The organism is Psychrobacter nivimaris, assembly GCF_043419765.1.
Taxonomy (GTDB): Bacteria; Pseudomonadota; Gammaproteobacteria; order Pseudomonadales; family Moraxellaceae; genus Psychrobacter.
Genome location: NZ_JBHOFX010000001.1, coordinates 556,057 through 671,399 on the forward strand (window position 1 = coordinate 556,057; position 115,343 = coordinate 671,399).

General features: G+C 43.5%; 96 protein-coding genes and 2 riboswitches (2 of these 98 only partly in view). Of the genes, 54 read left to right on the top strand and 42 right to left on the bottom strand.

What is annotated here, in order from left to right:
* From carB to ACHEVO_RS01955, 3 genes are all read left to right on the top strand, one after another.
* Positions 1 to 2,099 carry the 3' portion of a carbamoyl-phosphate synthase large subunit gene (carB, locus tag ACHEVO_RS01945; protein WP_394123711.1) on the top strand. 1,165 nt of this gene lie to the left of the window's left edge, so only the last 2,099 of its 3,264 coding nucleotides appear in the window; its start codon lies beyond the left edge, outside the window; the stop codon is at positions 2,097 to 2,099.
* A gap of 330 nt (positions 2,100 to 2,429) precedes the next feature.
* Entirely contained in the window at positions 2,430 to 2,906 is a 477-nt protein-coding gene (gene greA, locus ACHEVO_RS01950; protein ID WP_057760725.1) for a transcription elongation factor GreA, read from the top strand.
* 471 nt (positions 2,907 to 3,377) lie between these two features.
* Positions 3,378 to 4,271 carry a hypothetical protein gene (locus ACHEVO_RS01955; protein WP_394123712.1) on the top strand — a complete coding sequence of 298 codons (894 nt, stop codon included), beginning with the start codon at positions 3,378 to 3,380 and terminating at the stop codon, positions 4,269 to 4,271.
* Positions 4,272 to 4,460: 189 nt separating this feature from the next.
* Here ACHEVO_RS01955 and ACHEVO_RS01960 read toward each other — a convergent pair whose 3' ends face one another.
* On the bottom strand, positions 4,461 to 5,012 hold the full coding sequence (locus ACHEVO_RS01960) for a hypothetical protein (RefSeq protein ID WP_394123713.1): 552 nt from the start codon (positions 5,010 to 5,012) through the stop codon (positions 4,461 to 4,463).
* Between the two features lie 245 nt (positions 5,013 to 5,257).
* On the opposite strand from ACHEVO_RS01960, the gene ACHEVO_RS01965 reads away from it, so the two are divergent.
* The 3 genes from ACHEVO_RS01965 (at position 5,258) to ACHEVO_RS01975 (ending at position 8,965) form a co-directional block, all read left to right on the top strand.
* Positions 5,258 to 6,526, top strand: a complete 1,269-nt coding sequence (locus ACHEVO_RS01965) for a putative DNA modification/repair radical SAM protein (protein ID WP_394123714.1) — start codon at positions 5,258 to 5,260, stop codon at positions 6,524 to 6,526.
* Between the two features lie 75 nt (positions 6,527 to 6,601).
* Positions 6,602 to 7,474, top strand: coding sequence for a TIGR03915 family putative DNA repair protein (locus ACHEVO_RS01970; protein WP_394123715.1), 873 nt, complete (start codon positions 6,602 to 6,604; stop codon positions 7,472 to 7,474).
* Between the two features lie 150 nt (positions 7,475 to 7,624).
* Positions 7,625 to 8,965 carry a glycosyltransferase family 4 protein gene (locus ACHEVO_RS01975; protein WP_394123914.1) on the top strand — a complete coding sequence of 447 codons (1,341 nt, stop codon included), beginning with the start codon at positions 7,625 to 7,627 and terminating at the stop codon, positions 8,963 to 8,965.
* A gap of 122 nt (positions 8,966 to 9,087) precedes the next feature.
* On the opposite strand, the gene ACHEVO_RS01980 is transcribed toward ACHEVO_RS01975, so the two are convergent.
* Together ACHEVO_RS01980 and ACHEVO_RS01985 are read right to left on the bottom strand one after the other, a co-directional pair.
* The gene (locus ACHEVO_RS01980; RefSeq protein ID WP_394123716.1) at positions 9,088 to 9,840 is read right to left on the bottom strand and encodes a cupin domain-containing protein; all 753 of its coding nucleotides are present in this window, start codon (positions 9,838 to 9,840) and stop codon (positions 9,088 to 9,090) included.
* Complete coding sequence (locus ACHEVO_RS01985) at positions 9,815 to 10,555, bottom strand: gamma-glutamyl-gamma-aminobutyrate hydrolase family protein (protein WP_394123717.1); 741 nt, start codon at positions 10,553 to 10,555, stop codon at positions 9,815 to 9,817. The genes ACHEVO_RS01980 and ACHEVO_RS01985 overlap by 26 nt, the downstream gene beginning before the upstream one ends.
* Before the next feature lie 466 nt (positions 10,556 to 11,021).
* Here ACHEVO_RS01985 and ACHEVO_RS01990 point away from each other — a divergent pair, with 466 nt between their 5' ends.
* The 6 genes from ACHEVO_RS01990 (at position 11,022) to ACHEVO_RS02015 (ending at position 19,095) form a co-directional block, all read left to right on the top strand.
* A complete protein-coding gene (locus tag ACHEVO_RS01990; RefSeq protein WP_179799245.1) occupies positions 11,022 to 12,365 on the top strand; it encodes a glutamine synthetase family protein in 1,344 nt (447 codons plus the stop codon).
* Position 12,366: 1 nt separating this feature from the next.
* On the top strand, positions 12,367 to 13,743 hold the full coding sequence (locus tag ACHEVO_RS01995) for an NAD(P)/FAD-dependent oxidoreductase (protein WP_394123718.1): 1,377 nt from the start codon (positions 12,367 to 12,369) through the stop codon (positions 13,741 to 13,743).
* Positions 13,744 to 13,941: 198 nt separating this feature from the next.
* Entirely contained in the window at positions 13,942 to 15,435 is a 1,494-nt protein-coding gene (locus ACHEVO_RS02000; protein ID WP_101205679.1) for a Na+/H+ antiporter NhaC family protein, read from the top strand.
* 135 nt (positions 15,436 to 15,570) lie between these two features.
* A complete protein-coding gene (gene aguB / locus ACHEVO_RS02005) occupies positions 15,571 to 16,440 on the top strand; it encodes an N-carbamoylputrescine amidase (protein WP_449301490.1) in 870 nt (289 codons plus the stop codon).
* Between the two features lie 68 nt (positions 16,441 to 16,508).
* Positions 16,509 to 17,624, top strand: coding sequence for an agmatine deiminase (aguA, locus tag ACHEVO_RS02010; RefSeq protein WP_394123719.1), 1,116 nt, complete (start codon positions 16,509 to 16,511; stop codon positions 17,622 to 17,624).
* 97 nt (positions 17,625 to 17,721) lie between these two features.
* Entirely contained in the window at positions 17,722 to 19,095 is a 1,374-nt protein-coding gene (locus ACHEVO_RS02015) for an NAD-dependent succinate-semialdehyde dehydrogenase (protein ID WP_394123720.1), read from the top strand.
* Between the two features lie 79 nt (positions 19,096 to 19,174).
* On the opposite strand, the gene ACHEVO_RS02020 is transcribed toward ACHEVO_RS02015, so the two are convergent.
* From ACHEVO_RS02020 to ACHEVO_RS02035, 4 genes are all read right to left on the bottom strand, one after another.
* A complete protein-coding gene (locus ACHEVO_RS02020) occupies positions 19,175 to 20,617 on the bottom strand; it encodes an APC family permease (RefSeq protein WP_191113860.1) in 1,443 nt (480 codons plus the stop codon).
* Positions 20,618 to 20,677: 60 nt separating this feature from the next.
* Positions 20,678 to 20,827 carry a hypothetical protein gene (locus tag ACHEVO_RS02025; RefSeq protein WP_394123721.1) on the bottom strand — a complete coding sequence of 50 codons (150 nt, stop codon included), beginning with the start codon at positions 20,825 to 20,827 and terminating at the stop codon, positions 20,678 to 20,680.
* Between the two features lie 114 nt (positions 20,828 to 20,941).
* Positions 20,942 to 22,204, bottom strand: coding sequence for a 4-aminobutyrate--2-oxoglutarate transaminase (gene gabT, locus ACHEVO_RS02030; RefSeq protein ID WP_394123722.1), 1,263 nt, complete (start codon positions 22,202 to 22,204; stop codon positions 20,942 to 20,944).
* 201 nt (positions 22,205 to 22,405) lie between these two features.
* Positions 22,406 to 23,869 carry an NAD-dependent succinate-semialdehyde dehydrogenase gene (locus tag ACHEVO_RS02035; RefSeq protein WP_394123723.1) on the bottom strand — a complete coding sequence of 488 codons (1,464 nt, stop codon included), beginning with the start codon at positions 23,867 to 23,869 and terminating at the stop codon, positions 22,406 to 22,408.
* A gap of 231 nt (positions 23,870 to 24,100) precedes the next feature.
* Here ACHEVO_RS02035 and ACHEVO_RS02040 point away from each other — a divergent pair, with 231 nt between their 5' ends.
* Positions 24,101 to 24,877: an IclR family transcriptional regulator gene (locus tag ACHEVO_RS02040; protein ID WP_394123724.1), complete on the top strand. Its 777-nt coding sequence runs from the start codon at positions 24,101 to 24,103 to the stop codon at positions 24,875 to 24,877.
* Between the two features lie 47 nt (positions 24,878 to 24,924).
* On the opposite strand, the gene ACHEVO_RS02045 is transcribed toward ACHEVO_RS02040, so the two are convergent.
* Together ACHEVO_RS02045 and ACHEVO_RS02050 are read right to left on the bottom strand one after the other, a co-directional pair.
* A complete protein-coding gene (locus ACHEVO_RS02045; protein ID WP_394123916.1) occupies positions 24,925 to 26,133 on the bottom strand; it encodes a CaiB/BaiF CoA transferase family protein in 1,209 nt (402 codons plus the stop codon).
* A gap of 205 nt (positions 26,134 to 26,338) precedes the next feature.
* Positions 26,339 to 27,523 (bottom strand): acyl-CoA dehydrogenase, encoded by a 1,185-nt coding sequence (locus ACHEVO_RS02050; RefSeq protein WP_102091151.1) that lies wholly within the window; start codon positions 27,521 to 27,523, stop codon positions 26,339 to 26,341.
* Between the two features lie 176 nt (positions 27,524 to 27,699).
* Here ACHEVO_RS02050 and ACHEVO_RS02055 point away from each other — a divergent pair, with 176 nt between their 5' ends.
* The gene (locus ACHEVO_RS02055; RefSeq protein WP_394123725.1) at positions 27,700 to 28,527 is read left to right on the top strand and encodes an IclR family transcriptional regulator; all 828 of its coding nucleotides are present in this window, start codon (positions 27,700 to 27,702) and stop codon (positions 28,525 to 28,527) included.
* Positions 28,528 to 28,602: 75 nt separating this feature from the next.
* On the opposite strand, the gene ACHEVO_RS02060 is transcribed toward ACHEVO_RS02055, so the two are convergent.
* From ACHEVO_RS02060 to ACHEVO_RS02075, 4 genes are read right to left on the bottom strand one after another with little or no spacing between them, the layout of a single operon-like run.
* Positions 28,603 to 29,595 (bottom strand): hypothetical protein, encoded by a 993-nt coding sequence (locus ACHEVO_RS02060; RefSeq protein WP_394123726.1) that lies wholly within the window; start codon positions 29,593 to 29,595, stop codon positions 28,603 to 28,605.
* A 21-nt stretch (positions 29,596 to 29,616) separates the two neighbouring features.
* The gene (locus ACHEVO_RS02065) at positions 29,617 to 30,450 is read right to left on the bottom strand and encodes a hypothetical protein (protein WP_394123727.1); all 834 of its coding nucleotides are present in this window, start codon (positions 30,448 to 30,450) and stop codon (positions 29,617 to 29,619) included.
* Positions 30,451 to 30,483: 33 nt separating this feature from the next.
* Complete coding sequence (locus ACHEVO_RS02070; protein ID WP_394123728.1) at positions 30,484 to 31,398, bottom strand: hypothetical protein; 915 nt, start codon at positions 31,396 to 31,398, stop codon at positions 30,484 to 30,486.
* A gap of 18 nt (positions 31,399 to 31,416) precedes the next feature.
* The gene (locus tag ACHEVO_RS02075) at positions 31,417 to 31,707 is read right to left on the bottom strand and encodes a hypothetical protein (RefSeq protein ID WP_394123729.1); all 291 of its coding nucleotides are present in this window, start codon (positions 31,705 to 31,707) and stop codon (positions 31,417 to 31,419) included.
* Positions 31,708 to 31,883: 176 nt separating this feature from the next.
* Between ACHEVO_RS02075 and ACHEVO_RS02080 the strand changes: the two genes are divergently transcribed.
* The gene (locus tag ACHEVO_RS02080; protein ID WP_394123730.1) at positions 31,884 to 33,698 is read left to right on the top strand and encodes an FMN-binding glutamate synthase family protein; all 1,815 of its coding nucleotides are present in this window, start codon (positions 31,884 to 31,886) and stop codon (positions 33,696 to 33,698) included.
* Between the two features lie 105 nt (positions 33,699 to 33,803).
* On the top strand, positions 33,804 to 34,616 hold the full coding sequence (locus tag ACHEVO_RS02085) for a phosphodiester glycosidase family protein (protein WP_394123731.1): 813 nt from the start codon (positions 33,804 to 33,806) through the stop codon (positions 34,614 to 34,616).
* Between the two features lie 139 nt (positions 34,617 to 34,755).
* Here the strand turns inward: ACHEVO_RS02085 and ACHEVO_RS02090 are convergent, their stop codons facing one another.
* From ACHEVO_RS02090 to ACHEVO_RS02110, 5 genes are all read right to left on the bottom strand, one after another.
* Positions 34,756 to 35,973 (bottom strand): globin domain-containing protein, encoded by a 1,218-nt coding sequence (locus ACHEVO_RS02090; RefSeq protein WP_394123732.1) that lies wholly within the window; start codon positions 35,971 to 35,973, stop codon positions 34,756 to 34,758.
* Positions 35,974 to 36,276: 303 nt separating this feature from the next.
* A complete protein-coding gene (locus ACHEVO_RS02095) occupies positions 36,277 to 37,500 on the bottom strand; it encodes a vWA domain-containing protein (protein WP_057760756.1) in 1,224 nt (407 codons plus the stop codon).
* Positions 37,501 to 37,653: 153 nt separating this feature from the next.
* A complete protein-coding gene (locus tag ACHEVO_RS02100; RefSeq protein WP_101205695.1) occupies positions 37,654 to 38,517 on the bottom strand; it encodes an AAA family ATPase in 864 nt (287 codons plus the stop codon).
* 305 nt (positions 38,518 to 38,822) lie between these two features.
* Positions 38,823 to 39,419, bottom strand: a complete 597-nt coding sequence (locus ACHEVO_RS02105) for a hypothetical protein (RefSeq protein WP_296211666.1) — start codon at positions 39,417 to 39,419, stop codon at positions 38,823 to 38,825.
* 261 nt (positions 39,420 to 39,680) lie between these two features.
* Positions 39,681 to 40,001: a YcgL domain-containing protein gene (locus ACHEVO_RS02110; protein WP_057760762.1), complete on the bottom strand. Its 321-nt coding sequence runs from the start codon at positions 39,999 to 40,001 to the stop codon at positions 39,681 to 39,683.
* Between the two features lie 249 nt (positions 40,002 to 40,250).
* A riboswitch (glycine riboswitch) is annotated at positions 40,251 to 40,390 on the top strand.
* Between the two features lie 66 nt (positions 40,391 to 40,456).
* A riboswitch (glycine riboswitch) is annotated at positions 40,457 to 40,605 on the top strand.
* A 168-nt stretch (positions 40,606 to 40,773) separates the two neighbouring features.
* On the opposite strand from ACHEVO_RS02110, the gene gcvT reads away from it, so the two are divergent.
* From gcvT to ACHEVO_RS02135, 5 genes are all read left to right on the top strand, one after another.
* On the top strand, positions 40,774 to 41,955 hold the full coding sequence (gene gcvT, locus ACHEVO_RS02115) for a glycine cleavage system aminomethyltransferase GcvT (RefSeq protein WP_394123733.1): 1,182 nt from the start codon (positions 40,774 to 40,776) through the stop codon (positions 41,953 to 41,955).
* A 117-nt stretch (positions 41,956 to 42,072) separates the two neighbouring features.
* Complete coding sequence (gcvH, locus tag ACHEVO_RS02120) at positions 42,073 to 42,453, top strand: glycine cleavage system protein GcvH (protein ID WP_057760766.1); 381 nt, start codon at positions 42,073 to 42,075, stop codon at positions 42,451 to 42,453.
* Positions 42,454 to 42,806: 353 nt separating this feature from the next.
* Positions 42,807 to 43,565 carry a nitroreductase family protein gene (locus tag ACHEVO_RS02125; protein WP_394123734.1) on the top strand — a complete coding sequence of 253 codons (759 nt, stop codon included), beginning with the start codon at positions 42,807 to 42,809 and terminating at the stop codon, positions 43,563 to 43,565.
* Positions 43,566 to 43,732: 167 nt separating this feature from the next.
* Positions 43,733 to 46,630, top strand: a complete 2,898-nt coding sequence (gene gcvP, locus ACHEVO_RS02130) for an aminomethyl-transferring glycine dehydrogenase (RefSeq protein WP_394123735.1) — start codon at positions 43,733 to 43,735, stop codon at positions 46,628 to 46,630.
* A 202-nt stretch (positions 46,631 to 46,832) separates the two neighbouring features.
* Positions 46,833 to 47,522 (top strand): esterase/lipase family protein, encoded by a 690-nt coding sequence (locus ACHEVO_RS02135; RefSeq protein WP_394123736.1) that lies wholly within the window; start codon positions 46,833 to 46,835, stop codon positions 47,520 to 47,522.
* A gap of 80 nt (positions 47,523 to 47,602) precedes the next feature.
* On the opposite strand, the gene ACHEVO_RS02140 is transcribed toward ACHEVO_RS02135, so the two are convergent.
* The 4 genes from ACHEVO_RS02140 to ACHEVO_RS02155 all read right to left on the bottom strand — a co-directional run bounded on the left by ACHEVO_RS02140 (position 47,603) and on the right by ACHEVO_RS02155 (position 51,526).
* Positions 47,603 to 48,943: a ribonuclease D gene (locus tag ACHEVO_RS02140; RefSeq protein ID WP_394123737.1), complete on the bottom strand. Its 1,341-nt coding sequence runs from the start codon at positions 48,941 to 48,943 to the stop codon at positions 47,603 to 47,605.
* 135 nt (positions 48,944 to 49,078) lie between these two features.
* Entirely contained in the window at positions 49,079 to 49,672 is a 594-nt protein-coding gene (recR, locus tag ACHEVO_RS02145) for a recombination mediator RecR (protein WP_057760773.1), read from the bottom strand.
* Positions 49,673 to 49,810: 138 nt separating this feature from the next.
* A complete protein-coding gene (locus ACHEVO_RS02150) occupies positions 49,811 to 50,140 on the bottom strand; it encodes a YbaB/EbfC family nucleoid-associated protein (RefSeq protein WP_045445429.1) in 330 nt (109 codons plus the stop codon).
* Positions 50,141 to 50,251: 111 nt separating this feature from the next.
* On the bottom strand, positions 50,252 to 51,526 hold the full coding sequence (locus ACHEVO_RS02155) for an O-succinylhomoserine sulfhydrylase (protein ID WP_394123738.1): 1,275 nt from the start codon (positions 51,524 to 51,526) through the stop codon (positions 50,252 to 50,254).
* 431 nt (positions 51,527 to 51,957) lie between these two features.
* On the opposite strand from ACHEVO_RS02155, the gene ACHEVO_RS02160 reads away from it, so the two are divergent.
* The 3 genes from ACHEVO_RS02160 to dusA all read left to right on the top strand — a co-directional run bounded on the left by ACHEVO_RS02160 (position 51,958) and on the right by dusA (position 56,242).
* Complete coding sequence (locus ACHEVO_RS02160) at positions 51,958 to 53,592, top strand: phospholipase D family protein (protein ID WP_379544696.1); 1,635 nt, start codon at positions 51,958 to 51,960, stop codon at positions 53,590 to 53,592.
* A 230-nt stretch (positions 53,593 to 53,822) separates the two neighbouring features.
* A complete protein-coding gene (locus ACHEVO_RS02165; RefSeq protein ID WP_394123739.1) occupies positions 53,823 to 55,127 on the top strand; it encodes an MFS transporter in 1,305 nt (434 codons plus the stop codon).
* A gap of 131 nt (positions 55,128 to 55,258) precedes the next feature.
* Positions 55,259 to 56,242: a tRNA dihydrouridine(20/20a) synthase DusA gene (dusA, locus tag ACHEVO_RS02170; RefSeq protein ID WP_394123740.1), complete on the top strand. Its 984-nt coding sequence runs from the start codon at positions 55,259 to 55,261 to the stop codon at positions 56,240 to 56,242.
* Between the two features lie 81 nt (positions 56,243 to 56,323).
* Here dusA and ACHEVO_RS02175 read toward each other — a convergent pair whose 3' ends face one another.
* From ACHEVO_RS02175 to ACHEVO_RS02190, 4 genes are all read right to left on the bottom strand, one after another.
* A complete protein-coding gene (locus ACHEVO_RS02175) occupies positions 56,324 to 57,112 on the bottom strand; it encodes a CPBP family intramembrane glutamic endopeptidase (protein ID WP_394123741.1) in 789 nt (262 codons plus the stop codon).
* Positions 57,113 to 57,180: 68 nt separating this feature from the next.
* On the bottom strand, positions 57,181 to 58,071 hold the full coding sequence (locus tag ACHEVO_RS02180) for an alpha/beta fold hydrolase (protein WP_394123742.1): 891 nt from the start codon (positions 58,069 to 58,071) through the stop codon (positions 57,181 to 57,183).
* A gap of 250 nt (positions 58,072 to 58,321) precedes the next feature.
* Positions 58,322 to 59,374: a signal peptide peptidase SppA gene (gene sppA / locus ACHEVO_RS02185; RefSeq protein WP_394123743.1), complete on the bottom strand. Its 1,053-nt coding sequence runs from the start codon at positions 59,372 to 59,374 to the stop codon at positions 58,322 to 58,324.
* A gap of 280 nt (positions 59,375 to 59,654) precedes the next feature.
* Positions 59,655 to 62,564, bottom strand: coding sequence for a ComEC/Rec2 family competence protein (locus tag ACHEVO_RS02190; protein ID WP_394123744.1), 2,910 nt, complete (start codon positions 62,562 to 62,564; stop codon positions 59,655 to 59,657).
* Between the two features lie 245 nt (positions 62,565 to 62,809).
* On the opposite strand from ACHEVO_RS02190, the gene ACHEVO_RS02195 reads away from it, so the two are divergent.
* Positions 62,810 to 63,385 carry a DUF2062 domain-containing protein gene (locus ACHEVO_RS02195; protein WP_227522947.1) on the top strand — a complete coding sequence of 192 codons (576 nt, stop codon included), beginning with the start codon at positions 62,810 to 62,812 and terminating at the stop codon, positions 63,383 to 63,385.
* Positions 63,386 to 63,448: 63 nt separating this feature from the next.
* On the opposite strand, the gene ACHEVO_RS02200 is transcribed toward ACHEVO_RS02195, so the two are convergent.
* The 3 genes from ACHEVO_RS02200 to ACHEVO_RS02210 all read right to left on the bottom strand — a co-directional run bounded on the left by ACHEVO_RS02200 (position 63,449) and on the right by ACHEVO_RS02210 (position 65,897).
* Positions 63,449 to 63,754, bottom strand: a complete 306-nt coding sequence (locus ACHEVO_RS02200) for a hypothetical protein (protein ID WP_394123745.1) — start codon at positions 63,752 to 63,754, stop codon at positions 63,449 to 63,451.
* 169 nt (positions 63,755 to 63,923) lie between these two features.
* Positions 63,924 to 64,604: a lipoprotein-releasing ABC transporter ATP-binding protein LolD gene (lolD, locus tag ACHEVO_RS02205; protein WP_394123746.1), complete on the bottom strand. Its 681-nt coding sequence runs from the start codon at positions 64,602 to 64,604 to the stop codon at positions 63,924 to 63,926.
* A 57-nt stretch (positions 64,605 to 64,661) separates the two neighbouring features.
* The gene (locus tag ACHEVO_RS02210) at positions 64,662 to 65,897 is read right to left on the bottom strand and encodes a lipoprotein-releasing ABC transporter permease subunit (protein ID WP_394123747.1); all 1,236 of its coding nucleotides are present in this window, start codon (positions 65,895 to 65,897) and stop codon (positions 64,662 to 64,664) included.
* A 444-nt stretch (positions 65,898 to 66,341) separates the two neighbouring features.
* Between ACHEVO_RS02210 and ACHEVO_RS02215 the strand changes: the two genes are divergently transcribed.
* Positions 66,342 to 67,316, top strand: coding sequence for a hypothetical protein (locus ACHEVO_RS02215; protein ID WP_165596796.1), 975 nt, complete (start codon positions 66,342 to 66,344; stop codon positions 67,314 to 67,316).
* A gap of 132 nt (positions 67,317 to 67,448) precedes the next feature.
* Here the strand turns inward: ACHEVO_RS02215 and ACHEVO_RS02220 are convergent, their stop codons facing one another.
* Complete coding sequence (locus ACHEVO_RS02220) at positions 67,449 to 67,838, bottom strand: SCP2 sterol-binding domain-containing protein (protein WP_057760797.1); 390 nt, start codon at positions 67,836 to 67,838, stop codon at positions 67,449 to 67,451.
* Between the two features lie 866 nt (positions 67,839 to 68,704).
* Here ACHEVO_RS02220 and ccoN point away from each other — a divergent pair.
* The 6 genes from ccoN to ACHEVO_RS02250 all read left to right on the top strand — a co-directional run bounded on the left by ccoN (position 68,705) and on the right by ACHEVO_RS02250 (position 74,895).
* Positions 68,705 to 70,186: a cytochrome-c oxidase, cbb3-type subunit I gene (gene ccoN, locus ACHEVO_RS02225; RefSeq protein WP_201567458.1), complete on the top strand. Its 1,482-nt coding sequence runs from the start codon at positions 68,705 to 68,707 to the stop codon at positions 70,184 to 70,186.
* Between the two features lie 9 nt (positions 70,187 to 70,195).
* Complete coding sequence (gene ccoO, locus ACHEVO_RS02230) at positions 70,196 to 70,834, top strand: cytochrome-c oxidase, cbb3-type subunit II (protein ID WP_057760802.1); 639 nt, start codon at positions 70,196 to 70,198, stop codon at positions 70,832 to 70,834.
* Positions 70,834 to 71,013: a CcoQ/FixQ family Cbb3-type cytochrome c oxidase assembly chaperone gene (locus tag ACHEVO_RS02235; protein WP_057760804.1), complete on the top strand. Its 180-nt coding sequence runs from the start codon at positions 70,834 to 70,836 to the stop codon at positions 71,011 to 71,013. The genes ccoO and ACHEVO_RS02235 overlap by 1 nt, the downstream gene beginning before the upstream one ends.
* Positions 71,013 to 72,161, top strand: a complete 1,149-nt coding sequence (locus tag ACHEVO_RS02240; RefSeq protein ID WP_394123917.1) for a c-type cytochrome — start codon at positions 71,013 to 71,015, stop codon at positions 72,159 to 72,161. The genes ACHEVO_RS02235 and ACHEVO_RS02240 overlap by 1 nt, the downstream gene beginning before the upstream one ends.
* A gap of 526 nt (positions 72,162 to 72,687) precedes the next feature.
* Positions 72,688 to 74,097 carry a cytochrome c oxidase accessory protein CcoG gene (ccoG, locus tag ACHEVO_RS02245; RefSeq protein ID WP_057760808.1) on the top strand — a complete coding sequence of 470 codons (1,410 nt, stop codon included), beginning with the start codon at positions 72,688 to 72,690 and terminating at the stop codon, positions 74,095 to 74,097.
* A gap of 216 nt (positions 74,098 to 74,313) precedes the next feature.
* Positions 74,314 to 74,895 (top strand): FixH family protein, encoded by a 582-nt coding sequence (locus tag ACHEVO_RS02250; protein WP_394123748.1) that lies wholly within the window; start codon positions 74,314 to 74,316, stop codon positions 74,893 to 74,895.
* A 126-nt stretch (positions 74,896 to 75,021) separates the two neighbouring features.
* Here the strand turns inward: ACHEVO_RS02250 and ttcA are convergent, their stop codons facing one another.
* A complete protein-coding gene (gene ttcA / locus ACHEVO_RS02255) occupies positions 75,022 to 76,128 on the bottom strand; it encodes a tRNA 2-thiocytidine(32) synthetase TtcA (RefSeq protein ID WP_394123918.1) in 1,107 nt (368 codons plus the stop codon).
* 350 nt (positions 76,129 to 76,478) lie between these two features.
* Here ttcA and queC point away from each other — a divergent pair, with 350 nt between their 5' ends.
* From queC to ACHEVO_RS02315, 12 genes are all read left to right on the top strand, one after another.
* Entirely contained in the window at positions 76,479 to 77,255 is a 777-nt protein-coding gene (gene queC / locus ACHEVO_RS02260) for a 7-cyano-7-deazaguanine synthase QueC (RefSeq protein ID WP_394123749.1), read from the top strand.
* 344 nt (positions 77,256 to 77,599) lie between these two features.
* Positions 77,600 to 77,929 carry a hypothetical protein gene (locus tag ACHEVO_RS02265; protein ID WP_057760815.1) on the top strand — a complete coding sequence of 110 codons (330 nt, stop codon included), beginning with the start codon at positions 77,600 to 77,602 and terminating at the stop codon, positions 77,927 to 77,929.
* 175 nt (positions 77,930 to 78,104) lie between these two features.
* Entirely contained in the window at positions 78,105 to 78,602 is a 498-nt protein-coding gene (locus ACHEVO_RS02270) for a peroxiredoxin (protein ID WP_394123750.1), read from the top strand.
* Positions 78,603 to 78,720: 118 nt separating this feature from the next.
* A complete protein-coding gene (locus ACHEVO_RS02275) occupies positions 78,721 to 80,211 on the top strand; it encodes a dihydrolipoyl dehydrogenase (protein ID WP_394123751.1) in 1,491 nt (496 codons plus the stop codon).
* Between the two features lie 160 nt (positions 80,212 to 80,371).
* On the top strand, positions 80,372 to 81,556 hold the full coding sequence (locus ACHEVO_RS02280; RefSeq protein ID WP_394123752.1) for a mechanosensitive ion channel family protein: 1,185 nt from the start codon (positions 80,372 to 80,374) through the stop codon (positions 81,554 to 81,556).
* A gap of 150 nt (positions 81,557 to 81,706) precedes the next feature.
* Entirely contained in the window at positions 81,707 to 84,013 is a 2,307-nt protein-coding gene (gene rlmKL, locus ACHEVO_RS02285; RefSeq protein WP_394123753.1) for a bifunctional 23S rRNA (guanine(2069)-N(7))-methyltransferase RlmK/23S rRNA (guanine(2445)-N(2))-methyltransferase RlmL, read from the top strand.
* 278 nt (positions 84,014 to 84,291) lie between these two features.
* The gene (locus tag ACHEVO_RS02290; protein ID WP_057760825.1) at positions 84,292 to 84,867 is read left to right on the top strand and encodes a TerD family protein; all 576 of its coding nucleotides are present in this window, start codon (positions 84,292 to 84,294) and stop codon (positions 84,865 to 84,867) included.
* 227 nt (positions 84,868 to 85,094) lie between these two features.
* The gene (locus tag ACHEVO_RS02295) at positions 85,095 to 86,162 is read left to right on the top strand and encodes a DUF475 domain-containing protein (protein ID WP_057760827.1); all 1,068 of its coding nucleotides are present in this window, start codon (positions 85,095 to 85,097) and stop codon (positions 86,160 to 86,162) included.
* A gap of 278 nt (positions 86,163 to 86,440) precedes the next feature.
* Positions 86,441 to 87,361 carry a glutaminase gene (locus ACHEVO_RS02300; protein ID WP_298807231.1) on the top strand — a complete coding sequence of 307 codons (921 nt, stop codon included), beginning with the start codon at positions 86,441 to 86,443 and terminating at the stop codon, positions 87,359 to 87,361.
* 454 nt (positions 87,362 to 87,815) lie between these two features.
* Positions 87,816 to 88,391 carry a TerD family protein gene (locus tag ACHEVO_RS02305; protein WP_057760832.1) on the top strand — a complete coding sequence of 192 codons (576 nt, stop codon included), beginning with the start codon at positions 87,816 to 87,818 and terminating at the stop codon, positions 88,389 to 88,391.
* A gap of 206 nt (positions 88,392 to 88,597) precedes the next feature.
* Positions 88,598 to 89,350 carry a TIGR00266 family protein gene (locus ACHEVO_RS02310; protein WP_057760834.1) on the top strand — a complete coding sequence of 251 codons (753 nt, stop codon included), beginning with the start codon at positions 88,598 to 88,600 and terminating at the stop codon, positions 89,348 to 89,350.
* Between the two features lie 76 nt (positions 89,351 to 89,426).
* Positions 89,427 to 90,035: a TerD family protein gene (locus ACHEVO_RS02315; protein WP_057760836.1), complete on the top strand. Its 609-nt coding sequence runs from the start codon at positions 89,427 to 89,429 to the stop codon at positions 90,033 to 90,035.
* A 120-nt stretch (positions 90,036 to 90,155) separates the two neighbouring features.
* On the opposite strand, the gene ACHEVO_RS02320 is transcribed toward ACHEVO_RS02315, so the two are convergent.
* Positions 90,156 to 91,430 (bottom strand): TerD family protein, encoded by a 1,275-nt coding sequence (locus ACHEVO_RS02320; protein ID WP_394123754.1) that lies wholly within the window; start codon positions 91,428 to 91,430, stop codon positions 90,156 to 90,158.
* A gap of 288 nt (positions 91,431 to 91,718) precedes the next feature.
* On the opposite strand from ACHEVO_RS02320, the gene ACHEVO_RS02325 reads away from it, so the two are divergent.
* A complete protein-coding gene (locus tag ACHEVO_RS02325) occupies positions 91,719 to 92,858 on the top strand; it encodes an ATP-grasp domain-containing protein (protein ID WP_394123755.1) in 1,140 nt (379 codons plus the stop codon).
* Positions 92,859 to 92,986: 128 nt separating this feature from the next.
* Here ACHEVO_RS02325 and ACHEVO_RS02330 read toward each other — a convergent pair whose 3' ends face one another.
* Together ACHEVO_RS02330 and ACHEVO_RS02335 are read right to left on the bottom strand one after the other, a co-directional pair.
* Positions 92,987 to 93,727, bottom strand: a complete 741-nt coding sequence (locus tag ACHEVO_RS02330) for an MHYT domain-containing protein (RefSeq protein WP_379544726.1) — start codon at positions 93,725 to 93,727, stop codon at positions 92,987 to 92,989.
* Between the two features lie 124 nt (positions 93,728 to 93,851).
* Positions 93,852 to 94,559: a hypothetical protein gene (locus ACHEVO_RS02335; RefSeq protein ID WP_394123756.1), complete on the bottom strand. Its 708-nt coding sequence runs from the start codon at positions 94,557 to 94,559 to the stop codon at positions 93,852 to 93,854.
* A 729-nt stretch (positions 94,560 to 95,288) separates the two neighbouring features.
* Between ACHEVO_RS02335 and ACHEVO_RS02340 the strand changes: the two genes are divergently transcribed.
* The 5 genes from ACHEVO_RS02340 (at position 95,289) to ACHEVO_RS02360 (ending at position 101,176) form a co-directional block, all read left to right on the top strand.
* Entirely contained in the window at positions 95,289 to 96,515 is a 1,227-nt protein-coding gene (locus ACHEVO_RS02340; RefSeq protein ID WP_394123757.1) for a S1 family peptidase, read from the top strand.
* A gap of 42 nt (positions 96,516 to 96,557) precedes the next feature.
* Positions 96,558 to 97,874: a phosphoribosyltransferase domain-containing protein gene (locus ACHEVO_RS02345; RefSeq protein ID WP_394123758.1), complete on the top strand. Its 1,317-nt coding sequence runs from the start codon at positions 96,558 to 96,560 to the stop codon at positions 97,872 to 97,874.
* A gap of 42 nt (positions 97,875 to 97,916) precedes the next feature.
* A complete protein-coding gene (locus ACHEVO_RS02350; protein WP_394123759.1) occupies positions 97,917 to 98,735 on the top strand; it encodes an HAD hydrolase family protein in 819 nt (272 codons plus the stop codon).
* Positions 98,736 to 98,864: 129 nt separating this feature from the next.
* Entirely contained in the window at positions 98,865 to 100,046 is a 1,182-nt protein-coding gene (locus ACHEVO_RS02355; protein ID WP_394123760.1) for a cysteine protease StiP domain-containing protein, read from the top strand.
* 65 nt (positions 100,047 to 100,111) lie between these two features.
* Positions 100,112 to 101,176 (top strand): HpcH/HpaI aldolase/citrate lyase family protein, encoded by a 1,065-nt coding sequence (locus tag ACHEVO_RS02360; protein ID WP_394123761.1) that lies wholly within the window; start codon positions 100,112 to 100,114, stop codon positions 101,174 to 101,176.
* A 154-nt stretch (positions 101,177 to 101,330) separates the two neighbouring features.
* On the opposite strand, the gene ACHEVO_RS02365 is transcribed toward ACHEVO_RS02360, so the two are convergent.
* On the bottom strand, positions 101,331 to 102,143 hold the full coding sequence (locus ACHEVO_RS02365) for an alpha/beta fold hydrolase (RefSeq protein ID WP_394123762.1): 813 nt from the start codon (positions 102,141 to 102,143) through the stop codon (positions 101,331 to 101,333).
* A 338-nt stretch (positions 102,144 to 102,481) separates the two neighbouring features.
* On the opposite strand from ACHEVO_RS02365, the gene ACHEVO_RS02370 reads away from it, so the two are divergent.
* Positions 102,482 to 103,279 carry an enoyl-CoA hydratase/isomerase family protein gene (locus ACHEVO_RS02370; protein ID WP_201567434.1) on the top strand — a complete coding sequence of 266 codons (798 nt, stop codon included), beginning with the start codon at positions 102,482 to 102,484 and terminating at the stop codon, positions 103,277 to 103,279.
* Positions 103,280 to 103,349: 70 nt separating this feature from the next.
* Here ACHEVO_RS02370 and ACHEVO_RS02375 read toward each other — a convergent pair whose 3' ends face one another.
* From ACHEVO_RS02375 to acnB, 3 genes are all read right to left on the bottom strand, one after another.
* Positions 103,350 to 103,790, bottom strand: a complete 441-nt coding sequence (locus ACHEVO_RS02375; protein ID WP_394123763.1) for a PACE efflux transporter — start codon at positions 103,788 to 103,790, stop codon at positions 103,350 to 103,352.
* A 208-nt stretch (positions 103,791 to 103,998) separates the two neighbouring features.
* Positions 103,999 to 104,442, bottom strand: a complete 444-nt coding sequence (locus ACHEVO_RS02380) for a DUF805 domain-containing protein (protein ID WP_394123764.1) — start codon at positions 104,440 to 104,442, stop codon at positions 103,999 to 104,001.
* A gap of 194 nt (positions 104,443 to 104,636) precedes the next feature.
* Positions 104,637 to 107,240 (bottom strand): bifunctional aconitate hydratase 2/2-methylisocitrate dehydratase, encoded by a 2,604-nt coding sequence (gene acnB / locus ACHEVO_RS02385; RefSeq protein ID WP_057760857.1) that lies wholly within the window; start codon positions 107,238 to 107,240, stop codon positions 104,637 to 104,639.
* 420 nt (positions 107,241 to 107,660) lie between these two features.
* Here acnB and ACHEVO_RS02390 point away from each other — a divergent pair, with 420 nt between their 5' ends.
* Positions 107,661 to 108,071, top strand: coding sequence for a carboxymuconolactone decarboxylase family protein (locus ACHEVO_RS02390; protein WP_179798307.1), 411 nt, complete (start codon positions 107,661 to 107,663; stop codon positions 108,069 to 108,071).
* A 148-nt stretch (positions 108,072 to 108,219) separates the two neighbouring features.
* Positions 108,220 to 109,263, top strand: coding sequence for a lipoyl synthase (lipA, locus tag ACHEVO_RS02395; protein WP_057760861.1), 1,044 nt, complete (start codon positions 108,220 to 108,222; stop codon positions 109,261 to 109,263).
* 144 nt (positions 109,264 to 109,407) lie between these two features.
* Here lipA and ACHEVO_RS02400 read toward each other — a convergent pair whose 3' ends face one another.
* Genes ACHEVO_RS02400 through ACHEVO_RS02410 form a run of 3 tightly spaced genes read right to left on the bottom strand, consistent with a single transcriptional unit; the run spans position 109,408 to position 112,982 of the window.
* Positions 109,408 to 111,411: a TRAP transporter permease gene (locus ACHEVO_RS02400; protein ID WP_394123919.1), complete on the bottom strand. Its 2,004-nt coding sequence runs from the start codon at positions 111,409 to 111,411 to the stop codon at positions 109,408 to 109,410.
* A 10-nt stretch (positions 111,412 to 111,421) separates the two neighbouring features.
* Positions 111,422 to 111,985 carry a DUF1850 domain-containing protein gene (locus ACHEVO_RS02405; protein ID WP_102092890.1) on the bottom strand — a complete coding sequence of 188 codons (564 nt, stop codon included), beginning with the start codon at positions 111,983 to 111,985 and terminating at the stop codon, positions 111,422 to 111,424.
* Positions 111,963 to 112,982 carry a TAXI family TRAP transporter solute-binding subunit gene (locus tag ACHEVO_RS02410; protein WP_057760864.1) on the bottom strand — a complete coding sequence of 340 codons (1,020 nt, stop codon included), beginning with the start codon at positions 112,980 to 112,982 and terminating at the stop codon, positions 111,963 to 111,965. Before ACHEVO_RS02410 ends, ACHEVO_RS02405 begins: the two co-directional genes overlap by 23 nt.
* A gap of 466 nt (positions 112,983 to 113,448) precedes the next feature.
* On the opposite strand from ACHEVO_RS02410, the gene mtnP reads away from it, so the two are divergent.
* Positions 113,449 to 114,342: an S-methyl-5'-thioadenosine phosphorylase gene (mtnP, locus tag ACHEVO_RS02415; RefSeq protein WP_394123765.1), complete on the top strand. Its 894-nt coding sequence runs from the start codon at positions 113,449 to 113,451 to the stop codon at positions 114,340 to 114,342.
* A gap of 158 nt (positions 114,343 to 114,500) precedes the next feature.
* Here the strand turns inward: mtnP and ACHEVO_RS02420 are convergent, their stop codons facing one another.
* Positions 114,501 to 115,343, bottom strand: the 3' portion of a protein-coding gene (locus ACHEVO_RS02420; RefSeq protein ID WP_394123766.1) for a methyltransferase domain-containing protein. 201 nt of this gene lie beyond the right edge of the window; only the last 843 of its 1,044 coding nucleotides appear in the window; its start codon lies beyond the right edge, outside the window — the gene reads right to left on this strand; the stop codon is at positions 114,501 to 114,503.

Genomic DNA, 115,343 nt, shown 5'->3' on the forward strand with positions numbered 1-115,343 from the left:
GTAACTTCCAAGAGTCTATGCAAAAAGCCTTACGCGGTATGGAAACAGGTGCGGATGGTTTTGATGAGCAAATTGACTTATCAAAAGTAAGCGCCGAAAAAGCGCGTAGCGAAATCATCAACCGCCTAACCATTCCAACACCTGAGCGTATCTACTACGTTGCTGATGCATTCCGCGTCGGTATGAGTGTCGATGAAGTGTTTAATTTTACCAAGATCGACCCATGGTTCTTGGTACAGATCGAAGACATCGTTAAAACAGAAGCTACCGTAAAATCACTGGGTTTTGGCGGCTTGAACGAGAAAAATCTACGTAGCTTTAAACGTAAAGGCTTATCAGATTTGCGTTTGGCTAAATTGCTTGGTATCTCACAAAAGCAACTTCGCAAAAAGCGTTGGGATCTAAACGTCTATCCAGTCTATAAGCGTGTCGATACCTGTGCAGCAGAGTTTGCTACTAGTACGGCCTATATGTACTCGACGTACGATAGCGAATGTGAAGCAAACCCAACAGACAAAAAGAAAATCATGGTTATCGGTGGCGGTCCTAACCGTATCGGCCAAGGTATCGAGTTTGATTACTGCTGTGTACACGCAGCGCTTGCTATGCGTGAAGATGGTTACGAGACCATCATGGTTAACTGTAACCCTGAAACGGTTTCAACCGATTATGACACTTCTGACCGTCTATACTTTGAGCCAATCACGTTAGAAGACGTGCTAGAGATCGTTCGTATCGAAAATCCAGATGGCGTGATCGTACAGTTCGGTGGTCAAACGCCATTGAAACTTGCTCGTGCACTAGAGTCAGCAGGCGTTAAAATCATCGGTACTAGCCCAGATGCAATCGACCGTGCCGAAGACCGTGAGCGCTTCCAGCATATGATTCAGCAGCTAAACCTAGTACAGCCATCAAACGCACTAGCAACCAGCTTAGAAGACGGCTTGGTTAAAGCAAAAGACGTAGGCTATCCATTGGTTGTACGTCCATCTTATGTATTAGGTGGCCGCGCGATGGAAATCGTCTATAACGAAGACGAGTTAAGACATTACCTACGTACTGCGGTACAAGCATCGAACGAAGCGCCTGTCCTACTAGATCGCTTCTTAGATGATGCTATCGAAGTTGACGTAGACTGTGTATGTGATGGTACTGATGTCGTCATCGGCGGTATCATGCAACATATCGAACAGGCTGGTGTCCACTCAGGTGACTCAGCATGCTCACTACCACCATACTCACTGTCTAAAGAGCTATGTGATGTGATGCGCGCACAGACAGTCGCCATGGCAAAAGAGCTAGGCGTTATCGGTCTAATGAACGTACAGTTCGCGGTAAAAGGCGAAACCGTATATATCCTAGAAGTGAACCCACGTGCTGCACGTACAGTACCGTTCGTCTCTAAGTGTATCGGTACTTCTTTAGCACAGGTTGCTGCTCGCTGTATGGCTGGTACTTCGCTTAAAGATCAAGGCTTTACCACTGAGATTGTCCCAGCATTCTATGCGGTCAAAGAAGCGGTATTCCCATTTGCTAAGTTCCCAGGTGTTGACCCAATCTTGAGTCCTGAGATGAAATCAACGGGCGAAGTTATGGGCGTGGGCAAAACCTTTGGCGAAGCATTCTACAAAGCCATTATCGGTAGTAATGAGCGTCTGCCAGGTCTACCAACTGAAGGCGAGACAAAAACCGTCTTTATCTCAGTTCGTGACAGTGATAAAGCCCAAATCGCTCCGATTGCTCGTCAGCTTGCAGACTTTGGCTTTAAGATTGTCTCGACCACTGGCACGCAAAAAGTACTGAGCGACGCTGGTATCGAAAGTCAACAAATCAACAAGGTCACTGAAGGTCGTCCGCATATCGTTGATGCCTTGAAAAACGGCAAAATCGACCTTATCATCAATACAACTGAAGGTAAGCAAGCTCAAGAGGATTCGTTCTCTATTCGCCGTAGTGCACTACAAGGCAAAGTATTCTACGTCACCACGTTAGGTGCCGCTGATGCCGTTTGCAAATCTTACGCGATTGACTTACCGTTTGATGTTTATAAGTTACAAGATTTGCATGAGCAAGCAAAGTCTATTGACGTGGCTGAATAATTTCAGTAGATTAAGCATAACCGTTAGGCTTGCCTAAAAGCTCACTCAAGTATCGTTGTTTGCTTTAAATATAGCCAACCATGCTTGAGGAACGATACCTTTACCGTGATAGACCTAAAAAGCATAGTGGCTAAATTGCGACTATGCTTTTTATTACGTAAGCTTAAGTGCGCCTATGCTTGAATTGAGGTGAGATACACTCATAAATGATGGCCAACTTATTCATTACATCGTCTTAATTATCACTCTTTTATATTTTATATCCATTGCAACAACACTGACACCATCTCATTATGAGGTGGTGTGGTGTTATTGGTTTAAGGAAAAAACATGCAACGTTACCCAATGACTCCGCAAGGACACGCGGCTTTAGAAGCCGAATTAAAACAGCTAAAAAGTGTCGACCGTCCACGCATCACAGCATCGATTGCTGAAGCACGCGAACACGGCGATTTGAAAGAAAATGCTGAATACCATGCCGCCCGCGAGCAACAAGGTTTTTGTGAAGCACGTATCCGTGATATCGAAGCCAAACTTGGTGGCGCTCAAGTCATCGATCCTTCGACACTGCCAAAAGAAGGCCGTATCGTATTTGGCGTCAGCGTCGTGATTGAAAACATGGACACCGAAGAAGAAAAACAGTACAAAATCGTCGGCGATGATGAAGCTGACTTTAAAGCTGGCAAAATCTCAGTCAACTCACCAATCGCTCGTGGTTTGATTGGTAAGTTCGAAGGCGACGAAGTGCGTATCGAAACGCCAAAGGGCGTCGTTGAATATGAAGTCATGAAAGTTATCTACGACTAATAGCTACACTGCGTTCTAATCTATAAATTTGATGTTCTCAAAGATAGACAGTTCGAGAAATGACTTTTAGATAGCAGCTTCGATGACAATAATTGCGCCTGACTACTTAGTTATACAATTCCATAGGTGAAGGCTGTACTACACATAAATAGCATTTATACCATTTCGGTTACACAATGCTGCTTTTATCCATGATTTGTTTTGGCGCATAATTATTTGAGTTTGAGTACACAACAGCTTTAGTACTAAGTCTATTCAATAAGAAATATTTAAGATTGAATAGCTTTTATACAAGTTAGCACTGCTGCGCTCTTACTAAAAATAATGATGGTCTGATCGCACACATAGGCTAATATCAGCACTACTACCCTCGTTATTTGGCATATTTTTTGGTGTCATTTAGCGGGGGTTTTGTTTATCTAGGCATTATCTATTGTTGTATTACTTACTATTATTTTTGAGGAGTCTTTTATGATTATGAACGATGGTTTTCAAGCATCAACTGCTAAAACAACCATGGCAAAAAATGCAGTTATACCTGCATTGCTAGCAGGTATCGTGTTAGCCGCATCATCGGCCAATGCTGCCCCTGAGATTGCCATTAGCTCATCTGCGAGCGGTAGCACCACTGTTGTCGAGCAATACTCTGATGGCAAAACTGCTACGATTACGGCGACACCAAACGGTATCACCATGCAAGACGGCATGCCGTACGCGGTGACTCAGGTGTCCACTGTGCCACGCTACGTCGTACGTCAGTCTCCTGTTGTCCAAGGTACGACGACCGTTACTAGCGTACCAGTGACTAACTCTATTACCAATAAAGTCACTAAAGTAGATGTGATTACCACGCTAGCTAGCAGCGTGACGCAAGTACTACCTGTCGCAACCAACGTCACCCCGCCAGTGATTATGCAGCAGCCAGTGACCAATCAAGTAACGACCACGACGACAACTTTGGATACGTTGCAACTGACTCCTACCTTTAGTACGCCTGGCGTGGTCAATGCAAATACCAAAGTCATGAAAATTCTAAAAAATGCTGATGGACGTGAAGTTGCCGTTCCTGCCAATCATATTGCCCCTGGTGATGTGATCGAGTATCACACCACTTATACCAATACCACGGCACAGCCGGTTAATGACATCAACGCCATGATCTCATTACCAAGTGGCGTCCAGTTAGTTTCGTTGAATAGTCCTCTGCCGACGCTTGCTACCACTGGCGGAGACAGCTATCAAACCATTCAGCAAGTTGGCAATACGGTGGTTGTGCAAGAAAACTACTCTGGTCTAAAATGGAACTTGGTTAACTTTGATGCCAATGCAGCCAAAACCGTCATCATACGTGCCAAGGTTCAATAAAAACTAGGTTATAGCGTATTATTATTGAATAGATACCAGTATATGTAAAAGGTCTTGTGGACTAGCTATCTAGTCAGCAAGACCTTTTTTGTGTCGGCGGCTTGGTTTTGAGTGTGGTAAAGCACTGCTTTAAGCTTAGGATATAAATGCTTGATGCAGTGGCAGAAATAGCTGAGCTTTTAGAGAAGATCATTTTTCTTTATACAGAATAGGCCGATTGATTAGATTATTAAGTTTTGTCATAAAAAAGATAAAACCAAAACCAAAGATTGACGTAGTGAGCACTCCTATCATGTTTTGATCGAACATTAGGTTTTTGGTATCTTCGTAAGTTATTTGCAGATCCTCCTCTGATCCTCTAATGTCTAAGCTGACTAATTGCGGTAAATTATTCGATACGCCTAAAAAATTGGGCTGATAGTACCAACCAACTCTTGCGTACTTGCCAAGCCTAGGTTCAAGGTATGTAGGACCCATACATGACCCAGTATTAATAAAGCCAAATACATTATAGCTACAGCCGTAAAGCGTTATTTGTTTAGGATTTTCGATAGATTGCAAGGCTATACTAAATCCCGTATCAGTGATAATGCCTTCACTGTATTGTAGCTCCGACTCCTGCGGAAAATCTCTACCCTGCCATTCCAAAAAATTGAGTGCAATGAAAAAAGATATAAACGAGACATTTAGAAACGTATCGAACTTTTGAGACGCTGATTTTTCTTTAAATTTTTTGAGCATAAAATCCCTCTAAAAGACCCTTTTATGGAATGTTTGAAAAAATCTATATTTACCCTTAAAAAGTGAATATATTAAGCCACAGAGTTTAGCCTTTAAATAAACCTCAAACTACTGTTTACTATATCAGATACGAATCATACGACACTATTTGTCGTGTTGTTTTGAGAATTATCCTATTAATACAATGACTTAGCGATAATTTTGGTAAAATAGTCCTTCATCAATTAATTGGTAAAACGCGACTTATGGCAAACATCAATTATGAAAGATTACAGGGCAAACTCAATATTTTGGCTGATGCTGCCAAGTATGATGTCTCCTGCTCATCCTCCGCTGGTACTCGTAAAAACCAAGGCGGTGGATTAGGCGATGCCTCAGCAACGGGTATTTGTCACAGTTATACCGAAGATGGGCGCTGTGTCAGCTTGTTAAAGATTCTTTTGACCAATCACTGCATTTACGACTGTGCTTATTGCACCTCACGTAAAAGCAATGACACCCCGCGCGCCGCGTTCAGTGTCGAAGAAGTCGTCGACTTAACCATGCAGTTTTATCGCCGTAACTATATCGAAGGGTTATTTCTTAGCTCTGGTATCTTTAAAAGTGGTGACTATACGATGGAGCGACTGGTCGAAGTCGCTAAGCTCTTGCGTACGCGCGAACGCTTTAATGGTTACATCCATCTAAAGACCATACCAGGTGCGTCAAAAGAGCTGCTGCTAGAAGCAGGATTATATGCGGATCGTTTGAGCGTCAATATCGAGATTCCGACCAAATCAGGGTTGGCTTTGCTTGCGCCAGAGAAATCACATGACCAATTAAAAGCACCGATGGAAACGGTAAAAGAAGAAATTATCACCATCCGTGAAAGCCGTAAGACTCATAAGAAAGCGCCTAAGTTCACGCCAGCAGGTCAGACTAGTCAAATGATTGTCGGTGCGAGTAACGAGACTGACTTGCAGGTGATTCAGCTATCGAGTCACTTCTACAAAACGTATGACCTCAAGCGGGTCTATTACTCAGGTTATGTACCTATGCTCTCTGATAATCGCTTGCCTGCGATTGGAACGCCTGTGCCGATGGCGCGGGAGAATCGGCTGTATCAAGCAGATTGGTTAATGCGTTTTTATGGTTTTGGTGCGCATGAGATTGTGGAGCCAGAATCGCCATTTTTAGATTTAGACTGCGATCCAAAACTGGCTTGGGCAATACGCCATCGTGAGCATTTTCCAGTCAATATTCAGACAGCGACTTATGAGATGATCGTGCGTATCCCAGGTATCGGTACAAAGACTGCCAAAAAAATCGTCAAAGCACGTAAGTTCAATCAATTAACGCTATACCATCTAAAAAAGATGGGTGCTGCAGTCAACCGTGCTAAATACTTCATCGCGACCACTGGCAAAAACGAACACCTTGCACATTTAACGCGCGATAATTTCCGTCAGTATGTATTGGCTCAAACGCAGACCAAGTTTAACGATCAACGTACTGGGCAGTTGGCTTTATTTTAGAATGGCTCTAGATAGCATGTGTTAAAAAACCTGCTATCTCGCTACTGTATTCATGATAGAAATGTAGGATAAAACATGTCAGCACTTATGCAAAATGACTCTTACGCTGTCGGTCAATTGACGCCTAGCATTGTACTGTATGAGCCTAGCTTTGAAGGTTGGCTGAGTGCGGTGTTTTATGTCTATGCCAATCGTCTACAAAACGATATGTCACTGAAACTAACCGCGCAAGATTGCTATGTACCCTCACTCATCGCTCAGGCGACTAGCGTGGCAACCGATGAGGATAAGGCCGAGCGGGTGTTGGTTAAATTAAATACATTACTGGGTCGCTCAGGTATGCGAAATATCTTGTGGGGGTTCTTATCTGAGAAGGACGATATCGGTACGACATTATTTCGTGTGGTCAAATACGCCATTGATTACCTCAATCGTCAAATCATGCAGGATTTGGGTAATTTGGACGTGCTTGAGCTGGTGCAGACAGTCAAATCTGTTGGGCGCGAAAAACATCGTATGGAGGCGTTTGTACGTTTTGAGCATACAACCGATGATATTTATTTTGCACGTGTAGAGCCTGATTTTAATGTACTGCCACTCATCGGAGAGCATTTTCGGCAGCGCTATCAGGATCAGCACTGGGCAATCTATGATCTTACTCGGGGCTACGGCATCTATTATGATAAAAGTAATAGTACGCCATCACGTCCAGCAAAGCTGCAAACCATTACTGATCTTGATGATGCGGTACTACGCAATCCTGCCAGCATCCATAGTCCTGATGAGCAGCGCTATCAAAAGTTCTGGCAAGGTTACTTTACCAACGTCAATATCAAAGAGCGCAAAAACCCTAAGCTACATAAGCAATATCTCCCGCAGCGCTACTGGAAATACTTGAGTGAAAAACAAGTACTGCCCAATGCTGAGCACTTACAAAAACGACGCTAACGGCTTTTGGTGTTTATTAATCCACGTCTTACGCTTATATAGTCTAAAAACCACCTATCTAACCTCATCTTTTTATCTTGATGGTTGAGTTTTAATCGCTTTTAACTGACAATAGCAGATTGATATTACTAACCGGTGACCAACGCTATTATGAAAGTTATGCGCTTACTGTCGTCTCTAAAGCATGATGAATCCGAGCGCGGCATTTTTCATCTTGGGCGAGCATTGGTCAAAAATGAGCATACCTCTATCATTGTCTCTAGTGCCGATGAAGACAATGACTTGGTCAGACGTCTCAAACGCGATGGCAATATTTACCATCAGCTACATGTGAATAAAAAGTCTTGGCTATCGCTATTGCAAGTCTCTGCACTACGGCATTTGATAGAAAAGTACGAACCTGATGTCATTCATGTGCACTCTCGCACTCCTGCATGGATATTGCATTTAGCATTGCGCCGCGCTCGCGTCAGGCGCTTTCCAAAACTGGTCTCGACCATGTATGGTTTTTATCCAATCAATAAATACTCTCAAGCCCTACTCAATGTTGATACGATAATCACCGTATCTGATAGTGTCACTCAATACTTAAAAAAAGGACTGCGCATTGAAGACGTAGATCCCAAAGTCATCACGCGTATCTATCGTGGTATCGATACTCGGCGCTACCCTTATCGTCACAACCCGTCGGTCTATTGGTTACGTCATACCTTTGCCGAGTACCCTGAACTTGAGCACAAAAAATGGCTCGTATTCCCAACCGTCATCGGTAACGAGTATGGGCAAGAGTGGCTAATAGATATCTTGGGTAACCTGCAAGAGCAATTCCCAAATATTCACGTCATTATTATGGATGAAGACTATAAAGACGGCGATGTCGCTCATGAAGATTTTCGCCAACGTACCAATAGCTTGGGACTGGCTGAACGCATTACCTATGTGGGTAGCAAGCGTAATGATATGCGGGAATGGCTATCGGCGGCCAATATTGTGATGGCACTTGCCAATGAACCCGAGTCAATCGGTATCAATGCCCTACAAGCCATACATCTAGGTACACCAGTTATTGGTTGGGATCAAGCCGCCTTTAGCGAGATTTTACAACCACTCTACCCGCAAGGCCTGGTAAAAAAGTACAATGCCAATGCGCTTTGTAAAGCGGTTAGAAATCAGCTAGAAAGTGTGACGCGTCCTGAAATGACCAACAAATTTACCATGCGTGAGATGATTGAAAAGACGCTTGAAGTATATCAAAGCTTACATGATGCGGCGCTTGCCGAAGAACAAGCCGAAGCAGATGCTATCGCAGTTCAACGCATCAAACGCAGTCTAAAAAAAGCATCTAAACCTGCCCTGAATGTCGCTGTGAAAAATATCGAGCCTGTTGCTAAAAATCCGAAAATCAAGCTAACCAAAGAAAAATCGAAGACAGCAGATAATGTCGATACGGTAGATACGACAGAAACAGCAGAAGACAATCAACAGCCGTAGGCTAAGCATTTTATTCGATAGGTAATTTTATAATCAAAAAAAGGCTACTTCTAAAATAGAAGTAGCCTTTTTTGTTCAATCGTTACTGGGCAATATAGAAACTAACGAAATTTAGCTTAGGTTTAATAAGTCGTCGGTGTATGGGCACTTACGATACGGGTGATGCTATCGGTAGGATTAATAAAAGTATGCGGCTGAATGGTATCAATCACATAGCTATCACCTTGATTTAACAAATAGGTACTGTCTTCGATACGTATAATAATCTTACCCTCGATGACCGTACCAATCTCCTCACCTTCGTGAGCGATCTTTTCTTCTGTTGAGCTATTTGGCTGATAGGTCTCTATTAAGAACCCCAAGTTTCTTGTCCTGCTGCAGTTATATACCTGCTTTAGCGATACTTTGCTATTGGGTTCATTAAGCTCTAATAGATCCTTTGGCGTTACAATCACTCTAGCCTTTGGCTCTTTCCACTCGTCACTAAAGAACGTGGTCAGATCAGAACCCAATACTGTCAAAATTGCCTTTAACGTATTGACCGCTGGACTGACCTTATTGCGCTCAATCGAGCTGATAGACGTGTTCGTCAACCCTGACAGTTTTGCCAATTTACGTTGCGAATAACCTTTGGCTAGACGCAGCTGGTTAATCTTTTTGCCAATGTCTTCTTTCAATGATTCATCTGCTTCAGAAGTCGACGCTGTTTCAGAATCATTCAATTCGTCATCATCGATATCATCTCTTTCAATATCAACATCAGCTACATCTTCGTCATCGACATTATCAACATCGTTCTCAATGTTATCACTATCAGTGACAGCAGTTTCTGCCTTACTTTTAGTCGTGCTATTCGGTTTGTGGTTCTCTGGCATGGTGAATAAATTCCGTGAATAGAAATTTGGACAAGCTATCTTGCGCATAATTTAACTCAGGATGCCATTGTACACCAATCATAAATGGATGTTGTAACAAGCTGATAGCCTCCACCAGACCATCAGGCGCTAACGCTTCGACGAATAAACGCTCGCCTACTTTATTGATGGCTTGTTTGTGCAAAGAGTTGACGTGCCACTTTTCACCAAATGCTGCCAGCCTTCCTTGAGGTTGAATGATGACATCATGTATGGGCTGATACTGCACCTCAAGCGGCTGGGTATTGTCTTCTAAATGCTGCTCATAAAACCCATCGATATCACGCCAATCAGGATATAGCGTGCCACCAAAATGAACATTCATCTCTTGCAAGCCTCGACACACTGCAAACAGCGGAATGTTTTTTTCGTCTGCATAAGCCAATAACTTGAAGCTCAGCTCATCACGGCCTAGATCTTGTTTGGCTTCGGTATGCGTCGCGCCATATCGATTTGGAGCGACGTTGCTATAACTACCAGTCAATAAAATTCCATCTGCTATTTCGAGCAGCGCATCGAAGTTTTCGCTATCGGCAGCTGTGTTTGGCAGCAATATAGGATTGCCACCATAAAAGTTTACTGCATCGATATATTTTTGATATACCGCCTGTGCTGGCTGTCCGTCAACCATCTTATGACAAGACACAATAGCAATAATAGGTCTGGAATTTTTCATATCATTTTCCCTCGTTATAACAACTAGACCTAGGCTGTCTATGTTGTCTAATCCCTTATTTAGCTAAAATTTAACACAACGCCTCGCAAAATGTAAACTATAAACTTCATTAATATCGGTATTTGTACTAAAAACCCGAATTCGAGTTATTTTAAGATAATTTTAAATAAAAATTGACAATTATAGTTTTCATCCATATATTAAAAGTCAGCAGCAATGATAACCAACATAATTTAACTTTTAGACTGAATAAAAACGCCTAAGAGCACAGCCTATAAGTCACTAATATCATTGATAAAAAATTTAGCCGTAATAAAAACACTCCTTATTCAACCCATCATTTATCAAATACTTATTTATTAAGTGTTCGTTATAAATGCCACTAGCAGAGAATTTAGACACCACAGCCAAAACGTAGTAGCAGTAACAAACCCAGTAATTCTACAAATTCATAGGAAGAACAGACATGATGACAACCAATGGAATGGTCAAATCTGCAAACAGCACAGAGTACGTCTATGTTGCCGCAGGAGATATCAATGGCTTACTTCGTGGTAAGCGCATCCCTTTTGATCAAATGGAAAAAGCAGAAAACGGTGCAATCCGATTACCTCTGTCAATCTTAGGTGTCGATATATGGGGCGCTGATGTCATCGAGTCTTCGCAGTGCAATGGTGATATCGATGCCATTGCCCGTCCAACTGGTCGTGCTGCTTATCCGCTTCTCAATACCAGTGCCCCTTCATCGCTACTACCTATCTGGTTATATACCGAAGACAATGAGCCTTACTACGGTGATGCCCGCCACGTTTTGGACTACATCAGCAAAAAGTTCAAAGCACTGGGACTGACTCCAGTGATGGCAACCGAACTAGAGTTTTATTTGGTTGACTATACCGAGGGAGAGACACCCAAGCCGCCTATCCGTCCTAAGAGCGGCCTAAGACTGAATAAAACATCCATCTTGAGTATCAATGATCTATTGCAATTCGATGAATTTTTAGATGAAGTCTACGAGCAGTGTGAAAAGCTCGATATCCCTGTGGATGCGGCACTAGCGGAAAACGGTTGTGGTCAGTTTGAAATCAATTTATTACACGTAGATGACCCATTAAAAGCCGCTGACGACGCGATTTTGTTTAAACAAGTGGTCAAAGCCGTGGCAGCTCGTCGTAAGCTTACCGCGACCTTTATGGCAAAACCTTTTGGCCTACAGTCTGGTAATGGCTTTCATGTGCATTGCAGCTTATTAGATAAAGATGGTAACAACGTATTCGATGATGGATCAGATGAAGGCTCAGATATGTTGCGTCATGCAGTGGCTGGCCTACTAAAGACCATGTCAGATTGCACCTTATTGTTTGCACCGCATGTCAACTCTTACCGCCGCTTTACCCCCGGTACATTGGCCCCAAACAACGTATCGTGGGGTTATGAGAACCGCACCGCAGCTGTACGTATCCCTGGCGGTGACACCAGAGCACGCCGTATCGAACACCGTGTATCTGGCGCAGATGCCAACCCTTATCTCGTTTGTAGCGCAGTACTGGCGGGTATGCTGTATGGTATCGAAAACAAGCTTGAAGCACCTGAGCCGATTAACAGCATTACTTATGATGCAGCAGAACTAAAAACCTTACCGTTGGATTGGCTCTCAGCCATTCGTCAATTTGAGAGCAGCGATGTGGTTGACTCACTATTCCCAAGCGAAATGATTGAGCTATTGATTGCAGTCAAAAAGCAAGAGGCCAAACGCTTTGCTCAGCAAGTGACCAACCTTGAATACCTCACCTATTTACAGGATGTTTGATATGTCAAATAGCAGCCCAAATAGCAACCAAAGTAGCAATATGGCAACGAACCAAAACCCATCTTCTAACAACATGCGCAATATCCCGCATTACTCGGATAAGGGTCAATACCCTGATAGCTATTATGCAGCCAGTCGCAACCATAAGCCTGACAGACCAACGCTTAAAAACGATATTCAGGTAGAAATCTGCGTGGTCGGTGGCGGTTATAGCGGCCTATCGACTGCCCTACACCTTATCGAAACAGATCATGAAGTCGTTGTGCTTGAAGGCGCACAGATTGGTTGGGGTGCATCAGGTCGTAACGGTGGTCAAATCGTCAACGGTCTAAATGCCAGCCTGCAAAAAATCAAAAAATCTTATGGTCAGCAAAGCGCAGATTTCGTCGGTCAATTAGTGACTCGCGGTGGCAAAATTATTCGCCGGTTTGTCAGCGACTACGATATCAGCTGCGATCTGAAAGAAAAAAACATCTTTGCAGCATTGAATAACGGACAGCTAAAAGATTTGCAAGAAACGCATGCACTGTGGGAAAGCCACGGTATGCACGACCGAGAGATGCTAGACAAAAATGGCATTCAAGAGCATATCAAGTCAGATGCTTATGTGGGCGGCGTCATCGACCATTCAGGTGGACATTTCCACCCATTAAACCTTGCATTAGGTGAAGCAGCGGCTATCGAAAAAAATGGTGGCACGATTTATGAAAACACCTTAGTCGTAGATATTGAATACGCTGATGACTCTATTAAAGTCATTACTGAGTTTGGCACGGTGACTTGTAAGCAAGCCGTTCTATGCGGTAACGCTTATCTCAATAAAGTCATTCCTAAGCTGACTGATCGCGTAATGCCAGTATCAACGCAGATTATCGCGACCGAGCCATTGGGTGATTTAGCCGATCAACTGCTCCCTACTGATGTCTGTGTCGAAGATGTGCGCTACATTCTTGATTACTATCGTCTCTCAGCAGACAAACGCATGTTGTTCGGCGGCGGTACGGTGTATGGCGGTCAAGATCCTGCTGATATCACGGCCAAAATCAGACCCAATATGAATAAGATTTTCCCAGAGCTGCGCGATGTGAAAATCGACTACGCGTGGAGTGGTAACTTTGCCCTGTCCTTCTCTCGTGTACCGCAAATGGGCAAGCTACATGAGCGCGTATATTTCGCCCACGGCTATAGTGGACACGGCGTAACAGGCTCTCATCTGTTCGGGCAAATCTTGGCTGATGCCATCAATGGCAAAACCAAAGAATTTGACACCTTTGCACAGATACCTTGGATTCCATTCCCAGGTGGCAGGGCTCTACGAGTCCCTTACTCAGTCATAGGCTCGTGGTGGTATGCACTAAAAGACACCACTGGCCTGTAAATATATGACTAACCGTGCATAAAAGCGGTCGACATAGACAACGCTTTTATCATAAAAACTACTGTTGCCTTGACCTATCACAGTAATGGATTGCTGTGATAGGAAGCTCGATAGAAAGTTGATTCGCTACTGGCTGTCGAGCATCAACCACCGAATAGAGTTTGTTTTAAAAAATGAGGTTCTACAGGGAGCGCAAGTATGAACATGAAACTCAATGATGCTGTCGAAGGGCACTATCATAACAAGCGAGTCTTTCTCACCGTAATAGTAGCCGTCGTCATCTATCTGGCCTTTGCTTGGCTATCCATGAGCCGTGGTCCAGATGAATCTTGGGGTGCTTTATCTTTATTACCCACATTATTAGTATTAGTCACCGCCATTGTCTCTAGGCGACCGTTTGAATCCATGATTGCAGGCTGCGTCGCTGGCCTTGTGATGCTCAACCCCTTTGATTTGGTTTCGCCCTTTGCAGACAATATGTCGATGGTCTTGGGCAACGAGACTATTATTTGGATTGTCCTCGTCTGTGGTCTGATGGGCGGGTTAATCCAGCTTCTTGAAATCAGTGGCTGCCTAGATGGTTTTAGTGAATGGCTACAAAAAATCATCAAGTCGCGTCGTCAATCGTTATTGGCCACTTTTGCTTTGGGTGTTGTGGTCTTTATCGATGATTATTTAAACTGCTTGGCCGTATCAACTTCCGTCAAAAAACTCACCGACGTCTATAACGTCTCTCGTGAAAAGCTCGCCTATATCGTCGATTCGACCGCCGCTCCTATGTGTATCATCGTGCCGATTTCTACGTGGGCCGTTTACTTTGCAGGTCTGCTAGAAGAAAACGGCGTAGCAGCAGATGGCGAAGGCATTGGACTTTATATCAGCGCTATTCCTTATATGGCCTATGCTTGGTTTGCCTTACTTATTGTATTCTTAGTTGCTTATGGCATATTGGGCGATTGGGGACCGATGAAAAAAGCAGAGAAACGCGCCAAGGCTGGCAACCCTGTTCCTGAAGCATTTGTTGAAGAGCAACTGATTTCAAACGTCAAAGCCAAGCGCAAGCTGTCATTCAAAGCCAATATCGCTAACTTTGCTTTTCCGATGATTCTATTGATTGTCTCAACCGTTTACTTTGAAATCGATTTGTTACGCGGGGCCCTATTGACCTGTTTTGTGACGGTCGTTGTCTACTGGATGCAAGGTATCTTAAGCTTTGAAACACAAGTTGAAGCCATTTTTAAAGGCTTTAAAGTCATGCTCTATCCCCTCTCAACCGTTATTGGTGGCTTTTTCTTAAAAGCAATCAACGATGAGCTTGGTATGACCATGTATGTGATTGAAGCTATCACGCCTTATATGACCATTATTATCTTCCCTGCGGTTATATTTGCGGTCATGGCCTTCTTGACCTTTGCCACTTCATCAAGCTGGGGTCTGTACGTGTTGGCGATGCCTATCGTGTTCCCAATATCGCTCGCCCTTGGCGTGAGCACACCACTTATGATTGGCGCATTGTTATCAGCCTCATCATTCGGTAGTCATGCGTGTTTCTTTAGTGATTCCTCATTACTTGCCGCGCAAGGTGCTGGCTGCTCACCCATGCAGCATGCCTTTACCCAGTTCCCGTATGCGATGTTAGGTGCAGGACTGTCCGTCGTGACCTTCTTAGGATTGGGCTATATGATGGCTTAAGCCTATAAAGCTTAACCAATATGGACTTAACTATTGTCGCTATACACTAACGAATGATGAGAAATTGTTCGTTAGCAAATACGAATCATCATCTACCTATAGTATTACTTATCTATCAATAAAAGGATTGAGATCATGCGAAACGTTACTGTGGCGACCACGCAAATGACATGCGGCTGGGACATCCAGCAAAACATTGCGACCGCGACTGACTTGGTCAAAAAAGCGGCCAACGAGGGTGCCAATATTATCTTGCTACAAGAATTGTTTGAGACGCCCTACTTTTGCCAAGTTCATGACTTTGATTATTTTAAACTGGCAACTTCAGTCGAAGACAATGCAGCTATCAATCACTTCAAAAATCTGGCAAAAGAGTTAGAAGTGGTATTGCCAATTAGCTTTTATGAAAAATCAGGCAATACTTTCTTTAATAGCATCACTGTGATCGATACCGATGGCGAGATACTGGGCACTTATCGCAAAACGCACATACCAGATGGTATTCCTTATGCGGAAAAGTTCTATTTTACCCCTGGTGATACAGGATTTAAGGTTTGGCAAACCAAATACGCTAAGATTGGTGTCGGTATCTGCTGGGATCAGTGGTTCCCTGAATGCGCCCGTAGCATGGCATTGATGGGTGCCGAGTTGCTGTTTTACCCGACTGCCATTGGTGATGAGCCAACACTCGGTATCGACTCAAAAGGCCATTGGCAGCGCTGTATGCAAGGCCATTCCGCCGCCAACTTAATGCCAGTTATTGCAGCCAATCGCATTGGCACAGAAACCATCAGCCAAAATGGCAATGACAGCACGATGCAGTTTTATGGTAGCTCGTTCATTACCGACGGCCGCGGCGACATCATAAAAGAAGCGTCAGCAGATACTAGTGAAGTGATTAGCACTACCTTTGACTTAGATCAACTGGCTATCGATCGTCAGCAATGGGGTGTGTTCCGTGACCGTCGTCCATCGATGTATGGCACACTGCTCACTCACGGTTAACCTGATTTCCGTCTCTTTAGTTTACTCTCACTATTTTTATAGTCGCTCGTGTACGATAAGGTGATTTTATGTCTATATTACTGACAGACTCAACCCCGCAGCAGGATGGCTTTTATATGCCAGCAGAATTTGAGCCAATACAAAAAGTATGGATGGTCTGGCCATACCGTGCTGATAACTGGCGACAACAAGCGGTCCCTGCCAAGAAGGCTTATGCTGATGTTGCATTGGCAATTAACAAGTTTTGTGAAGTCGGCGTACTGGTTAATCCTGAGGATTATCAACAGTGCCGCGATAGCTTACCTGATGATATCGATGTTATCTCTATGCCTAGCAACGATGCGTGGGCGCGTGATACCGTTCCGACATTTTTAATCAATGACGCAGGCGAGCTACGCGCTTGTGATTGGACATTCAATGCGTGGGGCGGAGACTATGATGGCCTCTACTCGCCATGGGATGACGATGATAAACTCGCAGAACGCTTATGTGAGCATCTAGATATTCCGCGTTATCGAACGGATGACTTTGTCATGGAAGGCGGCGCGTTTCATGTTGATGGTGAAGGCACGGTTTTGACCACGCGTATGTGCCTGCTAAGCCCAGGGCGCAATCCACATCTGAACGAACAGCAAATCGAGGACAAGCTAAAAGCCTATCTCAATGTCCAAAAAGTACTCTGGGTTGATGATGGTATCGACCCTGATGAGACTACAGGTCACATCGATGATATCGCCTGCTTTGCGCGCCCTGGTGAAGTGGTTTGCTTATTCACTGATGACCCTGAAAATCCATTCTATGAAGCAACGCAAAAAGCCTATAAGCAGCTCTCAAATATGACTGATGCAAAAGGCAGACGACTAACAGTCCATAAGCTATGCTGCACTCAGCAGCCAGTGACCTTGCCTGATGATTATGACATTGTACAGTCTGACGATGCCAAACCTCGCCTAACGGGTGATGTTTGTATCGCCTCATATGCCAATTTTTTGATTTGTAATGACGCGGTCATCGTACCGCAATATGATGATATAAATGATGCACTCGCCATCGAGCAGCTTGAAAAAGTCTTTCCTCAGCATCAGGTAGTGGGAGTACGAACAAGAGAGATTGTTTTTGGTGGCGGTAATATTCACTGTATTACGCAGCAGCAACCAAAACCATCCATCAAAGGCAACAACTAAAAGCATTAATCAAAAGCTTTAATTAAAAGCACCCGCATAAAAATATAGACCCAAATGGATTTTGAACCCAATAATATTTTAAAATAAAGGACATAATATGAGCGATTATCAAGTTAATAACCCAGCCACTGGCGAAATAGAAGCCACTTACCCTACCGCCACTAAACAAGATATCCAACAAGTCATTGAGCAAGCAGATACCGCTTATCAAGACTGGCGTAAAGTGCCATTAAATGAGCGCAGTGCATTACTGCATAAAATCGCTGATATCTATCTTGAGCGCCAAGACGAGCTATCACGTATCGTTGCAAATGAGATGGGTAAACCTGTTGCCCAAGCGAAAGGCGAGATTGGTCTGGTTGCTGATATCTACCGCTACTATGCAGACAACGCTGAGCAGCTACTAGCTCCAAGCACTATTGATGTAGACTCAGGGTCAGCGTCGGTAGAAAAGCGCCCTGTAGGCGCGCTACTAGGTATCATGCCGTGGAACTACCCACATTACCAAGTAGCCCGTTTTGTCGCGCCAAACTTTATGGCAGGTAATACAATTATTCTAAAGCACGCACCGCAGTGTCCAAACACCGCAGAAGTCATCGTCGATATTTTCAAAGATGCAGGCGTACCTGAAGGCGTTTATAACAATATCTTTGCGACTAATGAGCAATCAGCGACCATCATCAATGACACACGCGTACAAGGTGTCTCGCTAACGGGTTCTGAACGCGCTGGACAAGCCGTTGCGAAAGAAGCTGGCGGCGCACTTAAAAAAGTCGTTTTAGAATTGGGTGGTTCAGATGCCTTTATCGTTGCAGCAGATGCCGATATCGAGCAAGCGATACAAGGCGCTATCTCTGGTCGTTTTGGTAATACTGGACAAGCCTGTAACGCAGCCAAGCGTTTGATCGTCATCGAATCAGTCTACGACAAATTCGTCGAAGGTTTTACCGATGCGGTCAGCAACATGACTTTGGCCGACCCGCTTAAAGAAGATACGTTTATTGGCCCAATGTCATCAAAAGCCGCTGCGGTCAACTTGCAAGCGCAGTTAGACAGTGCTATCCAAGCAGGTGCGACAGTATTAGTAGAAGGCGGCATGGACAAAGACAAGCCTGGCGCTTGGTTTAAGCCTGCGGTACTGACAGATGTAACTGAATCCATGGATGTATATCGTGAAGAGCTGTTTGGTCCTGTAGCAGTCGTCTATAAAGCAAATGATATCGACCATGCTATCAAGATTGCCAACGATGTGCCTTTCGGTCTGGGTGCGTCTATCCAAACGCAAGATGCGGCACTGGCGGCTGAAATTGCTGACAAACTAGAAGTAGGTATGGTCACTATCAATGCGCCTTCTGGTTCTGAGGCCAATACGCCATTTGGCGGTGTTAAACGTTCAGGCTTTGGCCGTGAGCTTGGCACCCTTGGCATCACCGAGTTCTTAAATTATAAACTTATCCGTGATAAGTCTTAATAGATTAAAACCTTAGTTAAATAAAAAAAGCCTAACGTTTGACGTTAGGCTTTTTTATGCAAAGGTAATTTAAGTAAGTCTACTTTTTATATGGATTTTCTTTTAACCATTGCTGGTTAGCCGTTTTTAGCTCACGCAGCTCATGATCCATAATATCTTTACTCTTACCAGGATTCTTCATCGTAGCATAACCGTACAATACCCCACCAAGTACGATCCAGCCAAGGAAAATCCACCACTCAATAGCGACAAGTGCTGATGGCATACCTGGTAGATATAGTGCTAACATACCAAGACTGAGGATAATAGTGATAATACCAACCAATTTACCTGCTGGTACTCTAAACGGACGTACCATATCAGGCTCACGGTAACGCAGCACTAAGAACGACAGAGCCACACAAGTATAAGCAATAACGATACCGAACCCACCAGCATCCACAATCCATACCAGCATTTTGCGACCAAATAATGGCGCAAGTGTAGCTAGACCACCGATCAATAAAATTGCATTGACGGGCGTATTGTATTTCGGATGCAGTTTGCATAAAAACTGTGGCAACATATGCGTTTTACCCATAGCATATAGCAGACGACTACCACCGATAAGAAACGCATTCCAGCTCGATAAAATACCTAGCACACCGCCAATAACCAGCAACGTACCTGCCCATTTACCATTCCAAGCATTGGTCATCGCATCAGCCGTTGCCAATGTTGAGTCTTTCGCCTGTAATAGCGGTAGAGTCTTGCCCACACTCCAAGCGACTGCTACATACCACAGCACCGCAATAATAATAGAGACAATCAAAAACTTACCAATGTTCGGACGAGATAGATTGATTTCCTCTGCGGCTTGAGGAATAACATCGAAGCCAACGAATAAGAACGGTACCATTACCATCACCGTCATGATGCCACCCATACCACCAATAAAGTTAGGCGCTTGTACGGTATTAGAGGTTTCAGGGCTGAACAGTAACGCCCCTACGAACAGTAATATACCTACTAGAAAGATACCGACGACTGCTGTTTTTTGAAACCACGCACTGACTTCCATACCGCGTATGTTCAGCCAAGTAACAATCACTGAGCCGAGCATCCCGACGCCTACCCAGGTAGCGTAAACATCCCAGCCAGCAACATTCCAAAGATACCCTTGGCTATAATTGGGAATAATGTATTCGACGACGGTAGGCAGCGCCACGGCCTCGAACGCGACAACTGAGAAGTAACCAAACAAGATACTCCATGAGCAAATAAAGGAGACATTAACTCCTAACGCTCGATGGGTATAAGTATGCTCACCGCCAGTAATTGGCATAGAGGCCGCAAGTTCAGCATACGTTACACCAATCAATACAACTACCAGACCACCTATCAAAAAGGCGCTAATTGCGCCCCATATACCTGCCGAGATGATCCAACTACCTGCCAGTACAACCCAGCCCCAACCGACCATTGCACCGAATGCCAGTGCAATGATATCGAACACCCCTAGCGACTTTTTTAATTCAGACATAACCTACTCCTTGTCTGTGTTTCATCCGTGTGAACCTGTTACAGCTACACTATTTTTGTTTCATGGGATCATACCCATCATGTTTGTTGTGTCTGTCGCGTCGCCGAAAAACTTGTATTTGCCGTCGGTATAGTATTCAAACAGCAAATACAAAAACGGCGTCTTGACTTGCAAGGCGCCGTTAAAAAACTCACTCAAAGCGAGTGTCATAAGGGCAACCTTGCCGTTATCTTTCATACAATCTTTTAACCAATATCGGTACTTGAACTAGCTGTACTTGGTTAAAAGCGCTCCATCGCTAAAGTAAATGACACTCAGTATTGCTTATGCCGTTAGAATACCTTTGATGATATCAAGGCCTTCTTGTAGCACTTCATCTTCAACCGTCAGTGGCACCATCACACGAATGGCATTGCCATACATACCACAAGACGCTAGTAGCAAGCCTTGCTCAAATGATTTTGCTTTTAGATTGGCAGCTGCGGCGGCATCAGGCTTGCCTTCGCTATCAATCAATTCAAACGCTAACATCGCGCCCTTATGACGGATATGACCGATACTGCTTAGGTTCAAGCCTTTTAAGAACGCGGCGATGGTATCACCAATCACCACACTACGCTCAAGTAAGTTTTCTTCTTCGATAACTTCCATAACAGCAAGTGCCGCAACACAAGCAAGTGGGTTCCCAGAATAAGTACCACCCAAGCCGCCTACTTGCGGCGCATCCATGATATCAGCACGACCAACTACTGCTGATATAGGATAGCCGCCCGCCAAGCTCTTGGCAGTCGTCATTAGATCAGGCTCAACGCCTAGCTGCTCACCTGCAAACAAGGTACCGGTTCTAGCGAAACCACACTGTACTTCGTCAAAAATAAGCACGATGCCATGCTCATCACAAATCTCGCGCAACGCTTTGGCAAATGATGGCGTGACCTGATGGAAACCACCCTCGCCTTGGACTGGCTCGATGATCATTGCTGCCACTTCACTAGGATCGATATCTGCTTGGAAGATCATGTCAAGGCTGTGCAGTGCTTGCGCTTCTGTTACGTTCAACTCTTCTGCAGGGAACAACGCATGGAACACAGGTCCAGGCATCGGGCCAAAGTTCTTTTTGTATGGCAATACTTTGCCGGTCAGGCTCATACACATCATGGTACGACCATGCCAACCGCCAACAAAAGAAATCACGCCTGGACGACGGGTCTTAGCACGAGCAATCTTGATGCAGTTTTCAACCGCTTCTGCGCCAGTGGTCAAAAAGAATGCTTTAGTGTCGCCGCTAATAGGCGCTTTTTCGCATAGCTTTTCAGCCAGATCCACATAGCATTCGTAGTTAATCATTTGCGCCGCAGTGTGTGTAAATTTGTCTAGCTGCTCATGGACACGTTGGGTTATTTTTGGATGGCTATGACCCGTGTTCAATACTGAGATACCACCGACAAAGTCGATATAGCGCTTGCCTTCGATGTCCCAGATTTCTGAGTTCTTTGCTTTTTCTGCAAAGATAGGAAAGGCAACTCCAAGTCCTGTTGGTAAAACAGCTTTGCGGCGCTCAAGTAATGATTGATTGGTAGTCGTCATGGGAATGTCCTTTTCTGTGTTCGTAACATAAGTGCCATCTAAAGATTGGCGGTTTATTTGATGTTCATCTTTGTACTTAGTAGATATCACATGGTGTTTATTTGACCCAAAACACCATAGATATCCAAAAATTTGCGCTAGTTGATGCTTTGCTCATTGTTACTTTGCTAACCATTAAACCAACTCATTAGGTTATGGCTATTAGGTGATATCAGAGCACCAGTATTTGGTCGTGATATAGTCTTCGATACCGTATTTTGAACCTTCACGGCCAAAGCCAGATTGCTTCACGCCGCCAAATGGGGCAACTTCTGTAGAAATTAGACCAGTATTATGACCGATAATGCCGTACTCCAACCCTTCAGTAACACGCCATGAGCGTGCATAGTCGCTACTATAGAAGTAAGCGGCCAAGCCATAGATAGTATCGTTAGCAGCACGGATAACTTCTGCTTCGTCTTTGAAAGTAAAGATGGTTGCAATTGGTCCAAAAATTTCTTCAGAAGCGATATCCATATCACTACTAATATCGGTGATAACCGTTGGGTTATAAGTCAGTTCTGAAGCATCATTGATACTACCGCCAGTGACCAGTTTCGCCCCTTTATCCAGAGCATCTTTTAAAAGAGCTTGGACTTTATCTAATGCTTTTTTGTTGACTAGAGGGCCAATATCTACGCCTTCTTCCAAACCGTTACCCACTTTTAGCTCAGCGACTTTCTTGACAAAGATATCTAAGAATTTATCTTTGATGCTGTCTTGAACGTATACACGGTTGGCGCAGACACAGGTCTGACCAGCGTTACGATATTTAGAAGCGATTAAACCGGCAGCGGCTTTTTCTAGATCGGCATCATCAAAGACGATAAATGGCGCATTGCCACCCAACTCTAACGATAGCTTCTTAATAGTCGGCGCGCATTGTGCCATCAGCGTACGGCCTACTTCTGTAGAGCCTGTGAATGACAGCTTATGAATGCGTGCATCACCCGTTAGGATGTCGCCGATGACAGAAGACTTACCAGTGACGACCTGAATGACGCCAGCTGGAATACCCGCTTGCTCTGCCAACACGCCAAGTGCCAATGCCGAATACGGTGTCTCGGTAGCAGGTTTGACGATAATCGTACAGCCTGCCGCTAGTGCAGGAGCAACTTTGCGCGTGATCATCGCAGCTGGAAAGTTCCAAGGCGTGATAGCGGCACAAACACCGACTGGCTGCTTGAGAACGACATGACGTAGCTGTGTGCTATTAGCAGGAATTACATCACCATAGACACGCTTGCCTTCTTCAGCAAACCAACGGATAAAGCTGTTGGCATAACCTACTTCACCACGTGATTCAGTCAGTGGCTTACCTTGCTCAGCGGTCATAATGATGGCCAAATCTTCTTTATTGGCATCGATTAGATCAGCCCACTTTTGCAATAACTCTGCACGCTCTTTGGCGGTTTTTGCTGCCCAGTCTGCTTGGACATCATGAGCGTAAGCAACGGCTTCGTTGACATCTTCCGTGGTGAGGCTTGGTACAGTACCAATGAGCTCGCCATTAAAAGGGTTGTTTACATCGAGCACAGCTTCATCACTAGCAGCATGCCAGCCGTCTTTGATAAAGCAAGATTGTTTGAGTAAATCTGGATTTGATAACTGCAGCGCGTGTGACATGTTGACGCTCCTTGTCATATAGGGTGTGTTTATAAGAATGGATAAAACAGTAAGTCATAAATAATTATTGATAATTCATTATTTGTTCAATATACTGAACACGTATTCTATATACGAGACGTCATTATAAGAACGATATGACGCGATTTGCAACCCTTAATCTCATTATTTTAAAAAATATCTTGTACTTCTTTCTTTTATTTCATTTTTATTCACTTTTATAGGTTACTTATGAGCTCGACTGCCGTGCCTGCGCTAGACAAAACGTTTCAGATTTTGGACTTGATTACCGATAGCTCACAGCCTCTAACAGCGGCTCATATCGCAAAAGAGCTTGGGCTACCGCGTAGCTCCACTCACAATATTTTGCAGAGTCTATTGTCCAAACATGTCATTTACAAAGACCCTGAAAGCCGTTTCTATTTGGGTTCGTATTTGATGTATTGGGCAGGAAAATACGAGCAGCAGCAGGGCGTTGTACAGTTGTTTAAAGATTTGATTGTGCAATATCCGGTACTTCTTCAGCACACAGTTACCTTGTCAAAGCTTGATTTGGGCGAAGTGGTATTTTTGGCTTGTCATGAGTCGCCTGCGCCGCTTGGCTTTACTTTTCGTGCAGGCGTGCGTGTACCTGCCGTATTTTCGGCGACAGGCAAAGCCATGCTATCCACGTTGTCGATAGACAGTATCAAATCATTATACAAAGACACGTTTCCAACGCCGATGACCCAGCATGGGGTCAAGAATTTTACCGATTTGGCAACCGAGCTTTCGGCGATACAGGAGAGTCGAGTATCGCTCGATGATGGTCAACTACGAGATGGGATGTACTGCTTGGGCACTTATATCCGTAATGCGTCAGGCAATGCGGTCGCTGGTATGGCAGTGAGTTTTTTGCAAGGAGAGTATGAGTCTAAACGGGCTGAGGTCAGTGCGGTATTGATTGAATTGGCCGAGCAAATTGAGCAGCATTTAGGCTTTAATCCTAACGCTGAAAGGCAGCGCTAGGATTAAATACCAGTGCAGGTCTAAAAAATATAATTCAAAAAATTCTGTTAAACAATCCCATCAGCTTTTAGCTTAGCGATCATCTCACTGTCATAACCCAAATTAGCAAGCGTACTATCAGTATGCTCGCTCAACTGCGGTGGCGGCGTACGATAGCTGACAGGTGATGCGGACAATTTAATAGGGTTGCCAAGAGCGCGTACTGGACTGCCTTGTGCCGCAAAATTAACGATCATCTCCCTTGCTTGCGCTTGTGGCATAGCCAAGGCTTCAGCCACATTATGAATCGCACCGCATGGAATACCTGCTTGGTCTAAAACCTCTAGCCAATAGGTACGTGGCTGCTTGGCAAATTGCTTAGTCAGCTCACCGCACAGTAGTTCGCGATTGGCAACGCGTTGTGGATTGGTCGCAAAGCGCTCATCGGTATACCAATCAACCGCAAGTACGTCACACAGTTTGGCAAACTGACTGTCATTGCCGCAAGCTAAAATAAAGTGCTGCTCGCCCTCGCCAGCAAATACTTGATACGGTACGATATTAGGATGCTGATTGCCCAGTCTTGGTGGTATCTTATCTGAAGCTAAATGATTCATACCGACATTGGCCAGCATGGCGAGCGCACTATCAAGCAACGCCACATCGACGTGTTGTCCAAGTCCAGTACGATGACGCGCCAATAGTGCCGCCTGAATACCAATCGTTAGCTGCAAACCTGCAAACAAATCGACGACTGCCACGCCAACTTTGTGCGGCTCGCCATCGCTTGGACCCGTGATACTCATCAGCCCTGATAATCCTTGGATAATATAATCATAGCCAGGGCGCGCGGCATCGGGACCTGTCTGCCCAAAGCCTGTCAATGACGCATAAATCAGCCGCGGATTGTCTTGTTTTAAGCTGTCATAATCCAAGCCGTATTTTTTCAGACCACCGACTTTGAAGTTCTCAACCAAGATATCACTGTCAGCGATTAGCTGCTTAATAATGGTTTGCCCTGTCGGCGTAGTGATATCTACAGTCAGTGATTTTTTATTGCGGTTAATCGTAGCATAATAAGCGGAGGTGTCATCGCTGAATGTTGGCGGTGCCCAATGACGCGTTTCATCACCGATATGTGGACGCTCAACTTTGATAACTTCGGAACCAAGATCAGCAAGTACTTGCGTACAAGAAGGACCCGCCAGCACTCTCGATAAATCGAGCACCTTGATACCATGCAATGCGCCCTTTGGCATGTTAGCCATATCAATCATATCTGTCATGAGATTCCCTTACTCTGTGGCGTATTTTTCGATTTTCTGATTAGAAAATTGTTCTTCAGGATGTAATTGCTAAGCAGTTAAATCATGAAGAACAACTGAAAAACGTACGCTACTGTTAATGCTCTTTTGATAAAAAGCCAAGCAGTAACGTACGTCATAAAATACATTTGTACCAAAAACTATTAGCTAAAAACGCTTAGAAGAACGCTTGAATGCCTGTCTGTGCACGTCCTAGGATAAGCGCATGAATATCATGTGTACCCTCGTAAGTGTTGACGGCTTCCAAGTTCATCACGTGACGGATGATATGGAACTCATCAGAGATACCGTTGCCGCCATGCATATCACGAGCGATACGAGCGATATCAAGCGCCTTGCCACAGTTATTACGCTTGATGAGTGAAATCATTTCAGGTGCTGCATTGTCTTCGTCCATCAAACGACCGACACGTAGCGCGGCTTGCAAACCTAAGGTAATTTCTGTTTGCATATTGGCCAGCTTCAACTGTACCAACTGCGTTGCGGCTAGCGGACGACCAAACTGCTTACGATCGAGCGTGTACTGACGAGCCGCTTTCCAGCAGAATTCAGCCGCACCCATCGAACCCCAAGCGATACCATAACGGGCCTTATTCAAGCAGCCAAATGGCCCTTTTAGACCACGGATATCTGGGAAAGCATTGGCTTCAGGGACGAATACTTTGTCCATGACTATCTCACCCGTAACTGACGCACGTAGTGAGAATTTGCCTTCAATTTTCGGTGCTGATAATCCTTTCATGCCTTTGTCTAAAACAAAACCGCGAATCTCACCGGCATCGTCTTTTGCCCAGACGACAAATACGTCTGCGATAGGACTGTTGGTGATCCACATTTTATTGCCAGTCAACTCGTAACCGCCATCCACAGCGCGCGCACGAGTCGACATCGATGAAGGATCAGATCCTGAATCAGGCTCAGTCAAACCAAAGCAGCCTACATACTCACCTGTAGCAAGCTTTGGCAAATACTTTTCTCTTTGCTCTTCAGTACCGTATGCCCAAATAGGATGCATAACCAAGCTTGACTGCACGCTCATCGCTGAACGGTAGCCCGAATCAACGGCTTCCACTTCCTTGGCAATCAGACCATAGGCGACACTTGATAGACCTGCACAACCATAGCCCTCAATCGTGACACCAAGCAGACCCATTTCACCCATTTGACGCATGATATTACGATCAAAATTCTCGTTGCGATTGGCCTCGATAATGCCAGGCATCAGCTCTTTTTGAAAAAACTGACGCGCGCTGTCGGTGACCATGCGCTCTTCTTCAGTGAGCTGGTCACGTAGTAAAAAAGGATCTTCCCAATCAAAGCGTGGGCTAGTAGATGTTGCCATGTGGATCTCCTTGGTATCAGTCATCCTGACTGACGAATAGTGATTGATACATCATTTGGTCTAACAAGTCATTGACTTCATTATTCCGCTGTGCAAAACTTAGTTTCATAATTTAAAACCATTTAACCAAACTTTCGCTGCGCTGTAAACCTTTATCAAAAAAAGATGAGTATAAAATGACGAAACCCTTATCAACAGCTACTCCGCTATTGGAACGAATGACGACCACGCTTGAGCAAAGCAAGGAAGATAATGATCGGCAGTTTGTTACAGCACTGGGTCGCGGGCTGTCTTTACTCGCAGCATTTGAACATGATGATAGGCTCACCCATCAGCAATTGTGTCAGATGACAGATCTGCCAAAGGCAACCATTACTCGCTTGATTCATACTTTAACCACGCTTGGTTTTTTACGTGTCACCGAGTACGGACAGTATCAATTGGGTAGTAGTGCGGTACGTCTCAGTGCGACCGCATGGAGTCGTCACGATATGGTGGCAGCAGCCGAACCATTATTACGGCAGTTCGCTAGTGAAAACGAAGTATCGGTGAATTTGGCAACCGAAGTCGAAGGAGAAATGCGCTATCATGCCTGTTGCCGTAGTCCTGCTCGTCTATCGGTCAACTTACAGGTTGGCTCCGCTGTACCTGTCGCACGCACTGCCATTGGACGTGCTTTTTATACGGTAAGCTCGCAAGCGAGACAGGCTGTCATCATTAATAATCTCCAAGAGAATTTATCTGTTGAAGAATATAACGATGCGCAAACCGCCCTAGCCAGCGCGGCAGAGCATTATGAAAAGTATGGCTATACCGTGTCTGATGGGGAATTTTCTACCGACATATTGGCAGTCGCGGTTGGTGTATATGATGTCGCAACAGGACAATACGCGTATTCGCTTAATGCCAGTGTGCCAAGTGCTAACTGGGAAGCGGATGACTATGCGGCGATGATAGTGCCAAAATTGCAGGCGTTGGCTGAGCGGATTGGCGGTGGGGTTTAGAATAGTAATATGACTAAGATATAAGCCTTATAGCCAGTCATAACACTTTTCTATTGATATAAACTAAAGAGCTGGTTAATTGGCTGGCTCTTTAGCGTCCAACACCCACACCACATCATGCCCGACAAAATAAGTATGATGGTCCGCCACTTCTATGTTATAGACATGGTCTTCATAAGGATTGGGGCAGACATCGTTATAGCGCCGCATCTGCTCGTGAATACTATCTTCTGATAATCCTGTTGCATCACCATATTTATCAATAGTATATAGCGCTATTTCATGAGACTTTTTATTGGTAATCTTATTTTCTCTTACTATCCTACCTTCATACATTAACGGAGCGTTTACAAACTCAATATAACGCTCTAAAGAATGAGCGGACGGAGTCATATCTTGAACTAAGCGGACATTCAATGTTTTATAAAGATCAGAGTCTATAATAAAGGGTGCCTTTTCATTGATGAGCAACTTGGCATCAGAAGTTTGCAGATTGACAGTTTTGATTTCTTCTTTGAACGCTTCTTCTGTATCCGCTAAACTGACATACTGATAGCCATTATCCGTAAATTTCACAAATTGAACCAGACCGTCCGTTTCCCATAAGTCATGTTCCTCAATACTCTGAGTATACGCTGTACCTTCAGGGAAGTTCGGTAAGGTGCGTACAGGGATAAATGAATAATCGTCTAAGGCAATCGTATCACCATGAGCAGACGTTAGATATCCAGCTAGTAAACGCTCCGCCGATAACCATTCACCCTCTAAATCTTCAGGCTGGCGAGTTACCCAAAATGGGTGGTTGCTGGTACATAAGATATAGTTTCTACCTTTTTCACCTTGTTTGGCTACCGTCTCATTAAAGTATTCAACTTTAAAGATTCTTTCCTTTTTCGGGGATGTAAACGTACTTATGACAGGCTTATATTCTATGTCACCGCTACCATCTTCAGGCTTGGAGAGTACAGGCTTTGATAAAATTAAGTCACCTACTTTAATATCTTGAATCGGTACTAACCCTCTATCCGTATGAATGAGCGTTCCCGCGACAAATCCTTTGTTATTCATTAATTTTCCTTTTATTTTTTATTATCGATTTGGCTGATTGTTCAAACTGGCGTCATGCACCCATAGTCCTGCTCGACCAATGAAGTAGGCATGATTGTCTGCCACCTCAAAGTTATAGACGGTTGCCTGATATAAAATGTGTTCACCTTGCGCGTTGGTCAATTGATTGAACATCCGCATGGTGCCTCCATTATCTTCAATATGTTGGCCCAAATAGCCTTTCTCCTGATAAAAGCTAATGTCATCAACATATCCCATACCCTTATATTCTACTTCGCTGTAGTCGAGCATATGCGCTTCGGCATCTTGTACATAATCATCGTAGTAGTCTTCATGATAATGTTTTTGATACCAGTAATAATTTGGATTGAATTCTAAATTATCATTAGCGACTTGATAGGTAGGTTGCACACGCTCAACGGTATACATTACGCCATCGGTATTCACAGCAATTTCATACTGCTGTAGTTCATCCACACGTTTAAAGTAAGGCTGGTCATAGAACTCAATATCTTCCTGTGGGTTTTCCATGGCACCAACGACCCAAACAGGGTGATTGGGCGTCGCTAGAAAACTACTAAAGCGGCTAGCTGACTTGTATGTTTGATAATCAACCATCTCGCGATCTTTATTAAACTTCTCAATATTTTTTTCTAGGCGCACGATCCACATCTCTTTGTCTTCATGCACAAAGGTCTTGGTCACAGGCTTATACTCTATGTTACCACTACCATCTTCAGGCTTGGAGAGTACAGGCTTTGATAAAACTAAGTCGCCCACTTTGATATCTTGAATTGGCACTAAACCTTTGTCTGTAAGAATCAAAGTCCCTGCCACAAATCCTGTGTTATTCATTAATTTTCCTTTTATTTTTTATTATTGATGTGGTTAGTTGTTTGAACTGGCGTCATGTACCCAAACACCATGCTCGCCAACAAAGTAAGTGTGATGATCTTCGACTTCAATATTATAGACTATTGCTAGATAGTACTGCTCTTCACTAGATTTGGCAGAATGATACTTACGCTCTTCATCAGTCAATTTCTCATAAGCACCAGTCCAACCATCTTTGTCTAGTAGCCCTTCGTCGTGTAAATAAGCATTTTGTACCATTCTAAAATCATCGTCAGTCTGAATTTCTTTCACAAATCGATGATCTGGGCTTTCTGATAAATCGATATGGTCTTGTCTTTCATCCCACCAGTCATATTGCGCTGACTTGTAGACATCGACATTTTTTAAAATGACTGGTTTACCATAACTAAAGTCAATAATATTGTAAATATCGCCCGGCTCATCTGATAAATGGTCTCGCTGTATGGCAATATCCTTAATACTGGTTCTTATCAAGGGCGTTGAAAATGTATAGAAGCTGGTTTGGAATATAGGACGATTATTATAAGTAACCAACGTATAATCCTTATCTCTATAGTCTTTGTCATCCTGGGCTAAATCTACCGCACTCAACCACCCTTCCTCTTTTGTCCAAAAAGTATGGTTTTCCGTACAGTAGATATAGAACACTCCAGTTAACTCATCATTGTTATCAAATCCATCATTCTCTACAGCAGAGCTAACTCTAGCATCCATCACTTCATCTTTTATAGTGTTGTAAGCTACCCTGACTATTTTCTGCTTTTGTGCTGATACAAAAGTATTCAATACTTTTGTATCAGCAAGCTCGCTGTCGGGGTTATGTTCATTACGGGATAACACCATATCGCCAACTTTTAGCTGCTCAATGTGTACCAATCCTTTATCCGTATGAACGAGCGTTCCCGCGACAAATCCTGTATTGTTCATGTCTTATCCTTTTTAATATTATCGTTTTAACCCATCAAACCTCAGCCCAAACTTTAGCAGATACTTACGCAGTCGGTCGCTGTCGTTATTGCTTTTCAGCTGAGTTCTGGAGTTGGCGTACAGATAGCGCCCAGCCGCCGCTTGGTTTTTATGACTAATACAAACCTCAATCACATATGCCAATTGCACTGCATCAAACGGATCAATAGTTGTCAGCATGTCTTCATTGAGATATTTTCTTAAAATATTATGGCTACCCTGCTCAACGGTTTCGCTGTTTAAAGTAACATATGGGCTATTTTTAATCACTTTATTGCATATACTGTCATTACTTATTTCCGTAATCGAACTAATGCCGCTCTTCGCAAAAATTATTTTGGCAAGCTGTTACCCATTGATACCGACGTAACGACCTCATGCGTGTATGATGTACGCGACAAATGTAAGCATCTTATCTATATCAATCATTACTATTGAGCCTCGTTATGCCTGAATCTCGTACCAATCTTAACCCTGAACCAAAAACCAGTTCGCCGTACTTTATCGGATTATTACTTCGCTATAGCACGTTTGGCGCGGCGATTTTAATTCTGTTAGCGGGTTTATTGTTGGTAAGTTGGTGGCTGATTGTTATCGGTGGTTTGGCTGTGGCACTTGGTATCTATGACTTGATTCAGTCCAAGCACGCGATATTGAGCAACTACCCTGTCGCTGGACATATTCGCTATGTATTAGAGGATTTTCGCCCTGAGATTCGCCAGTACTTGCTTGAGGACGATAAAGAACAAGTGCCGTTTTCACGCCAGCAGCGCGCACTAGTCTATCAGCGTGCTAAGAACGTCAGTGATACCAATGCCTTTGGTACGTTGGACAATCTATATACTCATGGTAAAGAGTGGTTTTTGCAATCTACCATCAGCGCACCACTAGAGAACAAAGACTTTCGAATCATGGTCGGCGGTGAGCGTTGTCAGCAGCCACATGATATGTCGGTATTCAATATCTCTGCGATGAGTTTTGGCAGCCTGTCAGCCAACGCCATCATGGCACTCAATCAAGGCGCAAAACTCGGCGGTTTTACCCATGATACGGGCGAAGGCGCGATCAGCCCTTATCATCGCAAGTTCGGTGGTGACTTAATTTGGGAATTGGGTACGGGTTATTTTGGTTGCCGTGATAATGATGGTAACTTTGATCCACAGTCTTTTGCTGAAAAGGCCATCGATCCGCAAGTTAAAATGATTGAAATCAAGCTTTCACAGGGTGCCAAGCCTGGTAAAGGTGGCGTCCTGCCCTCTAGCAAAATCACGCAAGAGATTGCAGACACACGCCAAGTACCTACGGGTCAAGACTGTATCTCGCCCTCTTCGCATACCGCATTTAGCACACCACGCGAGCTGGTTGCCTTTTGGCAGCAGCTACGTGATTTATCAGGCGGCAAGCCAGTTGGCTTTAAGCTATGTATTGGTCAGCCATGGCAGTTTATGGCGATTGTTAAAGCGATGATAGAGACGGATAACTATCCTGATTTTATCGTTATCGATGGTGCAGAAGGCGGCACAGGTGCAGCGCCCGTCGAGTTTATGGACAATGTCGGCATGCCAATGGTCGAAGGGTTTTTGCTAGTACATAATACCTTAGTTGGTGCAGGTATTCGTGACAAAATTAAGCTTGGCGTCAGTGGCAAGATAGTCTCAGGCTTTGATATCGCTCGCATGATTGCGCTAGGTGCCGATTGGTGCAACTCAGCACGTGGCTTTATGTTTGCAGTCGGCTGCATTCAGTCGCGCTCTTGTCATACCAACACTTGCCCGACAGGTGTGGCAACCCAAGATCCATATCGTCAAAAGGCGCTCGACGTCCCTAGTAAGGCTGAGCGTGTTGCAAGTTTCCACAAAAACACGCTAAAATCGCTTGCCAGTATCGTAGGTGCGGTCGGTTTACAGCATCCTAGCCAATTACAGCCGTATCATATCGCACGCCGCTTAGACGATGGGCAGATTAAGCTGTTATCCAAGTTTTTCTATTTTGCCGATAAAGGCGCATTGCTCGATCATAGCGCCCGTGCCGATGTGTTTAACCAGATGTGGGTCATGGCAAACCCTGATAGCTTCTTAGCCAACAACGATGCGCTCATTGCTTATAATAAGGACTCACGCGATAAGGGCAAAGAAACTGGCGCGCCAACAGAACACAGCGCTGGATATAATTCTGAGCACTTGACCAATCTTACCGATGGTGGACGATTAATTGGTAATGTGAATAATACAATCCGCGACTTCCCGCCTGCTAGCGACTGAATCAGCGCCTAAATCGTTGTACTTAAACAGTAGTAATGAAGGTGTAATTAAGCATTAGATAGCGACCAAACTTAAATAATTTATACATTAAAAGACGCGTGATTGATGCCAAGTTCTATTTTTACCTTGTCCCTATCAACGATAGTGCTCGCGCTAGGCCTGAGCGCCTGCCAGCAGACAAATACCAATGCGGCTAGTAGCGATACCGATAGTTGGTCGTGCCAGACTGAAGACACACCTTTTACTTATAGCGTTTGCCGAGTGGATGCTACCGCGTTAGCGAGCGAGCGGTATTCATTACAACTGTTTTGGCAATCCTCTGATAACAATAAGCCTCTGCTAACCTTTGATACGTTATTGGCCACATTACCGAACCATGAGAGTCTCAACTTTGCGATGAATGCAGGCATGTATAACGAAAACTATGCGCCGATTGGATATACCGTCATCGAAGGCAAAGAACTCAAATCGCTAAATACAAAAGAAGGTGGCGGTAATTTTCATCTATTACCTAATGGAGTTATGTGGTGGGACAAAGCTGGCAACGTGCAAATCACCGAAAGTAATGCGTTAAATGAGCAGCTAAACAATGGTGATGTGCAGCCTTGGTATGCGACGCAATCGGGTCCTATGTTGGTCATCAATAACGAGATACACCCACAGTTCAATCCTGATAGCAGCTCAATCAAACTTCGCAATGGTGCAGGTGTTTGCCGTGATGGCAGTATACAGCTCGTTAATAGCGATGAGCCTGTGACCTTTTATCAGTTTGCAGAGTTATTTAAGGATGAGCTGGGTTGTTCAAATGCGCTGTTTTTAGACGGTGGTATTGCCTCAGCTTTGTATGCGCCTAGTATCGATAAGCAAGACAAAAAGGAGATGGGCGTGATGATTGGATTGGTTGAAAATAAAGAGTAATGTACCCTGATACTCTTTTTTTCAACTAAGATTAAAAAAGCACTTAGCGTGATTATTTCATGCTAAGTGCTTTTTTATTGCTGGCAATATTCGGCTAGCAGTAACAGCTAGCTAACTATTAACGAAACCAAGCTAAAAACTAGCCACCCAAGCTCATCTTAGGGCCAAATAGTTCGTAGTGGACGCTATCGACACCATGATCTAATGCTACTAACCCATCAATCATGCTCTCCATAAATGGCATCGAGCCGCATACATAGATATCAGCAGGCTTAGGCAAGGTAGCAAGCCACGCGGCATCCAATAACTGCCCAGACTCAAAGTAAAATATATGCTTTTCTACACTCTCAGCCTGTTCGAGTAACTTACTAACTTGATCAGAAAAAGCATGATGAGCGATATTTTGACATGCATAAACCCAAACAATAGGTCGTTTCGGATTGGCTAATACTTGCGCCTCTAGCATAGACAGTACAGGCGTCACCCCGACTCCTGCACTCATCAATACTAACGGAATATCATTTTGCTGTACCAAATCTTGATTGAGCGCAAAGTCACCAGCTGGAGCCGATAATAAAACCGTATCACCTACTCCTAGTTGGTCATGCATATAGTTAGAAACCAACCCATGATGCTCATTACGGTTATCACGTCGAACCGCAAACTGAATGCCTGTATCGGTACTAGCAGAGTATAAAGAATAATGACGTAAGGCTATATGGTCACTGTCTTTTGGGTCTGTTTTCACCGTGATATATTGACCAGCGGTCAAGGTCAACTTGCTCAAATCAATATCTTGAGCGTTTGCTAAATCATCACCCGTATTGTTCTCACTCTGATTAACTGGTACCACGGTAAAGGCTGCGATATCTGTAGCAACTGCTTCTTTTTTAGTTACCTTAAAATGCGCAAACCCCTGCCACATTGCTGCTTCATACATGCCATGCTCAATCTGAATAAATACCGAGGCGATCTCATCATAAGCTTCTGTCCAAGCGTCAATAATGTCATCAGTAGCCGCCTCACCCAATACTTCTTTTATCGCCCCAATTAGATGCTTGCCGACGATAGGATAATGCTTAGGCAATATCTGTAACGCTCTATGCTTATGGCTAATCTGGGTCACTTGTGGCAATAGCGTAGCCAACTTGTCCAAGTGCTTGGCAGCAGCCAATACTGTCATTGCTAGTGCCGTCTGCTGTCTTCCCAATTTTTGATTGGTTTCATTAAAAATATCTAACAGCTCAGGATGCTCATTAAACATATTTTTATAAAACACAGTGGTAATCGCAACGCCATGCTCTTCGAGTACAGGAACAGTTGCGGTGACAATTTCTAACGTTTTTGGTGAGGCCATGTTGTTTCTCTTAGTCATTAACTACATTGATAAATTAAGATGTTAAAAATAATCCGTCTAAACTGGCAATAATAAGCAGACCTTTTTGCAGTGGTCATCAAAATTTTTAGTAGATCAATTCGGAATATCTATAACATTCATTTTAAATGAATGTTAACACACTTTACTAGACATACCAATATAGGATGACTATAGAACCTATTTGCATCGATAAAAAAACAGCCGCTATGTTGTCATAACGGCTGTTTTTATAAGGATTTAAGCTGTGTTAACAGGTTTTAGGAGTTAGGTTAAATATTAAAATTACCGCGCCATATATTGAGTCATTTCTTCAACACCATGTAGCGTCATCGGGTACATTTTATTTTCAAATAGCTTTTTAATTTCAACGATGGTCTGTGTATATTGCCAATACGACGGGTTTTCAGGATTGAGCCAAGTTACTTTATCAAAATGCTCAAGTACACGCTTCAGCCATACAATGCCCGCTTCATTATTCATATACTCTACGCTGCCGCCTACTGTCATCAGCTCATAAGGCGACATCGATGCATCACCGACGAAGATAACACGATACTCACGGCCATATTTATTGAGTAGCTCAAACGTTGGCATCGGTGCACTATGGCGACGATTGTTGTCCTTCCACACATAGTCATACAGGCAGTTATGGAAATAAAAGAACTCTAAGGTTTTGAATTCATTTTTTGCCGCAGAGAATAGTTTCTCAAGCGCTTCGATATGGATATCCATACTGCCGCCCACATCAAACAGCATCAGCACTTTGACACGGTTACGGCGCTCCGCCTGCATATGAATATCGAGCACACCCTTTTTTGCCGTACGCTTAATCGTCTCATGAATATCGAGCTCATCAGCACTACCTGTCCGCGCAAACTGACGCAGATTACGCAGCGCCATCTGAATTTGGCGTGTACCCAACTGATTGTCATCATCAAGATTGCGATATTTACGCTGCTCCCAGACTTTTGCTGCGCTACGTTTGCGAGACTCACCGCCGACACGTACGCCTTCTGGATGGTCGCCATAGGCACCAAATGGCGAAGTGCCGCCCGTGCCTACCCATTTACTACCACCTTGATGACGCTCTTTTTGCTCTTTTAACCGTTCCTCTAACGCCTTCATCAGCTCTTCAAGCGAGCCGTACTTTTTCAGTAATCGTCTTTGCTCTTCGGTTAGATTTTTGGGATCGAGCTTCAGATCCAGCCACTCTTTGGGCACGTCCGTTAACTTGGCCAACAGCTCATCCATATCGAGACTATCGACACCTTCAAAATAATCCGCCATGGCCCGATCGAACTTATCAAAATGGCGCTCATCTTTGACCATGCACAGTCGAATCAGCCGATACATATCTTCGCGGCTGGCAAAAGTAGTCAGTGCTGGATCTTCAGGATGCGACTGCATCATCAGTCCTTTATCTAGCGCGGCATTGAGATCGAGCAGCTCGCGCGTACTGACTGGCACGCCGTAAGTACGCAAGGTATAGAATAGTTTGATAAACATAAGAGTCGTATCACTTATTGGCTGATATTATTATCTGGTGATATTGCTGATATCATTAATTGGTACAGGTACAGGTTGAGCGTTTGCATTGACCTTCATAATAGACATCCGATATCGGACACAAGATATTAAAGCCAACGCAAGCGGCAAACATTAACGACGCATCATATTGGCAAAACGCTGTAATAAACTCACATCTGCCTCGTTTTTGAGCAACGCACCGTATAGAGGTGGAATAGATTTCTCGCCGCGCAGATTTTCTTCTAGCTCGTCCTGAGCCATATCATCAGCAAGTAACAAGGTTAACCAGTCGACCAACTCAGACGTTGATGGCGGCTTTTTAAGACCTTGAATACCACGCAGCTTATAAAAGATATCCAATGCATCATTGACCAGTTTTTCTTGAATATCTGGAAAATGCACTTCGATGATTTGGCGCATGGTTTCTTCTTCTGGGAAGTCAATGTAATGGAAGAAACAACGACGCAAAAACGCATCTGGTAGCTCTTTTTCATTGTTTGAAGTAATAATAACCACGGGACGCTGCGCCGCAGTAATAGTTTCGCCCGTCTCATAAACATAAAAAGACATCTTATCAAGCTCATGTAGCAAGTCATTTGGGAACTCGATATCGGCTTTATCAATCTCATCAATCAGTAGTACGCTACGCTCTGTACTGGTAAAAGCATCCCACAGCTTGCCCGGCTTGATATAGTTGGCAATGTCATAGACCTTATCATCACCCAACTGCGAATCGCGCAGGCGTGATACTGCATCATACTCGTATAGTCCTTGCTCAGCCTTAGTCGTCGATTTGACGTGCCAAGTAATCAATGGCATGCCCAAACTCTCAGCAACTTCTTCGGCGAGCAACGTCTTACCTGTGCCAGGCTCACCTTTAATCAGCAATGGCTTTTGTAAGGTCATGGCGGCATTTACGGCCAGTTGCAAATCATCGGTAGCAATATAACTACTGGTACCAGTAAAGTTTTTCTTAGTATTGTCAGCTGTGGTCATAATCAGATCTCGATTGTTGTTATAAATGGATAGCTCTAAAATATAATGGATAGCTCTAAAACATAAATGATTAATAAAGGATAAATTAGTAAAGAATAAATTAGATTAGCACAGCCTGATGCATTGCCAAAATACTCATGCGTTCGCATTTATTAACAATTGTTATGTGCAGTTCATAGTGAGCAATTATTTATATGCCTAATAAACAGTCGAGCACAAAAAAAGACACGCAGCGGTGTCTTTTTATTCGGGTATCAAATAATTTTTAAGACAGTAATCTTGTCTCAACGCCTAGCTTATTTTTATCACTTATCAGACGTATCGCTATCTGTTTTTTTAGCCAATGCATTGTCTTTTTTTAAGCTTACGTTAGTATCAGGCTGTTCGGTTACGGTAGCGCCTTCTGGCAAATAACTGCCTGTGGTCATTTGCAACGTTGCCTGTGTATCTTCTGCGCTGCGGCTACGGGCTTTGTCCAAGCTTGATGCAAATGCGCTGCGTATCAGCTGCCATACAAAACCAACAAACAGCCCTGCGACCAGTATCACCAATATCGGCAACATATTGGCAACTGCGCCTGCGTAATCTTTCATCATTACGGCATAGACGACGCTAATACTGGCTGGTGCAAGCTCGCTCGGATCGCCAAGCGCTGTACCTGGTGCTAATAATACTGCAAACAGAACCATCCAGCTCATACCGCCCAATGGTTTTGGCAGTACACGAGCAACGAGTATCCATAGCACTAGTACCAAAACAGCACCGCCCAGATAAGCATACATAGGCAAATCAGCGGGCGGGACATCCTTTACCATTTGGCCCCACCAAATGGCAATCTCACCGAGAATGTCACTGATAGACTCTAGCGGTAAGCTATGTAAGATATTTTTTAACCAGTCCATGCGTGTTTATTTACCTGCGTTTATCGCCGGTGACACAATCTGTGTCTAGCGGTATATGTGCGTTCTGTAGAACCAGAATGAGGCCAACTACATAATGAACTTATGCATTATGTAGGCTTATATGTACATTGCGTAGGGTGTCAGTTTATCACGACTCTCTACTCAAATGCATGTGAGCAAGTGTGTCGTAGGTTTTTATCGACGCTATTCTCAAGGTAGCGTACTGACATGTCCTACCACACTTACTTGCTGACAAATCCATTAATTATAGATGCTGTCCTGCGATTCACGAGCACGCAGTTCTGCTTGGCGACGCATCACGTCTTGCGGCGGCAACTGCACAAAGTAGCCTTGAGACTGCAGTTTTGCCAGTACTTCTTCTTTATCGACACGAGCGAGCTTATCTTTAGTTGATAAGTCCAAATGCATGACGAACTTACTACGGCCTAAACCTGCACGGAAATCTTTTGGTAATACACCAAGCCAGTCTTTGATTTCATCAGTATCATCAGGATAATCAGGACGCGCAATGTAGATATACATGTCGTCATGTTTGGGAAATTTATAAATATCGCAATGCATAAAAACCACCTATCAGAAACTATGGGCGTAGGTTAGCATATTTCAGGCAAATACCAGTAGTCGCTTTGCGTTTTGCTAACGTAATTTTTGTCAAAACACACAGATAAAACGCTGATATGAGCGATAAAAATATCGTTGTAAAACATAACCTATTTAACAGACTGCCCTATTAAAACATCATTTTTGCCAAATTTATTTATTTTAATGGCTTTGATGACTTGTAAAAGCGCTTTGAACCTTTCATAATAAAAGCGTTTTTCAGGAGAGAGTTTATCAGCATCGTTTTTGTATTGAACCCTATTGGTTATACAACTATCGCAATTGCTAGATAACCACCGAAGGCGCATCCACCCTGCCAATCGCTCAGGTAAAAGGACTGAAAAACGCATGTCACTGTTGTTTGATAGTGTTTAGTAATATGACGCTCATAGCGCACTACCTTATCAAACCTAAGGCATAACAAATCTGGAGAGTGGTAAGCACGGACGACGTCTTACCCACCGAAGGGGAGAAAATACGCTATCATCGATGATAGGGCTCATACAACTGCCCAAAAATGATGGTTCGTGTTGAAAATCTCAGGTCACAGGACAGATAGGGCTTTAGCTTAAACTGACGTATAGCGTCTGTTTGGCTTACGTCTTCATCTTTGCTTTCTGTGTCACCCTTTGATGTGATATTTGCGCCTTGCAATATTGCTTCTCGCTACTTTTACGTTGCGCATCACTCCTTACTCTGCCGAGTACGACTGATGTACACATAAGGATTTGTTATGACTGATACCCATTCTCAAGACTCTAGCAGCAACCAAGCTCCTCAGCGCACCCCTTTTTACCAGTCTCATATTGATAGTGAGGGCAAACTGGTCGATTTTTCTGGTTGGGAATTGCCAATTCATTACGGTTCACAAATCGAAGAGCACGAAGCGGTGCGTACAGATGCAGGTATGTTTGATGTCTCACATATGGTTGTGACTGATATCAAAGGCGCTGATACTAAAGCATGGCTACAAAAGCTGCTCGCAAACGATGTCAACAAACTCACTACCGCTGGTAAAGCGCTGTACTCTGGTATGCTCAATGAGCAAGGCGGCGTCATCGATGATTTGATCGTCTACCTGATGAATGCAGAAGAAACTGAGTACCGTATCGTCTCTAACGCAGCCACTCGTGACAAGGATTTAGCACAGTTTAGTAAAGTCGCCGAAGGTTTTGATATTGAGATTACCGAGCGTCCTGAGCTTGCTATGCTCGCCGTGCAAGGTCCAAATGCTATTGCAAAACTGGCTCAAGCCAAACCAAGTTGGGCAGATACCTTAGCAGGGCTAAAACCTTTCGTTGGTGCTGATTTGACCGATATCGAAGGCACTGATTGGTTTGTGGCTCGTACTGGCTATACTGGTGAAGATGGCGTCGAAGTCATTATGCATGCCGATGATGCGCCTGCTTTCTTTGAACAACTAAAAGCAAATGGTATCAAACCTGCCGGTCTTGGCGCGCGCGATACCTTACGTATGGAAGCAGGCATGAACCTGTATGGCCATGATATGGACGAAACCATCAGTCCTTACGAGTGCAACATGGGCTGGACGCTAGCGCTCAAAGACGATCGTGCCTTTGTCGGCCGTGAAGCGTTGGTCAGCAAACGTAAGCAGTCAAAAGAAGACAACACCGCTATGAAGCAAGTGGGTCTGCTATTGACCACGCGTGGCGTATTGCGTGAAGGCATGACAGTGACTATCAATCAAGGCACTGATAACGAGCAAACTGGCATTATCACCAGCGGCACATTCTCCCCTAGCCTAAAAAATTCAATCGCGATTGCTCGTGTGCCTGCCAGCTTATCAGAAGATGACAGTGTACAAGTCGATCTACGCGGCAAAGGTAAGTTCGTTGATGTACGCGTATTGAAGCTACCTTTTGTCCGTAACGGCAAGCAACAGTTTGACTCTTAGGTCTTATAAATTCTATCATTAGAGCGCGTTGTCATTTTACATACGATTATAAAAATGACGACACGCCTAGCCTCCATTATTTTTGTTAATTAACCTCTATCACTTAGGAGAGAGACCATGAGCAACATCCCAGCAGAGCTAAAATATATTGCGAGTCACGAGTGGCTACGCCTAGAAGACGACGGTACGATCACTGTTGGTATCACTGACCATGCTCAAGATCTATTGGGTGATGTGGTATTCGTTGAGCTACCAGATGTGGGCGATATCATCGCTGTCGATGACGAAATCTCAGTTGTTGAATCAGTAAAAGCGGCGTCTGACGTTTATGCCCCTATTTCAGGTGAAGTTATCGCCATCAACGAAGCACTAGAAGATGATCCTGAAATCATCAACTCTGACCCATACGGCGAAGGTTGGTTCTTCAGAATGAAGCCTGACAATATCGCTGACTACGAAGCACTAATGACTGCTGACGAGTACGAAAGCGACTTATAAGCTAAGCACGTAAGCTAAGCATGCTCTCACAAGACATTAGCATTTGTAAGACATTAGCTTATACAAAGCACTAGCCCCGACTAAACATCATAGATACTGGCAACAGCTGGTATCTATACTCTCTATTTAAACTGTTTGAACAACCTTTCTAATGAAAAGTATTGGCTTATTGACCATGCTTGTTATTTGAAAGCAGCTTTATATGTAGATCTCCAACAATCATTATCGTCCGATGTTATTGCTACCAAGCGTTATCTCATTGACTCGTATTGATCACCTATTCGAATCCCAATGAATACGTGCTATCAATAATGACGCAAACTGATAACCCAATTCTCAGCATGGATCCTAATATGAATGCCAACACCGATAATAAAGACCCCATTGCCACGCCAGATCATACGCCGCAGCTACAAGCCTTTCGCGATATCGTAGAGTCACGCCGTTCCGTGCGCCGTTTTACTGACACACCTATCCCTGATGACGTATTGGCAGACTGTCTGCGTTTGGCTATGCTAGCGCCAAACTCTAGCAACCTACAGCCGTGGGAATTTTATGTTATCGATGATTCTGACAATCGCAAACGCGCCGTCAAAAACTGCATGAATCAAAACGCCGCAAAAACATCAGCCCGTTTGATTGCCATCGTTGCTCGTACTGATGTTTGGCACGATCACGCTAAGCAAGTATTGCGCGAATACCCTGATCAGCCAGTGCCAAAGAAAGTGAAAGACTACTACAACAAAGTCGTCACCATGGACTTCTTGCGCGGCCCAGCCAACGTGGTTTCGGCTGCGAAATGGGGCGCAACGCAAGTGGTCAGACGCGTAAAAGGCCCAATTAAATCGCCTTACTATACGTTTGAAGACACCAAAAATTGGGCAACCAATAACACCGCACTTGCCGCCGAAAACCTCATGCTAGCATTACGCGCTCATGGGTTTGATAGCTGTGCTATGGGCGGCTTTGATGAGCCTGCTATGAAGCGCCTACTAGGCTTGGGTGACGATCAGCATATCATTATGATGATTGGCGCAGGTGAACGTGCTGACAATGGCGTTTACAACACTCAGTTCCGTTTCGATCAAAAACAGTTTGTGCATTACGTATAACTCACAACTCAAACTATGATTTTATAGTCAGTTCAATATGATTTAGATACAAGGAAGCCGAGTGAAAGTACTACAAGTAGTAGACTAAACGAGACTGACACCGTATCTAATTCATAGAGGATGGGCTATAGCTATTTTCTTTATTACTCCCTTAACCAAGGATTGTCATGACTATCTCTCAAAACCCATCGTTTGATACCTTTCAAGGATTGTTCAACGAAGCTGAATTTGTCTATCGCCACTTAGGTTCGAATGAGACCAAGCAAGCTGACCTACTCAGCGCTGTTGGTTATAAAGATATGCAAAGCTTTATCAATGACACTGTGCCTGAGCCAGTACGTTTGCACAAAGAGTTGGATTTGCCAGTGGCGATGAGTGAGCATGCTGCACTTGCCAAACTACGCACGATGGCAGACGACATTACTGTTAACAAAAGCTATATCGGTCAAGGCTACTCTCCAGTTCGTATGCCGGCTGTCATTCAGCGCAACGTTCTTGAAAATCCAGGCTGGTATACCGCTTATACGCCTTACCAAGCGGAAATCGCTCAAGGTCGTCTAGAAGCATTGCTGAACTTCCAGCAAGTATGTATCGATTTAACTGGTCTTGAGCTGGCTGGTGCGTCATTGCTTGATGAAGCGACCGCAGCGGCAGAAGCGATGGCGATGTCAAAGCGCGTAAGCAAAAGCAAATCAACACAGTATTTCGTCGATGAGCGTGTCTATCCACAGACGCTAGATGTGATTAATACTCGTGCTAAATACTTTGGTTGGGAAGTCGTCGTTGGGGATTTTGAAACGGCTAAATCTGGCGACTATTTCGGTGCGCTATTCCAGTATGTTGGTGCTGAAGGCGACGTTAAAGACTTAACAGACGTCATCAGTGCAGTAAAAGAAAACAAAACTTACGTCAGCGTCGTCAGTGACATCATGAGCTTGGTGTTATTAAAATCACCAGCCGATATGGGTGCTGACGTGGCGCTAGGTAGTACTCAGCGTTTCGGTATTCCAATGGGCTTTGGTGGTCCACATGCCGCTTATTTTGCGTTCTCTGATAAAGCCAAGCGTTCAGCGCCTGGTCGTATCATTGGTGTCTCAAAAGACGCACAAGGCAATACTGCATTACGTATGGCTCTACAAACGCGTGAGCAGCATATCCGCCGCGAAAAAGCCAACTCAAACATCTGTACCTCACAAGTATTGCTAGCTAACCTCGCTGGTATGTACGCGGTCTATCATGGTCCAGGCGGCGTGAAGCGTATTGCCACTCGTATTCATGCGTTTGCCACTGCGTTTGCTGATGCTATCACAGAATCTAACGACAGCAGCTTGAGCGTGGTACATGATCAATTCTTCGATACAGTCGTGGTTGATTGCGGTTCAGAGAAGCTCGCTACTCAAATCTTTAAAAATGCAGACAACGTTGGCTACAACTTATGGCGTCTAAGCGACACCAAATTAAGCGTTGCCTTTAGTGAAACCAGCGATCAGCAAGATTTCAACACCTTGACTCAGCTATTCGTCAACAAGTCACATGATCTACCTGAAACAGCTCGCGTCTCTCTAGATAGCGCACACCTGCGTACGGATGATATCTTGACTCATCCAGTATTCAACTCGCATCATACCGAGCATGAAATGCTACGCTACCTAAAGTCGCTTGAAGACAAAGATTTGGCGATGAACCGCAGCATGATTTCACTGGGTAGCTGTACCATGAAGCTAAACGCCACCAGTGAGATGCTACCGATTACTTGGCCTGAGTTTGCCAACGTGCATCCTTTTGCACCGCGTGACCAAGTTACTGGCTATATCGCGATGATCGATAGCTTGCAAGATCAACTAAAAGCCATCACTGGTTTTGATGATGTCTCTATGCAGCCAAACTCTGGCGCCTCTGGTGAATATGCTGGTCTGTTAGCGATTCGCCGTTATCATGAGTCATTGGGCGAAACCAATCGCGATGTTTGCCTAATTCCTATGTCGGCGCACGGTACCAACCCTGCTACCGCTATGATGATGGGTATGCAAGTGGTCGTGGTCAAAACTGATGAAAACGGCAACGTTGATATCGATGATCTAACGGCTAAATGTGAAGAATACAGCGATCGCCTAGGTGCGCTAATGATCACTTATCCATCGACGCACGGTGTATTCGAAGAAGGCATCCGTCATATCTGTGACTTGACCCACAAGCATGGCGGTCAGGTCTATATGGACGGCGCGAACATGAATGCTCAGGTAGGCATGATGCAGCCTGCAGACGTTGGTGCTGATGTACTACACATGAACCTGCACAAAACCTTCTGTATCCCGCATGGCGGCGGTGGTCCAGGCATGGGCCCTATCGGTATGAAAGCGCATTTGGCAACATTTATGGCCAACCATACCTTGAGCCCTGTACATAATGCACAAAAGGACTGCTCAGCAGTGTCAGCAGCACCTTACGGTTCAGCGAGCATCTTGCCTATTTCGTGGATGTATATTGCTATGATGGGCCGTGATGGTCTGCTAAAAGCGACGGAACTGGCATTACTAAATGCCAACTATGTGGCAGCTGAATTAAAAGGTCACTACCCTGTCCTATATGCTGGCAAAAACGGCCGTGTGGCTCACGAATGTATCATCGATATTCGTCCGTTAAAAGAAGAGACTGGCATCACGGAAAGCGATATCGCTAAGCGCTTGATGGATTATGGTTTCCATTCGCCAACGATGAGCTTCCCAGTCGCTGGCACGTTAATGATTGAGCCAACAGAGTCTGAGTCAAAAGAAGAGTTGGATCGCTTTATCAGTGCGCTAAAATCTATCAAAGCTGAAGCCATGAAAGCCAAAGCTGGTGAAGATAACTGGACGCTAGAAGACAACCCATTAGTCAATGCACCGCATACCGCAGCTATGATTACTGGCGAAGAGTGGACGCATCCTTACAGCCGTGAGACTGCTGCATTCCCACTGCCGTACATCCGTGCAAACAAGTTCTGGCCAAGTGTCGCGCGCGTCGATGATGCGTATGGTGATAAGAACCTAATGTGCTCTTGCCCAAGTATCGAAAACTATATGTAATTATCATTTTCGATAGTTATGCTCTGTAGTAAAAAACCTCCAAGTCAGCAGCTGACTTGGAGGTTTTTATTTTGCTGACTTTTTATCTATTACATTAGCAGGTAATATTATAAATAAACGATAAGAACTCAATGCAATAAAAACTTATATCAATAATAAGCTATTTACCTTAAATTTCTGAAGCAATCATTTGGACAATGCTATGCAACATAAAGCGCCTAAACAAAAAACTCGCATCATTCTAATACATGGGTTGCATCAAACCCCATGGATCATGCGACCATTAGCCAAGCGCCTGCAAGCAGCAGGATTTGATACCCATCAGTATGGCTACCGTAGTATGCGTGATGGTATCAAAACCAATAGCGCCCGCCTAAATAGCTGGCTAGAAACAAATCATCACCCAGATCATCCTATAGATTTGGTCGGGCATAGTTTGGGTGGTTTGATCATTCGTGATTTTGTCGCTCAGTATCCAAAATGGAAAATTGGACGTTGCGTGACTCTAGGGACACCGCACATAGGCAGTGTTTGTGCAGATTATATCTGGCGATTGACTCCTGCTGCCGTAGGTCGCTCGTATGTCGACGCACTGGACGGCACAGTCGCACCATTGCCCAAACACGTGACGTTAGGCGTTATCGCTGGCAACCGACCTTATGGTCTAGGTCAGCTATTTTTGCAGTATCACAATCGCAAACTGCGCAAATCTGATAAGCCACCCCTTAAAGAGCAGCTTGCACATGACGGGACAGTCTATATAGAAGAGACGAAGATAGAGGCTGCAGCTGATCATATCATCATGCCAGTCTCACATACTGGCATGCTAGTGAACCCAGAGGTCGCCGAGCAGACTCGATACTTTTTAGAGCATGGACGATTTAAACGCTAAGAGCTGTATGAATACTTGAGTGTCAGTTTTCAGTCTTGTCGAACGATTTCTTGTTAAACGGTGCCTTATATAACGATTCCTTATTGAACACGAATACCCATGCCCTGCTGCAGTTCGGTTTTATGCTTTTTGATGACTGGAATTAAAGTTTTAATAACCCAGTCGTTACGCCAACCTTTTAGCCCCTGCGGCAGTTCGCTCACGTCTTTATCAAGAGCAACCACTTCATATAATTGTCCTAGCCATTTTTTACGCATCAATACGCTAGCAGGTATACCGATTTCGCGCGCATGCTCATCAATCGCTTGCTGCACTGCTTTTGATAATACTTTATTTTTTGAGCGATATGGTGGCACTAGACAGTCTGGATGCTCTGTAGGCGGTAGACTCTTGGCATCTCTGATTACTTTCAGCAGCTCTTCACCATATAGTCGCAGCATACTACGGTGCATGGTCGTTTTATGTGCCAGCTCGCGCATGCTGTTTGGTTTTTCAGTGACAATTTCACGTACTGCTTGTTTTTTTATCACAAAGGTACGGGGTTGATTGGTCGCACGTGCCAGCTCTTCTCGCCACGTAGCCACCCCTTTGAGTATCGCCATTTGCTGCGAATTATAGCGATAATCTGCCATCGTTAGATACATCGCTTCATCTGCGACGTGCTGCGAGTCATACAAATCACTGGCATAAAGCTGACAGTCAGCCCAAACGTAATCATATAACCCTTGAGCCTTAAGCGCATGCTCGATACTGATATACAGCGCTGGCAGATAACGCACATCATCGATGGCATACTGCTCTTGCTCATCTGTCAACGGGCGCTGGAGCCAGTCAGACTGGCTGTGTTCTTTATCGATATGCATATCTAGCTGATCAGCCAATGCTTGCTGATACCCCATTTGCAATTGACCTGTTAAATAAGACAATGCAATTTGCGTATCAAATATATTGGTCAACGGTGGACAGCCAGACAACAGATAAAAAATGCCCAAATCTTCGCCGCAAGCGTGCCAGATAGCAACATCTACTTTGCGTAGCGCTTCCCAAAGATCAGCCAGTTGCAACTGGGGTGCATCCAACAGATAAACATGATCGCCAGTATTCAATTGCACCAGTGCCAAGCGCGGATAATAAGTGTCACGCTTGATAAACTCAGTATCTAAGGCCACGCGTCCGCAAGTTGCTAAGGCATCAATAACCTCATCTAAATCGCCTTGCTTACGTACCCATTTAATAGCAACGTCATCAGCAATATCCAATAGTGAATCAATATCTAGCACCTCAGCATCTGGAGTATTAGACACTGACTCAGATGAAGTGGCTGCTGACATTGGCTCAGTATTAGCGGCTTCTTGCGATGAACGATCATTGATATCAGAAGCATTTGACTGAGCTGAGGCGTTTGAAACGTTATTGGACACGGGCAGATACCTGCATTAATAGGAGAAAATAAAACGCTAAACCGCGCCTTAATAAAATTAAAAGATAAACAATAATAAAGCAATTATAGCAATTCCAAGAAATGAATTGGGTAAGACTTTGAAGCAATCAAAACATTATAAAAAAGAACGATTTTGCATGGCTTGACCAAGCGTCATACTATCCAAATACTCAAGCTCGCCGCCCATCGGCACACCTTGTGCTAAACGCGTCACTTTATTAACATGACGACTGACAGCTTCACTGATAAAGTGCGCCGTAGTCTGACCTTCGACAGTCGTACCTGTTGCCAGTATTAGCTCTTCGACAGGCTCTTGCTTCACTCGCCATACGAGCTGATCAATATTTAAGTCATCAGCGCTGACACCATCAATTGGCGATAAATGCCCGCCCAACACAAAATAACGACCACGGTAACCAGCTGTCTGTTCAATCGCCATCACATCTGCTGCTGTCTCGACCACGCATAGCAGACTGTCATCACGTCTAACATCTTGGCATAGCGGACATACAGCCTCATCACTAAAACTATGACAACGTTGACATTCAACAATATCACGCATGGCTTCATCTAGTGCTTGGGCGAGTGCCATGCCTTGTGGGCGTTTTTTACTGAGCAGATGTAAGGCCATTCGTTGGGCACTTTTTTGACCGACGCCTGGCAATATACGCAGCTGTTTGACCAGCTGATCAAATTTGGCTGTAAGCAAAGTAGCTTCCTTTAGTTGACTTTATCTAACTGAATTTAACTTAATTTAACTTAATTTAAAAAACCGTAGCTATAAAAATGGGGTCGTATCTTGCCGATAACAACCCCATTTTTGTCTTCAGTATGAAGTATTTAATGCTTAAAACATGCCTTGCATACCTGGTGGCAGACCCATGCCCGAGGTCGCGCCAGCCATTGTTTCTTCGTAAAGTGCATCTGCTTGACGAACCGCATCATTGATAGCAGCAGCGATAAGGTCTTCGATCATATCTGGCTCATCTTCTAACAGACTTGGATCAATAGTCAAACGCTTAACCACATGACGACCAGTCATCGTTACTTTAACTAGGCCACTGCCCGCTTCTGCTTGCACTTCTTTGTTAGCAAGCTCTTTTTTAGCGTTTTCAACGTTTGCTTCTACTTTCTTTTGCATCGTTTGTGCTTGTTGCATCAATGCTTGAATGTTCATAGTTGCCTCTTTTGTTATTTATGGTTTGTATTTTATGCTAGTGCGTATAGTAATGAATAATTAATAACGTAAAGTTAATGCAATGCGTTAGTGCAGATTATACCGTTATCTTCACAAACTGTCTAAACCACGTGCCAAGTCTTTGATAATATCTTCCACATCTTCCAGACCTACCGATAGACGAATCAGACCGTCTTTGACACCAGCTTCGACACGAGCTTCAGCAGTTAGACGGAAATGCGTGGTGGTTGCAGGATGAGTAATCGTGGTTTTGGCATCGCCCAAGTTATTGGTGATAGAGACCATTTGGGTTGAATCAATCACATGCCACGCCGCTTCTTTGGTATCACGGCTATCAGATGCCTTGACTTCAAAACCCATAATAGCACCGTAACCCTCTTTCATATGATGCTGACGTGTAGCAAGCTCGTGCGCAGGATGGTCACTCAAGCCTGAGAAATGTACGGTACTGACATTAGGATGATTGACCAAAAATTCTGCTACCTGATTGGCATTTTGGCAATGCGCTTGCATACGCAATTTGAGCGTCTCAAGTCCCTTAGTAAATACCCAAGCATTAAATGGACTCATGCTGATACCGCCCGAGCGCACCACGGTAAACGCTTCTTGCATCAGTTTATCACTACCGACCAACGCACCGCCTAATACACGACCCTGACCATCCAAATATTTGGTCGCAGAGTGAATCACCACATCCGCACCCAAATCTAACGGGCGCTGCAATGCTGGCGTTGCAAAGCAGTTATCAACGACAAGTAATATGTCATTGGCTTTACATAGCTGACTCAGATAACCGATATCACAAATCTGCGCCAATGGATTACTTGGGCTTTCGCAATAGATCACCTTGGTATTTGGTTGAACCGCATTGGCCCATGCCTCATTGTCGAAACAATCAACGTAGCTGACTTCAACGCCAAACTTGGCCATATAGTTGTTAAACAGACCGATAGATGAGCCGAATAACTGGTTGGCCGCTAGCAAATGGTCGCCCGCTTTTAGGTATGCCAAGCACATGGTCAAAATAGCGCCCATACCAGAGGCCGTTGCAACTGCGCGTTCACCGTTTTCTAGTGCAGCTAAACGACGCTCAAAAGTACGTACGCTTGGATTGGTATGACGAGAGTAGACATTGCCTGTTTTTGTACCGTCAAAATGAGCGGCAGCATCAGCGGCTGAGCGATAAACGTAAGAGCTGGTGGTAAAAATAGGCTCTGAATGCTCGCCTTCGTCTGTACGGTGTTGACCTGCCCGCACTGCGATGGTCTGCATGCCATAATCAAGCCCTAAATCTAAGGCATCGTTGCGCCAGTTTGGATCTAACTTGTTCAAACTGCTCTCATCATGGTTTTGCGACTGACTCATAAACGTTCCGTTACTTTGGTTAATATTTTATTGGTTGGTCTTTTAATTGAAATAAAATGACTTCTTATTCTTTTGATTATCGACCGAATTCATCAGCGTTATCATATCATGTCGACTTATTCCGCACAGCTGGTTTCAAATGGCCACTAAATATTATTTTCGAATACCAAAGACGTATCAATTTTAATGCTTAAAATCTGCCACATATATAGTTAAACACTACTTAAAAAACAGTGATTTCGTGCGCTAAATCTAACAAAAATAACGTATTTATAATAGGCAGATATCACAACAGCTGCTAAGCTTAGCGACGATTTAGATTTTGCCACGCGTAATACAACAACAGTTTGGTAATTCATCTAACAAGAGTGTTTCAAGCACTCAGAATCATTATTTATCAGTACATTTAGGCTCATTAAGGTAAATTCGTTATGTCGATGTTCAGTATAGAACCAAGCAGCTTATCGTTGAGTCTAACCCTAGGCCTGACTTTAGGTCTTAGCGCTTGCCAGAGTTTGCCCAAGCAGCCACATTTACCGGAAAGCCAAGCACTATCAGCACGTGTAGAGGCTCTATATTCAGATAAGCAGACGACGCAAGGTGAGACGATTAAGACCAGCAGCACGGATTTGGTCTCGGCTATTAGTGCGCAGAACGACATCCATCCTGATTTGTCTGGTTATCACCCAATCGTGACCGGAGCGAATGCTTTTGCGGCACGTAGCATTTTGACAGATATGGCCACGCGCAATATTGATGCGCAGTACTATATTTGGCATAACGATCAGGCTGGTCAGCTTCTGTTGAAAGACTTATGGGACGCAGCTGAGCGCGGTGTGATCGTGCGCTTATTGTTAGATGATTTTAATAATAGTGCCAAGTTCGACCAGCATTTATTACGCTTTGCTAGCCATCCTAACATTGCGGTGCGCATCATCAACCCTTTGATGCATCGTAAGTTTCCAACACTGAACTATGTGACTGGTTTGCCACGTATCAATCGCCGTATGCATAATAAAAGCATGACCTTTGATAAGCAGATTACTATCATCGGCGGGCGTAACATCGGCAACGAATATCTTAGCAATGACCAAAGCAGCCAATTTGCAGATTTGGATGTCTTACTTATCGGTAAAGTCGTCGCAGATATTGATAACAGTTTTTATGACTATTGGTCATCGCCTTTATCATTTGATATCGAGACCTTAGCGAAATTTGATGATGACGTTACGCCTGATTTTTTAAAGGCCTTAGATAAGCTCGGTCTGGATGAAGAAAACAACGAAGGCAGCAGCTTGACGGTTTATAAAGCTGCGATCAAAGACTCTACGATTGATAGTGACTTGATTAATAAGCGTGTGCCTTTCCGTTGGACCGACATGCAGTTCTTAAGTGATGATGTTGGCAAACTAAGTAAAACAGTTCCTGCCGATACCAACTTGGTTCATCAGTTGCGTAACTTGCTTGGTAGCCCAACCAAGAAATTGACGATTATTTCTTCTTATTTTGTACCGACCAAAGATGGCGTCGATACATTGGTTAAACTGGCTGAAGCTGGTGTCGATATTAAGATATTAACCAACTCATTTGATGCGACCGATGTGACTGCTGTGCATTCTGGCTATAGCCAGTGGCGACCTCGCCTGCTTCGTTCGGGCGTCAAAATATATGAGCTTAAATCGACCGCTGCTGAAGAAAAACGTGATAACAAACTGTGGCGGGCACGCAGCCAATCTTCGACCAGCTTGCACGCAAAAACGTTTGCAGTAGATGATTATCAAGTCTTTATCGGTTCATACAACGTTGACCCGCGCTCTGCCAATATCAATACCGAAATGGGTGTAATCATTAATGATGATGAACTAGCAAGGCAGCTGCATGGTGCTTTGAGCGACGATCTATTAAATCAAGCGTATGAGGTCAAGCTACTAGAAAATGGCAATCTGCAATGGCACACCATGGAGAAAGGCGAAAAGGTAGTCTATGACTCCGAGCCACGAGTGGACATGGGTGACCATGTTTGGCTAACCATTATGTCTTGGTTGCCCATTGACTGGCTATTGTAGATATATAGCTTATTAATTTCGACAGTTCTAGACCATTAGAACATTTAGTTTTGCGACTCAGTTGTATTAAGTAAACAAAGTACCATTCAAAAACTTTTATTTTAAACACCCAATTTATTGTTTCGGCAAATCATCTTTTATATATCTTGATTTGCCGTTTTTACCATGGCCGGTTATCCAAACGATGATCGTCTTAATGACCACTTTACTCTGTGGATATGTGATCTATTATGCCGTCTCGTTCTCAATACGCCCTAATGTCTACTAAAGACAAAAACATAGTGATGTTCATTAGCTTCATCAGCGCTGTGATATTTTTTGATTTTTTGATTTACTTGTATATCTCAGATATTGTTTCAGCGGCGATTTTTCCTGCTAATGCTGACCCTAGAGTTGCTAAACTGCAAGGAATGGGGCTTTTTGTTATCGGTTATTTAGCACGTCCAATCGGAGGTGTTCTCATCGGTCGTTATGGTGATATAAAAGGTAGAAAGCCCGTTTTATTGCTAAGTATCATAGTCACCGCATGTAGTCTCCTAGCAATGGCATTTTTGCCAACTTATGCACAATGGGGCATCTTTGCGCCTGCTTTATTTATTTTATTAAGAATTATACAGGGTATGGCATACGGACTTTATGTTCCCTTATCTTGGGTATTTGTGGCAGAGCATGTGCCCAGACAGTATTTATCAGTAGCCTGTAGCTACGTGACTGCCAGCTTCTTTGTAGGCGTGTTGTTTTCAAATGCATTTTTTATGTGGCTCTCTAGCTTTATGACTACAGCCGAGTTAACTGAATACGGATGGCGCTTGCCATTTTTAGTGGCCGCTGTACTAAGTGCTTTGCCGTTATTGGTATGGCGAATGGTTGAAGAGACGCCTTTCTTTTTAGCGCTCGTAAAGCCGAAGGCAAGTAAAAATGCAGGTAAGCCACTGACGTTACTTTTTAAACACTGCAAGCATTCTATTTTTATCGGTATGGTACTGACGTTAGTAATCTCTAGCATTTCTACTGTTATCGTTTTGCTCTTACCAGACTTGATAGAGATAAACTTTTCGTTGGACAGTGATTTATTCGGGTTCTCCCATAGCCTGGGCATCATATTTATCATTTTTGGCTGTATATTCTATGGGATGATTTCTAATCATGAGAATTTTGGTAAAGTGTTGGTAATCGGTTCGATTTTACTGATTGCCCAAATGCTGGCGTTCTTTTACCATTTGCAGGCGGGCGGTGATTATATACTAATCATGTATGCGATTTTGGGCTTCTGTGCTGGCGTGATTGGTATGGTCCCTGCTATCCTTGTAGAGCTGTTTCCGACCAATGTACGTCTGACTGGCGTTGCTTTTTGCAACAATGTCACACAGGGCATTACTGGTGTGCTAATACCTTTTGGTCTTGGATACGCCACGACTCTAGTAAGCTTTTCACCAGCACTGTACATTGCCTTTATTGGCTTTATCGGTATTATCATGGGGCTTTATTTTTATAATTTGCCCGAGTTGAAAAAGATTGACCACGTTATTGTATAAGTAAACAGTCAATCGCCGCTTCGCATAACACTTGAAGCTCTATAAAATCTTGAAAATAAGGTGCAGTGGGTTGTCTCATCCATTGCACCTTCTCCATTTATTTAAGACACAAATATTAAGGCTTGATGACCATGGTTGATATGACCAACAAACGCCTCTCAGTTGCGCCAATGATCGACTGGACTACGACAGATTATCGTTATTTTGCGCGACTGTTTAACCCACATACCTATCTATATACCGAGATGATCAGTACTGGTGCATTGATACATGGCAATCGAACACGGCATTTGCGCTTCGATACACTTGAGCACCCTCTTGTATTGCAGCTCGGCGGTGCAGATATCAATGAGATGACACAATGCGCAGAGTTCGCTCAGCAGTATGGCTATGATGAAGTCAATATCAATGTTGGCTGCCCCTCAGATCGCGTACAGCACAATAAGATAGGTGCCTGTTTGATGGCAGAACCTCAGACCGTCGCTGATTTGGTCAAGCATATGCAAGCTGCAGTCGATATTCCAGTGACGGTCAAGCATCGTATTGGCATCGATGACTTTGATAGTTATGAGTTTATGGTGGACTTTGTGCAGACAGTCGCAGCGGCAGGTTGTACCCGCTTTATCGTACATGCGCGTACGGCATGGTTGCAGGGGCTCAGCCCTAAGCAAAACCGCGAAATACCACCGCTGCGTTACGATGATGTGTACCGTCTAAAGCAGGACTTCCCTGAGCTAGATATTGAAATCAATGGTGGTATCGATACAATTGAAGATATAAAAATGCATCTACAGCATATCGATGGCGTGATGATTGGTCGGGCGTTTTATCACAATCCGTATCTATTAGCAGAGGCCAATAGCTTATGGGAAGAGGCAACTCCTGAGACAATACCTAAGCGCTCGGAGATTTTAGCGCAGCTTTATCCATATCTCGAAGAACAACTCGCAAAAGGCGAAGCGCTGCCAACAATGACACGGCATTATTTAGGACTCTTCCAAGGTCTGATGGGCGCACGTAAGTGGCGCCAAGCATTGAGCGGCAAACCTCAGCTAACGATTGATGATATTAAGCGAGCGGCCGATGAAGTGCTACTATTAAATCCTGATGCATAATCCTAACGTGTCGCCAAATTTTTATATCTGACTGGCTCGATAGAATTTACATGCCAGCCATCGTTGTGGACAGCATTTTATCTATGCCGCTTGCACAATATACTGCCACATCGCTGCACCATTATTGACAATGTGCAGTACGATTGGCAGTAGTAGCGAGCCTGACTTAATCCGTGCATAGCAAAATATCAATGCCAACACTACGATGGTACTGATTTCATAGATACCGTACTGCACATGGATCACAGCAAATATCAAACTTGTCACAATACTGGCGACAATCGCCCCATAATTCGCTGAATATGATGGTGCCGTGAACTGTTCTGCGATGGCTGACCACAATATACCGCGAAAGATAACCTCTTCATAAATTGGTGCGACGACGACCATGGCAAACACCAATAGCCAAACCGAAATGACCGACTGATAGAGTGGATCAACAAACACTAACGGCGTCATATCGAGTGCATATGTCAGTGTCTGACTGGCAATCATGAATATTAGTAGCAGCCCAAGCATGCCTATACCCACCGACAGTGAGAACGGCTTTAAGGCTAGATATTGACGCAGACTGCCACCTTTTAAACGAATGATAAGTACGCTAATTGCCACCAGCAATACACAGCCGATAAGTATAGACAGGCTCACGACCGTTCCATCATTACTACCAAAATAGAATATCCTCCCTATCGATGCCCTTTCATCGGCAGGTAATACCAGCTTGCCAGCGACATAAACGCCTACCAGCTGACTGACAAAAAACGCAAGCACCATTCCTACTGTCAGCACGAATGTACCCACGCGCGAAAATAGCGGCAGAGACTTAGGTGAGACAGTCGTACTAGATGGCGCAGTTAGGTTTTTTGGCATAAAGGTATCACTTAAAAATACTCTGGCAGCTCATATCCATTACAAGCATGACTGATGGTATGTTGCATTTATTTTGACAGTTGCTGCTTAATCAATCCTAGCACCTGCTTTGAGACAGACTCTGGATACTCAAGTGGGAACATATGTCCCCCTTCATGAGTTTCGTAAGGGATGCCCAAGCGCGATTTTATCTGCTGCGGAAAGCGACGTTTCAAAAAGATACTGTCTTGACCAATGATTAAAGTCACAGGCACTTTAGGACCACGATTCGGTGCCAGCCAATACCAAGATGGATTGGTACGGAACACAGCGACTTCGCTGGCTTTAGGAATAGCCAATGTCACCTTGCCATCCGCGCGCTCATGTAAGCCGTGATCGATATATCCTTGAAAGCTACGCTCGTCAAAATTCTTAAAAAACCCCTTATGTCGCATTTTCTCATATGCTTCATCCCGGCTATCCCACACATCACGGCGATGCTTGGACACGCCAGCTGGTGATAGTTTGTCCATCAGATGATTATTCATAAACGGTAATCTGTCTGCTGTCTTTGCTAAATGCCATAACAAGCTGACTTTGCCATAAATCCAAGGCGGATCCATAAGTACTGCTTGTGCAAACAGTTCAGGCTGACGATATGTGGCCTGCAACGTACACATAGCCCCAAGCGAATGCCCCACTCCTACTACTTGTGCAACGCCATGCTTTTTACAGGCACTGTTTACGCTATCAATGATTTGCTGCGTCAGACTACGCCAATGATCATCGACTGGATAATCGGGCGTATCACCCAACATCGCAATGTATTCAATCGTAAAAAATTCTGATAAACCTTTAAAAAATGGCTCATATACCGCGCTTGGCATTCCATTAGCATGAGCAAAATGCAGCACAGGTTTATTGGTTATTTTAGAGACAGGCAGTTTAGCAAAGGACTGCAAATTTATTTCATCACTCATGACAGACTCTCGTGGGATCGTTTATGTTACATATTATTTTTAATGATTGAACCTTGTACCATTATTAAAACCAACCATGTCTATATGACAAATTTGACAACTGTGTTTGATAGTTATAGCTGTATAGCTAATTTAATCAGGCTATCACTCAGACCAAGGTTTTTATTTGGTATTGCATACAATTAAGGCTGAGCACAATTATATGCTCAGCCTTAACAATCATACACATTATATCTAGAACATAAAACGCTTAACGCATCTGTCCAGTGTTGCTTTCTTGTGGCAATACGTCGAGACTAACGCTAGAGCCAATACCTGCACCTAACTTCACTGCAAAACGATCCATAAACATTTGGAACGGATCAGTTGGGCTATAGCTAATGATCGTATCAAGGTCAAGTTGCTTACTTAGACTTGTGATACTACCTGTTTTGTCTGCTAAGCCTAGCTCAATAGACTGCTCCCCTGTCCAGAATAGCCCTGAAAACAGTTTGTTTTGTTCAGGATTTTTCAGACGATCACCGCGACCTTCTTTGACAGCATTGATGAAATGCTTGTGCGTGTTTGCTAGTACTTTTTCGACATGATTTTCTTCATAATCAGTCAACGGACGAGATAAGCTTAAGATATCTTTATACTCACCAGCCGTAATCGTACGATCTTCTACGCCAACTTTATCCATCAAACCTTTGACGTTATAGCTTGGCATAATGACACCGATAGAGCCGACCAGACTTGACGGATTGACATAAATCTCATCTGCGGCAGACGCAATATAATAAGCACCTGAAGCACCGATATCACCAATCACTGCGTAAAGCTTTTTGTCTGGGTACTCTTGGCGTAAGTCCATCATGGTCTGCCAAATATCATCAGACTGTACCGGTGAACCGCCAGGTGAATTGATATCTAAGGCCACTGCTTTTGAGTTACTGTTTGCAAAAGCGTCTCTCAATGCTTCATTGACATCATACGCATTGGCCACATCATCATTACTGATAACACCTTGTAGCTCAACCACTGCCAAATGTGGGTCGCTAGTATCGACTGCGTCCATACCTGTTGGCGCACTACTGCAACCACGACCAAGGGTCAAAAATATCAATAGGATATAACCAAAGGTCAGTAGTTTAAAAAAGATACTCCAGCGACGAGCGCGGCGCTGCTCAACCACACTCGCTAATAACGTGTTTTCCAGCACCTTCCATTCTTGTCCACTTGGCGGGCTTGGTTGCTGCAGTTGCGTTGGCTGATTTGCCGAGTTATCAGGACGTTTGTTAGGGTCTGGTGGCCAGTTGGGCATATAACTTCCTAAGTTAGAAACAATCTAAAACAATAAAATGAGGTTGTCGAGAAATACAGCTAAAGCGGTGATGTATACCTGATACTGTCTCACCATATCTGTGACTTATGTTAATAGTCAGTGACCTGTATTAATAGGCTGCTAAGTATGGTGGTATTTCGATAACGGTTCAATAGTATAACTGTGAAATATCACTATATTGTAACGCTGATAATATAAGCCTTATTTTTGAGGGTTAGTAGTTTCGGCATTGGAAAAGCTATCAATGTTATTTAGCGATTTAGTTGTTTAGCGATAATGCCGTGTCTAACGGCTTATTATCATAGGTTATAACTTCATCGACTCTCTGACGACTTATGACATCAGCTGTAATTTGCGAGGCACTATGACCAAGCCACTTTATATTTTTGAATAACATATTCTCATTATTCGATTCAACTGAACATAGTAATGACCATAGTTGCCAAACGCGTTGATGAGTAGCATTATTTAAAATCAAACGCGACTGGGAAGACGCTGACTGTTTGCCAGTTAACTGGTTAGATGATATTTGTGCTTGAGGGCTAACAGGTGAATTGGCAGGTAACGAGTTAAGTGGGTCTGCCGCATTGTATCTTAGAACGCGTATTGGCATATTAGTATCAAGAGCAATCGTACAATCCCAAACGCTAGTGTCACCTATCTTGGTCCAACCAGTGATGGCTTGTACTGACAACTCATCGTTGGCCGACTGCCATATTTTGCCTTGCTCACAACGTTGGGCACTGATAGTAGGCGTATCTTCAGATTGCCTAACTGTTTTATAGGCTTGCTGAAATGCAGACCAACGATCAGAGCGTCCTGCTTGCCAATATTGGCTAATGGATAAACGACTATTTAATTGAGCAACGGTCATCGGCAGTAATTCAGAATTTTTGGTATTAGCAGTATTCTTATCGTCAGGAATTAACGTATCAGTCAGGCCGGTACTGCTACTCTGTACGACAATACTTTCTAAATTATTGACAGATAAACTGCCCAGCTGCTGCTTTAAATTTTCAGATAATTTGTCTGCTGTCAGGCTGCTTGGCATCGTTCGTGTAGAGGTTGGTCTATGATCAGCTAAGAACAACCAATTGGTGCTGTCTTCATTGACGGTAGGATATTGTAGCAATGCTGCCGTTATATACGAGTCACCCGTTGGTAGAATATATAGGGTCGGTACAGTTACCAGTGACTGCTGATTGGCATACACCGTCATCATCAGCAACGTTAATGGTGGCAACGTCAACCAACGGCTGAGTAAACCTCGTGGCAAAAGCCAAGGCAATGCGCTTAGCAAAGCCATCGATAGTATCGCTATATTAACTGGTGTATAGAGCCACGCATCCGATAGTGCTGGCAATGACGTCAGCCAACTCATTAAATCGTGTAGATGACCAACTATCGTACTAATAATTACCCAAAGAATATCAGCAATACTCGGCACCAGAAGGTAACATAGTCCTGCTAATAGATTGAGCGGTACAATCACCCAACCAAATAGTCCAATAGCAAATAAATTGATAAAAAGACCCCATAAAGATGCTTTACCGAATAAAAGCAACGTCACGGGTAATAAAGTAAGAAACAGCCAAAACTGTAGTTTAAACACACGCTTAATTATTTGCCAAACACGGTTAGGTAGCGTGTTATTGATACGAGTATGCTGCTTACTATCGTATACAGTCGTAGTCTGGTGCTCATACGACGTATCGTCATACTTGAGTAATAACGCCACTGCGATAAAAGACAGCCAATACCCTGCCTGCCATAATACGTAAGTGTCACGCCAAGCCATCAACACAGCCAATGCCAATAGCACGCGCATCGTACTGATAGGCATCAATATCAATCTGACAAATCCAATCGCTAATAACATCCAAGCCGTACGGGCAGCAGGCACGTCAAAACCAGTAAATAGCGCATAAATAAAAGCGGCGCCAATCATTACCCACCAGCGCACTTGCCAGCGCGGAATACGACGATAAATCGCCGAATAATTACGATCAAACAGCAGTACAACTATACCTGCTAGCACAATAGCTAAAAACAGTACGTGCGTGCCTGAAATAGCGAGCAGATGTGAGATACCCGCCAGTTGATATAAATCCTTAGTATCACGATTAATCAAGCTACGATCACCCGTAAGCAGACTTAATGTCACGGCTGCTGCTTGTTGCTCTGCTGTCGTTTGCGCTGACCAGTCTTGATAGAAATGCTGTCGTAATCGCCAACGCCCCTGATCGATACGAGTACGAAAGCGCTGAAGATATGAGTCAGAATCTAGCGACTGCTTCGAATATTTTTCATCGCTGATTTTATTGCTGATTTCGTTACTGTTTACCAATGTAGGACTAATGGCCAAAATATTCGCAACGCCATCAATATGCCGACCTCGCAACCAGCGATAACTGTCAAAACCAGTAGGGTTATTGACTGCTTGCTCAGAAGTAGCCAACGGCGCCAGTGCTAGGCTCATGAATATCTCATCACCGGGCTGCAATTCATTTAAGGATGCAAACTGGCTCTTATTCGCAGACTTTCTTGGATAAGCGTTAAGTAAGATTCGGTGTTCGCTGACTGCGATACTAACTTCATTGGAATTAGTATTGTAATTGTTGCTTAGGCTATTTCTGTTCACATCTAAGTAGTCGGATGTTTTAGTTGCTAACTCTTGGGGCGTTAGCTCAGCGACTAACGGAGCGATATTCGTTATCACCGCTACTTGTCTATAACCGCTATCTGTAGCAGCATCATAAACACTGTCGCTCAACCCTTCGATACGCACGAATGCATGTACTCGTATCGGTGCAGTTATTTCAGTGGTTTCTGCTTGTTGATGAGTAACCAAAGCTTGCAATGCGCTGCCTATCACTAACGCAGTCGCTAACAAAGCTAAGACCAAGTGTCTAATAATTCGGAAAGGAAGTTTAGTATGACGAGATGCGTTGTTAAAGGTACTGTTATCAGCGCTGTGGCTGTCTATCGAGGGTATGTTGAATTGAGCAGAAGCCAACAGAAATATAGCAAATACAATCAGCGCCAAAAACAGATTGGACGGATCAATCATATCTAGCAAAGATAAGTCGGTTGGCATTATCACATTATCTGCGACTGCCAATACGCCCATCATAACTATAATTATGAGGCTACCAATCAACCAGTACACCAGCACTCCTTGCTTGATGACTTAAATATTATTCGGCCAAATATGGTTACTTACTATAGCAAATGGCACGCGATGCAATAGCATTTATATTTATATTACCCTATACTGAGGCAACGTATTAGGTGGTAACTATCTGACACCACCATTCTGTGTGTTCTAACCTTTATCCTACTCACCATATATTACTTTATACCAGCTTCTCAATACCATTGAGTAGACTGTAGTTAATGATTAAAGGCGATCCCGTGCCCCAAAAACGTCTAAAAGACCTACTTCCTACACCAGAGAAAATCTTAGAAAGTCGCACTTTAAAGCTGTTTGCACCGCACTTGGCTGATCCAAGGTTATGGCATTTCAATCGACACAGCCTAAATAAGGCCGTCTATATCGGTGTACTAAGTGCATTTTTTCCGCTGCCAGGACAGATGTTACTGGCACTTATTGGCTCGCTTATTTTTCGTGCCAATGTCCCTATGGCGCTTGGTTTGACATGGATTACTAACCCAGTCACTAGCCTACCCATCTTTTATGCTGGATACTATATCGGTGCAAAGATCATTGATGCACCTGTGATTAGCTTGCGATTCATCGGTAGAATGATTGCGGATTTCAGCTTATGGGCATTATCAAACGGTGCCAATCCGTTCATTACTTATCGCGGTACAGTATCACTTGCTGCATTTTGCATTGGGCTAACGATTTTAGCCGTGGTCACCAGTCTTATTTGCGGTTTGGCATTTAAGGCCATTTGGCGTTATAAGACCGTGGCGAGCTGGCAGAAACGTCAGCAAAAACCTTCTGACGAATCTGACAAGTTATAAGGCAATTTATCTTTGTTATATGGCTATAACGCTTACGCCCTAGCTAAACTAAGCTAGCAGAGCTCATTCTTCTTTACTGTTCTCTATAGCATTTAAGACTTTGTCAGTGAAATTGCTATCCATCGGTACGATCTCAATGACTTCATCATTTTTACAGAGCGTATAACGCTTACCTGTCGCGCTGTCTTGAACTTTTAGGTCGTAATCAACCCCAGCCAAAGTGATGGCATCAAACACAGGGGTCAGTAGCTCAGTTTGTGTCTGTCTATCGAGCGTTTCAAACAAAGTTGGATCGATGTAAGGCTTTAACGGCTCATCACCCTCTTCCGCACTGCCAAAAGCCGCAATTGGATTATCATCTTCACGCATTTTACGCATCCTTATAAAATAGATAAGGCGGCTGGCTCACAACCGCTTAATCGCTAGTTTCTATGATATATTTTCTTAATAATACAACAATAACTTTTCAATATGATAGCCATAACAAACGCCAATAGATGGCGTTTCGGTCAGTTTTTCGACCTAATATAAAAAATTATTAATACTGTTCCCAATGCCCATTGCGTAGCAACAACTGACGGTCAGCAAGCGCCGCCAAATTGCGATCATGCGTCACCATAAGTAGCGCGGTTTGCATAGTGCTTTGTAGCTCTGACAACAGACCAAAAACGCTTTGTGCATTGTCATAGTCCAAGTTACCGGTTGGCTCATCTGCCAAAATCAGCGATGGCTTAGTCACTAGCGCGCGTGCAATCGCTACACGTTGACGTTCGCCACCTGATAGCTCACCTGGTCTATGCATCAAACGATGCTCAAGACCGACATTTTCTAGAATCTCAACCGCTTGCTTACGAGCATCCGTCGTTGATACTTCTGGACGCATCAGCAATGGCATGGCTACGTTTTCGATTGCTGTAAACTCTGCCAACAGGTGGTGAAACTGGTAAATAAAGCCCAAATGCTTGTTACGCATTGCACCGCGCTCAGTTTCATTCATGCTATTTAACAACTGACCATGCAACCAAACCTCACCACTGGTTGGCGTATCTAGACCGCCAAGCAAATGTAGCAGTGTACTTTTACCTGAACCACTGGTTCCAACGATAGCGATGCGCTCACCCGCATGAACAGTCAGATTAAGACCAGTCAAAACTTGCGTACTGACCGCGCCTTCATCATATATCTTATTGATATTGGTCGCCTCTAAAATGGCAGACATAGCGCTTCCTTTATTTTATTTATTTCGGTATTTATTTCGATGTTTAGGCGTTTGCGATTACTCATAGCGTAGCGTTTGAGCAGGCTGAATCTTAGCTGCTCGGCGCGCTGGATAAATCGTTGCCAAAAAGCTCAGTACAAACGATGCACCTGTGATTAATACCATATCTAACAAACGCAACTGTGATGGCAAGTAATTGACAAAATACGCATCAAACAGGTTCAGACCAAAGGCTTGATTAATAAAGCCTAAAATATCGCTGACCGTAAGCGCAAATATCACACCCAGTATCGTACCAGCGATAGTACCGATCACCCCGATGACCACACCTTGGACCATAAAGACTTGAGTAATCAAACGAGGAGACGCACCAAAGGTTTTTAAGATTGCGATATCTGCTTTTTTATCGGTCACTAGCATGACCAGACTTGAGACAATATTAAAAGCGGCAACTAGGATAATCAAAAATAGTAATAGGCCGACCATGGCTTTTTCCATTTGAATTGCCCCAAACAGATTGCCATGAGTTTGTGTCCAGTCATTTGGATATAGCTTTTCAGGTGCGATAGCAGCCGCTTTTTCCGCAGCTATCGGCGCAGTAAAGATATCGTTAAGCTTCATGCGTACGCCCTGCGCACCTTCTGGCAGACGCAGTAATTTTGCCGCATCACCCATCGGGATAAACGCCATAAGACTGTCTACTTCTGGGCTAATCGTAAAAATACCTGTCAGAGTAAATCGCTTAAACCGCGGTATCACGCCTGCTGGTGATGGTGACGCTTCTGGCAATACTAGCGTCACTTTATCCCCTATTTGCAGACCCAAAGACTGCACCATCTCCTCGCCCAACACGATACTGAAGTCACCACTTTTCAGAGTGTCAATACTACCTTCAATCATGTGCTCATTGATGATGGAGACGTTTTTCTCGTATTCAGGCTCGACGCCTGTCACCATGATCCCTGCGACCTGACCATTTGATGTCAGCATCCCTTGCAGTTGAATGAATGGTGCCACAGCTGCCACTTCTGGGTCTTCTTTGATCTGATCGGCTAGCTGTTCCCAGTCGCCAATAATTTCTGATGAGACCACAGTAGCCTGCGGTACCATTCCCAAAATGCGGGTTTTCAGTTCACGGTCAAAGCCGTTCATCACTGATAGCACCGTAATCAATACGGCAACCCCAAGCGTCAGACCAATCATCGAGATGAGTGATATAAAGGAGATAAAGCCATTACTACGTTCTGCTCGGGTATATCGTAAGCCGATAAATAACGCTAAAGGACGAAACATATTCAAACTCTTTATCTTATCTACGTGCGACTTTATATAGGTTGCATAACGAGCAGTAGTAAATGCATCATACAGTTGCTACTACTCACATATAAATCAAACACAAAAACAGGGTGTCAGACGAGCCAATAACAGCTGTCAAAAGGGAGCTAGTTTGACACAAACTAGCTGATATGTGCCAGTCATTAGCAACAACTGAGAGTATTTTTTACCAAAAAACTGGGTTTTGTTATTATTTTTTATAGGGGGCTTGCTATTAGCTGCACCAATACCTATATATTATATGCTAAAGACAATTGTCATTAACCCCTCATTGAGGTTTACTCGCTATTTACTGATAATATCGCTGACCATCATAAACCAATCATTTAAAATGTTGGATGGTACACAAGCAAACACAGTATTAGATACAAACCTCACGCTGACTTAATTTTGAGTATTTTCATGACCATAAATTATCAATACAAAAACATTCAATCTCCCACCAAGATCACATTGACCGATGAGCAGTCTGCAGGTCACGCCGATCACTGGCGTATTCTGACCGACGATATGAGTCATGATGTGCCTGAATGGCTACAAAAAATGATCGAAGTCGCAGCGATGCCTAAAGGCCTGAACAACAACGTCAGTGCAAAAGACAGCTGCCTGCTTCTATCAGAAGATCAGCCTTGCCATATTAATCAAGTGCTCGCGATGAAAGATGGTAAGCCAGAATGCTTTATCAATGCCTACCCTTGTGTCGATAGTCCTTACGGATTGAACTGCAAAATTGAGCGTGTCATCGCCAATGACAACTCGCACGATGCAGTATTACGTTTACGTACTGCTGATGGCAGTATTATTTATGCGTTTGATCAACTCTATACGACCAACCGTCATCTATATCAGCGCGACACCTCTTACTATGTGAACTTTAGTGCTTGGGCGCACGAAATTAAGCTAAGTGAGCAAAATGAAGTCATCATGGTCGAAGATCAAGAGTCTATCCGTTATCACCGTGCCTTTAACGACATCGTGGCAGCAAATGACGGAAAAATTCCTGATGACTTGCAAGAGCAAATCAGCGAATGGAAACCTGAGACCAAAGAACAAATGGCACCTGTCGAGATTAACTTGGGCCATATGTGCGCTTACTTGTTTGGCGATACGCTAGGACAAGAAGACGAGGCTTGGTGTCAGGGGCAAGTACTTGGTAAACAAGAAACCGTCTTCAATGGTAAATCTATCATATTGTTTGACGTGGTGACGCTACGTGAGCAAGATGCGGATCCTTTTGTAGTGCGTATTGGTGCGCTCAACACTGCTGAAACCAATAGCATCAAAGTACATGACTACGTCCAAGCAAACGTATGGCTACAAGCAGCAATATACAAAGAGAACCAATCAAATGCGACGCAGCAATCAAAAGCTAGCTAGACTGTTTGAAAGACTTTTTATGCCTATTTGATTGCGCAATAAAAAAGCCCCTAATATGAATTAGGGGCTTTTTTGTGTCTTATGGATTCTTACAACCCAAAAACGTAACGCAAAAGTCATATAAATATACGATTAAGCCATCGTCGTCATTGATTTGATACGAGTATACAACTCTTTTTGCTCTGCGCTTGGACGTGCAGTCTGTACGGCCATCAACTGAGACATATCGCCTTCGACACGGATTTTGCCACTCATAAACGCACCCATGATTTGATTGGTATCAAAATCAGTGATGATAGACTGTAGGATATCGCGATCTAATAGCAGCGTCGTCGTTGCATTATCGTTTAAGCCGCGATGCAGCAAACCATTTGCAAAATTGGCTTCGATAGTTTTATCAGCTTCAGCCACTTTTAGGTTGACGACCATATTGGCAAGTACTGGCGGTAAGTTTAACTCACCTGCTTCGTTGCCCATTTTTTCTACTTGCTCAAACCATTCATCTGTCAAAAAAACTGCCATATTATATTATCCTTAATTGATATTCTGTCAGACCAATACCCCTTTAAGTATTATTAGCCTAACTATTAGAATTATTAAAATGATTGCTATCAATAGACCTATGCAATACATAGCCATTAATGACGTTCAGCCTCATTATAAAGGGCGACTTAATAAGAAGTAAAACCTATTTATCGGCTTAGCAATGTTATTGTTACAAAACTTCTTTGCAAGCCTATGCTTATGTCTAGCGCGCGCTTCCCCTACTCAATCAAAATGAGCATCTAGAATAGTGACAAAATTGTGTATAAAATAGAGGAGTAGCACAGCAATAATAAGTTGCTCGCTAACATTTATACCAAAGAGTTTGTATTTTGGCGCATAGTTCTGATGATATTTAATTAGGATTGCGTTACAATACCCTTAAACAGAGTCGGGAGTTTTAACCAAACATTACATAATCGTGTTTTTTGTCAGCCGCCGCTAGCATACATCTATGGTCAATGCGTTTTAATAGCCCTATAGATATGGGTATCTATCTTCATTAGTACAGATTTTTTCGTAATAATTAAGATACATATTTAGCCTTATGAGATGTTTGATGCTCAAAACGGCGCGTCTTCTTATTTACCTTGATGATCTATTAACAATCCTATTATCGATTGACCTTGAGTAAGGTGCATGAAGTGCCTATTTCTATTTATTAGTATTAACTGATAGACAGCAAGGGCCTGAATCGATATTTAATGATGTCATTGCGCTAAGTAAGTCAAAAAACAACATGTGTTGGCACCAGTATAAATATGAATTTGAGAGTATTTATAGTGCAGACAGCATAGATTGTTGGTTAATTCTGTTGATAATTCGGGCTGTAAAGGAATCATCCAATGAGTTTACAAAACACAGCAGTCGCCCCAGTTGACCGTGAGTATGAAATTACTGTCGTAAGATTTTTTACGATCATGGCTGTCGTTTGGGGCATCGTCGGCATGAGTCTTGGTGTGTTCATTGCTTCACAGTTAGCATGGCCAGCACTCAACTTTGACATTCCATGGCTGACCTTTAGTCATTTAAGACCACTGCATACCAATGCGGTGATTTTTGCGTTCGGTGGTTCTGCCCTGTTCGCAACGTCTTACTACATCGTTCAGCGTACCTGTAAAACGCGCTTATTTGCGCCGTACTTAGCTTGGTTCACCTTTTGGGGTTGGCAGGCAGTCATTGTTGCTGCCGTCATCACGCTTCCTCTAGGTTTGACTTCAAGTAAAGAATACGCTGAGCTTGAGTGGCCTATCGATATCTTAATTGCCTTGGTATGGATTTCTTATGCCATCGTATTTTTCGGTACACTCATCAAACGTAAAACCTCACATATTTATGTGGCTAACTGGTTCTTTGCCGCCTTCATCATTACGATTGCACTACTACACATCGTAAACAGCATGGCGATTCCTGTTAGTGCGTTCAAATCTTACTCGCTATTTGGCGGTGCAACTGATGCGATGGTGCAGTGGTGGTACGGGCATAACGCGGTAGGTTTTTACTTAACGGCAGCCTTCCTTGGAATGATGTATTATTTCGTTCCTGTACAGATTGGCCGTCCTATCTATTCTTATCGTTTGTCTATCGTTCACTTTTGGGCATTGATTGCTTCATATATGTGGGCTGGTGGTCACCATTTGCATTATTCAGCGCTTCCTGATTGGACGCAGTCTCTTGCTATGGTCTTCTCAATCATCCTATTCGCACCATCTTGGGGTGGTATGATTAACGGTGTACTAACGCTATCAGGTAGTTGGGATAAGCTGCGTACCGATCCGATCATTCGCTTTATGATTGTTGCATTGTCGTTCTACGCGATGTCGACGTTCGAAGGCCCAATGATGTCTATCAAAACAGTGAATGCGCTATCGCATAACACTGACTGGACAGTTGGTCACGTACACTCAGGCGCACTTGGCTGGGTTGGTATGATTACTATTGGTTCGCTATACGTACTGTTACCACGTATTTATAACAAACCGAAGATGTACTCTATCAGCTTAATCACCACGCATTTTTGGCTTGCGACTGCAGGAACGATCTTCTATATCGTGTCTATGTGGATCTCAGGTATTGGCCAAGGCATGATGTGGCTTGCTACTAACCCAGACGGTACTTTGGTATATAGCTTCGTTGATACTGTTGAATTCTCGCATTTCCCATATATTGGCCGTGCATTTGGTGGCTTCTTATATGTATCGGGTATGTTTGTAATGGCTTATAACTGCTATAAAACACTCAAAATGCCAGAAGGTAAGCCTGTAGATGTCGCTGATCCAACGGATCATGAACCTAGTGTCGAAAAACCTTCGACAGCTAACGTATAAGGAGCGATCATGGCTGGTACACCGCATGAAATTATTGAAAAAAATACAGGCTTGTTAGTCATTGGTATCGTGATTGCTATTAGTTTTGCAACGCTAGTTGAAATCGTGCCATTGATCTATGACAACAAGGGTCCTGAAGAAGGTGGGGTGAACGCTCCCCTTCCTGCCATGGAGCCTTGGACAGCGCTTGAATTTGAAGGTCGTGATATTTATATCCGTGAAGGATGTCACGTTTGTCATACTCAAATGGTTCGCCCATTACGTGCAGAAGTTGAACGTTATGGACCATACTCACGTGCCGCTGAGTCGACGTGGGATCATCCATTCTTATGGGGATCGAAACGTACTGGACCAGATTTAGCACGTGTTGGTGGCCGTTATTCTGAAGATTGGCAAAAGCAACATTTGATCAATCCACGTTCGCTAGTGCCTGAGTCAGTTATGCCAGGTTTCCCTTGGTTGGCGACTAACGAAGTAGATGGCGAAAACATTCAAGCTAAAATGCGTCTATTCCGCGATCGCTTCGGTGTTCCTTATACTGAAGAAGACATTGAAGGCGCTCCAGATGCAGTGCTTGGCGCTACTGAGCTTGACGCTTTGGTCGCCTATCTACAGCAGTTAGGTACCGCAATGGAAGGACAGCGCTAATGGGTATTGGTGAATTACAAACAATTGCGACCGTTTCTGCCTTTATTGCCTTCGTAGGCGTTGCATGGTGGGCGTATTCGCCAAAAAACAAAAAACGCTTCGAAGAAGATGCACAACTTGCGCTTGATGACGAGGATATAAAATCTCTGTCTGAAGAGCAGCGCAATAAGGATAAATGATGACATTTTTTTGGAGTTCTTGGATCACGCTAATCAGTTTCGGTTGCTGGCTTTTTATTCTTGGCGTTCTGCTGTTTGTACTAAAATACAAACCAGACGTTGAGGAAGACGGTACCACTGGTCATGAATACGATGGTATCCGAGAATACGACAAAGCACTTCCTAAATGGTGGTTGGTGATATTTTTTGGTTCAATCGTTTGGGGTGTGGCGTACTGGGTATTCTTTCCAGCTATGTTCCCAGCACATTGGAAAGGTATCGCCACCGTAGAAGTTGACGGTGAGACTGTACCGTGGACCTCTAAAAACGAGTTGTTCAGTGAGCTTGAAAGTAACAACAAAGTATTTACTGATAACTTTGAAAAAAGCATTTTGGTAAAAGCAGATGCTGCAGGCGCGACTGCGACACTTGGTACGCTAAACGAGTTACAAGCGACCATGCGTCGTAGCGAAAACCCACCAGCAGATCTACAGACTAAAATTGACGAAAAAGTTGCAGAACTTGCTCCTTATGTCGAAAAACTGTCTGAAAATCCAAATGCTTTAAAAGTTGGTAGCCGCTTGTTCTTACAGAACTGTTCTGTATGTCATGGCTCTAACGCTAAAGGTGCGACAGGCTACCCTAACCTAACCGATAATGATTGGTTATACGGCGGCGAAGCTAGCAACATTCTGACTACGCTACACAATGGTCGTATCGGCGGCATGCCTGCTTGGCGCGATCAGATCGGCGAAGACGGTGTTCGTGCAGCTTCTGAGTATGTATTGTCACTATCTCCAAATAACGGTAGTAAGAGTAACGGTGAACTTGATCAAACTTTGGTTAATCAAGGCGAAGCTATCTTTAAGCAGCAGTGTGCACTATGTCACTCTGAAAGCGGTAAAGGTATGATTTCAGCAGGTGCACCGAACTTGACTGACAATATCTGGTTATATGGCGGTGAGCGTGAGACTGTACGTAATACATTACGTTATGGCCGTGCTGGCGTTATGCCTCAGTGGGAAACTAAGCTAGGTAATGAGCGTATCATGCTACTTGCTGCTTATATCTACTCACTATCAGATAAAACAGGCAAATCACCTGAAGCAGCACCGGTTACTGCTGCAGCTACTCAGCCTGTAGCAAATGAAGAAGCAACTGCTAACTAAGACGTTGTTACTGTACTGAATATGGACGAGATTTAATAAAGGGAGAACTGTTATTGCAGTTCTCCCTTTTGCGTATAGCGGTATTGATTTTCGTTTAGAAATGACAATGATGAGCGGCTATGAACACTAGAAAACGTTCTCATATATTCGTTGCTTTTTATGATTATCACCCCATTATTAGTAGGGAGAATGCTAGAATAGCTATTTTTTAAAATAGTCCATTGATCATGGCTTGATATCGCTCTGACTCAATCACATAACACGATAGTCAACTTCACATAATTAGATACAGGCTCGTTTAGCCTACTACTTGTAGTACTTTTACTTCCCTTTACTTGTATCAAGATTATGTTGAACCGACTATATTTACAATCGATCATTTGGTAAGCAGATTAGAGGGTTTTTTATCAAATTTTCTATCGGCTATTTACTGACATTGATAACATCATACACTCATATACCTCGACGCTAGAGGTGTTTGTTCATCATGCCAGCAGACTGATTCTTTTTTTAAAGAGGCACGTTTATGTCAGCACAACAACCCAATAAAATTCCTGTACAACAAGTCGATCTTGATGCAACCAAGCATCGTGTGCATCCGAGGTTTGTCACAGGTTTTTATCAAAATATTCGTGTCATCACGATGTATGCTCTTTTGGCGGCTTTTTTACTTTTGCCATGGCTGCGCTATAATGATAGACAAGCGATATGGTTTGATGTGCCATCACAGCATTACTATATTTTTGGCATGACGTTTTTGACGCAAGATTTTTACTTTATTGCTGCATTTGCCATTATTGCCGCGTTTACGCTGTTTATGGTGACGGTATATGCTGGGCGCGTTTGGTGTGGTTACGCCTGTCCTCAAACGATATGGACGCATCTATACCAATATGTTGAAAAATGGGTGATTGGCGATCGTAATAAGCGTATCAAGTTTGATAAAGCACCGTTAAGTGCGAGCAAAGTGTTCAAGCGCACGGTTGTTTATTCAATTTGGTTTTTGCTTTCAGTGATTACAGCGGCGACCTTTGTTAGTTATGTGGCAGGGACGGATTCTCTATATCATAGCTGGCAGTCAATAGGAGTGATTCCATTCCCTGATTGGCCAACATGGGTATGGGTCTCAATGTTTATCTTCACCTTCGCTACTTATGCCAATGCAGGCTACATGCGTGAGCAGATGTGTGTACAGATTTGCCCCTATGGCCGCTTTCAAAGTGTGATGTTTGATAAAGACACATTGATCGTATCCTATGATTATGAGCGCGGTGAGCCGCGCGGTGCCCGTAAAAAAGGTACAAATCCAGAGCACTTAGGCGATTGCATTGAATGTACCATGTGTGTGCAGGTCTGCCCTACTGGTATCGATATTCGTGATGGTTTGCAAGTTGCCTGTATTCAGTGTGCAGCTTGTATTGATGCCTGTAATGAGGTGATGGATAAGGTCGGCTATCCGCGTGGTCTTATTCGTTATACGACCGAACGTCAGCTAGCAGAAAAAGAGCCAAGCCGCGTACTGCGTCCACGATTATTTGCTTATTTGACATTATTAGCCGTACTATGTGGCGGTGTTATATATGCGTTAACCGATCGCGTGCCCTTAGAGATTGATATCCGCCGTGACCGTAATCAGTTGTCATCTATCAACAATCAAGGCATGATCGAAAACAGCTATATCGTCAAGCTAACCAATAAGACGCAGGACGCTCATACCTACACGATAACACTAGCACCGCAAAAAGGGCTGAGCTTAGAGCTGCGCTTCAACGATGTACCATTAGAAGCTGGCGAAAGCTTTGATATGCCAGTCAGCATTTATGGTGATCCTGATGTGATAGAGTTTGGCCAAACGCCTGTCACACTAAATGTGAGCAGCGAAAATGGCAAGTATAAGGTAAGTAAGCAAAATATCTTTACGACCCAAGGTCAGTAAATTACTGACTTATCCATTATTTAGTTTTATGTATGTCATTCGGTAGTCTAGCTAGTTCAAGTAGTTAAATAGCCAATTGTTCTAGCTAAAGACTATCGGATAAATGTTTTACCATTAAACTGGCAGCACTCAGCCGCCAAATTATCCGTTGATACCATTTGTAGATGTCTAATGAACAGCTATCTATTGAATGCGTATCTGATGCATAGGTATTTTATGTCTACTCCAGCACCGAACTTTAAACATCAAGATAAGCAGCCATGGTATAAAAATTACATGGTCGTTATCTTTGTGATTGGCATGCCTGCTGCGGTCGTGATCGCTTGTATTTGGTTTGTTTATTACTCTTACCAGATCCGTGATAGCGTGGTACGTGACGACTGGTATATGGATGGCAAAACGCTCTATCACGATGTGTCTCGTGACAAGCTCACGTATGACTTAGACTTGCATGGACAAATGCAGTTTGCAGAAAATGGCGATATTGTGTTTTATCTCAACTACCCTGAGCAAAGCGTCCAGTCAGGCAAGCTGCTAAACGGTACACCACTTACCTATCCTGATACGTTGGAACTTTCTATTTCTCATGCAACGGACATCAAAAAAGACCGCGATGTTGTCCTTAAGCATGTTGATGGCAATAAATACAGTGCACAAGTCGATATTGATCCCGTAAAAGCCAAGTATTACCTACAGGTTAGCAACGACGGTAAAGATGATTGGCGTATGCAAGATGTCGCAAAACTGCCTCGTTCAAAGGTCAGCTTTGACCCACTACCCGTTTTTGCTAAGAGTTAATACTGTTAGTAGCACTTAGACGTGAAAAAACCAGCCACTCGTCAGAGATTGGCTGGTTTTTTTTGAGCTATTTAATATTCTATTAATTAAGAGGTACTATTTAATTTCGTACTAATTTTTCAATTACTAAATCACTGGGTTAATCGTTGGAATTTTCTGTGCTTTACGCTCATTTTGTGCAGCTTTGTCCGTCTCTGTTGAATAAGACTTATCACTAGCGAACTTAGGATTGAACGTTTGCGTCCTTGGCGATACAGGTAAACCAATCTCAGCCAAACTATCTGTCTGCCCGGCTTGAATATTGTCGCCTTCAAATAAACGCTCATCGTTATCACGGTCAAGACTGAGTGTTTCAAAGTCAAATAACTCACGATCAGCTAACTGTGATGGCGCTACGTTTTGCATTGCCTTAAAGATAGAAGCCAAACGCTGCGGGTGAGCGTCATCCCATTCACGCAGCATATCGTTGATGATGGCACGTTGTAGATTGGTCTGACTGCCACACAGGTTACAAGGAATGATTGGGAATTCTTTTAATTTGGCATATTCAATAATATCTTTCTCTTCGACATAAGCCAATGGACGAATCAGCATATTTTGCTTGTCATCACTCAGCAGTTTGGGCGGCATGGATTTGAGCGCACCACCATGGAATAAGTTCAAAAAGAAGGTCGCCAGCATATCGTCACGATGATGGCCAAGGGCAATCTTAGTCGCGCCAATTTGTTTAGCAAAACCATATAGTGAACCGCGGCGCAGACGAGAGCACGCCGAGCAGTAAGTCTTGCCTTCTGGCACTACGCTTTTGACAATACTATAAGTATCTTTTTCTAAAATATAGTGGGCGATGCCCTGCTCGTTTAGATACGCAGGTAAAATATCTTCTGGATAGCCTGGCTGCTTTTGGTCGAGATTGACCGCGACGATATCAAAATGAATCGGTGCAATGCGTTTTAGCAGCAATAAAATATCGAGTAAGGTATAGCTGTCTTTACCACCCGAAACACAGACCATCACCACATCGCCATCTTCGATCATATTAAAATCGCGGATTGCCCAAGAGACTTGGCGACGCAGCTTCTTTTGTAGTTTACGAAAGTACGCTGATTCAGTAGGTGCTTGCGCATCTGCAAACTGCGCGTCAATCATGCCCTCATCATTGCCATCTTCAGAGACGTCATCGTACTCTCTACTATCAGTATCGGTCTCCAAAGCCTGACTATCAAAGCTCATTGCATCAGATACATCATTAGCTTGAGAAGGAATATTTGGCGTAAATAAGGTTGCTGCGGTCATAAGTTACTCAATATCTTTATAAGGGTGATTTTACTATAAAGCGATTTGCAATAAGGCTTTTAAAGCATTGTCACTGAGGTCGCGTGACGGATGCTTTAAAAGCTGCGATTATAACAAATATTGCTAACAGATTGAAAAGATGACAGTAATACCGACTTTATTTTATTACGATGCTGTTTAAATTTGCTTTGGCAGCTTAGTGACGGGTGATTGGTCGCTTCGTGGTTCTGTAGTAGGCGTATTTTTGCTAAAATAGCCGTTTTCGTAAACCAATAATAGATATCACTATGACTAACGTTACTTTGCAAAACACCTCCGATCAAGCATTAGATGCTGACTTAGCTGCTCTTACCAAAAGCCAAAATGCGGTTGTCCTTTTATCAGGCGGTCTCGATTCGGTGACTTGCTTATATTGGGCAAAAGCACGCTATGCATCAGTGACAGCTGTCAGCTTTAACTATGGTCAACGTCATAATAGTGAACTTGTCGCCGCAAAAACTATCGCTGAGACAGCAGGCGTCAATCATAGAATCATTGATATTGATATCGCACAACTGGGTGGTTCATCGCTAACAGATCACAGTATGATCGTGCCAGACGGTGATTCGGACAAATTCCCTAGCAAAAAGCGCGATGAAATCGATAACGATGCTATCCCAAATACCTATGTGCCTGCGCGCAACACTATCTTCTTATCATACGCGTTAGCAGTCGCCGAAGTCGCTGATGCCAACCATATCGTCATCGGTGTCAGCTCAGTTGATTACTCGGGCTACCCTGACTGTCGCCCAGAGTATATAGCTGCCTTTGAACATATGGCCAATCTCGCGACAAAAGCGGGTGTTACTGGTCATCGCTTATCGATTCAAACGCCATTGCAGCAATTATCAAAAGCCCAAACTATTGAGCTTGGTCTGTCATTAGGTGTTGATTACGGACAGACAATTTCTTGTTATCGTGCAGATGCCAATGGTCTTGCTTGCGGTGTTTGTGATAGTTGCGCATTACGTCGTCAAGGCTTTGCCCAAGCTGGCGTAACCGACCCTACTCATTATCAGTCTTAATTAATTTTAGTCAGTCCTATATAAGTTGGGTACGGTATCAGGCGCGCTTAGTCTACTACTTGTATTACGTTTACTCGCCTATCTTGTACCCAAATCATATAAAGCTAACTATGTATTAACGCTAAACGCTGCGTGAAATGATGATACCCATCAACATTCGCGCAACATTCGCTTGCATTAACACAGCACGTCGTTCTTGTATTCTAATCGACATACTTGCTATCGTATGAACGATTATATTTATCGAAAGATGTAACTGACGATATCGGTCACTCATATATTGATGAGTTGACTTTGCATTGAGCAAAAGATAAAAAATTGACGCTACCCGTAAGAGGAAATTTATGAAGTTGTTGCCAGTACTACCCCTAGCCTTAGCGGCCCTGTTTGCCATGCCACAAGCCAACGCTGCTGACATTAAGCAAGACAATATTAATTCATGTGTCAATGGCGCAGTCAAATACAAAGTCGCTGACAAAAGCAACGCAACCAAACTATGTAACTGTACTATTGGCGTGCGCAGCAACATGACTATCGGTCAAATGTGGGAAATCGAAAGCTACGCACAAGATAAGAAAGACCCTTCTAATCTGCCATATGTGAAGGCAATGCAAAAAGATTTGCAGCAGTGCACCGTTGGCTTGGATTTGAAGAAGCCACAAAAACCTGCGTAACCTCTAATCGTTTGATATACAAAAGACTGGCCATTGCCAGTCTTTTTTGTTGCCAATGAATGGGCAAAGTGTAAAACTGATTATTTATTTCTACTAATCTGCCTATAATAAGAACACTATAAATAGAACCATCATTAAGCCAATACACATAACTAAAACTAATAAGGATTTTATAATGGCCAAGCCAACAACAGAAACCATTCACCTACCTGATTTTCCAGTAACCATAGTACGCAAGCTTGCTGGTCATTTTATTCATGATGAAATCAATTTAAAAGAAATGGTCGCCAATACCGATAAAGGCCTTATTCTCTATTTTTATCCCAAAGACAATACGCCAGGCTGCACCACACAGGCAACAGAGTTTACCTCGCACCTTCATGACTTTGATGAATTGGGCTACGACATTATTGGCGTCTCTCGTGATAGCGTTGAATCTCATGAAAAATTTATCGATAAGTATGACTTACAGATTCCACTCATCAGTGACGCTGATGAAAAGCTATGCCAGTATTTTGATGTTATCAAAGAAAAAAATATGTACGGCAAAGTTACGCTAGGCCTTGTACGTTCGGCATTTGTATTCGATAAAAACAGTGAGCTGACTCATGCACAGCGTAACCTACGTGCAAAAGACTATACCAGTCGTTTACTGACTATATTGACGCCGTAATTATTGGTTCTGTAATCAAATCCATATTCATCCTAAAAACGATAAAAACCGAATAAAAAATATCAGCCAAGCATTCAGTCTATTACTGAGTATAACCTTGCCCCTATTAGAGAATAATATGAATAAACAATCTGGCACGACCACCGACGATACGCCGAAAGAAGTTACGCGTAAAGTATCTGTCGCTATTATTGGCGCGGGTACCGCAGGTCAAAACGCTTTTCGCCAAGCAAGTAAGGTCAAAGATGACGTGGTCATTATTAATGAAGGATTTTGGACCACGACCTGTATTGCGGTCGGCTGTATGCCTAGTAAGCTGCTGATTGCAGCTGCTGATCGCGCACACGATGCCAACCATTCTGCTGAATTTGGTATCCATGCGACCGTGCAAATTGATGGCAAACGAGTCATGGAACGTGTACGTGACGAACGCAGTCATTTTGCCAGCTACATTAAAAAGCAAGTAGACAGCTGGCCTGATCATAAGAAAATCGACGGTCGTGCTCGTATTAATGAGCAAGGGCTAATCGAGGTCAATAATGAGCTAATTGCTGCTGAGCAAATCATTGTCGCCACCGGTAGCTCGCCATTTATTCCTGATGGATGGGCGGATAAGCTGGGTGATACCATGCTCACGTCTGATAGTATCTTTGAGCTTGAAGACTTACCAAAAACGATGGCTGTCGTCGGTGCTGGTGCTATTGGTCTAGAGCTTGCACAAGCGTTTACACGCTTGGGTGTGGAAGTTACGCTACTAAACCGTGCCAAACAAGTGGCTGGTCTAAAAGATGATGATATTAATAACAAGGCTATGGATTGCTTAAGTCATGAATTGACCATGCATCTAGGCAGCAAAATTACCGATGTAGGCACAAAAGCAGATGACGGTAATAAAAGTGCGTTTATCAAATATAAAGACAGCGCTGGTGAGTCTCAGCAATGGCAAGGCGAGTACGTATTAGTTGCTACTGGTCGTCGCAACAATATTAAGCAGCTAGGTGTCGAAAACTTAGGTGTCGAGCTAGACGATAAGAACCGTCCAAAAGATTTAAGTAAAAAAACAGGTCAGATTGGCGACTTAAACGTATATATCGTTGGCGATGCCAATGCTAATATTCCGTTATTGCATGTGGCTAGCGATGAGGGCTATAGTGCGGGCAGTATGGTCTGCGAAAACACAGAAGCGGCCTATATTCGCCCACCTGCGACGCCGTTTTCTATCGTATTTTGCTCACCGCAAATCGTCAATGTTGGTATGTCGCTACCAGAGATTCAAAAAGATTCAGAACTCGAATTCGTTATCGGTAGCGTGAGCTTTGATAATCAAGGACGTAGCCGTGTGATGGGTGTCAACTGCGGCTTACTACATATCTACGGCTGCAAAAAGACAGACAGAATTTTAGGCGCTAGTATGGTCGGTCCTGATGCTGAGTATATCGGTCATATACTTGCTACAGCGATTACCAATGATTTGAGTATTAAAGATATGCTCGACACCCCTTTTTATCATCCAACGATACTAGAGGGACTACGTACGGCGTTACGTGATGTGCAGTACAAAATGGAGATACCTTTCCAATCTTTAGACACCCAAAAGGATAATTCTTAATTGACCATTTAGCTAAGTCCTCAAGTTAGCAATGCTTTCAATTTGGTAGTAATTAGTTTTAAGCGTTACTTTATTTGATTGCCTTGACGACTTGAGGTAATTTATAAATATATATTCATTTATAATTTTTTGTACAAACACATCCTGCATGGACGAAAAAATGCCAATCGCTAGTGTTACCGACTTTTTTGAAGAGATCGTTCGCGACTTACATACTAGCCTATATCTTGCTCTCGGCGGCTCTATCGATGAAGAGTCACTTAATTGGTCCTCTCAGGCAGTAGAACTGGCGAGCACTGGCATCAAAATCCTAATACTGCTTGCAGTATTGGGATTTTTTTATTGGTTGGCCAATTATATCCTTAGACAAAGCCGTGCCAAAATTCGATTAAATGAGCGCCGCACCAAGATTGTCCGTTCAGTTTTGCGCTATGTCTGGATTGTCGCCAGTCTGATAGCGATTATGAGTCAGATAAACTTTGAACCAGAGACCATCAAAGCCACCGCGAAGGCAAGCACTTGGGCAGGTATCTATTACGTACTTTGGGCATCATCAGGACAAATCATTCACAGAGTCCTACAGCACTATGGTCTCAACGCTTCCATAGAGCAGCTACTCAAAAATATTTTATCTGTACTACTATTGGTACTCGGGCTTGCCAGCGTCATGGCGCAATTTGGCTTTGACATCGTATCGTTAGTGGCGGGTTTAGGTATTGTTGGTTTGGCGGTTGGTTTCGCCGCTCAGTCTACCCTTGCTAATTTTATCGCTGGTATCACCATTCTGCTTGAGCAGTCTTTTCAAGTCGGTGATTGGATTCATATCAATGATAATGAAGGGCGGGTGGTACTTATTGCTTTACGCACCACTCATATCCTCACTCGAGACAATATTACTGTCATTATCCCAAATTCCAACGTTGCCTCCTCCGAGGTGATTAACCTGACTTCCAAAAACTTTATACGTTTTGATATTCGTGTACGTATCGCGTTCGAAGATGATATCGAAACGGCTCGCAAGGAAATATTGCAAGTACTCAGCGATACCGATGCGGTGCTTAATCGTCCTGAGACCTCAGCGACCGTGGCAGAAATCGGCGAGTACGGGGTGTTCTTTATCGTACGCTTTTGGGTCAAACCAGCAGCCGTTGCCCGCATCCCCAAAATCAAAGAAGTGCTGCAAGAAGAGATTAAAATCGCGTTTGACGCGGCTAATATCTCTACGCCCTATCCGCATATGCGCTTGCTGATGCCAAAGGATGTTGACTACCCTATTGCGACCAAGCCCTTTGCAACCACCACTCAAATCGTCCCAGAGGAATTACCACTGACGAAGGGTGAGTAGAGAATTTTTTTTCCCGTATTTAACTATCACATCTTAAAATCTTAAACACGGCTACTTTGAACCATCCTACTGTGAATTATGGTAAAATTGCCGGTTACACCGATTATCTTATTATTTGCTTTTTTGTCAATTTAGCCCACAGGTACCCGTATGACCGAACAAACCGCGCCCGCATCTCTAACAGCAGCTTCACCAGAGTTGTCGCTTGATCTTATTATTACCTGTGCCGATGGGCTTGAGGCACCACTGCAGACTGAGCTAACCAGCTTTGGCATTGACAGCGAAATCAAAAGTACAGGCCGTCTAGCTGTAACTGGTGGCCTACGTGAGCTATATACTATTTGCCTATGGTCACGCGTGGCCTCACGAGTATTGATGCGGATTAAACGTAAAAACATCAATGCAGAATACGACGTTGCAGAGCAGCTATACGGCTTGGCAAAATCGGTCAATTGGACTGAGCAGTTTAGCCTAGAGCAAACCTTTGCTATCCGTCTGTCTGTTGATAAGCGTGTTGCTGTCAGTCAGCAGTTTGCCATGTTACGTATCAAGGATGCGATTGCTGATACGTTTAACGAAGTTTACGACAGCCGTCCTAACGTCGACAGCAAAAACCCAGACTTCTCTGTTTTTGCTACCATCAATGACAAGCAAGCTGAGCTATATCTAGATTTATCCGGTACCAGTTTGCATCGCCGTGGTTACCGTGTGGCTATGACAGAAGCACCATTAAAAGAAAACTTGGCAGCCGCCCTACTCTATAGCGCTGGTTGGCACAAGAAAAACGAAGCTGGCGACGCACCTTTTTATAATGCGTTAATTGACCCAATGTGCGGTTCTGGAACGTTCCTTATCGAAGCGCTATTGATGCATTGCGACTATGCCGTGGGTATCGACAAAGCTGCCAATCAATTTGGTTTTTACCAGTGGCAACATCATGACGAGACGTTATGGCAAGAGATGATCGACAATGCTCAAACGCGTTTCCGCGAAGCATTAGAGATTGCCAATGAACAGCCTGATACGTTGCCGCTGATGCTGGGCTTTGATGCTGATAGTGGTGCAATTCTTGCCACAGAAAAAAACTTAATTGCCGCAGGTTTACAAGACCTTTTACCGCTACTCGATATCGAACATCGTGCGCTTGACCAACTCAGCAACGTGCTCAAGCCATTAGTCAATGATGGTCGATTGAGCAATCCTTTGGTCATTACCAACCCACCATATGGTGAGCGTTTGGGTGATGAAGAAATGATTAAGCCGTTGTATCAAGCAATTGGGCTGATATTGCAAGATAGCTTTGCCGGTAGTGGCATTGATCCGATGCTTGGTATATTGGCCTCTCATGTCGAACAAGTAGATATTCTACCGATTAAAGAACCAAAAACCTTACGCTGTCATAATGGTGCCATCACCGTCTATTTCCGCTACGGAACGCTTATTGCTGGGCAAACAGGCAATCTTGTTAGTCGTTTTGAGAAACGCGAGATTGAAGTAGAAGATGGACAAGACTTTATTAATCGTCTGCAAAAAAACCTTGCTAAGCTTAAGAAACTGGCCAAAAAAGACAATGTAAGCAATATTCGTGTTTACGATGCTGATTTACCTGATTTCAAAGTCGCGATCGACTTATACGGTGATTATGCGCATGTGCAAGAATATGCGCCGCCAAAGACCATCCCACCTGAGACTGCGAAAAAACGCTTTAACTTGGCATTGATGGGTATTCGTGAAGTCTTTGATATTAACCGTGAACAGATCTTTATCAAAACGCGTGCCCGTCAGTCTGGTAACGATCAGTACAGCAAACAGAACACCACAGAAAAGCGTGGCAAGTTTCATGTTGCGCGCGAAGATGGTGCCTATCTGTATGTCAACTTTACAGATTACTTAGATACTGGTCTGTTTATCGATCACCGTAATATGCGTGCTCGTATCAAGGACAACAGCCGCGGTAAAGCAGTACTTAACCTGTTCGCTTATACTTGTACCGCAAGTGTGCATGCAGCGCTTGCTGGTGCGAAAAAAGTCACTAGCGTTGATTTGTCACAGAACTATCTAGATTGGGGCAAACAAAACTTTGTTTTGAACGGTTTGGACGTTAGCCGTAATAAGTACCAGTTCGTTGCTGCCGATATCTTTGAGTGGATAAAAGACAATACCGAACAGTTCGATGTTATCTTTATCGATCCACCGACCTTCTCAAACTCTAAGAAATTCCAAGGTACTTTTGATGTGCAACGTGACCATGCTGCATTGATTAATCGTGCCATGAACCGCCTAACTTCCGATGGTGTCTTGTACTTTTCTAACAACTTTACGCGTTTTGAGTTAGATGAGCAGTTGACTCAGCGTTATGACATCATTGATATCACGCAAAAAACCATTGGCTTTGATTTCAATATCAAAAAACCGATTCATCAAAGCTTTGAGATTCGTCATCGTCAAAGTTTATAATTCGAAGTTTTAGATTTATAGTTTAGGATCTAAAGTCCGTAAACAGGATTTTGATAAATAAGACTATAGATTTATAGTAGCAGCATAAGTACCTGAAACTTCTGTTTTTTGCCGAATGTATATGAAATATAACAATGGCCCAATCAGTTTTGATTGGGTCATTTTTTGTTGCTATGATAGAGCGTTACTAGGCGATGGATTTGCGCAGTTATTGCGTAAGCATCGCCTTTTTTCGATGACCTCATAAACCACTAACATCTAATAAAAAGGATAACACCATGGCTTTATCACTTAATAAAGGCGGTAATTTATCGCTAACGAAAACTGACCCAAATTTAACCAAACTACTTATCGGTCTTGGTTGGGATGAGCGTGCCACTTCTGGTGCTGAGTTCGATCTGGATGCTAGCGTATTTTTGCTAAATGGCGCAGGCAAAGTGCGCGGCGATCATGACTTTATCTTTTACAATCAGCTGAAGTCTGACAATGGCGCTGTCGAGCATACTGGTGACAACCGTACTGGCGAAGGCGACGGTGATGATGAAGTTATCAAAGTAAACCTCACTCAAGTACCTGCAGACGTAGATAAAGTAGTCGTGACAGTGACTATTCATGACGCTGCAGCGCGTAGCCAGAACTTTGGTCAAGTCGCAAACGCCTTTATCCGTGTCGTTAATGAAGAAACAGGTACTGAAGTCGTACGTTTTGATCTAGCAGAAGACTACTCTGTAGAGACAGCGATGGTGTTTGGCGAAGTATATCGTCACAACGGCGAATGGAAATTCCGTGCTGTTGGTCAAGGCTATTCAGGCGGCTTGCAAGCGATGTGTCAGCAATACGGTGTTGATATCTAAAACCATTATTTACTGGTATTTAGTCTGTTATTAGTCACTGTCATCACGTACAAAATAGCAAACCGCCATCGTTGCAAATAGTCACAATTTTTAATGGCCAAATGACTAGTAATGCTTTACGTTTCGTTTAAAATTATGCATAAAAAGTGGTTAGTAATAACTGCTTTTTTGCGGTTCATGCCTATACTAGGTAGACCTTAGCTTTACGCAACCATACAGGATGTGTCATGAGACATTTTTATTTAGACTTTATCTTTACCGCAATTGCTTTAGCAATAGCAGCATGGTGGGGATATTCACATGGCGGTATGGGTGGCATGATAGCCACTCTTTCTATTACCGCTATTTTGGCCGTCATGGAGATTTCATTATCTTTTGATAATGCGGTGGTCAATGCTTCAGTCCTTAAGGGCTGGGACGAATTTTGGAAAAAGATATTTTTAACCGTTGGTATCCTAATCGCCGTATTCGGTATGCGATTGGTCTTCCCTATTGTCATCGTCGCGGTTACTGCTGATCTTGGTATGATGGAAGTCATCAACTTGGCTTTATATAGCCCTGAAGAGTACTCGGCAAGACTGATGGCACACCATGCAGAAATCTCAGCATTTGGTGGTATTTTCTTACTATTGGTATTCTTGAACTTTATTTTTGATGACAAAGAAGTACATTGGTTTGACTGGCTTGAGAGCCGTTTAGCTAAGCTAGGTAAAGTCGATGCCATGAGCGTATTTGTAGCGCTTATCGTCTTGATGATTGCGGTATCGTGGGCTAATGCAGAGCAGTCAAGCGCTGTCCTAATCGCAGGTGTTTGGGGTATCTTGGTTTATCTGGGCGTACAGGTTGTATCAGGTATGCTTGAGGGTGACCTTGAAGAAGACCTAGAAAACGAAGAGAATGGTTCGGGCGCTGCGGCAACCAGTGCCATTATGAAAGGCGGTATCATTGGTTTCTTATACTTAGAAGTCCTAGATGCTTCATTCAGTTTCGATGGTGTGATTGGCGCATTTGCAATTACTAATGACGTGATTGTTATCATGTTAGGTCTTGCGATTGGTGCGATGTTCGTACGTTCTATGACTATCTTCTTGGTAGACAAAGGCACGCTTGACGAGTTTATCTATCTTGAGCATGGCGCACATTATGCCATCGGCGCATTGGCACTGATTATGCTATTGTCAGTGAAGTTCCATGTACCAGAGATTATCACTGGTCTGATTGGTATTGCCTTTATTGGTTGGGCGCTGCTAGCGTCACTTCAGCATCGTAAAGCTGAGAAAGCAAGCCTAAACTAAGGCATGTTCTCAGCGTAATCTGTATTCAGTGTAGTCTGTATCTAGTTATACATCTAAACAGGTCATATCATCAGGTATGGCCTGTTTTTTTGTCTCACTGTTTTTGTCATACTGTTTTTGCCACCCTATCAGGTCATATTGAAGCCCCCAAATATCGGAATAACCAATAATTGAGACAATCAATGGTTAAAGTTACGTTTGCCCTGTTACTATTACCCTATCTTCAGTTAAAATCCTCATCCTTAAATAACTTGTCGAAATAAGACCCTATAAACGATATGCAAAAAATTCTTGATGATATTGCCGCAGAAATGGCAAGTGAAACTGACCGCGGCAAAGTCGCAGATTATATCCCTCAATTGGCTCATATTGATCCTAATCAGTTCGGTATAGCCGTAGCGACTCCTGATGGGCATATGTATGCAGCAGGTGATGCAAGCACTCTGTTTTCCATCCAAAGTATCTCTAAGGTATTTACCTTAACCATTGGTCTTGGCAAGCTAGGCGATACACTTTGGACACATGTCGGGCGTGAACCATCTGGCGATCCCTTTAATTCAATTGTGATGCTAGAACACGAGTCTGGCCGACCGCGAAACCCATTTATCAATGCTGGGGCAATCGCAGTTGTCGACGCTATTATGATGGGACATGAGCCAAAAGAGACACTGGGTGAAATCCTGCAGTTTGTTCACCTCATTGCAGATGATGAGTCAATTCGCTTTGATCATAAAGTAGCGGCTTCTGAGATGGCGCACAAGGACCGAAATGCCTCTCTGGCGCACTTTATGAAATCCTTTGGTCGTTTAAGACACGATGTGGATAATGTATTAGGTACGTATTTTCATCAGTGCTCAATTGCAATGAACTGCCAACAGCTAGCTAGTGCCGGTCTTTATCTAGTGTCTAATGGAGTTGATAAGCACTCAGGAGTACGTGTAATCAATGAAAAAAGAGCACGCCGTATTAACTCATTGATGATGATGTGTGGTCATTATGATGGCTCTGGCGAATTTGCTTACCGCGTGGGCTTACCAGGCAAAAGTGGTGTTGGTGGCGGTATTTTGACGATAGCACCTGGTAAAGGTTCTATCGCGGTTTGGTCACCAGGGCTTGATCATGTAGGTAACTCTAAGCTTGGACTAAAAGCACTAGAGCGCTTCGTACAAAAAACTGGCTGGTCGGTTTTTGCAGAATAAGAGATACATGTATATTTGTCTAAATAGGTCTTTTATATAATGCCAAGCTCTCATACTAGCTGCGAAGCATATCTAAGCCATGAGTTGGTTTATTCTAAGCCCATATAGTCAGTCGGTGCTTTTTAAAGCGATTGTTTTATCTAAGCTACCTTTGTGCTAAATCCCTTTTGTATGAAACATTACTTTTCATAACAATATCTTAACGACTATTGCTAAGTTGATTAGAAATTATCAAAGATACAGAAGTATTATGTCCCTTAGTAAGCATATAGTAAGCGCACAAAATACGCCTTGCTTAGTGAGCAAACGCTTAGTATAGTAAAACCTAATGATATGCAGGGCATAGCGTACAGGTAAGTTTTTATTATTTGCTCTGAGGTATCAGTCACTGCACAACTTTTAGTTTATTTTTTATCAATCAATCCACTTAACTATTAATCCAAAGGATATTTGTATGGCTATTAGCTTAACAAAAGGCGGCAACGTAAACTTATCAAAAGAAGCGCCAGGTTTAACTAACATTACAGTCGGTCTAGGCTGGGATCCACGTGCCACTGACGGCCAAGAGTTTGATTTAGATGCAATCGGTTTCTTGATTAACGAAGCAGGCAAAGTCCGTAACGACCAAGATTTTATCTTTTTCAATAACCTAAAATCAGACAACGGCGCTGTTGAGCATACTGGTGATAACCGTACTGGCGAAGGCGATGGCGATGATGAGAAAATCAAAATCAATCTTGCTAGCATCCCAGCTGACGTCAACAAAGTAGCTATCTGTGCCATCATCTATGAAGGCCAAGCACGTAACCAAAACTTCGGTCAAGTTGGTGATGCTTATATCCGCGTTGTAAACGACAATGGCGAATCTGAAATCGCTCGTTACGACTTATCAGAAGACGGCAGCACTGAAACAGCGATGATTTTCGGCGAATTATATCGTCACAGCGGTGATTGGAAATTCCGTGCGGTCGGTCAAGGCTTCAGCGGTGGTCTTGGACCATTAGCAGCCTCTTATGGCGTAAATGTTTAACGTTAAAACCAACGTAAACGTTTAGCAAGCCAATTATCATAATCAGACGTCTGGTCATGATCTAATGAGCCATCAAGTGTGCCCCTTTAACGCATTTGATGGCTTTAAATTTAATTGGCTAATCATTACAGTCTATAGCGCAAATAAAAGCATACGCACATATTAAGAGTACTTAACAAAGATATTAGAATAAGGATTTGCAAGCCATGGCCGCAACATTCAGTTTAATCGGTACTATTGAACCTTTTTTGCATTGTAATCTTAAAAAAGGCGATTCAATTTATTGTGAAGCCAATGCGATGGTGATGATGGAGTCCAATCTTGAGCTGAAAGGTAAGCTACAAGGCGGCCTAATGCAGTCACTGATGCGCCGCTTTGCAAACGATGAATCGTTGTTTCAACAGCAGATTGAGGCGGTTAATGGTGAAGGCGACTGTCTGCTTGCACCTACGCTCGATGGTGATATGCAAATCATAGAAGTTGGCAAACAGCAGTATACATTGAGTGATGGTGCGTTTGTCGCGGCCCAAACTGGCGTCGATATCAGAGCCAATATTCAGCGCAACTTAGGCGGTGCAGTATTCGGTGATACAGGCGGCTTTATGGTGATGCAGACCCAAGGCCAAGGCCAAGTCGTGGTATCTGGTTTTGGCTCGTTGTTTGAGATTGATGTCACACCAGACAAAGACGTCATTATTGATAACGGTCATGTGGTCTGCTGGGACTCAAATCTTGAATACAAACTGTCAGTTTCGACCAGTAAGAAAAAAGGCATCATGAGCAATATCATCAACTCTGTCACTAGTGGCGAAGGTATGGTTCTGAACTTCTCAGGAAGTGGCAAAGTCATTATTTGTTCACGCAATCGTGACAGTTATCAAGGTTGGATACAAAGCGTCCTAGGTAGTAGCTCAGGCGGACGTGGCGGCGGTGGTGGCTTCTTAGACAATATCTTATAGTGCATTTCGCAATTTATCACATTCTTTAGCATTATTTTTAAACGGTTTTACTCACAATTATTATAAGGATACTCACATGGCAGTTAGTCTTCAAAAAGGTCAAAAAATCTCCCTAAGCAAAGAAGCTGGCGGAGAGCTGACTCAAGTTAAATTGGGTTTAGGTTGGGATGTCGCTCAAGGGCCACAGGATAAAAAAGGTGGCTTCTTAGGAAAATTATTCGGCGGCGGTTCTGGTGGCGACTCTATCGATTTAGATGCTTCATGCATCATGTTCGATGCTAACAAGCAAGCGGTCGATGCCATTTGGTTCAGTCAGCTAAAATCGAAAGACGGCAGTATCGTGCATACTGGCGATAACCGTACTGGCGACGGTGATGGCGATGATGAAGTCATCAATGTTGATCTCTCAAGAGTACCTGCCAATGTGGTCTCATTGGTATTTACGGTCAATAGCTTTACCGGTCAAACGTTTGAGACAGTAGAAAATGCGTTTTGCCGTATCGTTAATGCCAATAATAACAGTGAAGTAGCACGTTATAACTTGTCTGCCCAAGGTGGACACACAGCAATGGTAATGGCAAAAGTTTATCGTCATAATAATGAGTGGAAAATGCATGCGATTGGCGAGACAGCTTCTGGCCGCACCTTCCATGATTTAATGCCTGCTATCACACCGCATGCATAATTGACTGAAGACTTAGCTGGATTATTACCAATCTAGTTAAATAGTTTATTTCAAAAAAGAGCGGCCCATCTATCAATAGTTGGGCCGCTCTTTTTTGCTTGTTATCTATAGTTAAGAATACTATTTACGTCCACGCTTCCAGCTAAAGCCCCAGTTAAATGCTTTGTCCATTTCTTGATGACCTTTGAAATATTGGTTGATACGCTCAACATTGATACTGCCTTGCTGATTGACCAAACGGGCAATGGCACACATCGGTAAGTTACCAGCACCTTCGGTCAAACGTGTCTCAATCGGTGATTGCTCTGGCACATGGATAGTCACGACCCCATCGGTTTTTTCCCAGTTAGGTGCGCCTTCGTAGATAAATGCAAAGATGAATACCTCTTCAATCTGCGACCATTGCTGACCATTGATATCCAGCCATTCACCGCCACTTACCTGCCCCGTTCTATCATCCGCACGTAGGCAAACATAAGGCGCTGATTGCAAGCTACCAAAGCGATTGCCCAATGCTTGAATAAGGGTTTTTTCACCATTTTTTAGATGAATCATAGCACCCACATCTAAATCGATACCGCTTGATTGATGCTGCTTAAACAGATCTCCCAGTATGCCTTTCTTGGGCGCTGCTTTATCACTTTGAGGGCGTTGGTTCCAGTCTAAATTGACTGATATTTTGCCAAAGTCATCACGTTTTTTAAGATTAATGCTAGATTGGTTTTTTGTTAATGTTATTTTACTTAGGTTAATCGAAGGGTTAGCAGGAATCGGTGGCGGGTTGTTAGCTTGAGACGTGTTGCCTGCTTTTTGCGTATTGATTGGGCGCTGCGTATTGATAGGTTGAGGTTGGTTTGGTGCAGGATTATGATTTTGGGCAGGTGCCTCATCAGCGATTTCCACACCGAAATGCTCAGATAAAGGTTTTAACCCTCCCTCAAATCCTTGGGCGATAAAACGAAATTTCCAGTTTCCTTCTCTGCGATAGCATTCAGCCAATATAATGGCTTTTTCATTACGTCCAGCGCTACTCAGTGGACAGGTCATCAGCACTTGACTGCCCTGCAAGACTTGAATGTCCACATCGCCAACTTGTGACAATGTTTGCGCACTAGAGAACGCTAGGGCAATTTTCTCAATAGTTGCAGGCTGTGCAGGCAAATTGACATCAAAAAACCCATCACTGTCATGACCACGGAAGCTAACACTACCATCATCGCTACGTGTCTGACCATAAAATATCATGTCACCATCACCGCGTACTTTGCCGTCAGTAGTCAGGCGATAAGCGGCACAATCGATGGCATTTTGGCTTAAAATACGAATGCTAATATTGTCAGTTGGTAGTGGCGCATTGGCACCTGCAATTAGTTTTTGAGGTTGGTTTTGACTCATCATACGTCCTTTAGATTATTTATTATACTGTTGTCATTGTCATGCCGACTATCATCATATAGTAGCATGGATATTATGAAAGTTTTGAACCAGACAATCGCGATATAAGCGATAAAGTCATCCTTACAAATCCCTATGACTATTTTATTAGAGGCGTTTATAACGCATATCATTTGTATATAATACGTCCTATTAAACCGTATACCTTTGCTAATATTACTACTAGATTTGCAGTAGCAATATTGACTTGCCCATTCCCCTACATCTAATGATAACGCTGAGAGAATTATGAATAATCTTGCTGACAATAGTAACCCTTCAATACCAGTAGCGGCGTGGTTAGCTGAAGGACAATCTAGCCAGCGTGATATGTTAGAGAGCTTACAAAGTCTAAAGAACAAATCAAATAAGCCCTTTCAAGTTATTGCCTCACACCGTCATAATAGACCTGAGATTTTCGAATTTGCCGATATGGTTTATCGTGAGCCATCTGATTCAGACGTAGATACTGATAACCAGACGACTAGCGAAACTGCTATACCTCGCTGGCAGTTCGTATTGGAACAAGCTCAAAAGCATAACGTAAAAGTACTACTGACTGGGCGCAATGGTATTGACTATGAAGCGCATCGTGAAAAATTTGACGCTGCTGGTATTCGCTTATTGACGGGCGCAACCAGCGTAACAGCACTAGAATCAATCGATGATAAATTTGCTTTTATGCAGCATTGTCACACTCATAACATTCCAGTGGCAGACGCATGGCGATTTGATAATACTACTGAGCTTGAGGCTTTATTAGCTGAGCATGGCGACCAAACTCTATGTGTGAAACCTGTCGTCGGTATTTTCGCCCAAGGGTTTTGGCGACTAGACACGGGTAAAGCATATGACGAGCAATACGATAGCTTTGAGCACTTGTATTTCACTGAAGAGAAAAAAATAAATACAGCCCAATTTGTGAATGCCTATACCAATAGCCAAATGGTACACGAGCGACCTATTCCAATGCTACTCATGCCTTACCTATCTGGACAAGAGTATTCTATCGATGTGGTCTGTGAATATGGTGAAGTCCTAGCTGCTGTCACTCGTCATAAAACCGGAAAAATACAACACGTTGGTTATGAGCAGTCTGTCATGGATGTCGTAATCCCACTAATTAAGGCTTTTGGCTGTGATGGTATCGTCAGTGTACAGACCAAAGCTGACGATAGCGGTCAGCACCGTGTTCTTGAGATTAATAGCCGCCCATCAGGTGGTATTGGGTACACCTCTCATAGTGGGATCGACTTGACGCAAGTTGGATTTTCTTATTGGTTAGGCTTGTCAGAGAAACCTAACTTAGAGACCAATATTCAGCATATTGAACCATGCCAAGTACGTTCTATTATGATGAGTGTTAAAATTGAAAAGGATGATGAATAAATAGCCCGCTAAGCATGCATATGATTAGTAAATGATTTGAACAAACACGAAAAAAGGTTTTTAGATATTAATCTAAAAACCTTTTTTTGGCTTCGTTTCTAAGGTGTATTGAAAACGAACGCTTTGAATTATTCACCAAACGCTAGTGTTGTTTGCTTAGGTGCGTTTTTAGAAGCAATGAACCATAACAAGCTCAATACAACGGCTGAACCGATGAAAATCATAATAGATGAAGAAATTGCACCTGCATGTGTATAGTCCATCGGCATCACATGATCAGTCATTGTCATTTCCATCGCGGCTATACCAGTGTAATGCATACCACAAACAGCAAGACCCATGATAAATGCACTACCAAAACGCTGTAATGAACCACGCAAATTAAATGCCAACCATAGTGCAGCGATAGCGGCTGCAATAGCAATCACAATTGATACCATTAATAACGGTATATTGTATGACATGGTAGCGTCCATTTGCATAGAGGCCATACCTGTATAATGCATAGCTGCCACACCAAGTCCAGTAAGCACGCCACCGCCGATCAGTTTACCAATGCTTGAATCACCGCGACCTACGATAAGGACACCAACAGCAACGAAACAAATCGCAAGTAGCATTGAGACAATCGTTAACCCTAGATCATAGGTAACAGGCATTTTCATATCAACTGCCATCATACCGATATAGTGCATAGACCAAATCGCACCCCCGATTGCAATCGAAGATAGCGCAACCCAAAAATATAAATCTGTTCCTGGCTTGGCAGAAGGAACTCGAATAGCTAAGTTTAGGCCGACATAAGAACCAAACACTGCAATGGCGTATGAGACCAACACCAAAAGTAAGTTATATTCAACTTCAATCATTTTTTTGCCTTTTATCTATCATAAAAACTGAGCCAAATAACGTTACTTCAATCACAACACAGTGCGTCATTCGCTCATTAGTATTTGTTTTACACAGACATTAGATTATCTATGCATAATATTTTTACCCAATGGTAAATTCGCAAATGTTGGTACTGCCCGCACCACAATTGGTTTCTTTAACCTGAACCATATCGACAGCAGGATTGCTTGCTAAAAAGCCTTCTATATAACCTACAATAAAATGGCATCCTGAGTGATTATGGTCTGACGATTTACAAAACGGACATTTGATTAAATAAATTACATTGTTCTTTGCTTTAACTTTAGAAAGTCCCTTTAGTGCTGGCACAAGTTCGCGAGTAATCGTAGTAGGCATCTTTAACGGACTACCAAGTGAATAATCACGTTGGTAAATACCGCCGCCAACCTTACGGCCCAACTCGTGCAATGCAGTCGTGCGTTGATCACTAGGCAAACTATCTTCATACTGACCGACAATATCTGCTATTTTAGGGTAGTACGCACCTATGGCTGATAGAACGCTCTTCTCATCCAATGTCTTTTTTGCAGGGGCAGCCGACGAGCCACCCTCGTCATCTATTTCTAGATTAAAAAGCGTACATCCTTCGATCGAAGATAAGTCATCGATTAAATCTTCCTGCGTTTTAGACCCCAGACTTCTTGCGATCACGTGAATGATATTACCACCATTCTCTGAAGCCTCCTGTCTTTGGGAGACTAGCTGATAACCTGCTTTGATAAGCGGCGAAATAACATTGACCAAACGAATACGTTCAGAAGACGTTTCTAATGCACAAGAGAATTTCATAGAGCACTCCTTTTCTTAAAATACTGCTACGCTTTCTTCTATCAAGCTCTCTACATAAAGTAATTAACAAATATGAATAACGTTTTAAAGATCCGGCCAACTGACTTTCTCACAATATAAAAAATATTCAGACATCAACCACACAATAGTTTTTGTATATCTTTTATATTATAAGAAATGAAATATATTCAGTAGATGAAACTTCAATTTTATAGTTATTAAGCATATAAACGTTTTAACAACTAGAAATTCATTAATCTTAAAGCAGTAATGAGCTTGAAAACAAGATTGAGATAAATATGTTTAAATAAACTACTATTCTTAAATTCTTATGATAACACTTACTCACAGTGAAGTTACTAAATAGCAATAGATTTTGATTGTATTATTACTGGAATTTTGTTTTGTAGCAATACACTATAAGGTATTGTCCGATAAATGGTTACATTAGCCGACAAATGGCTAGAGTATAGAACCATATCGTTGTTCTATAAAAATAATGTATTATTTAAAAAATCTTGACAACTATTTGTATCTATCTATTTTGATATTTCTACTATGCAATTAACCTTAACTATTTATTAAAACATCTATTACTGTTTTCTCTTGGTAGAATGATAGGTTCAAAATAAAGTCAAAACCCTTTATGTGGCCAGACTTTAGTCGCAAAGATAAAATCATTAAACAATAAAAATAATTATAATCGCGCAAATAAACTAAGGAAATGTGATGTCGAAGCAAGTCGAATTAGTGCTAGGAGCCAATACGGTTATCGAAAACACCAAATGTTCGATCGCATTTTCTACTACTAAACCATTAGAGTTTGGACAGCAGCTTGGACTATTGTGGTTGCCATTAGATGCCAATCGTAAAGCAGTTTGTAGTCCTGCTTATTTATATGAGTCTAAAGACTGGGCTCAACTTGATAACAAGGATAATCCAAGTACATGGCAGTTAGATTTACCCCAGTTATTTGATACACTTGGCGTTAATTTCTTACAACTGATTGCTTATGTTTATCATGATCCAAGCCTGAACTTGCCAGCGGTAGAGTTAAACGACGTAAGCCTCACGCTCAACAACGGGGATATTCACTATAACTTCATAACAAACGAGCGGCATGTCAAAGCGGCGATTATATTAGAAATATATCAGCGTAATGGACAGTTCAAATGTCGGGCGCTTGGTGAGGCATCAACCCAAGGCTTGGCGAGCCTTGAACATCATGTACAGGTTAGTCTGGATGTTCGTCCACCTAGCACACATATGCTTACTCAAGAAGCGCAACAGCAGCAGCGTACTCAACCAAACAATGAAGCTCGCCCTCCTCGTCAAGTACAAGCAGGCGAGACTTGGACAGGAACAGCGTTTGCTATTGATCCCTATCATTTGCTCACCTGCTATCATGTGATTGAGTCAGCAGCGATGGTTGGCGTACGTCAGCAAGGTCATCCTGATCGCGAGGCACAAGTTGTACTTAGCGATGTCGGAAGCGATTCAGCTATTATTAGAGTTAGTGATCCTTTGCCTAGCTACCTTCCATTAGCGCAGCAGTGTGTTGATATATTGGGTGAGACCATTACCACACTAGGGTTTCCGTTGTCAGGACTGAGTAGCCAACTGCAAGTCACTCAAGGCTGTATATCAGGATTGACAGGTTTAAATAACGATATCCGTCATATGCAATTCACCGCACCCATTCAGCCTGGATCTAGTGGTAGTCCTTTATTATTGCCGACTGGAGAGGTCGTCGGCATGGTCACATCCAGTCTGGTTCATGAACATGCACAAAACATGAACTATGCGGTGAAATTTCAGTTATTATCTGCCCTACTGGCGAGCGCTGGCATCAGTTTGGAGAACACGTCTGATTTGACCAGTGCTACGCCTCTTACAACACCTCAGCTAAGCAAGCAAAGTCGCAGTGCCTTATGGCTGGTTGGCTGTCAGGGTTAAGAAATCTATTCGATATATAAATAAAAGCGCCAAGGAATATGAATGTTAAATGAGCAACACAGTACGACCATCACCCTACCCCGTGGTACGCTAGATCTGACTTATCAAACCAACTCAGCCACTAATAAATCAGCCACCAATAAAAATGGCACCGAACAACACGACCATTATCAGTTAGAAGATTTGCTTGGGTTTGCACAGCGTATTAATCCAAAGCGTGCATTTTTGTTTGTCTCAAAAGTGCTAGGTCGTCATATTCCCGTTGCGCCAAGCATCATGCGAGAGGCATTCACTGATTTGGCTAACTTAGTGCCTAGTGACTTGGCTGAACCAGTACTAGTCATCGGTATGGCAGAGACCGCGGTAGGTCTATCTGCTGGCGTCCATCACGCATTGCAAACGCGCTATCCTCAAGCTCTGCTATTAAACTCTACGCGTCATGCACAGCACGATGAAAGTAGTGATCCGAATGGTACCGACTCCTTGCTGACGACATTTTGTGAAGACCACAGTCATGCTAGCCAGCATTTGATTTATCAGAGCAAAGATAGCGTTACTCAAGCGCAGCTACTGGCCAGTAAAACATTAATTATGGTCGATGATGAAGCCTCAACGGGCAATACCTGTGTTAATGTCGTCACTGCCTTACGTGAAGCAGGACTGAGCCAGTTAGAGCAAGTGCATCTAACAACATTAGTCGACTGGTCATTAGATCAAGAAAAACCTAATCCACAGTCAGATGCTAAGCCTGCACGTATGGCGGATCGTCTCGCTGGTATTGAGTTTCATCGCCATCATTTACTGTCTGGTGCATGGCAATGGACAGATGCTCCTAATCCTGAACCCATTATAATGCCATCAGTTGATACTACTGCTGCTGGTAGTCAAGCGCTCGATGATACGGGTAACTGGGGGCGTTTTCCAACGCTAGACAGTACAGAGGGTTTTGCTAACTATCTTTCGAGTTTTCAGGCTACATTTACGCGCTTCGATGGCCAAGAAACCTTTGATGTTACTCAGCTACCAAAAAGAATCCTAGTATTGGGTAGCAATGAGTTTGTTTGGTTGCCATTTCTATTGGCTGAATGGCTTGAAACAGAGTCCGACAAGCTCAACGACGATACAGCGTCCAGTATTAATTTTAGTGCATTAACCCGCTCACCGATTGCGCTTGGTGGAGCGATTACCACGATGCTGAGCTTCAGCGATAACTACGGGCTTGGTATGACCAATTTTGCTTATAACGTTGAGCCTAGTGATTGGGATTTGATAGTGTTGTGTATAGAAACATCAGCTGATAGTGTCGATGCTATGTGGCGAGGTTTGGATAACGTGCTGGTGGTGAGCCCTAATCTTTAAATTGCTCTCTAACTTTCAAACCTATTATTGACGGACGACACCATGACTACCTCATTTTTTAAAGCCAACCCAGACATTATTAAGCCTTATGCCTTGATGGATTTGGACGACACGCTATTCCAAACCCAGCGCAAAATTGATGCATGGGACTTGCCCACTACTGAACCTGAAACTTTGGTATGTGCGACGGTCAATAAACAAGACGAGCCTTTGAGCTTTATGAGCCAGCGTCAAGCAATCTTTTTTAACTGGCTACTTGCTAGCACTGAATTAATTGTAGTGACGGCGCGGGATCGTAGTGAAATAAAACGCGTCAAGCTGCCGTTTGATAGTTGGCAAGTATTAACTCATGGGGCGATTATTTTAACGTCTGACGGAGCACTTCTGAGCAGGTGGCAGCAGCATATGTATAGTAAGCTCGCGCCATTGCAAGATAAGCTTAACCAGTTAAGTCAATTGTTTGCCAGTCATAGTCAAAGCGAGCAAAGTCATTTAGTATTTACACCGCATATTGATAGCTTTAACAATGGTTCTATTGATGAAGAGCTAACCATTTATCTGGCTATCAAACATGCGCAGAAAGATCATCAAGCGCTCGTAGATTTAGCTGAGAAACTGCCCACTTTGATACGTGATTTTGATCAAGATTTCTATGTACATGTGAATGCTAATAACCTAGCGATATTGCCTCATGCGGTTCATAAGCGTCATGCGGTACAGTTTTTATTAGAGCATCATTTAGACCATCAGCGTCCCAGTTTTGGTTTTGGTGATAGCTTGGCAGATTTGCCTTTTCTGCAACTACTTGACTGGTACGGTATGCCAAGCCGCGGTCAGATGCACGAGCAATATCAGTCTTAGTCATCTGTCTAATTATTTGGGCTAAACCATCTGTTTAAACCATTAGCCTAAAAAATCAGCCCAGAAAATTAGTCCAAAAAACAGTCACAGAACCTCTCTTTTATCATCACGAGTGCCATTATTCATATTATGACTTTACCTAACATACAGACTAATAGAGCCGATTTAAAAAACTATGGCTCAGGCAGCTACCTTGCAAGCGATGTCACTGTCCTACTCGATATGGTGGATAAGGACGCGGTTGCTGATGTGCCAGTCAGTCAAAAAGAAGTGCTTATCCAAAGTGGACAACGCCATTACTCTGACATGCTGACCTTGGAGCAAGCGCCTACTGCAATGCATGAGCAGCTATACATACAGGCATTAGAACAAGGCTCAACAAGGACCGCGACCGATATCACTCATTTGTCTCATACGCTACATCATGTTTTTCAGCAGAATGTGAGTGATGAGCACCCACTGGTTTTGGTCAGTTTAGTGCGAGCTGGTCTACCGATTGGTGTGTTATTGCAGCGTGCGCTGTCGGATACAGACAATAGCTATCACCTGCCAAGTGTACATTATGGCATCAGTATCATTCGAGATCGCGGTCTTGATCCAGTGGCTCTGCAAATGCTACTGGAAGCTTATCCAAACAGTCCAATCGTATTCGTCGATGGTTGGACAGGTAAAGGGGCCATCTATCGAGAGTTGGCTCGTAGTCTAGAGACGTTTAGCGATTCTACTCATGCTAATTTTGCCAACATTTTTCATCAAGGCTCTGACGTCATTCCGTTACTAACCCTTGCCGATCCGGCTGGCGTTGCTTGGCTCGCGGCTAGTGAAGAAGACTGGTTGATCCCATCGGGTTTGTTAAATAGCACCGTATCAGGATTAATTTCACGTAGCTTGTATACAGAGCCTTCATCAGGCCTGCATCGCAGTGTCTTTTATGATGATTTAATTGAGGTAGATCACAGTTTGGCATTTATTGAACGTATCGATGCCGTGAGACGTTCATTGGCTACCACTCTAGCGCGTTTACCGACTTACCAGCAGCCACGCTACCGGACTGCGGCGTTGATAGAGACGTTGGCCGCAGATTATTATATCGTCAATCGCAATCGTATTAAGCCGACTATTGCCGAGGCAACACGTGCCATATTACGCCGCGATCCAGAGCGTATATTACTCGCTACTGCTGAGCACCCTGATACCATACTGCTACGCCATTTATGTGCACAACGAAACATCACTATCAGTGTATTAGGTGATAAAATACTGCCTTATCAAGCCATCACGCTTATCAAGCAGCGCTCCCAAGACACTTAATACATTTAACAGTATTAAATACTTTCTTTTTCGCTCTCTTATACCCTCTACTTATGATGCCAATTATGTCAGATATGCTAAAAACTGAGTCAGACCTTTACAATGATACCCAATCTTATGCGCATCTGATCACTGAGCGTCATGCGATGGTCAAACCGCACACGCACCATCCATATCAGCTCGGTGCTAGCTTGTACATGCCTGCGACTCGCCAAGATATTTGGCAAGTCATCAAGCGAGATAAACTACCGACGATTAATAGTATTATTATCTGTCTAGAGGATGCGGTCAGTCAGCAGGATGTTGAGTTAGCGCTTGAGCGTTTGCGAACTCTACTGGATACTTGGGCTGAGCATGTGAATAGCATTAATGCGCCATCTAAATCGGCGAAAATTCATGCTCAGCATCCGACACGTCCACTGGTCTTTATACGTCCACGTAGCCCGATGATGCTACAGCAATTGGCTGATTATGCCCATATCGATCTTATCGATGGTTTCGTCATGCCAAAAGTCGATATGTATAGCCTATCTAACTGGCGCATGGCTTGTCAGAACCTAAAAGTAGATCAACTACTTATGCCGACGCTCGAAACCGCCGCGCTGTTTAATCCGCATCACAATCAAGAACTTGCCATCGCTTTTAAAGAAGCGTTTAGCCAACCAGTTTTTGCATTGCGTATCGGCGGTAATGACTTGTTCGCAGCATTGCGCTTACGCCGCCCAAAAAACAGTATTGTCTATGACTCGCCTATCGGTACGTTGGCTTATCAAATGCTTGGCTGTTTTGTGCCGCATGGTTTTTATCTTACCGCGCCAGTATTTGAGTATTTAGATCAGCCGACGCTGTTTATGCAAGAGCTAAACCGAGATGTCAGCTTAGGGATGGTGGGCAAAACTGTCATTCATCCAAGCCAAATCGCCCTAGTACAGCAAGCTTATTGCGTACCATTGAGTACATTGGATGAAGCACAAGCGATCCTTCACACTGAGGCTAAAGCAGTATTTAAGTACAATAATACGATGCTAGAGCCTGCGACGCACCGTGCTTGGGCGACTGAAATCGTCAATCGTGCAGAAGCCTTTGGAACCATTGATGACGGACATAGCCAATACAGCTCACGAATGTAACTGTCATCGCTAATACAGATAACTGTCTGCTATTTAACAACTTACACCATACAAAAAGCCGCTATCAAATGACAGGTAGCGGCTTTTTTATATGGATATTTGCTTAGGATTTTCTATAGATATAAGGCTTTAAAGCTCTCGAACAGTATCTATATTAAGCACAACTTTCCAAAAACTGACGAAGTACCTGGTTCACTTGATCAGGCTCTTCTACTGTCGATGTATGACCCGCACCTTTAATAATAGCAAGCTTGGACCCAGCGATAGCAAAATGCATGCGTTCAGATTTGGCATAAGGCGTGGCGGCATCTTCATCACCTACCACAATCAATGTTGGCGTTGTAATCTCACCCAACTGCTCATAAGTACCTGTACGCTCAATCACGCCCATTGTTGCTTTGACCACACCGCCCTTGCGATTGCTTTGTAGCATCGTTAGCCACTGCTTACGGTCAGATTTACGCAGCTTGTCTGCCAAAAACGTACTGCCAAACATGATTGGCATCACTTTATTACTCACACGTTTCATACCTAACCAGCGAATCGCTTTAACCAGCTTGCGATACTGAGGTATGTTTTTTGGATCTTCAGGGTCAGCAGAAGTTTCTAACAGCGTTAATGACAACAGTAACTCAGGGCGTTTGAGCGCAATACGTTGAGCCACGAACCCGCCCATAGATAGCCCAACAAAGTGACATTCATCAATACCAAGCGCTGCAAGTAAGCCAAGCGTATCGTCAGTCAGCGTCTCCATATCATAGCCAGATTTGGTAACCTGCGACTGACCTTGCCCGCGAAAATCAAAAGCAATACAACGATAGTCTGTTTGAAAATGCTCTACTTGCTTATCATACATCTGTGAGCTCCACAGTAGACCATGAGCAAATACGATAACGGGCTTTTGTGTGTCATTCGGTGCGCTGTCTTCGTAATAAATATCAGCGTTATTTACAGTGATAGTTGGCATAACCACATCCTTGTTTGATCAATGAAAGTTCGAGCGTACCCTTGTGTCTTTTACGACTCTTTTACGCTCAACCTGGCATATTAGCATAATCCATTAGCCCCTTAGGTCATAGCCTTTTTACGAGCCAGTCGTTTTGTCCCATTAGCTAGCATCAGCTTTTACGATAGAATAGTAAAGTTTACCAGTATTTAGATGTGTCTTAAGCGCCCACAAAACACGCTTTTATAATCATAGCAAGCTGCTATAGTAATCAGCATTGAACCATTTTTACCTTTATCTCAAAGTATTGTCATCGATACAGAATATTAAAACAGTCATTTAAAATAAGGAAATCTCAAATGTCACAGTCTCTCGTCGATTATCAAGTTGCAGAGCACATTGCTACCATTACCTTTAACGATCCAAAAAGCTTAAACGCTTTTGGCACCCCTTTAAAAAACCAAGTCTTGATAGCGCTAGATAAAGCGGCTGCAGATGATCAAGTACGGGTGATTATTTTGCAAGGGGCTGGTGGTAACTTCTCAAGCGGCGGCGATATTAAAGAGATGTTGTCTGAAGGATTAGACAAGGATATTGTTTCAAACAAATTAAGAGGTATGGTAGAAGGCGCAGGCGAAGTCAGCTTAAAATTACGTCATATTCATAAGCCGATTATTGCCAAATTAGAAGGTGCCGTAGCTGGTGCTGGCATGAACTTGGCGCTTACTTGTGACTTCCGCATTGCCGCAGACAATGCGAAGTTTGTACAAGCGTTCGTTAATATTGGCCTAGTTCCAGATGCAGGTGGTATTTACTTATTAAACCAATTGGTTGGTGCAGCAAAAGCGACTGAGCTTGTGATGCTAGGAGATAAACTAAAAGCCGAAGACATGGCACGCTTAAACCTAGTGAACAACGTGGTAAGTATTGACGAGCTAGAAGCCACCGTACAAGCATTGGCGCTACGGTTGAGCCAGCTGCCAGGCAAAGCATTGGCCGCTATGAAAGAGAGCTTCAACGTACACGCCTTCGCTGGTTTGAGCGCAGCGTTAGATACGGAAGTTGAGCAGCAGACCGTAATGGCAAAAACTGATGACTTTATCGAAGGGGTTAGCGCCTTTATCGCAAAGCGTAAGCCTGTATATCAAGGTAAATAGCAAATTAAATAACGATACCATCAAAAAAGGGCTGCCAGTATGGTAGCCCTTTTTTTGTCAACGCCTTTAATTAAGAAGCGGACGCGGGTTTAGAATGATGAGGTAAAGCAAATATCTTGTCAAAAATCAGAGTAAACGTAAACGTATAAACTAAGAAAAACAGCAGTAGCGCTACTTCCATCATAAAGGCTTTTACTAGACCAACATCGTACCAAATCATATATAGTGGCAAGCAGATCAACACCAACCCACCTTCAAAACCAAAAGCATGAACACTGCGTATCCATAACGTGCGACGTACAATGCGCCTGCGGCGTTCCCATGCTTCAAAAGCGGTATTATATATAAAGTTCCAAACGACGGCTGCAACCGACATCATTACGGCGATTGGTAAGGATTCTGATGCATCACTGTGACTGAGTTTCATCAATATAAGGGTAGATAAGATAATCGCGATAATTTCGAAAGCGGTCACATAAATTAAGCGACGTTTGAGCGGTGATAAGGTCATCAACCAAGACTCCAAAGCACCTGTATTTAAACAGCAAGGTGCATGTCAAAGTATCGGTCCGTCCCGAGTTAGAAAAGATAAATAAAGTGCAGAGCCACGGTTTCCGCCTGCCCCTATATTATACAGAAACCAGACTCAAAAATCAGTGAGCACATTTGTAAATAGACGTAAGCCGTTTTATTAACGATTATCGCCTGTTTTAGCCGGACTATTTTGCTGGTAGACCCCATTTATTGGTTTCAGGCTTGGTATCACTCGCTAGGAATACTAGCAATATAATAGAGCCTATCAGTGGCACTATCCCTATCAAAAACCACCATCCTGAGCGGCTAGTATCATGTAAGCGGCGGATAGTCACGGCAAGACCAGGCAGAAATAAACCAAGTGCCGCTACTATGTAAAATAAACCTGTCTCTGAGCTGAATATTAATGCGTCTAGCAGCATTGCAACGATCATCACCCCTATTTGCACTAGAAAGAAATACCAATACTCCTTACGGCGAGCACGACCAGAAAAATTCGTGTAATTTCTCATGCCCTTTTTAAACCAATCAATGATGCCATAATTTGCTTCAGCACTGTGATTATTAGCCATCGTAGCTCTAGGCAATGGCGGCGGTGTCGCTTTATCGAGCTTGATATTATTTTCCATAGGGTTTTTTATCTCAGTCGTGAAAAGTAGAAATCGTCAGTGAAAATTATCAACCATTGGTTTTGATTATAGATACTCAATAAAAGTTTGTAAATGAATACTAGTTTTCTTAGAGTCATCAATAAAAAACCCCGCATCATGACGATACGGGGTTTTATTTACTTAAAAACGTTTTGCTTAAGCTGCAACCAAAATTAGGTTAACTGAGCGACGTTAATCTTGTCTGCTTCTTCAGTATAGTCTTCCATACGGTCGAAGTTCATGTATTGATAGACTTCATCACCCATGCTGTTTAGCATGCCAGCATACTGCTGATACTCATCGTTAGTCGGCAGTTTACCAAGTACCGCTGCGACTGCTGCAAGCTCTGCAGAAGCTAGGTATACGTTAGCGCCTTGACCTAGACGGTTCGGGAAGTTACGAGTTGAGGTCGATACGGCAGTAGATTTCGGTGCGATACGTGCTTGGTTACCCATACATAGTGAACAACCTGGCATTTCAGTACGAGCGCCGGCTTGTGCATAGATGTTGTAGTAACCCTCTTCCATCAACTGGCGTGCATCCATCTTAGTAGGTGGTGCAATCCATAGACGAGTCTTCAAGCTACCTGCTGGTACGTCTTGTAGCAATTTACCAGCGGCACGGAAGTGACCGATGTTAGTCATACATGAACCAATGAATACTTCATCAATGGTATCACCAGCCACGTCTGCTAGCGTTTTTGCATCATCTGGATCGTTCGGGCAGCAAAGGATAGGCTCTTTGATTTCGCTCATATCGATAGTGATGTCGATCGCGTATTCAGCATCGTCGTCAGCACGCATGAGGCTTGGGTTAGCCAACCACTCTTGCATTTGCTCAACACGGCGGCTGATCGTACGTGCATCGCCATAGCCTTCTGAGATCATCCACTTAAGCAGCGTGATGTTTGAGTTTAGGTACTCAGTCACTGATGCTTCAGACAAAGTGATGGTACAACCAGCAGCACTACGCTCAGCTGAGGCATCAGATAATTCAAACGCTTGCTCAGCGGTCAAATCTTCTAGGCCTTCGATTTCAAGAATACGGCCGTTGAACTCGTTGATTTTACCTTTCTTATCAACCGTCAAGTAACCTTCTTTGATCGCTTGATAAGGGATAGCATGTACTAGGTCACGTAGGGTGATACCAGCTTGACGCTCACCAACAAAACGAACACGGACAGATTCAGGCATATCAAGTGGCATTACACCAGTTGCAGCTGCGAAAGCAACTAGACCAGAACCCGCTGGGAACGAGATACCCATTGGGAAACGAGTATGCGAGTCACCACCAGTACCAACGGTATCTGGAAGTAGCATACGGTTCAACCATGAGTGAATGATACCATCACCTGGACGTAAGCTTACGCCGCCACGGTTCATGATAAAGTCAGGTAGTGTGTGCTGAGTCTCTACGTCAACTGGCTTTGGATAAGCCGCAGTATGACAGAATGACTGCATCACTAGGTCTGCTTGGAAACCCAAACATGCCAAGTCTTTTAGCTCATCACGTGTCATCGGACCAGTGGTATCCTGAGAACCGACCGTAGTCATCTTAGGCTCACAGTACATACCTGGACGTACGCCTGTCAGGCCACAAGCTTTACCAACCATTTTCTGTGCAAGCGTAAAGCCTTTACCGGTATCAGCTGGCTCTTCTGGCTTAGCAAAGATGTCTGAATGACCAAGACCCATGTATTCACGAGCACGGTTAGTCAAACCACGACCAACGATTAATGGAATACGGCCGCCAGCACGAACTTCATCAAGCAATGTTGGTGAGTTTAGTGAGAACGTTGATAGTACTTCATCAGAGTCATGCTTAGTGATTTTGCCTTCGTACGGATAGATGTCAAATACATCGCCCATGTTTAGGTTATCAACTGCCACTTTTTCGATTGGCAATGCGCCAGAATCTTCCATCGTGTTGAAGAAGATAGGAGCGATATTGTTACCAAGTACTAGACCGCCGCCACGCTTGTTTGGCACGTTAGGGATATCTTCACCCATCAACCAAAGTACTGAGTTGGTTGCAGACTTACGGCTAGAACCAGTACCAACAACATCACCAACATAGGCTAGCGGATGGCCTTTTTCTTTAAGCGCTTCGATTTGCTTCATTGGGCCAACAACGCCCTCTTCGTCAGCATTGATGCCGTCGCGAGAGTTTTTGTGCATGGCTAGTGAATGTAATGGGATATCAGGACGGCTCCATGCGTCTTGCGCAGGTGATAAGTCATCCGTGTTGGTCTCACCAGTTACTTTAAACGTCGTGTAAGTGGTTTTCTTTGGTACTTCAGCACGGTTCAAGAACCATTCTGCGTCAGCCCAAGACTGAATCACTTCTTTCGCAATAGTGTTGCCAGCTTCTGCTTTTTCAGTCACGTCATTGAACGCGTCAAATACTAGCAAAGTTTTCTTTAATGCTTCAGCAGCGTCTTGTGCAACTTCGCTATCATCTAGTGCAGCAACTAATGGCTGAACATTGTAGCCACCTTGCATAGTGCCTAGAATTTCAACAGCTTTTTGCTTGCTGATAAGTGGTGATGATGTTTCACCCTTTAAGATAGCAGCCAAAAATGCCGCTTTAACGTATGCTGCTTGGTCAACACCAGCAGGGATACGGTTTTCTAATAGGTTCATCAAGAACGCATCTTCGCCTGCAGGCGGGTTCTTTAATAATTCAACCAACTCTACTACTTGTTTTTCATTTAGTGGTAGGGGTACAGTTCCTAGCTCAGCACGTTCTTCGACATGTTTACGATAAGCTTCTAACACAATAGTCGTCCTCGTCAGTTGGGGTGTAGCACATTACGTGGGTAGTCAGCATGACTGCCTGCGTCTATATACTATATGAAATAATTATCCGTGCAATCATAGCTTAAAACGCTTTAAATGTTAATGGCTCAGCCCTGAAAAGGCGCATAGTAAGGCCATATTGAACATTTATTATAAAAATAGTGCCATCAATAATATGATTGTAACGCTCATTATAACTGGCATTTGCCTGATTACGCTTATCAATAAGTACTTGCTTTATGACTGAGCAGACACCATATGACTGATATACGCTTTTGTAAGAAACAACTTCGATAAAATCTCGCTTAAAAAAATGTAGCAATATCGATATATTAGCAGCCGATTGATTAACAGTCGATTTGGTAAAAACATTTTGGTGTAAACATTAAGGACGACGATATGACTGATAGCAATACGGACAACAATACTAATTATGACAATGGTCTCAAGGTACGCACTGAGGTCATGGGTGAGCAGCATGTCAAACGCTCGCTTGATGCTGCCACAGGATTTACCCAGCCACTGCAAGACTGGATTATTGAACATGCTTGGGGCAGCACTTGGCAAGATGACTCAGTATTACCGCGTAAGTATCGCTCATTAATCACTATTGCCTTTTTAATTGCCCAAAAAAGCCCAAACGAGTTGAAAGGTCATATACGCGGTGCCATTAACAACGGGGCTAGTGTCGCCGAGATTAGAGAAGTGCTCATGCATAGCTTGCCGTACTGCGGTGCACCTGCTACTCAAGAAGCGTTTCGCGCCGCCATAGATATACTGAATGAGTTAGAAATTGATATAGATATTTAAAACTATGGTCACTAGATTAATCATAGTAATCTTAACAATATTGTTTAAAAATTGACGACCAAATTTCTGCTATAATATCTGCACTCATAAAACATTCTGATAATTCCATAAACCCTTATAATATAAAGGGTTAAGAGATAACTCCATTATGACAACTGCCGTACAAACACATGTACCTGCTGCTAAGGCCAAACCAAAAAAAGCCATCCAAGGCGAAAAGCTGCGTGGCTATGACAAAGTTGCCCGTATCCCAATTAAAGTGATCCCGACTGTCGAGGCAAAGAAAAAGCCTGATTGGATTCGGGTAAAAATGTCCTCGCCTGCTGAAGTTGCTCGTATCAAAGCAACCTTGCGTGAGCAAAAGCTTTATACCGTTTGTGAAGAAGCGGCCTGCCCTAACCTGCCACAGTGCTTCGCTGATGGTACAGCCACCTTTATGATCATGGGTGATATCTGTACGCGTCGCTGCCCGTTCTGTGATGTAGGTCATGGTCGTCCTAATGAGCTAGACAAGGATGAGCCGCGTCATACTGCTGAGACCATTCAAGGTTTACAGCTTAAGTATGCCGTAATCACCTCTGTCGATCGCGATGATCTGAAAGACGGCGGTGCGGGACATTTTGTAGAGGTGCTAAACGAGTCAAGAGCGCTTAGCCCAAATTGCTTGATTGAAATATTAGTGCCCGATTTCCGTGGTCGTATGGATATTGCGTTGGATTTATTGACAGAGACTGCACCAGATGTGTTTAACCACAACATCGAAACCGTGCCACGTCTATACAAAGCCTTCCGTCCAGGTTCTGACTATCAGCATTCACTAGATTTGCTTAAGATTTATAAAGAGCGTCGTCCTGATATCGCCACCAAGTGCGGCTTTATGGTTGGCCTTGGTGAGACCGAAGAAGAGATCTATGCCCTACTCGATGACTTAAAAGCTCATGATGTAGATATGATTACTATCGGTCAGTATCTACAGCCTAGTAAAAACCACGCGCCTGTCGATCGTTATGTCCATCCAGACGAGTTCCAACGCTATATGGACTACGGCAAAAAGATTGGCTTCTTTAGCATTTGGGCAGGTCCAATGGTACGCTCAAGCTACTTTGCAGATCGTCAGTACTACGGCGAAGACTGCCCAGCACCTATCCGTAGCAAAAAAGCATTAGAAGCTGAAGGTAAACTTGGCTGCTAATTTAGCAATAAAGTGATGTGAAAGTAGTTGCGAACAGCAGTCGCTAAAACATTTCTTAAGAATATTAAAAAGGGTGAATAACAAATTTGTTATTCACCCTTTTTTTGAGCTTTGTTAGATTTAAGAATGATTAAACCTAACGCTTTACACGGTTAAAGTTGGCGTTGGCTTTCCAGCTGTTTTTATATTGAATGCAGCAATACCAAGGACAATAATACCACCTGCAATACCAGTCGTAATCTCAGGATAAATCAATAGTAAAGCACCAATAGCTAAGATGACACGAGTTACCGTATTCATACCGCCTCTGAAGTAGCCTTCAAGTGCTGAGCTCAGCGCAATGACACCCGTTACCGAAGTCACTACCACTGTAATGATATCTACAATAGGTGGCAGCGGGAAATCTTTTGCCGTGACTGCTAGGCCAGTTGGATCTATCATCAACATCGTTGGATTATAGATAAACATAAATGGCACGATGAATCCTGCGAGAGCAAGCTTGAGGGACAAGAACCCTGTTTTCATCGGATCTCCACCGGATATACCTGCACCCGCAAAGGCTGCAAGACACACAGGCGGTGTAATATTGGCAAAGATACCAAAATAGAAAACAAACATGTGCGCTGACAAGATTGGAATATCGAAACCGGCTAATGCTGGTGCAGCCATGGTCGCCGTAATGATATAGGCAGGAATAGATGGTAATCCCATGCCCAAAACCATTGATGCCAACATCGTTAAGATAAGCGTAAAGAATAGTGATCCTGCGCCTAATGTAACGATAGATGATGTCATCACCGTACCAAAACTGGTCAGACTCACCACCCCAATGATAATACCAACGACCGCACAAGCAGCCATGACCGCGAGCGACTGACGCGCGCCATCTTCTAGTGCACCCAAAATATCAGAGAAGCTCATACGAGTCTCAGCACGCAACATACTGATCACAACAGTGAAACCAATGGTATAAGCTGCTGCATATCCTACAGGTACGTTTCTGATTAATAAGAAAATCAAGAAGACAATCGGCAATAACATGTGACCGCGGGCTTTTAGCACTTCTTTGACCGCTGGTAAATTTTCTTTGGCAATACCTTTTAGATCGCGACGTCCAGCACGGAAATGCACCTGCGCAATGACGCCTAAATAGTACAATATCGCTGGCAATAATGCTGCTAAGGCAATCGTACTATACGGCAAGCCTGTTGTCTCAGCCATAATAAAGGCACTGGCACCCATAATCGGAGGCAAGATCTGCCCACCAACCGAAGCACTGGCCTCAACTGCACCTGCGAAATCTTTGTGATAGCCGACTTTTTTCATCAACGGAATGGTAAAGGCACCCGTACTAACCACATTTGATAAAGCTGAGCCATTGATACTACCCATAAAACCACTAGAGATGACTGCTACTTTTGCAGGTCCGCCCTTCTTATGACCAGCGATGGCCAATGCTAAATCATTGAACAACTGCCCCATTCCCGAACGTGCTAAGAACGCACCAAACAGAATGAATAAGAAAATGAACGTTACCGATGCCCCAATCGCGACAGAGTATAGACCTTCTGTTTTTAAGAATAATTGACCAAAAATATCACCCATATCATAAGGGCGAGTCAAAAGCCTGTCAGGCATAAAGTCTAAATGACTAACAAATGGATAGGCCAAAAATATGCCGGCCAAGATTGGCAAAATCCAACCAGTAATACGGCGACTGCCTTCTAACACGCAGACTACCGTAATCAAAGAAAATATCACATCGACCTGATTGGCCATACCGCCACGCGAGGTCACGATATCTTGATATTCATAGATGAGATAGCCCATACCGGATAGAGACAGGGCAAACCAAATCCAGTCATACCATGCCACTCGTTTGCGACTGCTTTTTTTACTGGCTGGAAAAATTAGGAATATCAATGCAAAACCAACGCCCACGTGCACAGAGCGCTGCAACAGTGCTGGCATTGGATTAAAAGTGATATATAAATGAAACAGTGAATAGAGTATACAAATGCCAGCGATAAAATATTTTACTGGTCCTTGAGTGATATGACGCGTGATTGACTCTCGGTCATATTTTTCCAATACTGCTCGGCTGACCGCATCCGCCTCAGCATCGTTATCAACTTGAGCATCTGGCATGGTAGTCACACTACCTTGATCCGTCACTTGGGAGTTCATGACAAAAGTCCTTTTTAAATCTATCAATTAAATCATACGTCTTAGGCATGATCACCACTTCAGAATAGTCTGGCACCCACTGGTGAATCAAAAAACGATGACCACCATAATCCATTTCCCCTTTGGTCAGTCTAGATACGACCCAATTAAGGCGAGGCAGTTTTTCGTTGATTTGATAACCTAGATAGCCAGGCTTTTGTATAGGAGCGAGCATTTCGGTGGAGGGTGTCCCCGCACCGAACGCTTCAAAATAGGTCGTGGTCAGTAACAGCTCCGCACCTTCTGTACTGCTGCCGTCTATACGTTGATACTGCTCTTCCCACCACTGTTTTTCTACAGAATGTATCCAACGTAGCTGAAAATCAGGCTCAGTGAAATAACAAACCTTATCATCAGCACCGTCTACGCCTGCAACCCGCACTTCAACGACAGACTGAAGCGTAGAGCCTAACCATAGCGTAAAAAAAACCAGCGCTGCAATGAATGCCGCGCCAGTTGATAACCATAATGAATTACTTGGCTGCTTGTTCGTCATAGTACTTTTTAGCTCCAGGATGGATTGGGGCTACCATGCCATCACGAGCGGTTTCTAGACTGATATCATTGGCCGCTTGGTGAGCTGTTTTTAGACCATCTAAATTATCAAATAATGCTTTGGTTAGTTTATAACCATCCGCTTCAGATAGATCAGAGCTAACCAATAATGCATTCATGATTGCTGCAGTTGGTACGGCTGTTTCGTTGCCATAAGTGCCAGCAGGAATCTCAAAGGTTTTGAAATAAGGCTTGGTCGCGATGATTTCTTTTAGCTTGTCTTGGTTGATAGTGACAATCTGTAAATCTAAGCCTTGCTCTAACTCCATCAAAGATGAGTTTGGTAGGCCACTACTAAAGAATGCCGCTTCAATCTTACCTGCTTTCATACCATCAGCAGCTTCAGCAAAGCCTAGATAATCAACGGTGACATCATCATATGTGATACCGAACCCTTCAAGTAGAGTACGAGCATTGACTTCTGTACCAGAACCTTGATCGCCTACAGCAATGCGCTTGCCTCGTAAATCTTCAATGTTTTTGATACCAGATTTTTTTGAGGTTACGATTTGCACCACATTAGGGTACAAAACAGCAATCTGCTGAATGTTAGTGATTGGCTGTTCAAAGTTGTTTTTGCCTTCGACAGCATCCGTAACCACATCACTCAATGCCAAGACCATGTCGACCTTGCCTTGGGTCAATAGATTGACGTTTTCAACTGATGCGCCAGTGGTTTGAGTTTTTGAGTTTACGCCAAAAGTTTTGACATAGACTTCAGACAATGAAGTACCAATGATGTTGTAAGGGCCAGACGCACCGCCAGTAGCGATGGTCAAAAACTTAGTATCAAGCTTATCTGCTGCAGTATCTGTTGCCGCGCTATCTGCAGATGCAGTATCACTGCCCTCTGAGCTTGGAGATGAGCATGCGGTTAGACCTAACGCAGCACTCAACATAGCTGACAAAAGTAATGGGGATTTTAAAGAATTAAGCATTGAATTCATCCTTGAAGTAATCGGTTTTGTACGTTTAAGAATATCCGTATTTATACATAAATACGTTACAGACGAGTAATAATATAGTAATTCTGCCAATAAATAAACCTTAGCTTACTTTCTCTTTTTCTTTCAATACCTTATATTTAAAGCTATCAGAGAAAATATAGGCCATTCATTAATTGAGCTAATATATACGTATGTTTTGCTATGCGAAACAAAGTTCCATTTAATAAATATTAAAACAAAAATTGTCGCTATTGTAAACCTTTATCGATATCTGACAAATATCGCCATGATGTATTATTTCTTAGGAATCTTTAGATACAGCAAATTAATGAGGACTCTCGATTTATAACTATAAGGGCAAAAGTTCTGCTATATTTTATCTGAGCTATTTTTGGTTCAGGATGTTACATGGCACTAGTCTGTGTCTCTCTTTTATTAACCCATTCGGATAGTCCTTATGACAATACCCCACACGGAAGTACTGGCAACGTTATCTGCTGATATTGCTATCATCGGTGGCAGCGGTCTCTACCAAATGTCATCGCTGACCAACAAACGCAGTGTGACGATACAGACGCCTTATGGCAGTCCATCTGATGATATTGTCTTAGGTGAGCTTGAGGGAGTGACAGTCGCATTTCTAACACGGCATGGTCAGGGCCACAGACTGACCCCGTCTGAAGTGCCCTATCGTGCCAATATTTATGCACTAAAAACGCTTGGGGTACGCTATATCGTCTCTGTATCCGCAGTTGGCTCATTGCAAGCGCATCTTAAGCCACTAGATATGGTCATTCCAGATCAAATGATTGATATGACTAAGCAGCGAGTGAGTACTTTCTTTGGCGAAGGTGCCGTCGCCCATGTGTCGATGGCAGACCCACTATGCCCTGCCCTAGCAGACATCTTGACGCGCGCTTATGACCAAGCAAATATTGCAGAAGGTAGCAGTCATTCTAAAGCAACTTATATCTGTATCGAAGGCCCTCAGTTCTCAACTCGGGCAGAGTCAGAGTGGTATCGTCAGATGCAGGCAGATATTATTGGCATGACCAATATGCCAGAAGCCAAATTGGCACGTGAAGCCAGTATTTCTTATGCCACGTTAGCTCTGGTGACAGACTTCGACTGCTGGCATCCGACGGAAGAAGCCGTCAGTGCCGACTATGCGATAGAAAACCTCATGAAAAATGCGAATAATGCTCAAAAAGTGATACAGGAAGCTGTTGCTTTAATTTCTGCCGAACTACCTGACTCAATTGCTCACAATGCTCTTGCACAAGCATTGGTCACACCTATAGATGCGATGGACGAGCATACCAAGATTAGACTGGCCGCCTTGTTAGCGTAACCTTGATGCGTCTTTTCCATTTTGAACTAAATACTTTCAATCGGTTTAGTCTTAATCTGACTTCAATCAAGTCAAAAAAAGGCCATCATCTAAAATAATGGCCTTTTTCATAATTTAGCATGTATATTTGAATTTATGCTAAATACATCACTTTGGTATTAGCAACAACCGCCCAAGCCAGTTGCCAGCATCATAGGTTGATTAAATGGCATTAGCTCACCGCAGCCCGCAAAAATACCGTAGTGACGACTGTCATCCCCGATAAACTCAAAGTGCGGCGCAAAGCGCGATTCTTGCAGCATGCGAAACGTATTGCCACATACTGGAAATACCCGACCAGCTTCGATAGCATGATGTTTATCTAAATCAAACCGATGCGGTGACTGCTCGATAGTTCCTTTATATATCACCGCTTGTCCGTGATCTTCGCAAGCATCCTCAAGCGAGTCGATTTTAAATAAGCGGTAAGTCGCAGAGAAAAACTGAATATCACCAATTTTGGCTGCTAAAGCAGGATCTGTAATCTCAAGTGGGCGATCTTCAACCAGACGTATGTCTAAGAAACCTGCATCTCGTGACAAACGGTTAAAATCCTTCCAATACAATGCACCGCTCAAACATTCGCCATATAAGACTGGGTCATCAATTAAGTGTTTCGGGATACGGCGATCAGCATAGACGTCAGAAAAATAAAACTCCCCACCAGGTTTCAGCAAACGCTGCACACTGGCCATAACTGCAGCTTTATCTGGTGATAAATTGATAACGCAGTTTGAGACGATAATATCAAAGCTATTAGCCTCAAGGTCTAGTTCATCTAGTTTCTCGATATAGCCATGTAAAAATGTCACATTATCATAGCCAAACTTATCGACATGATAGGCTTGATGCTGTTTGGCAACGGCTAGCTGCTCATCGGTCATATCAACACCGACTACGTGCCCACTCTCACCAACCAGTTGCGCCAATGCGTAAACATCTCGGCCTGAACCACTGCCCAA

Excerpts from the sequence above, each read along its gene's own strand:
- ACHEVO_RS02180 (WP_394123742.1), bottom strand. The coding sequence starts at position 58,071 with ATGAGTGATGAAATAAATTTGCAGTCCTTTGCTAAACTGCCTGTCTCT.
- ACHEVO_RS02100 (WP_101205695.1), bottom strand. The coding sequence starts at position 38,517 with ATGACCACAGCTGACAATACTAAGAAAAACTTTACTGGTACCAGTAGT.
- ACHEVO_RS01975 (WP_394123914.1), top strand. The coding sequence starts at position 7,625 with ATGAAAGTTATGCGCTTACTGTCGTCTCTAAAGCATGATGAATCCGAG.
- ACHEVO_RS02315 (WP_057760836.1), top strand. The coding sequence starts at position 89,427 with ATGGCAGTTAGTCTTCAAAAAGGTCAAAAAATCTCCCTAAGCAAAGAA.
- ACHEVO_RS02055 (WP_394123725.1), top strand. The coding sequence starts at position 27,700 with ATGACGAAACCCTTATCAACAGCTACTCCGCTATTGGAACGAATGACG.
- ACHEVO_RS02365 (WP_394123762.1), bottom strand. The coding sequence starts at position 102,143 with ATGCCAACTATCACTGTAAATAACGCTGATATTTATTACGAAGACAGC.
- ACHEVO_RS02360 (WP_394123761.1), top strand. The coding sequence starts at position 100,112 with ATGTCAGATATGCTAAAAACTGAGTCAGACCTTTACAATGATACCCAA.
- queC (WP_394123749.1), top strand. The coding sequence starts at position 76,479 with ATGACTAACGTTACTTTGCAAAACACCTCCGATCAAGCATTAGATGCT.
- ACHEVO_RS02155 (WP_394123738.1), bottom strand. The coding sequence starts at position 51,526 with ATGAGTCAGTCGCAAAACCATGATGAGAGCAGTTTGAACAAGTTAGAT.
- ACHEVO_RS02070 (WP_394123728.1), bottom strand. The coding sequence starts at position 31,398 with ATGAACAATACAGGATTTGTCGCGGGAACGCTCGTTCATACGGATAAA.
- ACHEVO_RS02025 (WP_394123721.1), bottom strand. The coding sequence starts at position 20,827 with ATGACACTCGCTTTGAGTGAGTTTTTTAACGGCGCCTTGCAAGTCAAG.
- ACHEVO_RS02290 (WP_057760825.1), top strand. The coding sequence starts at position 84,292 with ATGGCTTTATCACTTAATAAAGGCGGTAATTTATCGCTAACGAAAACT.
- ACHEVO_RS02080 (WP_394123730.1), top strand. The coding sequence starts at position 31,884 with ATGCCTGAATCTCGTACCAATCTTAACCCTGAACCAAAAACCAGTTCG.
- ACHEVO_RS02380 (WP_394123764.1), bottom strand. The coding sequence starts at position 104,442 with ATGGAAAATAATATCAAGCTCGATAAAGCGACACCGCCGCCATTGCCT.
- ACHEVO_RS02125 (WP_394123734.1), top strand. The coding sequence starts at position 42,807 with ATGAATGCCAACACCGATAATAAAGACCCCATTGCCACGCCAGATCAT.
- ACHEVO_RS02110 (WP_057760762.1), bottom strand. The coding sequence starts at position 40,001 with ATGCATTGCGATATTTATAAATTTCCCAAACATGACGACATGTATATC.
- ACHEVO_RS02175 (WP_394123741.1), bottom strand. The coding sequence starts at position 57,112 with ATGCCAAAAAACCTAACTGCGCCATCTAGTACGACTGTCTCACCTAAG.
- ACHEVO_RS02015 (WP_394123720.1), top strand. The coding sequence starts at position 17,722 with ATGAGCGATTATCAAGTTAATAACCCAGCCACTGGCGAAATAGAAGCC.
- ACHEVO_RS02150 (WP_045445429.1), bottom strand. The coding sequence starts at position 50,140 with ATGAACATTCAAGCATTGATGCAACAAGCACAAACGATGCAAAAGAAA.
- ACHEVO_RS01970 (WP_394123715.1), top strand. The coding sequence starts at position 6,602 with ATGTCAGCACTTATGCAAAATGACTCTTACGCTGTCGGTCAATTGACG.
- mtnP (WP_394123765.1), top strand. The coding sequence starts at position 113,449 with ATGACAATACCCCACACGGAAGTACTGGCAACGTTATCTGCTGATATT.
- aguB (WP_449301490.1), top strand. The coding sequence starts at position 15,571 with ATGCGAAACGTTACTGTGGCGACCACGCAAATGACATGCGGCTGGGAC.
- ACHEVO_RS02105 (WP_296211666.1), bottom strand. The coding sequence starts at position 39,419 with ATGGACTGGTTAAAAAATATCTTACATAGCTTACCGCTAGAGTCTATC.
- ccoG (WP_057760808.1), top strand. The coding sequence starts at position 72,688 with ATGTCAGCACAACAACCCAATAAAATTCCTGTACAACAAGTCGATCTT.
- ACHEVO_RS02220 (WP_057760797.1), bottom strand. The coding sequence starts at position 67,838 with ATGGCAGTTTTTTTGACAGATGAATGGTTTGAGCAAGTAGAAAAAATG.
- ACHEVO_RS02085 (WP_394123731.1), top strand. The coding sequence starts at position 33,804 with ATGCCAAGTTCTATTTTTACCTTGTCCCTATCAACGATAGTGCTCGCG.
- ACHEVO_RS02325 (WP_394123755.1), top strand. The coding sequence starts at position 91,719 with ATGAATAATCTTGCTGACAATAGTAACCCTTCAATACCAGTAGCGGCG.
- ACHEVO_RS02210 (WP_394123747.1), bottom strand. The coding sequence starts at position 65,897 with ATGTTTCGTCCTTTAGCGTTATTTATCGGCTTACGATATACCCGAGCA.
- ACHEVO_RS02370 (WP_201567434.1), top strand. The coding sequence starts at position 102,482 with ATGTCACAGTCTCTCGTCGATTATCAAGTTGCAGAGCACATTGCTACC.
- ACHEVO_RS02305 (WP_057760832.1), top strand. The coding sequence starts at position 87,816 with ATGGCTATTAGCTTAACAAAAGGCGGCAACGTAAACTTATCAAAAGAA.
- ACHEVO_RS01965 (WP_394123714.1), top strand. The coding sequence starts at position 5,258 with ATGGCAAACATCAATTATGAAAGATTACAGGGCAAACTCAATATTTTG.
- ACHEVO_RS02065 (WP_394123727.1), bottom strand. The coding sequence starts at position 30,450 with ATGAATAACACAGGATTTGTGGCAGGGACTTTGATTCTTACAGACAAA.
- ccoO (WP_057760802.1), top strand. The coding sequence starts at position 70,196 with ATGGCTGGTACACCGCATGAAATTATTGAAAAAAATACAGGCTTGTTA.
- ACHEVO_RS01990 (WP_179799245.1), top strand. The coding sequence starts at position 11,022 with ATGATGACAACCAATGGAATGGTCAAATCTGCAAACAGCACAGAGTAC.
- lipA (WP_057760861.1), top strand. The coding sequence starts at position 108,220 with ATGACAACTGCCGTACAAACACATGTACCTGCTGCTAAGGCCAAACCA.
- ACHEVO_RS02375 (WP_394123763.1), bottom strand. The coding sequence starts at position 103,790 with ATGACCTTATCACCGCTCAAACGTCGCTTAATTTATGTGACCGCTTTC.
- gcvP (WP_394123735.1), top strand. The coding sequence starts at position 43,733 with ATGACTATCTCTCAAAACCCATCGTTTGATACCTTTCAAGGATTGTTC.
- ACHEVO_RS02410 (WP_057760864.1), bottom strand. The coding sequence starts at position 112,982 with ATGCTTAATTCTTTAAAATCCCCATTACTTTTGTCAGCTATGTTGAGT.
- ACHEVO_RS02250 (WP_394123748.1), top strand. The coding sequence starts at position 74,314 with ATGTCTACTCCAGCACCGAACTTTAAACATCAAGATAAGCAGCCATGG.
- ACHEVO_RS02405 (WP_102092890.1), bottom strand. The coding sequence starts at position 111,985 with ATGACGAACAAGCAGCCAAGTAATTCATTATGGTTATCAACTGGCGCG.
- rlmKL (WP_394123753.1), top strand. The coding sequence starts at position 81,707 with ATGACCGAACAAACCGCGCCCGCATCTCTAACAGCAGCTTCACCAGAG.
- ACHEVO_RS02235 (WP_057760804.1), top strand. The coding sequence starts at position 70,834 with ATGGGTATTGGTGAATTACAAACAATTGCGACCGTTTCTGCCTTTATT.
- ACHEVO_RS02095 (WP_057760756.1), bottom strand. The coding sequence starts at position 37,500 with ATGTTTATCAAACTATTCTATACCTTGCGTACTTACGGCGTGCCAGTC.
- dusA (WP_394123740.1), top strand. The coding sequence starts at position 55,259 with ATGGTTGATATGACCAACAAACGCCTCTCAGTTGCGCCAATGATCGAC.
- ACHEVO_RS02000 (WP_101205679.1), top strand. The coding sequence starts at position 13,942 with ATGAACATGAAACTCAATGATGCTGTCGAAGGGCACTATCATAACAAG.
- gcvT (WP_394123733.1), top strand. The coding sequence starts at position 40,774 with ATGACTGATACCCATTCTCAAGACTCTAGCAGCAACCAAGCTCCTCAG.
- aguA (WP_394123719.1), top strand. The coding sequence starts at position 16,509 with ATGTCTATATTACTGACAGACTCAACCCCGCAGCAGGATGGCTTTTAT.
- sppA (WP_394123743.1), bottom strand. The coding sequence starts at position 59,374 with ATGCCCAACTGGCCACCAGACCCTAACAAACGTCCTGATAACTCGGCA.
- ACHEVO_RS02050 (WP_102091151.1), bottom strand. The coding sequence starts at position 27,523 with ATGGCAACATCTACTAGCCCACGCTTTGATTGGGAAGATCCTTTTTTA.
- ACHEVO_RS01960 (WP_394123713.1), bottom strand. The coding sequence starts at position 5,012 with ATGCTCAAAAAATTTAAAGAAAAATCAGCGTCTCAAAAGTTCGATACG.
- ACHEVO_RS02035 (WP_394123723.1), bottom strand. The coding sequence starts at position 23,869 with ATGTCACACGCGCTGCAGTTATCAAATCCAGATTTACTCAAACAATCT.
- ACHEVO_RS02045 (WP_394123916.1), bottom strand. The coding sequence starts at position 26,133 with ATGATTGATATGGCTAACATGCCAAAGGGCGCATTGCATGGTATCAAG.
- gcvH (WP_057760766.1), top strand. The coding sequence starts at position 42,073 with ATGAGCAACATCCCAGCAGAGCTAAAATATATTGCGAGTCACGAGTGG.
- ACHEVO_RS02280 (WP_394123752.1), top strand. The coding sequence starts at position 80,372 with ATGCCAATCGCTAGTGTTACCGACTTTTTTGAAGAGATCGTTCGCGAC.
- ACHEVO_RS02345 (WP_394123758.1), top strand. The coding sequence starts at position 96,558 with ATGTTAAATGAGCAACACAGTACGACCATCACCCTACCCCGTGGTACG.
- ACHEVO_RS02330 (WP_379544726.1), bottom strand. The coding sequence starts at position 93,727 with ATGATTGAAGTTGAATATAACTTACTTTTGGTGTTGGTCTCATACGCC.
- ACHEVO_RS01985 (WP_394123717.1), bottom strand. The coding sequence starts at position 10,555 with ATGAAAAATTCCAGACCTATTATTGCTATTGTGTCTTGTCATAAGATG.
- ACHEVO_RS02060 (WP_394123726.1), bottom strand. The coding sequence starts at position 29,595 with ATGAATAACAAAGGATTTGTCGCGGGAACGCTCATTCATACGGATAGA.
- ACHEVO_RS02335 (WP_394123756.1), bottom strand. The coding sequence starts at position 94,559 with ATGAAATTCTCTTGTGCATTAGAAACGTCTTCTGAACGTATTCGTTTG.
- ACHEVO_RS02340 (WP_394123757.1), top strand. The coding sequence starts at position 95,289 with ATGTCGAAGCAAGTCGAATTAGTGCTAGGAGCCAATACGGTTATCGAA.
- ACHEVO_RS01995 (WP_394123718.1), top strand. The coding sequence starts at position 12,367 with ATGTCAAATAGCAGCCCAAATAGCAACCAAAGTAGCAATATGGCAACG.
- ACHEVO_RS02350 (WP_394123759.1), top strand. The coding sequence starts at position 97,917 with ATGACTACCTCATTTTTTAAAGCCAACCCAGACATTATTAAGCCTTAT.
- ACHEVO_RS02355 (WP_394123760.1), top strand. The coding sequence starts at position 98,865 with ATGACTTTACCTAACATACAGACTAATAGAGCCGATTTAAAAAACTAT.
- greA (WP_057760725.1), top strand. The coding sequence starts at position 2,430 with ATGCAACGTTACCCAATGACTCCGCAAGGACACGCGGCTTTAGAAGCC.
- ttcA (WP_394123918.1), bottom strand. The coding sequence starts at position 76,128 with ATGAGCTTTGATAGTCAGGCTTTGGAGACCGATACTGATAGTAGAGAG.
- ACHEVO_RS02165 (WP_394123739.1), top strand. The coding sequence starts at position 53,823 with ATGCCGTCTCGTTCTCAATACGCCCTAATGTCTACTAAAGACAAAAAC.
- ACHEVO_RS02400 (WP_394123919.1), bottom strand. The coding sequence starts at position 111,411 with ATGCCAGATGCTCAAGTTGATAACGATGCTGAGGCGGATGCGGTCAGC.
- ACHEVO_RS02270 (WP_394123750.1), top strand. The coding sequence starts at position 78,105 with ATGGCCAAGCCAACAACAGAAACCATTCACCTACCTGATTTTCCAGTA.
- ACHEVO_RS02300 (WP_298807231.1), top strand. The coding sequence starts at position 86,441 with ATGCAAAAAATTCTTGATGATATTGCCGCAGAAATGGCAAGTGAAACT.
- ACHEVO_RS02040 (WP_394123724.1), top strand. The coding sequence starts at position 24,101 with ATGAGCTCGACTGCCGTGCCTGCGCTAGACAAAACGTTTCAGATTTTG.
- ACHEVO_RS02135 (WP_394123736.1), top strand. The coding sequence starts at position 46,833 with ATGCAACATAAAGCGCCTAAACAAAAAACTCGCATCATTCTAATACAT.
- ACHEVO_RS02265 (WP_057760815.1), top strand. The coding sequence starts at position 77,600 with ATGAAGTTGTTGCCAGTACTACCCCTAGCCTTAGCGGCCCTGTTTGCC.
- ACHEVO_RS01980 (WP_394123716.1), bottom strand. The coding sequence starts at position 9,840 with ATGCCAGAGAACCACAAACCGAATAGCACGACTAAAAGTAAGGCAGAA.
- ccoN (WP_201567458.1), top strand. The coding sequence starts at position 68,705 with ATGAGTTTACAAAACACAGCAGTCGCCCCAGTTGACCGTGAGTATGAA.
- ACHEVO_RS02320 (WP_394123754.1), bottom strand. The coding sequence starts at position 91,430 with ATGAGTCAAAACCAACCTCAAAAACTAATTGCAGGTGCCAATGCGCCA.
- ACHEVO_RS02240 (WP_394123917.1), top strand. The coding sequence starts at position 71,013 with ATGACATTTTTTTGGAGTTCTTGGATCACGCTAATCAGTTTCGGTTGC.
- ACHEVO_RS02275 (WP_394123751.1), top strand. The coding sequence starts at position 78,721 with ATGAATAAACAATCTGGCACGACCACCGACGATACGCCGAAAGAAGTT.
- ACHEVO_RS02160 (WP_379544696.1), top strand. The coding sequence starts at position 51,958 with ATGTCGATGTTCAGTATAGAACCAAGCAGCTTATCGTTGAGTCTAACC.
- gabT (WP_394123722.1), bottom strand. The coding sequence starts at position 22,204 with ATGACGACTACCAATCAATCATTACTTGAGCGCCGCAAAGCTGTTTTA.
- ACHEVO_RS02295 (WP_057760827.1), top strand. The coding sequence starts at position 85,095 with ATGAGACATTTTTATTTAGACTTTATCTTTACCGCAATTGCTTTAGCA.
- ACHEVO_RS02020 (WP_191113860.1), bottom strand. The coding sequence starts at position 20,617 with ATGTCTGAATTAAAAAAGTCGCTAGGGGTGTTCGATATCATTGCACTG.
- ACHEVO_RS02390 (WP_179798307.1), top strand. The coding sequence starts at position 107,661 with ATGACTGATAGCAATACGGACAACAATACTAATTATGACAATGGTCTC.
- ACHEVO_RS02310 (WP_057760834.1), top strand. The coding sequence starts at position 88,598 with ATGGCCGCAACATTCAGTTTAATCGGTACTATTGAACCTTTTTTGCAT.
- ACHEVO_RS02215 (WP_165596796.1), top strand. The coding sequence starts at position 66,342 with ATGACCATAAATTATCAATACAAAAACATTCAATCTCCCACCAAGATC.
- ACHEVO_RS01955 (WP_394123712.1), top strand. The coding sequence starts at position 3,378 with ATGATTATGAACGATGGTTTTCAAGCATCAACTGCTAAAACAACCATG.
- lolD (WP_394123746.1), bottom strand. The coding sequence starts at position 64,604 with ATGTCTGCCATTTTAGAGGCGACCAATATCAATAAGATATATGATGAA.
- ACHEVO_RS02200 (WP_394123745.1), bottom strand. The coding sequence starts at position 63,754 with ATGCGTGAAGATGATAATCCAATTGCGGCTTTTGGCAGTGCGGAAGAG.
- ACHEVO_RS02090 (WP_394123732.1), bottom strand. The coding sequence starts at position 35,973 with ATGGCCTCACCAAAAACGTTAGAAATTGTCACCGCAACTGTTCCTGTA.